Below are 115,343 nucleotides of genomic sequence, written 5' to 3'. Positions count from 1 at the left end.
CTTACAGCGACTCACTTTTGGAAGGACCCAAAAGTAAGCAAAAAGTCCTCGCCCCATCACTCGGCACCTCGCCTAGGCTCGGTGTGCCCTCACTCCGGCTTTGGAGCGTGGGCCGCCGCGATGGGCCATCCTTGGCCCAGCGCGGCTAACCCGGCGTCCTGCCGGGTTGCCCACGCTCCAAAGCCTGCGTTCGGCCAGCGTGATTGACGGGGCGTCTCAGATCAAAGTCAAAAGCAGAGCACGGCGGCCTGGTAGCCGACCTGAGTGGTGTAGATCAAAAGCGGGTCCGCAGTAGATCGGCTTTTCTGTGGGAGCTGGCTTGCCTGCGATGACATCAACTGGGTTTGCCTGATGTACCGAGGTGTCTGCATCGCAGGCAAGCCAGCTCCCACACTTGACCGAGGTCGGCTGTCAGGCCGCCGTGCTTTGCTTTGTTTTTGATCTGGCCCTTACATCCTTTGCGCTGACGAAGTCAGCGATCTTTTGCGCTTTTGATCTTGATCTTGATCCTTGGCGCCCCGTAAAACACGCTGGCCGCACGCAGGCTTGAATCCGTGGGTAACCCGGCAGGACGCCGGGTTAGCCGCGCTGGGCCAAGGATGGCCCATCGCGGCGGCCCACGGATTCAAGTCTGCGTGCGGGCACACCGAGCCAGAGCGAGGTGCCGAGTGTTGGGGCAAGAGCCCTTTGGTTACTTTGGGGCTCTTTTCCAAAGTGACCCGCTGTAAGAGCGGAACCAATTCCAGCCGCAACCCCAATACCGGATATAAACCTATCGATCCTTAAACTCCGCCACCCGCTTCCCCACAAACGCCGCCATCCCCTCCTTCTGATCCAACGTCGCAAACGCCGCATGAAACACCCGGCGCTCAAAACGCACACCTTCCGACAAACTCACCTCAAAAGCGCGGTTCACGCTTTCCTTGACCATCATGCTGATCGGCACCGATTTACCGGCAATCAAAGCAGCAACGTTGAGCGCTTCTTCCAGCAACTCATCCGCCGGCACAATGCGCGCCACGATCCCGCAGCGCTCAGCTTCCACCGCGTCGATAAAACGCCCGGTCAGGCACATTTCCATGGCCTTGGCCTTGCCCACCGCACGGGTCAGGCGCTGTGTGCCGCCCATGCCCGGCAGTACGCCGAGGTTGATCTCCGGCTGGCCGAACTTGGCACCATCACCGGCCAGGATAAAGTCACACATCAACGCCAGCTCGCAGCCGCCGCCCAGGGCGAAGCCGTTGACGGCGGCAATGATCGGCTTGCGGCGGTTGGCCACGCGGTCGCTGTCGCTGAACAGGTCATCCAGGTAGATCTGCGGGTAGGTCAGCTCAGCCATTTCCTTGATATCGGCGCCGGCGGCGAAGGCTTTTTTCGAGCCGGTCAGCACGATGCAGCCGATTTTCGGGTTGGCTTCCAAGCCGTCCAGCGCCTGGTTCAACTCGCTCACCAACTGCGCATTCAGCGCGTTCAGGGCTTGTGGGCGATTCAGGGTGATCAGCCCGACGCGGCCCTGGACTTCGAGCAAAATGGTTTCGTAACTCATGTATCGGCTCCTTAGAGATTGCGTGAGATGACCATGCGTTGAATATCGCTGGTGCCTTCATAAATCTGGCAGACCCGCACGTCGCGGTAGATCCGCTCGAGGGGGAAGTCGCTCAGGTAACCGTAACCACCGAGGGTTTGCAAGGCGGCCGAACAGACTTTTTCGGCCATTTCCGAGGCGAACAGCTTGGCCATCGAGGCTTCCACCAGTGCAGGCTTGCCGCTGTCACGCAGCGCGGCGGCGTAATGCACCATCTGCCGCGCCACGGCGATTTGCGTGGCCATGTCCGCCAGACGAAACGCCACGGCCTGGTGTTCGATCAAGGGTTTGCCAAAGCTTTCACGCTCACGGGCGTAGTCGCGGGCCGCTTCAAACGCAGCGCGGGCCATGCCCACTGATTGCGAGGCGATGCCCACGCGGCCGCCTTCCAGGTTAGCCAGGGCGATACGGTAGCCCTCGCCCTCTTCGCCCAGGCGGTTGGCCACCGGCACCTTCACGTCCTCGAACAGGATCTGGCAGGTATCCGACGCATGCTGGCCGAGCTTGTCTTCGACGCGGGCCACGGTATAGCCCGGCGAATCGGTGGGCACAATGAATGCGCTGATCCCACGCTTGCCCGCTGCCGGGTCGGTGACCGCGAACACAATCACCACCCCGGCATTTTGCCCGGAGGTGATGAACTGTTTGCAGCCATTGAGCACGTAGTGGTCGCCCTCAAGGCGCGCACGGGTTTTGAGGCTGCTGGCATCGGAGCCGGCCTGGGGTTCGGTCAGTGCGAACGCGCCGAGCATGGCGCCGCTGGCCAGGGGCTTGAGGAACTGTTCTTTCTGCTGATCGTTGCCGAACGTGAGGATCGGCACGCAGCCCACCGAGTTGTGCACGCTCATGATCGTCGAGCAAGCACCATCGCCCGCGGCGATTTCCTCCAACGCCATGGCGTAGGCCAGGTAGCCGGTGTCGCAACCGCCCCACTGCTCCGGTACCAACATGCCGAAAAAGCCCAGTTCGGCCATTTCAGCGATGGCCTCCTTGGGAAAACGGTGCTCGCGGTCCCATTCGGCGGCGAAAGGTTTCAGGCGCTCCTGGGCAAATTGCCGGGCCGCGTCGCTGATCTGCAGTTGTTCGTCATTGGGTAACATACAAAATCCTTAATACAGGCATTCAACGGCCATGGCCGTGGCTTCACCGCCGCCGATACAGATGGCTGCGACGCCACGGGTGAGGCCCTTCTGGCGCAAGGCCGAGAGCAAGGTCACCAGAATCCGCGCACCCGACGCACCAATCGGATGGCCCAGGGCGCAGGCACCGCCGTGCACGTTGACTTTGGCGTGGGGGATTTCCAGCTTGCTCATGGTCACCAGGCTGACCACCGCGAAGGCTTCGTTGATTTCGAACAGGTCGACGTCCTCGAGATTCCAACCGGTCTTGCTCATCAGTTTGCGAATCGCACCCACCGGTGCCACCGGAAACAGCCCGGGCTCATCGGCAAACGCCGCATGTCCATGGATCACCGCCAGCGGCTTGAGCCCGCGTTTTTGCGCCTCGGACTGGCGCATCAGCAGCAATGCTGCCGCGCCATCGGAAATCGAACTGGAGTTGGCCGCCGTCACGGTGCCGCCTTCACGGAACGCCGGTTTCAGGCTGGTGATTTTGTCCAGTTTGGCCTTGGGCGGTTGTTCATCGTGCAGGATGGTTTTCTGTTCCTTGCCGACGGTGACCTGCACCGGGACGATCTCGGCGGCAAAACTGCCATGGGTAATGGCTTCCTGTGCGCGGGTCAGGGAGGCGACGGCGAACGCATCCTGGGTTTCGCGGGTAAAGCCGTTGAGCCCGGCGCATTCTTCAGCGAAGGTGCCCATCAGCCGGCCCTTGTCGTAGGCGTCTTCCAGGCCGTCGAGGAACATATGGTCGAGCACCCGGCCATGGCCCAAGCGGTAGCCACTGCGCGCGCGATCAAGCAGGTAGGGGGCGTTGGACATGCTTTCCATGCCGCCGGCAATCACCACGTCGACACTGCCGGCCAGCAGCGAGTCATGCGCCAGGATCGCGGCTTGCATGCCCGAGCCGCACATCTTGTTCAGGGTGGTGCAGCGCGTGGCTTTATCCAGGCCGGCGCCCAGGGCGGCTTGACGTGCGGGCGCCTGGCCCAGGCCTGCGGGCAGCACGCAGCCGAACAGCACTTCATCCACCGCGTCGGGGGCGATGCCCGCCCGCTCCACGGCGGCGCGGATTGCGGCGGCACCCAGCTGCGGCGCGGTCAGGCCCTTGAGGTCGCCTTGAAACCCGCCCATGGGCGTGCGCACGGCACTGACAATCACGATGGGGTCAGTCATGGGTCAATCTCCTTATTTGGCCGCCATACGCAAGGCGCCGTCGAGACGGATCACCTCGCCGTTAAGCATGCTGTTTTCAATGATGTGCCGCACCAGCGCGGCGTATTCGGCGGGTTTGCCCAAGCGTGGCGGGAATGGCACGCCGGCCGCCAGGGAATCACGCACTTCGGGGGTCATGCCGGCCATCATCGGCGTTTCGAAAATGCCCGGGGCGATGGTCATCACGCGGATGCCGAAGCGCGCCAGCTCGCGGGCAGCAGGCAGCGTGAGGCTGGCAATTGCGCCTTTGGAAGCCGCGTACGCTGCCTGGCCGATCTGCCCGTCAAACGCCGCCACGGAGGCGGTATTGATGATCACGCCGCGCTCACCCTCGGCATTCGCTTCGGTTTCGGCGATGGCCGCCGCCGCCAGGCGCAGCAGGTTGAAGCTGCCGATCAGGTTGACGTTGATGACCTGGGCAAAGCTGACCAGCCCATGGGGGCCATTTTTGCCGAGGATTTTCTCGCCGCGCACGATGCCTGCGCAGTTCACCAGCCCATGCAGGCCACCAAAGGCCGCAACCGTAGCCTGTACCGCCGCTTCGGCGGCCGCTTCCCTGGCTGATATCCGCCACGGCGCTGCGGGCGTTGTCGCCCAACTGTTTGACCTTGGCTGCCACAGCGTCGGCGTTAAGGTCCACCAGCATCACCTTGGCGCCGGCCGTTATGAGCATTTCAGCGGTGGCCGCACCGAGGCCCGACGCGCCGCCGCTGACCAGGAATACCTTGTTTTCAATCTGCATTATTATTGTTTCCTTGAACTGTGCCCGAATCGTCGAAATAGTCGCTCTCGCACGCTGCAGCGGCAATGGTCAAAGCCTTCAATATAGTTGACTGGTTTGGCCAATCATCAATCGCGCTGATCAGCCGGTCAGCCCAAGCGATTGGACGCCCGCAAAACAGGCTTCTAATCTGAGCGCCTGCGCCACCAAAGAGGCCTCAGCCCGCCGATGATCGTCCGCCCCAAGCCCAACCTCCTGGGCATCCTGTTCTCCCTCAAGGGCTCGATTGCCAAGCGCATCGCGCTGCGCAGCCTGCTGGTTACCCTGCTGGCCTCGGTGATCGTGCTGGTGGAAACCCTGCACCCGGCGTATTTCTCCAAGGTCAACGCCACGCCCTTCACGCTGCTGGGGCTGTCGTTGTCGATCTTCATGAGTTTTCGCAACAACGCCTGTTATGACCGCTGGTGGGAAGGCCGCAAGCAGCTGGGGCAGATGATCATTGAGGTGCGCTCACTGATCCGCGAGACCCAGGTGCTGGGCGACCCGGCTGAGCGAGCGAACCTGTTGCGCGGCCTATGTGGCTTTGCCCATGGCTTGATCGCACGGCTGCGCCTTGAGGATGAAGCCCAAGCGATCAAGCCTTGGGCCGCAGTGGACACACGCCACCCCAACCTCCCCGACAAGGTGCTGCAACAGGTGGGCGCACGTTTCAGCAAACTGACCGAGCAAGGCGTGCTCAGCGAATGGCGTTACACCCAGCTGGAAGCCCGGCTGGTCAGCCTCAGCCAGGTACAGGCCTCGTGCGAGCGGATCAAGACCACGCCGCTGCCCTTCCCCTACACCTTGCTGCTGCACCGCACCATCTACCTCTTTTGCATTCTGTTGCCGTTCGCCATGGCTGAACCATTGGGGTGGCTGACGCCGGTGTTTACCGCCATCGTCAGCTATACCTTCTTTGGCCTGGATGAAATCGGCGATGACCTGGAAGACCCGTTCGGCTTCGACGAAAACGACCTGCCCTGCAATGCCATCCTGCGCACGCTGGAGCGCGAAGTACTCGCAGCCCTTGGTCAAACCGACTTGCCGCCAGCCCTGGAGCCAGTGGAATACGTGCTGACCTGACGCGGGTTTGACACCTGCCCTGGTCTGACCGAAGCTGATGGCTTTGCTCTAGCTGCCCAAGCTTTCGGACGCCTGCATGTCAAAGTCACGCCGTTACTCGATCGTCGGCCTGTGCGCCCTGCTGTTGATTGTATTGATTACCTGGTATTTCTCCCGCTCCACGCCGGTGCAAGTGCCGCCCGCCATTGCCCATGGCTACTCCAAAGCCCTGAAACAGGCGCATAACGGTGAGCCTGGGGCGGCGCGTGTGCTGTACCAGCAATTGGATCGGCCGGACCTGTCGCCCGAGCGGCGTGCCGCGCTGCACGCCGAATTGCCCAACTACCCCAGCCCCCGTGCCTTGAAGCTGGCGGACAAGGACCTGACCAGCGAATCAGCGCTGGTGCGCGAGGCCGCGATCCACAGCATTGTCGGCCTGGTGCCCAGCGGCCAGCGCACGCTGTTGCTCGGCCCGGTGCTGGACGATCCCGAACAAGCCGTACGCTTTACCGCCGCCAATGCCTTGCTCGGCTTGTCGCCGGACACCTTGGGGCTGTACTTCGGGCCATTGCAGCAGGTGCTTGACGAGTTTGTGAAAAAGCTCAAGGCCCAGCCTGAAACCGCCGAGGGCTGGATTCAACTCGCGCGCCTGTATATCCACAGCGCCCTGCTGCCGGAGGCGCAAAACGCGCTGGAGCAGGCCATGCGCCTTCAGCCGGACAACCTGCAAGCCGTAGTGGCGCAGATCGAGTTGCTCGACAAGCAAGGCAAGACCGATGAATCCCGCCAATTGTTGGCGCGGCAACTGGCAGCGCATCCCGAATCGGCTTACTTGCAGCACGCCCTGGGCATGTGGTTGCTGCATCACGGCGAGCGGCCTTACGCCTTGCTCGGCCTGTCCAAAGCGGTGGAGCTGGAGCCGGACAACCAGGATTACCGCTATGACCTGGCCACCACCCTGCACGCCCAGCAGGAACTGGAGGCCGCCCAGCGCCAGCTCGAAGAAATCATCCAGCGCCACCCAGCTAACCGCAAGGCCCGGGTGCTGCTGGTCAATTACTGGAAGGAAAGCGGCCAGTTGCAGAATGTCCAGGTGCTGCTCGCCCAGCTCGAGCAACAAAACCCTGACGACCCGGCACTGCAGCAAGGGCTGTAGGCGCAGAAATCCCGCATCAGGTTGAACCGCCGCAGAGCGCAACGGTCAAGTGAACATGGCGCGTCCACATGGGCGCGCATCCTCTACTCGTATGTGACCTGAGGGCACTTCTTGTCTACATCCAAAGCGCAGTTAACCGAAAAAGCGGCCACCGGTATCGAAGGTCTTGATGACATTCTTTCCGGGGGGCTATCGCGCAGCCATCTGTTCTTGCTGGAAGGCGAGCCTGGCACCGGTAAGACTACGGTGGCCCTGCATTTCCTGCAGGCCGGGGCGAAAGAAGGTGAGCGATCGCTGTATATCACGCTGTCCGAAACCGAGCGTGAATTGCGCCAAGGGGCCAAATCCCACGGTTGGGATCTGGATGACAATATCCATATCTTCGAACTGACCCCGCCGGAGAGTCTGCTCGACGCCGAGCATCAGCAGAGCCTGCTGTACTCCTCCGACCTCGAACTGGGCGAAGCCACGCGACAGATTTTCGAAGTGGTGGAACGGGTCAAGCCGACTCGCGTCGTGATCGACAGCCTCTCGGAAATTCGCCTGCTGGCGCAAAGCTCGCTGCGTTACCGCCGGCAGATCCTGGCGATCAAGCACTACTTCGTGCGTTACGACGCCACCGTGCTGCTGCTGGACGACCTGACCACCGAATCCCTCGACAAAACCGTGCACAGCGTGGCCCACGGGGTGATCCGCCTGGAAGAACTGACCCCCACCTACGGCGCCGAACGCCGTCGCGTGCGGGTGGTGAAGTACCGTGGCCAAAAATACCGTGGTGGCTTTCACGACTTCACCATCATGCACGATGGCATCCACGTGTTCCCGCGCCTGGTGGCAGCCGAACATCGCGGCGGTTACGTGCGCGAGACCCTGAGCAGCGGCATCCGCGAAATGGACGCCTTGATGGGCGGCGGCGTGGAGACCGGCTCCAGCAGCCTGATCCTCGGCCCGGCCGGTACCGGCAAGTCATTGATCTCGATGATCTTCGCCGCTGCCGCCGTGGCACGCGGGGAAAAGGCTGCACTGTTTATCTTCGATGAAGAGCTTGGGCTGCTGTTCGAACGCATGCGCAACATGGGCATCGACCTCGCCGCGCTCGAAGCCACCGGCAACCTGCTGATCGAACAAGTGGACGCCGCCGAGCTGTCCCCCGGCGAGTTCTCGCACCGCGTGCGCCGTTGCGTCGATGAGCGCGGAATCAAAACCGTGGTGATCGACAGTATCAACGGCTACCAGGCCGCCATGCCGGAAGAGAATGCGCTGATCCTGCATATGCACGAGCTGCTGCTGTACCTCAACCGCCGGGGCGCGGCGACGTTCATGACGGTCGCGCAGCACGGGCTGGTCGGTGATATGCAGGCGCCCGTGGACATCACTTACCTGGCTGACACAGTTATCCTGCTGCGTTACTTCGAAGCATTGGGCAAGGTGCGCCGCGCCATCTCGATCATCAAGAAACGCACCGGCTCCCATGAGTCGACGATTCGCGAATACCGGATCGGCAACCGCGGCCTGACCGTCGGCGAACCCCTCGATAATTTCCAGGGCGTACTGCGTGGCATCCCGACGTACATGGGCGCCGGCTCCCCTTTGCTTAAGGATGACGGCGTGTGACAGCCATTTCACCTGTCTCCGAGCGCGCCATTGTCCTGGCGCCGATGGGCCGCGATGGTACGTTGGCACTGATGATGCTCAATGAAGCCGGTTATAGCGGCATCGTCGCCAGCAGCCTAAGCGCCCTGTGCGAAGCACTGGAGCAAGGTGCCGGCTTGCTGATCATTGCTGCCGAAGCGTTGCGCGGCGCCGACCTGGAGCCGCTGCTGGAGCATTTGCATCAACAGCCGGCCTGGTCGGACTTGCCGATTGTGCTGATGACCCACCACGGCGGCGCCGAGCAGAATGGCTCCTCGCACCTCAGTGGCTTGCTGGGCAATGTGACCTTCCTTGAACGGCCCTTCCACCCCGTGACCTTGATCAGCCTGGTGAGCGCCGCCCTGCGCGGTCGGCGCCGGCAATATGATGCGCGTGACCGGCTGATTGACTTGAGCGAAAGCGAACTGCGCCTGCAGCGCACGCTTGAGACCCTTGAGCAGCAGGTAGAAGAACGTACCGCGCAATTGCGCAGCAACGAAGAAGCCTTGCGCCAATCCCAGAAAATGGAAGCCGTGGGCCAGTTGACCGGGGGCATCGCGCACGATTTCAACAACATGCTGACCGGGATTATCGGTAGCCTGGAGCTGTTACGAAGGCGTGTGTCGCGTGGCAAATTGGACGATCTGGACAGCCTGATCGACCTCGGCGTGACCTCGGCCAACCGTGCCGCGGGCCTCACCCACCGGCTGTTGGCGTTCTCGCGCCGCCAGTCGCTCGATTCCAAGCCCGTGGAGATCAACCAACTGGTGACGTCCATGGGCGAGCTGCTGCAACGCAGCATCAATGAAAGCATCAGCCTGGACATGCGCCTGCTCGATCAGCTGTGGACCGCCGAGGCCGATCCCAATCAACTCGAAAGCGCCCTGCTCAACCTGGTACTCAACGCACGCGATGCCATGCCCAATGGCGGCAAGCTCACCGTAGAAACGACCAACCGCCATCTGGACAGTGTGTTCACCGCCGCCTACGGCACACTCAGCCCCGGTGATTACGTGGAGCTGAGCGTCAGCGACAACGGCTGCGGCATCCCGGAAAACGTGATGGGCCGGGTATTCGACCCGTTTTTCACCACCAAGCCGATTGGCCAGGGTACGGGCCTGGGCCTGTCGATGATCTACGGGTTCGCCCGTCAGTCCCGTGGGCATGTGACGATCCACAGCGAAGTGGGCAAAGGCACCACCGTCAGCCTGTTCCTGCCGCGCTATGTGGGTGAAGTGGTCGCCGATGAGGCGGTCAATCCGGCGCTGCTGCCCTATGCCAATGCAGGTGAAACCGTATTGATCGTCGAGGACGACCCTGCCGTGCGCGTGCTGGTCAGCGTGGTACTCAAGGAGCTGGGCTACGCCTTTGTTGAAGCGGGCGATGCCGATACGGCCGTGCCGATCATTGAGTCCGAGCAGCGTATCGACCTGATGATCAGTGACGTCGGCCTGCCCGGCATGAACGGCAGGCAACTGGCGGAAATCGGCCGGCAGATTCGCCCGGACTTGAAGGTGCTGTTCATTACCGGCTATGCCGAGCATGCCGCAGTACGAGGTGGTTTCTTGGACCCTGGCATGCAGCTGATCACCAAACCGTTCACCTTTGATTTGCTGACGGCGAAGGTGCGGGAGATGATCAGGAATTAGTGATCAGGGGCTGCCACGCAGCCCCAGGGTGTTACGCCAACAACCGCTGGATATGCTCTTGCAGCGTATCCAGGTCAAACGGCTTGGCCAGGATCGGCGCATTGCGCGTGATAGGGCTATTGCAGTCGAGAATTTCCTGCGGATAACCGCTGATAAAGATGACCTTCAATTCCGGCCGCAGCTTGATAGCCGGCTCGGCGATCTGCACCCCGGAAATCCCGCCCGGCAGGCGGTAATCAGTCACCATCAGGTCCAGGTGCGGCTTGGTCGCGAGGATTTCAAAGGCCTGCTCCCCGTCAATCGCCTTCAACACCCGATACCCCAGGCCCGCCAGGTACTCACCCAGCACGAACATAATGGATTCGTCGTCCTCGACGATCAGAACGACATCTTGTGCATCTTCACTCATGGGAAGCCTTTGTCCGGTCATTAGCTGCAATTACGACCATGGGGTCACGTAGAGGTTGCGTCGGGCTGACGATTGATTTCATACCGATGGCTCAAGGGGCAGGCACACCCGAAACAGGGCGCCCTCGCCTATCTGGCTCTCGACCTCGATAGTGCCGCCATGGGCAGCAACGATCTGCTCGGAAATAAACAGCCCGAGGCCCAGGCCCGCCGCCACCTGGCTGGCGGAGACGCGCTCGAACTGCTGGAAAATCCGCTTCTGGTTCTCTTCGCTGATGCCGATCCCGTGGTCGCGCACTTCCACCCGGGCTTCGCCATGTTCGCAGTACACCCGCACCTCCACCGGGCTTTTAGCCCCGTAGCGCAGGGCGTTGGTCAGCAGGTTGGTCACCACCTGCTCGATCCGGAACTCGTCCCAGTTGCCCTCTACCGGCCCTTCGGCGACCAGTTGCATGGACGAGTCCGCCGCCGCCACCTGCGGCGCGAAGTTATCCACCAGGCTGCGCACCAATTGCGTCAGGTCAAAGCGCCCCGGGCGAATCGACAATTTGCCGGTGCGGATGCGCGACACGTCGAGCATGTCTTCGATCAGGCGGATCAGGCTCTGGATCTGGCGCTCATCGCGGTCGACCATGGCGTGCATCTTGTCCAGGGTAAACGCGGCGGCGTTGTCCCGGGCCAGGTGCATCTTGCGCAGCTGGGTTTCCAGGATCAGCCCGTTCAAGGGCGTACGCACCTCATGGGCGACGATCGACATAAAGTCATCGCGCATGCGCACCGCCTGCTCCAGCTCGGTCTGTGTGGCCTGCAGGCGCGTCAGCAACAGCTCCTGCTCGCGACGACTGCGCTCCAGGGCTTCGACCTGTTGCTTCATCGCCTTGCTTTGGCGGTACAGGTCGACGAACACGTTGACCTTGCTCTTTACCGCGTGGATATCCAGCGGTTTGTGCAGGAAGTCCACGGCGCCGCTTTCATAGCCCTTGAACGCATAATTGAGTTCGCGTCCGGCGGCGCTGACGAACACGATCGGGATGTTCTTGGTCTTTTCGGTGCCGCGCATCAGCTCGGCCAACTCAAAACCGTTCATGCCGGGCATCTGCACGTCGAGAATCGCCATGGCGAATTCGTGCTCCAGCAACAGGGACAAGGCTTCATCGGCGCTCAATGCCTTGAAGACGTGGCGATCCTCACGCTTGATCAGCGCTTCGAGGGCCAGCAGGTTTTCCGGCAGATCATCAACGATCAGCAGTTTGGCCTGGACAGTACTTAACATGGGGAAGATTCCAGGGAAGCCAGCAATGAGGCAATGCGGCTCAAGGTCAGAATATGGTCAGGTGTATGCAAGGCCAGGGCCGCCAACGGCATCACGGCAATCCGCGCTTCCGTGGGGTCCTGTACGACGGTGGTACCTGCGGATTGCTTGACGTACGCCAGCCCGTGCGCACCGTCCTGGTTGGCGCCGGTCAGCAAAATGGCGAGCAGGCCCTTGCCAAAGGCGTCGGCGGCGGACGCGAACAGGTAGTCGATGGCGGGCCGGGAATGGTGCACCCGGTCTTCCTGGCTCAGGGACAGGCTGCGATCGTGCTCCACCGAGAGGTGGTAGCCGGGCCCGGCGAAATACAGGGTCCCCGGCTGGATGACTTCTTTGTCCTGCCCTTCCCGCACCGGAATCCTCAGGCGCCGCGCAAAGACTTCCGCCAACTGGCTGCGGCGCTCATCCGGCAGATGCAGCACCGCGATGATCGGCAGGCCGAAGCCCTCAGGCAGCTCAGCGAAAATACTCAGCAACGCCTCGACCCCGCCGGCAGAGGCGCCGACGACAATGGCTTCAATCCCGCGAATCGGGCCCGCTTGCGCGTCGTTCATGATTTTCGGTAGATCCGTTCCTGCTTGACCAAGGGTTCGAATTGCTTGCTGTAGGCGGAAAAATCCAGGGTTTCCTTACTGCCCAGCACCAGGAAGCCGCGATGGCACAGCGACTCATGAAACAATCCAAACGCCCGATCCTGCAATTTTTTATTGAAATAAATCAATACGTTACGACATGAAATCAATTGAGTTTCTGAGAATACACTATCGGTTGCCAAACTGTGGTCGGCAAAGGTCACGTTCTCGCGCAGCGTTTTATCGAAGATCGCGTAATCGTAAGCCGCCGTGTAGTAGTCGGCAAATGAACGTTGCCCCCCGGCCTGCTGGTAATTGGCCGTATAGGCACGAACATTTTCCAGGGAGAAGATGCCTTGCTTGGCCTTATCCAGGGACGCCGGATTGATGTCCGTCGCATAGATGATTGTGCGCTCCAGCAGCCCCTCTTCACGCAGCAGGATGGCCATGGAGTACACCTCCTCCCCGTGCTGCACCCGGCGATCCAGATCTTGATCGACGGGTAGGTCTTGAGCAGCGGCACCACTTCCTGGCGGATTGCCAGAAAGTGCGACGGGTCGCGAAACATCTCGCTCACCGGGATCGTCAAAAACTGCAGCAACTGCATGAACGCTGCCGGGTCGTGCAACACCCGCTCCTGCAGCGCCGAAATGGTCGCGCAGTCAAACTGGCGCAAGGCGTGGGCCACGCGGCGTTTGACCGACGCGCCGGAGTAGTCGCGAAAGTCGTAGCTGTACTTGAGGTAAATCGCCTCGATCAACAGGCGCAGCTCAATATCGCTGCTTTTCTCCAAAAAACTGCGCTCCACTTAAATGCGTTCCATCTTCGGTAGCCACACCCGAATCAACGAGAACAACCGGTCCAGGTCGATAGGCTTGGCCAGGTAATCATTGGAACCCGCCGCGAGGCAGCGCTCCTGATCGTCCTTCATGGCCTTGGCTGTTACGGCGATGATCGGCAGCTTCTTCCAGCGCGGGTCCTGGCGGATCAACGCAGTGGCCTCGTAACCGTCCATCTCCGGCATCATTACGTCCATCAGCACCAGGTCGATATCCTCGACTTCATTAAGCTTGTCGATGGCTTCGCGGCCGTTACGCCCGATCACCACCACCGCGCCTTTGTGCTCCAGCGCACTGGTCAGGGCGAAGATGTTACGCACATCGTCGTCCACCAACAGGATCTTGCGCCCCTCGAAGACCTTGTCGCGGCTGCGGGCGGTCTTGAGCATCTTCTGGCGGTCATGGGACAGCTGGGATTCGACTTTGTGCAGAAAGAGTGTCACTTCGTCGAGCAGGCGCTCCGGCGAGCGGGCGCCCTTGATGATGATCGAGCGCGAATACTTGCGCAGCTCGGCTTCTTCATCGCGGGTCAGGTTGCGCCCGGTGTACACAATTACCGGCGGGAACGAGCAGATGTCCTCGGTGGCCATGCGCTTGAGCAACTCGTTGCCGAGCATGTCCGGCAGCTTGAGGTCGATGATCATGCAGTCGTAGACGTTGGTGCGCAGCAGGTCCAGGGCGGCCTGGGCGTAGCCGACGTCGGTAATTTCGATGTCATCGTCGCCGATCAGGCGGGCAATGCTGTCGCGTTGCAGGTCGTCGTCCTCCACCAGCAGCACACGCTTGACCTTCTGGGTCAGCTTGGCCTCCAGGCGGGCGAACACGTCCTTGAGCTCTTCGCGGGTGGTGGGTTTTACCGCATAACCGATGGCGCCCATATGCATGGCGGCTTCGACGCGGTCCTCGACGGAGATCACATGCACCGGGATATGGCGGGTGTTGGCGTGTTCCTTGAGGCGTTGCAGTACGGTCAGCCCGGAGTGGTCCGGCAGGCGCATGTCCAGCAGGATCGCATCGGGGATGAACTCCTCGGCCAGGCGGTAGCCCTCGTCCGCACCGTGCGCCACCAGGCAGTTGTAGCCCAGCTCATGGGCCAGGTCGAACAGGATGCGGGCGAAGTTCGGCTCGTCTTCCACCACCAGAATGCAGCGCGTGGTGAACGGGGCTTTGTCGCGGTCGTCGGCAAAACGCGGGATTTGCTGGGCGTCGGCCACCGGCAGCGGTGAAATCGCAATGGGCTTGGGCGCCGGCGCCGGCACCACCTGTTGCGGCACCTCGATTGGCCCGGCGTCGGCGGCGCGCTCCACATACTGCTCGGGCAATACCAGCGTAAACACACTGCCCTTGCCCGGTTCGCTGGTCACGCTGATATAGCCGCCCAGCAAAGTGGCCAGGTCACGGGAAATCGACAGGCCCAACCCGGTGCCGCCGTAACGGCGGTTGGTGGTGCCATCTGCCTGGCGGAAGGCTTCGAAGATGCTTTCCTGCTGATCCGGGGCAATGCCAATCCCCGAGTCGCGCACGGTGAACGCAATGCCCTCCCCCGGCGCATGGGATACCGACAGGCTGACGTCGCCCTGCTCGGTGAACTTGACGGCGTTGGACAGCAGGTTCTTGAGGATCTGCTCCAGGCGCTGACGGTCGGTAAACAGCATGGTCGGTGCGCCATGCTGCACCTCCACCTGGAACCCCAGCTTACGGTCGGCGGCCAGCGGCTCGAACATCCCGCGCAGGCCATCCACCAGGCGTGCCACGCTGGAGTTTTCCGGGCGCACTTCCAGCTTGCCGGCTTCCACCTTGGAAATATCCAGAATGTCGTTAATCAGGTTGAGCAGATCGTTGCCGGCCGAGTAGATCGACTCGGCAAACTTGACCTGCTCTGCGCTGAGGTTTTCCTGCGGGTTCTCGGCCAACAGCTTGGCCAGGATCAGCGAGCTGTTAAGCGGTGTGCGCAGCTCGTGGGACATATTGGCGAGGAATTCGGATTTGTACTTGCTGGAGCGCTGCAATTCTTCGGCGCGGTCTTCCAGCTCGATCTGGGCCTGGTTCAGCTCGATGTTCTTGCGGTCCATGGCGTCGCGTTGCTCGGCCAGGGTCTGGGTCTGTTCGGCCAACTGTTCGTTGGTCTGCTCAAGCTCGGCTTGCTGGGTTTCCAGGTGGGCCTGGGATTCCTTGAGGATGCGCGACTGCTCTTCCAGCTCTTCGTTGGCGGTCTTGAGCTCTTCCTGTTGCACTTGCAGCTCTTCGTTGAGCTGCTGGGTTTCGGCGAGCACTTCCTGCAAACGCTGGCGATAACGCGCCGCTTCGATCGAGGTGCCGATATTCCCGGCAATCAGCTCCAGCAGCTCTACGTCACGCTCATCCAGGGGGCGCAGGAAGCCCAGCTCGATCACGCCGTTGACGCGATCATCATCGCTGGTCGGCACCACCAGCACACTGCGGGTTAGGCCTTCACCCAGACCGGAGCTGACCTTGAAGTAATCCACCGGCACGTCGTCCAGGCGAATCAGCCGGTCCAGTTGAGCCGCTTGGCCAACGATGCCCTCGTCGCTGTAAATTGCCTGTTCGAGTTGTTCCTGCTCACGCGAAAAGCCATAGGTGGCCACGCGTTTGAGACCGCCGTGCTCTTCGCGCACGTACAGCGCCGCCACAGCAGAGCCCATGTACTGGGCAAAGAACTGCAGGATATTGCGCCCCAGCATGTTCAACGTCAGCTGGCCAAGCACTTGCTCTGCCAGTTCGGTCTGGCCGTTGCGCAACCAGGCCTGCTGTTCCAGGCGCCCGGCAATCTTCTGTTGAGACGCGAGGTTTGCGCTGTAACTCTCTGATAAAGCTAGAAGATTCTTCCTGCCGATATACGCCAGGAACCCGCTCAGCCCCAGCACGAACGCCAGATACAGCGTGACGCTGATCACCGTGGTTCGCGTGACTTCTGCGTTACGGGTGATGCGGAACTGCTGCTCCATCGCCACCGCGTCTTCATATTCCTTGCGAATCTCGTCAGTCAGGCGCTTGCCCCGACCCGCCTTGACCGCGCCGCGGTAGTCACCGCTCTGGCGCTGCATATCGATCATCGACTGGGCGTATTTATTCCATTCGTTTTGCAGGGCTTCCAGGCGTTTTAGGCGATCAACCTGTTGCGGGTTATCTGCCACCAGCTCCTGCAAATTACGCAGGTCAGCAATGATCCGCGGCTTGGCCACTTCATACGGGTCGAGAAAATGCTCGTCGCCGGTAATCAGGAAACCGCGCATGCCGGTTTCCAGGTCCACGGTCAGCTTGGACGACTCGTTGAGGTTATTGATGACTCGGTCGGTGTGCTCCACCCATTGGATCACCGACAACAGATAGGTAATCAGCACGACGAAAAACACCGCACTGAGCACGCCCACCCCTAAGGGCAACGCGACGTTTCGGCTCAGCAGTGTACGAAAGCTCTTTTCATCAACTGACGACGCGGGAGTCATGGGCATGCCTTGTCCAAATGGGAAAAACGCAGAGTTTGCCCGAACTTGAGGGGCCAGGGCTATGTTTCTGCGTTGATTTGGCGTAAATGCCCACGCGGTGCAGCTCAGTTCCGCACTGTTTACGAACCGTTTTCAGCACACAAGCTATTACACATGCCCTGAAGGGACTCGGAACGCACTGACACTGCTTTTGCACACAGGATGACGCCTCGGGAATACCGAAGATCTTTGGAGAAGGCGTTTTTCTAACCTACAAGGCACACCCAATGAACATAAGCAACGTTGCACACGGAACGGTAAGCATCCCAACCAGCACGCCCGCCGAAGCGCCTCAAAGTCCCTCGATCCTTCCAACACCCACTCCACTTCAAAGCCCTGTCGTAACAGCTAAGGAAACTCCCCCCGCACGCTCAAGCACCTGTTGAACGAGCAGGCAAACCTGCGGGTGGTGGCTCGCGGACTACGGCGTCTTACCGCACCGGTTGATGGCAACCCCGTGACATCGGAAAGAATTGCATACGTGTTGAACATTCAGGTGAATTTTCCTCATCAGCCTGCGACCAACACCCGTACAACTTTGAAGGTGAGCGACCTCATTACGCGCCTTGGCTACAAAGTGCCCACTACCGCTGATGAACTCGTTGCGCTGGCACAGACATTGGAAAAAGAGACCGCCCTACACCCTTTGGGCGACCTCGGTGGAGGGCTGTCCTGGCCAATACCAATGTCGCAACCCGACCAGAAAAAAATTATCGACTTTCTGAGCGCCAGCAATACGGGAGTGCCAGGCTTGCCCTTACCGAGCACTGTCATCGGCACGCTTGGTTACTTGTTAGCCGATAGTTCGGTAAGTCAAAACGACCCGCTAGACCCTGCCCAATTACTGCAACGCTTGCTCGACACGCCAAAAGCTCGCGCGCTGGGCAAAGCACTTCAAGAGCATCTGGGGGGTATTTCTTCAGAGACCAGCATTTACGACTATTTATTGACCGCGATTCACATTGGGCTGGATCCTGGGAGCTATTTCTCACCCATACGCAACACCGTAGACGGTTTCGGGCTGGCACAACCTACGCACTGGGGCAGGTCGCCTTCATCGGTCGTTGAGGCATTGCGCCAGTATCTGGCCCAAGGCCGAGTACCTCCAGGCAGCGCAAAACTTGCGGCACACATACTGCTATCCAAGGAAGCTCCGCAGTTTCTGATTAAAGACATTCCCGAGCATGTGACAGTCGGCAGCCTGGCATGGGCCAACTTGACGATTGCTGCGGCCGCCATAGAAGCCGAGCGGCCGGGATCGGTCGCAAGTATGAGTTTCGCCGAGGTCATGAGTTACCCCGTAAATACCCAGAACCCATCAAATGCACTTCAGCGCGCTCAAGCCGCGGCAATGATGGATTGGGGGGTTGCGAACGGGATAATCACTAGAATTTCAACAGACAACTACACCCCTCAACAGATCGACACCGTCAGAACCGCATTCAACCAACAACTGACAGAGCGGCTCACCGCTTCCCAGGCATTGGACAAAGAAATCCCCACGCGAAAGGAAATCGCGCTGAAGGAGCTGAAGGAGCGATTTGGCGACCTGGGCTCGCTTTTCGAGGAGAAAGTGCTCGGCACTGACGCCTATAGCGGGGAGGCAGAGCAAACCGGGCTGGCGGGCGAGCATTCGATGTTGGATATCGCCATGATGGGCCTGCCGAATCTGAGGCCCTTTGTATCGAGTAACCCCCGCATCCCGCTGGAGGCGTTGAACAAAAACCGCAATTTTGATGCGCAGAAGGTCTTTGATCAGCAATTCGCAGGTGCAATTGAGGAAAAAAGGCCGCCGTCAGCACAATGATCAGGGAGCTCATCTCGAAGCTACCGCCGGAGGATCGGTCACACTTCGAGTTTGGCGATCTTAAATTCTTCCCGGAAGGCTCCCACACAATAGATGGTTTTTTTAACTACGCCTCGTCGGAACAGCCCTGAGCTGGTCGTTAAAACCACGTTGAATGGCGTAACCCAGGCTTACGAAATCAATTTCAATAAGGGCACGATTGAACCAACGAGCCTGTCTCGGGCGCAAACTCGAGAATCACGCGCGGCCAATGTGGTCTTTACGACCACCGAGCTGATACCCGGTGATGCGGCCAGTGGCATCTACCGTGAACGCCCCGTAACTGAATCGCCCTTCAGTAGCTTCAAAAGCGACCGGTCCAAGGCGATTGCCAACGTATTTGTACAACACCTTGAACTCGATGACCCAGCGATAAAACAACAAGCCCAAGGGCAAACTACCCTGGACGAACTACAGGGTGGGCCCAAACCACTCAGCGAGTTTCTGTTGAACCTGATCCCCTTCAGGTCGGCCATCGTCAACTTTCAGAAGGGTAATTACGGTGAGGGGGCATTCGACCTCACACTGGATGTATTCGGCTTTCTCACAGCAGGCGCGGCAACCGCCGGCAAGTTGATCAAAATAGGCAGCTCCGCCCTCTCCGCCGGTGCAAAGGTATTAAAGGCCGGCAAAGTAATCGGCGCCGCCACCATTGGCGTTCTCAACCCATTGAGCGGTTTTGGGGATTTGGCCAAGGGAGGCGCCAGGCTGGTGAGCAATGGCGCCAAGCTCGTTTACGCAAAAGGGGTCGATGTGGTCAATAAGCTCAGGGGCGCGAGCGGCAGTTACGATCTGCTCAAGGCGGCCAGTAAAAGCAATGGTGTCGCGGCGACGGGCACCTTTAAGTTTGCAGATCAGACCGTCGAAGGGGGTGCGGCTCTGCAGAACAATAAATGGTATGCCCTTGACCCCATCACGCAGCGTCCTTACGGCCCCCCACTGCAGGATTTCATCCCCGCTACGATTGCCGGCAATGGCGTGATAAACAGTAATCTCGTTAACTGGCTGTCGGCGGTAATCGCACCAAATGCCAAAACACCCAATCTTGCCGAAGTATTTAGAGAGACCTTGGAACGTGTGAAGACTAACCACTCCACTGGTTTCAGCAAGGGCTATGACGCAAAAGGCGCTGATGCAACCAAGGGCCTCGAAAATGTCCCTGGTTACTACCCGTCAATGCGTCTATCGGACTTGAAAGAATTGGCAATCTCCACCGGGCGAAATCCCCAAGAGATCGGCTTATTGACAAAATTGATAGAAAATCGCCAAGCGACCAAGAGCCTTGAGGATGCCGGAATCTTCAGCAAAGAAGTCGCTGCCGCAGGCGGTAAAGCGACTGGCATGCCGCAAAACCTCTACCTGGCGCAAAGCGACCTTGCTTCAGCGGGCGAATGTGCAGCGTTGGCGAACACCATGGCACTGGCTATTCAACACGGAGCCCAGGATGTGCTGATTGCTAACTTTTTCAAAGCCGCATCAAGCGCCGTCACGCCTGGCAGCCGCGCCTTTCGTAAACAACTCAGCGACATGCATAAGACTCTGCGCGTGAATTTTCACGGGACTCAGGCTGTCTCCCAGGTTGCATACACCGATATCGTCAACCGTTTGAGTAACGCAACCACTACAACCATATTCAAGATCAGCACCCAAAATCATGGGCTGCTTGCAGGTGTGACCATCAAGAACAACAATAAAGAGTGGTTTTTCTTTGACCCCAACTTCGGCGTGGCGACGTTTGCAACTGAAGACGCGATGAGGCGCGGGCTGGAAACCACCTTAAACAGTGGCCGGTCCGCCAGTACGCTTAGTCCGATTGCTGTTACCAATGGCGTACCGACATACCATGTGAGCACCTTCGCAGACGGAGATTTCTTGACGTCAGTGCCCTACAGCAACCCGTTCGCACTCTTCAACGCGCCGCTTTGATTCACCTGCGTCAATGGTGCTGAGTTGCCATTGACGCATCAGATCATTTGAACGCTATCACCGCTCGCATGTGGCGCGACATTTGCGCTTATTCCCGTCACAATGCTTCTACCAACGGAACTTGCCGAGATTGAAGCGACTCATTAGATAATGGGTCTTTCAACCGCTAAAGACCTGCCCTCCATTTCTCGGGAATTTTCATTATGTCCGCTACCTCCTCCACCATCCTAGTAGTCGAAGACGACGCCATCGTGCGTATGCTGATCGTCGATGTGCTCGAAGAATTGGAGTTCACGGTGGTTGAAGCGGCAGATGCTGAAGAGGCGTTGAAGATCGTCGAAAACACCAGCCAGGTGATCGACCTGATGATGACCGACGTTGGCCTGCCCGATATGGACGGCAAGCAACTGGCGGCCAAGGTGCGCGAACTGCGCCCCATCCTGCCCATCCTGTTCGCCAGCGGTTATGCCGAAAACATTGATGTACCCTCCGGCATGCAGGTGATCGCCAAGCCGTTCTCCATCGACCAACTGCGTGACAAGGTCAAATCGATGCTGCCGGTTTGATGCCGCTTCGTACTTAGTGCGAACTGTTGTAAGGCCCTTGCTCTGATCAGTCACCCCTTCTGACATCGACAGCCGCTGCCTGATCGCGCGCCTGTGTGCATGCCGGAACATGAAAAAATACGCCTTTGGATAGGTCAAGTGCACTCGCCAAAAGACTTCCAGAGCAACTGCGTGCACACTCTGCCCCGGCAAACACTGGCGACGGCACGCGCCGGCCCGGGTCAGCAGCGATATAAAGCTGAAACTCGACAACCTCCATCATCCCAGCTCATAAAGAGACGCAACAACATGATCAGAAAACCGACGCGCCTGCTGTTGGCGAGCCTCTCGATTCTCATGAGTACCGGCGCCTGGGCCGATTTTACCGCGACGCCCAGCGAAGCCCGGGCCATTGCCAAGGAAGCCTATTTGTACGGCTATCCGGTAGTGGAGATGTACAAGACGCTCTACACCCAGGCCGTCGATAAGGGCGGTGCCAACTTCAAGGCACCGTTCAACCACATCGGCAATACCGCCCAGGCCTTCACCCCCAAGGACACCGGGTTCGTAACCCCGAACCCCGACACGCCCTACTCCTTCGTGTGGCTGGACCTGCGCAGTGAGCCCCAGGTGCTGACCCTGCCCAAGATCGAAGACAACCGTTACTACTCGGTGCAGTTGATCGACCTCTACACCCAGAACATCGCTTACCTGGGCACCCGCAGCACCGGCAACAACGGCGGCCATTACATGATCGCCGGCCCCGACTGGAAAGGTCAGCAACCGGTGGATGTGGACCGCGTGGTGTACAGCGAAAGCAATATCGCCTACGCCCTTTACCGCACACAGTTGTTTGATGAGAAAGACCTGAACAAGGTCAAACAGATCCAGAACGGCTACAAAGTTCAGCCGCTGAGCAACTACGTGAAGCAGGCCGCACCGGCCAAGGCGCCGAAAATCGAATGGCCCAAGCCGATGGCAACCATGACTGAAGGCCCGCAGCTGTTTCGTTACCTGAACTTCATGCTGGCTTTTGCCGCACCGCAGGACAGCGAAAAAGACCTGTTGGCGCGGTTTGCCAAGATCGGCATCGCCCCGGGCGCACCGTTCAAGGTCAAGGACTTGACTGGCGAACAACGCAAGGCCCTGGAAGATGGCATCACCGATGCACGCGCCGAATTTGCAGCCTTTAAAAAGGACAAAATCGACACCCATCAAGTGTCTAAAGGCGATTTGCATGGCAGCCGTGACCGCCTGAAAAACAACTACCTGTATCGCTACGCCGGTGCGGACTTGGGCATTTTCGGTCAGTCATCCGACGAGGCTACCTCCTTCACCTATGTCGATGACACCGAGGGCAAACCGGCCAACGGCGCACGCCACAGCTACACCGTGCACTTCGCCAAGGACCAACTGCCGCCAGCCGATGCTTTCTGGTCGCTGACCATGTACGACGCCAAGACCCGGCTGTTGGTGCCCAACCACAAAAAACGCTACCTGATCAATTCACGGATGCTGCCCAACCTCAAGCTGGACGCGGATGGCGGCCTGACGCTCGCCTTGCAGCACCACGAGCCACCGAAGGCCGAACAGAGCAACTGGTTGCCGGCCCCTCCCGGCCCGTTCTACGCAGTGTTGCGTGTTTACCTGCCCAAGCCCGGCCAGTGGACGTTGCCAGGGCTGACGCCGCTCAAGTAACTGCACGTGGCCGGCTGTTCAGCCGGCCACCGCGGCAGGCCGATAGACTCGACTCAGCCGCGGTCGCGGGGAATCAGGCTCTGCAACTGTGAAGCCAGGAAATTGGCGTCGAAGGCATAAGTGTCCGGGTCTTTCAGGCCATTGGTCTTCTTCCACAGCCAGTCGTTCTTATCCGCCGGCAGTACCAGCGAAACGCTGCCGTGGCGGGCGGCGGTCAGGCCCATGACCGCTACCGAAATCAAGCCGCCTACGCCCATCACGTCCGGCACGAACTCCACGGTTTTACCGGTGATCTGCACCGTCAGTTTGTCGGTCTTGAAGGTCGAGGTCTCCACCGGCAGGCTCGGCCCGCTGGCTACATACGCTTCACGGTGTACCTCCAGCAAACCCACGGTCTTGACCGGCTCCAACCACTGCTCGATCTGCCCGAACAATTGGTCGAGCTTTAGCGCCCAACGGGCCGACTGCACGTCGAATTGCTGTTTTTTATGCGCTTCGCTATCGGCGTAATGACGAAGCATCTCGCCCAGTTGTTGTACATCGTCCATTGCGGATCTCCTTGGGTGAGCCAGGTTGCGAGGCTTGATCATGGCAGATGCGGCGGCCGGCCGTATGATTAACGCCTGCGCCCATACAGCCCGATGTGAAACTGCTCCGGTGATTTGGCCGACAACTGCATATGACTATTGGGCGGGCGCTGGGTAAGGTGAAGCGACTTTCCTTGTCAGGAGCATCGCATGCGTACCATCGGCCTAATCGGCGGCATGAGCTGGGAGTCCAGCGCCGAGTATTACCGCATCATCAATCAGCGCGTGCGCGACCAGCTCGGCCCGCTGCGCTCGGCGCAGGTGTTGATGTACAGCGTGGACTTCGGCCCGGTGGAACAGGCCCAGCATGCCGGGCGCTGGGACGACACCGCGCTGATCCTGGAAGACGCGGCCCGCCGCCTGCAGGCCGGGGGCGCCGAGTGTGTGGTGCTGTGTACCAACACCATGCACCGGGTGGCGCCGCGCATCGAGGCGGCGGTGTCGATACCGTTCCTGCATATCGCCGATGCCGCCGGTGCGGCGGCCGTAGCAGCCGGTACCCTGACGGTCGGCCTGCTGGGCACCGCCTTCACCATGGAGCAGGACTTTCTCAAGTCGCGCCTGGCCGCCCAGGGCCTGAACGTACTGGTGCCGGACGCGGAGGAACGCCAAGCGGTGCACCGAATCATCTATGACGAGTTGTGTGTCGGCGTGATCAGCGATGCGTCACGTGAGGTTTACCTGCGAGTGATCGAGTCCCTGGCCGCACGCGGTGCCCAGGCGATCATCCTCGGGTGCACGGAAATCAGCTTGCTGGTCAAACCCGAACACAGCGACCTGCCGCTGCTGGACACTACCGAGCTGCATGCGCGGGCTGCGGTGGCGTTTGCCTTGCAGGATTAAGCCGATTGGCGCAGGCGCGTCATGCCGAACGGGGCCTGGTGCACACGCAGGTATTGTTCCAGGCCGAGTTGGCCGACCACCTCAGCGCCATGCACAGCGACCAGTTGCAGGCGGCGTTCGTTGTCCATCACCAGCCAATACAAGTGGGCGCTCGGTTTAGGGGGCATGTGTGGGGCATATCCGTTATTTGGGTAACGGCTGATATTGGTTCCGCTCTTACAGCGGCTCACTTTTGAAGAGCGCAAAAGTAAGCAAAACGCTCTTGCCCCAACACTCGGCACCTCGCCTCCGGCTCGGTGTGCCCGCACGCAGACTTGAATCCGTGGGCCGCCGCGATGGGCCATCCTTGGCCCAGCGCGGCTAACCCGGCGTCCTGCCGGGTTATCCACGGATTCAAGCCTGCGTGCGGCCAGCGTGTTTTACGGGGCGCCAAGGATCAAGATCAAAAGCGCAAAAGATCGCTGACTTCGTCAGCGGTAATGATGTAAGGGCCAGATCAAAAACAAAGCAAAGCGAGGCGGCCTGACAGCCGACCTCGGTCAAGTGTGGGAGCTGGCTTGCCTGCGATGGCATCAACTCGGTGTGCCTGATGTACCGAGTTGCCAGCATCGCAGGCAAGCCAGCTCCCACAGAAAAGCCCGCTTTTGATCTACACCACTCAGGTCGGCTACCAGGCCGCCGTGCTCTGCTTTTGACTTTGATCTGAGACGCCCCGTCAATCACGCTGGCCGAACGCAGGCTTGAATCCGTGGGCAACCCGGCAGGACGCCGGGTTAGCCGCGCTGGGCCATGGATGGCCCATCGCGGCGGCCCACGGATTCAAGCCTGCGTTCGGGCACACCGAGCCGGAGGCGAGGTGCCGAGTGATGGGGCAAAGCGTTTTTGGTTACTTTTGGCGCTCTTCCAAAAGTGACCCGCTGTAAGAGCGGAACCAATCCCCGCCATTACACAAATAACGGATATACACTCAGCCCTCAGCCCTCAGCGCCCCCCAGCCACCCACCAAACCCGCGCAATATCCACCGCCCGCTCACACAACAACCGCGGCGCCTCCGTGCACGCCTGCTCCAGACTCATCGGCCCAGAAGGCAAAGCAAACGCGGCATCCACCCCATGCGCATACATCTGCTCATAACCGTCCCCCAAAGTCCCGGCAATCACAATCACCGGCACACCATGACGCTGCGCCACACGCGCCACGCCAAACGGCGTTTTACCACGCAACGTCTGCGCGTCAAAACGCCCCTCCCCCGTGAACACCAGATCCGCCCCGCGTACCGCCTGGTCCAGCCCAACCAGCTCAGCCACCACTTCCACGCCAGCGCGAAATTGCGCCCCCAGAAACGCCTTGGCGGCAAACCCCAAGCCACCAGCGGCGCCACTGCCCGGCTCATCCCGCACATCCCGGGGCAGTACCTGGGCGCAAAGGTCAGCGAAGTGCCCAAGCGCAGCATCCAACTGTTGCACTTGCTCAGGGTTGGCGCCCTTCTGCGGGCCGAAAATCGCCGAGGCGCCCTGCGGACCACACAGAGGATTATTCACATCCGCCGCAATCTCAAAACGCACCTCGGCCAAACGTGGGTCGAGATTTTGCAGGTTGATATGCGCCAGACGGGCCAACGCCAGGCCACCCGGCGCCAACGCTTGTCGGTCAGCGTCCAATAGCTGCACACCCAACGCCTGCATCGCGCCCGCACCGCCATCGTTGGTCGCGCTGCCGCCAATCGCCAGGATGATGCGCTGCGCCCCCCAGATCCAGCGCCGCGCGAATCAGTTCACCGGTGCCGTAGGTGCTACTGGAGCACGCATCGCGCTGGCCCGGTGGCACCAGTTGCAGGCCACTGGCTTCGGCCATTTCGATAATGGCGGTGTGGCTGTCGGCCAACCAGCCCCAACGGGCCTCAACCGTACCGCCCAGCGGCCCACGCACGGCCTCGCGTCGCAACTCGCCGTTGCAGGCCGCGAGCACCGCATCCACTGTGCCTTCACCGCCGTCCGCCATCGGGCACTGGATCAACTGTGCATCCGGCCAGACTTGCGCCAACCCTCGGGCAATGGCTTGGGCCACGCCTTCGGCACTCAGGCTGTCCTTGAATGAGTCGGGGGCGATGATGATTTTCATGGGCTTTCTCCGGTTTTTATGACGCCCATGCTGCCAGCTGGCACCGCCAATAACGCCGGTCCAATGCACAAGTACGAGTGGGGTTTGTTGTTCATTCCGACAAAGCCTGGGGCAATAACTGCACACCCAGGTACAGCGCAAGCATGCCATCCAGGGTCAGCGGGTCGACGCCACTGAGTTCAGCGATGCGTTCCATGCGGTAACGCAAGCTGTTGCGATGGATACCCAGGGCATCGGCACACGCCTGGCTTTGCCCGTCGTGTTCGCACCAGCTGCGTAGCGTGGCCATGAGCTGGCCGTTGCTGTCCTTGGCCAGCACCTTGCGCAACGGGTTTAACAGTTCGTCCAGCGCATCATCGTTACGATGGCGCCAGAGCATCACCGGCAGGCGGTAGCGGTTCAGGGTCAACAGCCGCGACTGCGGCAACACATCGCGACCATAAGCCAGCAAGTCGCCGACCCGACGGTAACAACGGCGCAGGCCCGCCAAGCTATCGGCCTGCCCGCCCACCGCCACGCGAAGGATGTTCCAGCCCTGGCCCTCAAGCTTTTCCAGCAGGCGCGAATTGTCGACCGGCACCGACGCAGGCCGGCACCATAGCAACGAAAACTGCGCCGAACTCACGCACCAGCTGTCCGGATAACGCGACGTCAGCCAGGCACTCAAGGCCTCTGCCGATTGCCCCACGCCCAGCTCGAACAGGTACGGCGTGCGTGCCAGCTGCGGCTTGAGGCCCAGTTGCTGGGCCTCGTCTACCAGGCGCGGAGAGTCGCCGCTGTCGGCCAGCAGCAAGGCCAGCAAGTCGTCGCAGCGCTGGCGCCGCCATTGTTGCTCGACCTGCTGGTGGCGATGGCTGACCAGCATTTCGGCGGTCATGCGCACCAGCTCGGCATAGGTGCGCAGCCCTTCCGGCTCACCGGTGATGCCGAGCACACCGATCAGGCGCTGATCGTGCATCAATGGCAGGTTGATCCCAGGCTGCACGCCCTTGAGATGCTTGGCGGTCTGCCCGTCGATTTCCACCACGCGTCCATTGGCCAGCACCAGCTGCGCGCCTTCGTGGCGGGTATTGATGCGCTCCGGCTCGCCGCTTCCGAGAATCAGGCCCTGGCTGTCCATGACATTGACGTTGTAGGGCAGGATCGCCATGGTGCGATCGACAATATCCTGTGCCAGGTCATGATCCAGCTCGAACATGGTTCTAATTTCCTTGAAACGACGGGTTGGTCACAGGCACAGCGCAATTGATGCTTCACTGTGCGCAAGCACAAAGACAGCACCCTGCAAGGTGGTCGAGACTCTTTGGGCGATCAACGTTACCTGCGCATCGCCAAAAATCATAATAAAGAGAGACTCCCATGTCACAGAGCGCCGCTGCCACACTGGCCACCGATGACGATAAAAACGCCATCTACAAGCGCATTACCCTGCGCCTGATTCCCTTCATTTTCATCTGCTATCTGTTCAATTACCTCGACCGGGTAAACGTTGGCTTTGCCAAGTTGCAGATGCTCGATGCACTGAAATTCAGCGAAACCGTGTACGGCCTGGGTGCCGGGATCTTCTTTATCGGCTACGTGCTGTGCGGCGTGCCGAGCAACCTGGCGCTGACCAAATTCGGTCCACGGCGCTGGATCGCCTTGATGATGATCGTCTGGGGCACCTTGTCCACCTGCTTGCTGTTCGTCACCACGCCGACGCATTTCTACACCTTGCGCCTGTTTACCGGTGCCGCCGAAGCCGGCTTCTTCCCCGGTGTGGTGCTGTACCTCTCGCAGTGGTTCCCGACGTTCCGCCGTGGGCGGATCATGGCGTTGTTCATGTCGGCGATCCCGGTGTCCGGGTTGCTCGGCAGCCCGTTTTCCGGTTGGATCCTCAACCATTTCGCCGCCGGCCAAGGCGGTTTGGCAGGCTGGCAGTGGATGTTCCTGCTGCAGGGCATCCCGACCGTGATCCTCGGCGCCCTTGCCTACTTCCTGCTCAGCGACAGCTTCGCCCACGCCAAGTGGCTCAAGCCGCATGAGCGCGCTGTGCTGGAAGCCGACCAAGCCACCGACCTTGCGAACAAGCCGAAAACCAGCACCGACTCGCTGGCCGAAGTGTTCAAGAACCCGGCAATCTGGGCGTTCGGCCTGATCTACTTCTGCATCCAGAGCGGCGTGTACGCGATCAACTTCTGGCTGCCGTCGATCATCAAGAACCTCGGTTTCAGCGATAACCTGGTGATCGGCTGGCTCAGTGCGATTCCGTATCTGCTGGCGGCGGTGTTCATGCTGCTGGTGGGCCGCTCGGCCGACCTGCGCAAAGAGCGCCGCTGGCACTTGGTGGTGCCGATGTTGATGGGCGCCATCGGCCTGGTGATCGCCGTGAATTTCGCGACGACCCCCGCCATCGCCATCCTCGGCCTGACCATCGCCACCATGGGCGCCCTCACCGGCCTGCCGATGTTCTGGCCGGTGCCCACCGCTATGCTCAGCGCGGGCGCAGCGGCCGGCGGTTTGGCGCTGATCAACTCCATGGGCCAGATGGCAGGCTTCCTCAGCCCGTATATCGTCGGCTTTGTGAAGGATGCCACCGGGTCCACGGATGTGGCCTTGTACCTGTTGGCAGCGGTGATTGTCGCCGGCAGTGTGCTTGCCCTGCGCATGACGCGGACCTTGAAAGCCTGAGTCAGGTCAGTGTGGGAGCGGGCTTGCTCGCGAAGGCGTTGGTTCAGTCGCCTGATAGATTGACTGACACTCCGCCTTCGCGAGCAAGCCCGCTCCCACACAAGCCAGCCCCCACAGTTAGCCCTTGTGTTTACAGCAGGCCGCCGCCGTCGATATCGATCACCGCGCCGGTCATAAAGCCATTCTCCATGGCCAGCACATACCCCGCCGCCACCTCCTCAGCCTGCCCTACCCGGCCGACCGGCAACGCGGCACCGGCTTTGGCAAACATCGCCAGGCGCTGTTCTTCGGCGAGCCCCGCATACGCCGGCGTATCAATCACCCCCGGGCTGATCACATTGACCCGGCGCGGCGCCAACTCCTTGGCCAGTTGCTTGCCGAGTGCTTCAGTCGCGGCGTTGATGCCAGTCTTGATGAACTGGCCCGCTGCCAGTTTGCGGCCCAATTGCCCGGAGGTCAGGCTGATGCTGCCGCGCTCGTCGAGAAACGGCAGTGCCAGCTGAATCGCCCGCAGCGAGCCCCAGAGTTTTACATTGAAGTTCTCCTGGGCCTCATCCAGATCGGTCTCGGCCAGCGGCTTGGCGCGCACCGACGGACCGGAGGTATACACCAGATGATCAAAGCGCCCGACGGCCTCGAACAGCCGTTGCAGGGAGGCGGCGTCGGTGACATCCACCGGCTCGCTGCGCAGGCCGTTGTCCACACCCGACGTCAGGCGGCGCCCCGCCAGCACCACCTGGGCACCACAGGCGGCGGCGGCCTTGGCCACGGCGGCGCCGATACCGCTGCTGCCGCCGATTACGACGACGGTTTTACCCTTGAGGGAAGAAGTCATGGGAAATGTCCTGGTTCAGAAAGTGAGCGTTCATCTTCCCAGTTTGGCAATCGGCGAAAAATCCCGGTAAAACGACAAGATCTTTAAAGGATTTTTACAAATGAGCTCAATCCTCGACCTTGAGGTCTTCGTGCGCACCGCCGATACGGGCAGCCTGTCGGCGGCCGCACGTAGCCTCAGCCTGACACCGGCGGCGGCGAGTATCGCCCTCAAACGCCTCGAAACCCGGCTGGGCATGCGCCTGCTGGCGCGCTCGACCCGCAGCATGCGCCTCACCGAGGAAGGCCGGCGTTACCTGGACAGCGTGCGCGTGGCGCTGGAGGCGCTGTCTGAAGGCGAGCAAGCGATCAAACAGCAAGGCCAGAGCCTCAGCGGCTTGTTGCAGTTGGCGGCCCCCTCGGATTTCGGGCGCAATGTGCTGCTGGGCTGGCTGGATGAGTTCAAACTCGAACACCCGAACATCCGCCTGCAGCTATTGCTCAACGACAGCAATGCCGATTTGTTCCGCGACACGGTCGACATCGCCCTGCGCTTTGGCGTGCCCCAGGATTCCAGCCTGGTGGCGCTGCCGGTGGTTCCCGGCCACCATCGCATTCCCTGCGCCAGCCCAGGCTACCTGGCCCGCCACGGTACGCCGCGTACGCCTGCCGATTTGGCCGGGCACAGTACGCTGCGCTATATGCGCCGGGGGCGGGCCAACAGCACCTGGTATTTTCGTCAGGGCGCAGTGCTGCAGGAGGTCGAGGTCACCGGTGATTACCTCAGCGACGACGGTGAAATCGTGCGGCGCTGGGCCCTGGCCGGCCACGGCATCGCCTACAAGGCCAACCTTGATATTGCCCGCGACATCAAGGCCGGACGGCTGGTGCCGCTGTTGCCTGAATGGCAAGGCGAACCCACGCCTTTCAACCTGATGTGCCCTCATCGCCTGCAGGTGTCGGAACGGGTGAAAGTGCTGCATCGATTTTTACAGGAGCGCTGTCGGACCTTGCTGGCAGAATGAAGAATCACCTGCTGGGCTTGTTCCAGAGCCCTTGACTCTGGTATTGCATAGCGCACGTTTCACAGCCGCAAGGAGCTTTGCATGATTTACCGCACATTGGGCGAGTCCGGTTTGAAGGTCAGCGCGTTGACCCTGGGTACCATGATGTTTGGCGAACAGACCAGTACCGAAGACTCGCTGCGCATCATCGACAAGGCCTGGGACCAGGGCATCAATTTTATCGACACCGCCGACGTCTACACTGGCGGGCGCTCCGAAGAAATCGTCGGCGAAGCCATCGCCCGTCATCGTGAGGACTGGGTGGTGGCGTCCAAAGTCGCGATTGGCCCCACCGATGGCCTGCCGAACCGCAGCGGCCTGAGCCGCAAGCGCATTTTCAACGCGCTGGACGCCAGCCTGACTCGCCTGGACACCGATTACCTGGATATCTACTACCTGCACCGCGAAGACCACAACACCCCGCTGGAAGTGACGGTGTCGGCGATTGGCGACCTGATCCGCCAGGGCAAGATCCGCTATTGGGGCCTGTCCAACTATCGCGGCTGGCGGATCGCCGAGGTGATTCGCGTGGCCGAGCGGCTGGGCGTGGACAAGCCGGTGATCAGCCAGCCGCTGTACAACATCGTCAACCGCCAGGCCGAGGTCGAGCAGATCACCGCCGCGGCTGCCTATGGCCTGGGCGTGGTGCCTTACAGCCCGTTGGCCCGTGGCGTGCTCAGCGGCAAGTATGCGCCGGATGTAACGCCCGAAGCCGGCAGCCGTGCGGCGCGCCAGGACAAACGTATCCTGGAGACGGAATGGCGGATGGAGTCGCTGCGCATCGCCCAGCAGATTCAGCAATACACCCAGGGGCGTGGCGTGGGGATTGTGGAGTTTGCGATTGCCTGGGTGCTGAACAACTCAGCCGTGAGTTCGGCGATTGTCGGGCCGCGTACCGAGGCGCAGTGGGATGCCTACACGGGTGCGCTGGAGGTGAAGATCACGGCGCAGGACGAGGCGTTTATCGATTCGCTGGTGACACCGGGGCATTCGTCCACACCGGGGTTCAATGATGTGGGGCACTTCGTCTCAGGCCGACTCCCACGGCCCTAAAGTCCAGATCACTGCCCCTTCGCCAGGGGTAGTGAGAAAATTTCCCGCAATCCGCCCCAAAACAGAGCAGCCGTTTCACGCAACAGGCACCATAATCCCCTCCTGAAATCCCCCTCTTTTTGCAGCAATCGGTTTTCGCGAGGACAGTGTGTCTAAAGGTGTTGTTTTATCGGTATCGGCCTCGGCGTTGTTTGCCGTGATGTATTACTTCACATCGTTGCTTACGCCATTGAGCGGCCTGGAGATTTTCGGCTGGCGCATGTTGCTCACCGTGCCCTGCATGACCGTGTTCATGCTCGTCAGCGGCGAATGGCGGCGGGTGTGGGAGCTGATGCGGATGTTGGCGGGCAACCCTCGGCTGATCGCTGGCGTGGTGCTGTCTTGCGCCTTGCTGGGCGTGCAGTTGTGGCTGTTTATGTGGGCGCCGCTGAATGGTCGCAGCCTGGATGTATCCGTGGGTTACTTCCTGCTGCCGTTGACCATGGTCCTGACCGGGCGGCTGGTGTGGGGTGAACAACTGTCGCACCTGCAACAGATCGCCGTGTTTTTTGCCGCCCTGGGGGTGCTCAACGAGTTGTACCAGTCCGGTGGTTTTTCCTGGGCGACATTGGTGGTGATCATCGGTTACCCGCTCTACTTCATCGTGCGCAAATACCTCAAGACCGATAATCTGGGCGGCCTGTGGCTGGACATGGCGCTGATGCTGCCGGTGGCCTGGTGGTTTGTGCACAGTGGCGAACAAGGGGTTGCGGTGTTCGATGCCCATCCCAAGCTGTATGCATTGATCCCGATACTGGGGCTGATCAGTGCATCGGCGCTGGTGAGCTATATCATTGCCAGCCGCTTGCTGGCGTTCAGCCTGTTCGGCTTGCTCAGCTACGTCGAGCCGGTGCTGTTGCTGGGAGTGGCGTTGCTGCTGGGCGAAGGGATCCAGGGCGCCCAATGGCTGACCTATATTCCGATCTGGCTGGCGGTGATGGTGCTGGTGTACGAAGGCTTCAAGCATCTGGTGCGTCAGCGTCGGGCCTGAGTGGCGGTCGGGGTATCCATCCCCCTGGGGTGGATCAGCCGGCAGTGGCGGCGGATTCACTGCGGGTGAGTTCGAGAGTATCGGCCAGGCTGTCCAACCCGACTCTTATGCTGCCGTAACCTGGGATGGCGTTCTGAACATGAGTGCCAATCTGTTCCAGGTGGCTGTCCATGGTTGCCTTATCGACGCCAAATAGCTTGCCAAGACGATTGTGTTGGTTCAATTCACGCAACGCTCCGCTGACCGGGTTTTTGGCGATGGTTTCGATGGAGTTAGCCACGTCTTCAGGCACGCCGAATACCACCAGTGCGACGCCCAATCCATGGCCCGGGCTCCTGAGCTGTTTGAGAAACTCGTCGAAAAGCCCGCGCAAGTCATTGGCGCCGACGTTGTCCAAGGACTCGCGGACGACCTTGCGTGCATATTCTTTTTGGGTAATGCGTTCGAGCGGCTCATCGGTGTTCAGGCCGTTTTTAACGAAGTAAAAACCATCTTTGCTGCCACCGTGCAGGTTCCCGTAAGCGTCGAAGGTGAACAACACCTTTTCTCCATCCGATCGGGTTCCGATGTAGGTCGCCCGCCCATCGGGCGTGAGGCGATGCAGGTGGGTCTTGATCAGGCCGTTGACGGGCGGCGGCTGGGTGACGTCTTGGTCCAGGCGCGCGAATATATCGCCCTTCTCGAAAGCGAAACTGCCGACCACTGCATTGATATCCCCAGCGACGAACGCGGTCATTTTCTGTTTCACCCGATTTACCTGCATGGGCGCCAGATGATCAGAGAAATGCCTGGCGAACTTGTCCAGCCTGGCCGGATCATTGGCCAGGTCTTTGAGCCAGGCAGTCATTTGCCCACGAGTGCTGAAGGCGTGAAACGAGGATTCTCCATCCTCTGGTATGTACAGCTGAAAATTCGGACCGTCCGCCGTTTCGGGCACACGCTTGATCATCACAATGTCGTTGGCTTGAGCGCCATCCACGGCAAAGGTGGAAACCTGCACACCCGGCGCACCGACCTTGGGAGGTGACACGGCGGCAGTGGCCAGCGCACGCTCCTCAGCCGTCAGCGTGCCGTCGCGAAAGGCTGACCGTATGTGACTCATGTAGGCCAGATAGGCGGTGTCGGCGTGATCGTCCTCACTGGCTGAGCGGACACCGCTCGCCGACGTGGGCTGTTGGTTCAAGGGAAGGGACATATTTTGCGGCGGGAGTGAGCTGAGTGCACTGAGCATCGGAAAACCTCTTGAGGTGAGTAGTAAACTGCCTACCTCTGTGATCCAGGACCGTTGCCACGTTCCACGCCGGCCCTGATGAGGGCCTTTTCGGATTGTCCAAACAAAACACCCTGCGAAAGCATAGCGCTCGCAGGGTGTGGGGGTGGACCGGCAGAGAATTTGCTCATGCCTTCAAACAGTTACTCGGTGGTCAATACACCACGACGCACCTGGTCGCGTTCGATGGATTCGAACAACGCCTTGAAGTTGCCCTCGCCAAAGCCGTCATCGCCCTTGCGCTGGATGAACTCGAAAAACACCGGGCCCATCAGGGTTTCCGAAAAGATCTGCAGCAACAGGCGCTTGTCACCTGCCACCGAAGAACCGTCCAGCAAAATGCCACGCGCCTGCAGCTGATCGACCGGCTCGCCATGGTTTGGCAGACGGCCTTCAAGCATTTCATAGTAGGTATCCGGCGGCGCGGTCATGAAGCGCATGCCGATTTTCTTCAACGCGTCCCAGGTCTTCACCAAGTCGTCGGTGAGGAAGGCCACATGCTGGATGCCCTCGCCATTGAACTGCATCAGGAACTCTTCGATCTGCCCGGCACCCTTGGACGACTCCTCGTTGAGCGGGATGCGGATCATACCGTCCGGGGCGCTCATGGCCTTGGACGTCAGGCCGGTGTACTCGCCCTTGATGTCGAAGTAGCGCGCTTCACGGAAGTTGAACAGCTTCTCATAGAAGTTGGCCCAGTAGACCATGCGCCCGCGGTACACGTTATGGGTCAGGTGGTCGATGACCTTGAGGCCCGCGCCGACCGGGTTGCGCTCCACGCCTTCGAGGTACACGAAGTCGATATCATAGAGTGAGCTGCCCTCGCCGAAACGGTCGATCAGGTACAACGGCGCACCACCGATACCCTTGATGGCCGGCAGGTTCAGTTCCATCGGGCCGGTCTCGATGTGGATCGGCTGGGCGCCCAGCTCCAGGGCGCGGTTGTAGGCTTTTTGCGAGTCCTTGACCCGGAACGCCATGCCGCACACCGACGGGCCGTGCTCCGCCGCGAAGTACGAGGCGATGCTGTTGGGCTCGTTGTTAAGGATCAGGTTGATCTCGCCCTGGCGGTACAGGTGCACGTTCTTGGAGCGGTGGGTCGCGACTTTGGTGAAGCCCATGATCTCGAAGATCGGCTCCAGGATGCCCGGGGTCGGCGAGGCGAACTCGATAAATTCAAAGCCCATCAGGCCCATTGGGTTTTCGTATTGGTCGGCCATTTCGGCACCTCATCATTCTTGTAGTAAGCAATCAGTCAGTTGCGAGCAAGGATGAGGTGGCACGGTGGCGCACAGGAAAGGCCCCGCACGCTGCGGGCGAGGAAGTCACCAAAGATGAGGGGGAGCCGAGTAGCTTCATGGTTACATCAGTCTCTGACGGCCGAGGCTTGCGTGAGCGCAGGTCCATATTCTTGTATGCGTAAATCGATTCTACACAGCGTAACCGTATTTGTCCGTACTCTTATCAAATCCCCATTCTCATGGTCGGTGCAAGGGGTTTATTGCACCAGTAGATACCCAGCAGGATGACGGCTCCGCCCACCAGCATGGGCATGCTCAGCTGTTCGCCGAGCAGCAGCGCGCCGCTGATCACCGCGGTCAGCGGGTTGAGGGCGATAAACACGCCGGAGCGCGTCGCGCCGATGCGTCGGATGCCGTCGTAATAGCCGATGTACGCCAAGGCCGAACCCAGCACGCCCAGGTACGCCAGACTCAGCCACTGGGTCCGGCCAAGGTTGCCGAGCCCTTCCAGGCTGAGGTTCCCCATGGCAAAGGTGGTGATGCTCAGCATCAGTGTGCCGAGCAATACCGACCAGGTGACGGTCTGCAAGGGCCCCAGGCTTTGGTTAAGCCCACGGGAACACAGCGAGTAGACGCCCCACCCGGCCACACAACCGAGGATCAGCAAGTCTCCGACCCAGGCATTCGCCGTTTCCTGCAATAGCTGGGGGTTGCGGCTGACAATCACTAGTGGCCGCACCCATCAGGCACAGGCCAATCCCCATCAGCTTGACGCGGCCCAGGCGCTCTTTGAATATCAGCCAACTGGCCAAGCCGATCACTGCCGGGTTAAGCGCGACAATCAACGAGGCCCGCGACGCATTGATGTATTGCAACCCATAGAAAAAACACAGGTTGTAGAAAAAAATCCCGAAAAAACCCAAGACCGAGAGTTGCGCCAGTTGCCGACGCGTTGGGCTGGCCAGCCGAATACGCGCCAGGGCCATGAACAGCAGCAGCGCCAGGCTGGCCAAGATAAACCGCAGGCTGGCGGCCAGCAGCGGGTTGACCTGATCCACCAGGAAACGCCCGGCGACAAAAGTGCCGCCCCAGATCATGGTGACGGCGGCGAGTTTGCAATAAGTCAGGCGATCGCTCATGCGAGTGGGCTCAAGGTAGAGGAGAATTCGCGTATGCTCCTGCTAATGATCGATCATCGTAAAATGAGTGTTTACTCATGACCCTGACCCAATTGGAAATCTTCTCGCTGGTGGCTGAGCTGCAAGGCTTCACCCCTGCCGCTCATCGCCTGGGCATCAGCCAATCGGCGGTGTCCCATGCCATCAAGGCGCTGGAGCAGGAGCTCGGCGTCGCGCTGTTTCGGCGCCATCAGACGCTGGTAGAGCCGAGCGACATTGGCCAGCAATTGCTGGGTCGCGCACGTGCGATGCTGGGGCTGGCCAGTACCCTGCAGCAGGAAGCCGCCGATGCCCGGGGCATGAAGCGCGGCACCTTGCGCATTGGCTCATTCGGGCCGACCGCGTCGATTCACCTGCTACCCGGCATTCTCAGCCGCTTTCGCGCCGCCCATCCGGGAATTGAGGTGCACGTAGACGAAGGGCCCGACCGGCAAGTGCTGCAATGGCTGGATGAGCGGCGGATCGATGTGGGCTTTGTGGTGCTGGAGCAGGAACGCTTCGACACCTGCCTGCTGTTCGAGGACCAGATGGTGGCGCTGCTGCCCGCCGACCATGCACTGGCCGCACGCGAGACGCTTGCGTTGCGGGACCTGTGTGACGATCCGTTTATCCTCACCGAAGCCGGCTCCTCTGAACTGGTCACACGCTTGTTCAGCGCCCACCAATTGCGCCCCAAGGTCCACTACCGCTGCGCACAGCTCCTCAGCACCCTGGAAGCCGTCAGCCGTGGGGACGGCTTGAGCATTGTCGCAGAGGCTTCATTGCCGCAGGCCCACGACCCGCGCTATGTAAAACGGCCGCTGTCGCCCCGGGTATCGCGCCGCATCGGCCTGGCGGTGCTGGATCGCCGCCAGTCTTCACCGGCCACCCTGGCCTTCATCGAGATTGCGCAAAGCCTTGGCTCGGCGAGCAAATTTGAACCGAGCCGTCTATCATCCGGGCATCCCGGGCCCGCCCTCCGGTAAAGCCCTCTGCGCAACAGGCCAAAAAAGTCCATGCCCCTCACCGTCAAAGGCCCTCGAAAGCCCCTCAGCCGCCATTCGATCAGTCTCCTGAGCGGGCTGCTGCCGGTCTTGCTGGGGGGGTCATCCTGCACTGGCAAGCCGAGCGCAGCCTCGAACTGAGCACGGCGCAAACCGCGCAAGAGGCCGTGCGCCAATTCGACCTGATGCTCGACAACACCGCCCTCGCCGCCCAGACCCTGCTGCCGTTGGCCGGCCAGCCTTGCGATAACGGTGCCCAGCTGGCGCTGCGTGAGCAGGTCACGCGCCGGCCGTTTGTGCGGGCCACAACCCTGTCCTGGCAAAAGAATATCTATTGCAGCTCATTGTTCGGCAGCAATTACGAGTCGCCGGTCAATCCCGACGACTACGTGGATGGGCGGTTGTGGCTGATGAATGGCAACCCGGTAACACCCGATACCGCGCTGCTGGTTTATCGGCTGGTCGACGGCGACAAAGCCGCGTTTGCCTCGATTGATGGCTACCACCTGACCAACGCCCTGCGCCTGATCAGCCGTTATGCGCAGCTGGTTCTGCAAGTAGGCCCCCACTGGCTCGGCGACGATGGCAAAGTGCGCAACACAGCGCTGCCGGCGTTTGCCGTAGCCCACCATCATCTGGCGTCTGAGCGCTACCGCTACAGCGTCGACGCCGGCATGCCGCCTGGGGAAGTATGGCGCTACATGCAAGCGCGTTATCCGGCGCTGTTCAGCCTGGTGCTGTTCTTTGGAGTACTGGCGGGTCTGTTCGCGCATTGGCTGCAAAAGCGCGTTTCAGCGCCAACCCATGAGCTGCAACGGGCGTTGGGCGCCAATGAATTTATTCCGTATTTTCAGCCGGTAGTGCGAGGCGACACCCGCGAATGGGCGGGCTGCGAAGTGCTGATGCGCTGGAAGCATCCGAAGGAAGGGCTGGTACGCCCGGACCTGTTTATCCCGCTGGCTGAAGATTGCGGCCTGATCGTCCCCATGACCCGCGCCCTGCTTCGACAGACCGCTGCGCAACTGTCGCCTCATGCGTCGCGATTCAGCCAGGGCTTTCATATCGGCGTCAATATCACCGCCCGGCACTGCCAGGATCTGGCGCTGGTGGACGACTGCCGAGAGTTTCTCGCCGCCTTTGCGGTCGGCCAGGTCACGCTGGTGCTGGAGCTGACCGAGCGCGAGCTGATCGCACCCACCGATATCACCCGCCGGCTGTTCGACGCCCTGCACGAACTGGGCGTGATGATTGCCATTGATGACTTCGGGACCGGCCATTCCAGCCTGGCTTACTTGCGTAACTTCAATGTGGACTACTTGAAGATCGACCAGAGTTTTGTCGCCATGATCGGTGCCGATGCACTCTCCCGGCATATTCTCGACAGCATCATAGAACTGTCTGGCAAGCTCGACCTGGGCATCGTTGCAGAAGGCGTGGAAACAGCGCAGCAATGCGATTATCTGGCGGCGAAAGGTGTGGAGTTCCTACAGGGCTACCTGTTCGGCAGACCTTTACCGTGCGATGAGTTCATTAAATCCTTGTCCAGCCATTGAATAGCCATGCACTAGGCGCGCTGAAATAATCTTAATAAGACAAAAGACATGATTTACTCGTAGCGAATTAACTACTACAATTTTTTCCTGCCTGTGCAGCACTCGCAGGAAGGCGTCTTTTCTGAGTTGCCTTACAGCTCTTGGCTTATAGCTTTGTTTACAGTTGATATCAGCCATACACTATTTGGAGTACCTATTTTGTCCAGACTCGCCGAATTTCGCGCAGCAGAAAAAGCCCTTCAAGAGCAGCTTGCCCAGCTCGAATCCCTGAAGAACGACGCCGGCCTGAAGAAGGAAATCGAATTCGAAGAAAAGCTTCAAGGATTGATGAAGACTTACGGCAAAAGCCTGCGTGACATCATCGCCATCCTTGATCCTAACCTGGGCAAGGCCGGCGCTTCGGCCGCCCCTGCTCCCAAGCAGCGCCGTGCACGCGTGGTCAAGGTTTACCAGAACCCGCACACCGGCGAACTGATCGAGACCAAAGGCGGCAACCACCGTGGCCTCAAAGCCTGGAAAGAACAGCACGGTGCAGACACCGTAGAGTCCTGGTTGCGCAAGTGATCAAGCAGCACTAACAAAGAGCCCCGCCGATGCGGGGCCTTTTTTATTCAAGGGTTCGAAACCGAACTTAAATAACATTTCACTTTGTTCACAACCGCTCGCCCACGCCTTTAAAGTTTCAGACTGTCACGTACCGAAGTCACTTCATCCTTGCTGGCATCGTAGGCTTGCGCCTGGCCTGCGTATGAAAAAACATAGGCTTTGTCGGTATCAACAGCGCCCACCAATGTTTGTGACAGCACGTGTCGGCCGTTTTCGGTAATCACGCAAGTAGTTTCCAGCGCGTCAAGACCACTCAATGTTGTAGGGTGCATTTTGGTGCACACACTTTGATAACCGCCTTGGGCGAAATCCTTCTGGATGGATTTACGCATTTCCAGCAACACGCCTTGAAGATTAACTTTATGTCCCGCCTCAATCGGCGTACCGGTCAACTCCATGACCATCAAGGTCGTACCATTTTCATCATTCTTGATGGCGCGTTGGCGCGACACATTCGAAGGCTTCACCGGCGCCTGGTCGTCGGGTACCACTTCCTCCACCTGCCAGCCACTGGGCCAGTGAATCTGCGGGTCGGCCGCCAGCACAAAAGGGCTGCCCAACAGTAGGCACACAGCGCTCAACAGCGATTTACGAGATTCGATCATTGCAAAAAACGCCCAAGGTTCAGGCGGCAAAGTTTGAGGCCCGCCACCTGCGCTCGCAAGGCCTACGCGACCTTTTTCATTTGGCGCAGCCGGTGGGCGTTGCGTATCATGGCCGGGCTACGGATGCTTGCCGCAAGCCCATTTTTTTCTGGAGGGCCCATGAGCCTGCACGAATTGAACACTTTCCCGGGCGTCACCGCCCAGCCTGACACCGCCACCTCGAACTTCGTGTTCAACCACACCATGCTGCGGGTCAAGGACATCACCAAGTCGCTGGACTTCTATACCCGTGTTCTGGGGTTTTCGCTGGTTGAAAAACGCGACTTCCCGGAAGCCGAATTCAGCCTGTATTTCCTGGCCCTGGTGGACAAATCGCAGATCCCGGCCGACGCCGCCGAACGCACCCAGTGGATGAAGTCGATCCCGGGCATCCTGGAACTGACCCACAACCACGGCACCGAAAACGATGCCGACTTTGCCTACCACAACGGCAATACCGACCCGCGTGGCTTTGGCCATATCTGCATTTCGGTGCCGGATATCGTCGCTGCATGCGAACGTTTTGAAGCCCTGGGCTGCGATTTCCAGAAGCGTTTGACCGATGGCCGTATGAAAAGCCTGGCGTTCATCAAGGACCCGGACGCGTACTGGGTTGAGATCATCCAGCCAGCGCCGATGTAACAGCTTCAGGCATTAAAAAACCCCATGATCACTCATGGGGTTTTTCATTTCCGGGCCAGGATTTACGCAGGGGCGGAAGTGCGGATCAGGTGATCGAAGGCACTCAGCGAAGCCTTGGCGCCCTCGCCTACTGCGATCACAATCTGCTTGTACGGCACGGTCGTTACGTCGCCGGCAGCGAACACACCCGGCAGCGAAGTCTCGCCACGTGCATCGACGATGATCTCGCCACGCGGGGTCAGCTCCACAGTGCCTTTGAGCCAGTCAGTATTGGGCAGCAAACCGATCTGTACAAAGATGCCTTCCAGGTCGATGGTCTTGAACTCACCGCTGTCACGATCCTTATACGCCAGGCCGGTGACTTTTTGACCGTCGCCTTTGACTTCACTGGTCAGCGCGCTGGTGATCACGTCAACGTTCGGCAGGCTGTACAGCTTGCGCTGCAACACGGCGTCGGCGCGCAACTTGCTGTCGAACTCAAGCAAGGTCACGTGACTGACGATACCGGCCAGGTCGATGGCTGCCTCAACGCCGGAGTTACCGCCGCCGATCACCGCCACACGCTTGCCCTTGAACAACGGACCATCGCAGTGCGGGCAGAAGCACACGCCCTTGGCTTTGTATTCCTGCTCACCCGGCACACCCATTTCACGCCAGCGGGCGCCGGTGGCCAGGATCACGGTCTTGGACTTGAGCGTCGCACCGCTTTCAAAGCGGATCTCATGCAGATCGCCGGGGTTTTTAGCCGGGATCAGGCTGCTGGCGCGCTGCAGGTTCATGATGTCCACGTCGTACTGACGCACGTGGGCTTCAGGGCGCTGGCCAATTTCGGTCCTTCGGTTTCCTGTACCGAGATAAAGTTCTCGATCGACATGGTGTCCAGCACCTGCCCGCCGAATCGCTCAGCCGCGACACCGGTGCGGATGCCTTTACGCGCAGCGTAGATAGCGGCCGCAGAACCGGCTGGGCCACCGCCGACGACGAGCACATCGAATGCATCTTTGGCGCTGATTTTTTCGGCGGCCTTTTCGATACCGCTGGTGTCGAGCTTGGCGAGGATTTCTTCCAGGCCCATGCGGCCCTGGCCGAAGTTCACCCCGTTGAGGTAGACACTTGGCACCGCCATGATCTGGCGCTGGTCGACTTCAGCCTGGAACAGCGCACCGTCGATGGCCACGTGGCGAATATTCGGGTTAAGCACGGCCATCAGGTTCAGTGCCTGGACCACGTCCGGGCAGTTCTGGCAGGACAGCGAGAAGTACGTCTCGAAGCTGAACTCACCTTTGAGGGCGCGGATCTGTTCAATCACTTCGACACTGGCCTTCGACGGGTGGCCACCGACTTGCAGCAGGGCCAGCACCAACGAAGTGAATTCATGGCCCATGGGGATGCCGGCAAAACGCAGGCTGATATCGGCACCCGGGCGGTTGATGGAGAACGATGGCTTGCGCGCATCATCGCCATCGGTTTTCAGGGTAATCAGCGTCGTGAGGCTGGTTACGTCCTGCAAAAGGGCAAGCATTTCCTGGGATTTCGCGCCGTCGTCGAGGGAGGCGACGATCTCGATCGGCTGGGTGACCCGTTCCAGGTATGACTTCAACTGAGCTTTAAGATTGGCGTCCAACATACGGGCGATTTCCTATTAATTCGGTTTATTGCAGACAAAAAAACGCCCGAGCGAATCTCGCCCGGGCGTTTTGGGGGCGGATGCAGCTTACTTAAGTGCGGATTCCCGCCCTTGATACTTCACAGACTTAGATCTTGCCGACCAGGTCCAGGGACGGAGCCAGGGTGGCTTCGCCTTCTTTCCACTTGGCTGGGCACACTTCGCCTGGGTGGGCAGCAACGTACTGGGCAGCCTTGATTTTGCGCAGCAGCTCGGAAGCGTCACGGCCAACACCGCCGTCGTTCAGTTCAACGATCTTGATCTGACCTTCCGGGTTGATTACGAAAGTACCGCGGTCTGCCAGGCCAGCTTCTTCGATCAGCACGTCGAAGTTGCGGGAGATGGTCAGGGTTGGGTCGCCGATCATGGTGTACTGGATTTTGCCGATGGCTGGCGAAGTGTTGTGCCAGGCAGCGTGGGCAAAGTGGGTGTCGGTGGAAACGCTGTAGATTTCGACGCCCAGTTTCTGGAATTCGGCGTAGTTATCAGCCAGGTCTTCCAGCTCGGTTGGGCATACGAAGGTGAAGTCGGCTGGGTAGAAGAAGACTACGGACCATTTGCCTTTCAGGTCAGCGTCCGACACGTCTACGAAGTTGCCGTTTTTGTATGCGGTAGCTTTGAACGGTTTTACTTGGCTGTTGATGATAGGCATCGTTGACTCTCCGTCAGGGGTTAAGAAGTTGATGAGGTGAATCCTACCCACTCTCTCGGCCGATGGCTCATTGGCAAACCTGATGCTGACGATTGGTTTTCCCTATCAGGTAACTGTATTAATAGAAGAAATCTCAAAGCAGCGGTTGAGTCGCCAGGGTCATGCCAAGAAAGGGCGTCGCTTCAACATAGCGCATGGCGGATTTCATGTCGCTCCAACCGACGTAACTCATCAATGACTTCAAATCCCAGCCGCTGCTGTGCGCCCAGGTGGCAAAGCCCCGGCGCAGCGAGTGGCTGGTGTATTGCTCGGCGGGGATGCCGGCGCGCTCCAGGGCGTGGCGCAACAACGGAATCACACTGTTGGGGTGCAAGCCCTCCTCGCCCAGATTGCCCCAGCGATCGATGCCGCGAAACACCGGCCCGCGCACCAGAGCCGAAGCGCTGAGCCAATCGCCGTAAGCCTGCACCGGGCACAGGCGCAGCAGCGCCGGGGTCTGGTAGGTCTTGCCGAGGTTGTCGCGGTCACTTTTGCTACGCGGCAGGTACAGGCTGATCCCCGCCCCCGGCGTGGCGTGTACATGTTCGATAGCCAAGCGGCACAGCTCATCGCTGCGAAAGCCGCGCCAGAAGCCCAGCAGGATCAACGCTGTGTCGCGCTTGGCACGCAGCAGTCGAGGATGGTCCTGGACGGCGCTCGCTTCTTTCGCGTCCGCCTCCAGAAACGCCACGACCTGCTCCAAGTGCCTGAGCTGCAACGGCTCGGCTTGCTTCTCCCGCGCCGGGTGCACCGCCCGAATCCCCTTGAGCACCTTACGCACCACCGGCGCCTTGGTGGGGTCGGAAAAACCCTGGCTGGTGTGCCACTGCGCCAACGCCGAGAGCCGCAGCTTCAAGGTGTTCACCGCCAACACCCCGGCGTGCGCCACCAGGTAGCGCGCCACGCTGTCGCTGGTGGCCGGCAGGAACCCGCCCCAACTCACCTCGAAGTGCTCAATGGCTGCACGATAACTGCGGCGCGTGTTGTCGCGGGTGGCGGCGTCGAGGTAACGATCCAGATCGCTCATGAAAGGCCTATTCGTACTGCTACAGGGTGCTTGGCGGATTAAACCGGCTATGACACGGGATAATACGCCAATATCCCATGTGTTAAATCATGAATTTAAAGGTGTTTTTATTCGTGTTATAGTATGTAAATACATACTACATACCACAGTACTAAATCGACGGAGACCCCATGGCTCGCGGCGGCATTAATAAAGCAGTAGTTCAAACGGCACGCCTGGCGATCCTCGCCCGTGGCGAGAACCCAAGCATCGATGCCGTACGCATCGAAATGGGCAATACCGGCTCTAAAACCACGATTCACCGCTATTTGAAGGAGCTGGACGAGAGCGAAAATCGCCTAGCCATTACCGAAGCGCCTATCGACGATGAGCTTGGCGAGCTAGTGGCACGGTTGGCACAGCGCTTGAAAGACAAGGCCCAGGAGCCCATCGATCTGGCTCTCGCACAGTTCGAGCAACAAAAAGCCGCCCTGCTCGCTCAGGTTGAAGCGCTTGAAGAGGCTCACAGCCAACTCAAACAGCAATTCGAGATACAGGCCGTAGCCTTGGCAGAACAAAGCGCCGCCCTGCAAACCGCCAGCACCAGCCTGCAGACCGAGCAAACCCGTAACGCCGGGCTCAGCCAGGCGTGCAGCGATTACGAACTGCGGATCAATGACAAGGACGAGCAGATTCGTTCGCTGGAAGAAAAGCACCTGCACGCCCGCGACGCCCTTGAGCACTACCGCAATGCAATCAAGGAACAGCGCGAGCAAGAGCAACGCCGACATGAGGGGCAGTTGCAACAGCTACAGGCCGAATTGCGTCAGGCCCAGCAAAGCGCCATGGTGCGCCAGGATGAAATCACCCAACTGCACCGCGACAACGAGCGGCTGCTGATTGAGCACCGAGTAACGGTGAAGGAATTGACCGCCCTGCAGGAGCAATCCCGCAAGGACCAGGCGCAGCAGCTCAAGTTGAGCGAACAGATTAGCCTGATTGACAGCGAGCGCACCCTGCTGCAAGAGCGCTTGCGGGTAGCTACGCTGGAAAGCCAGTCGCGCCAGGACGCACTGATCGAACAGCAACACACCCACAAAGCCCTGGAGCTGGACTTTATAAAGGCCCAGGCCCAGGTCGAGGCATTGCGCCTGGCCGCCGTCGTTGCAACGGCGTCAGAGGCTACGCCCCAGGCGTGATCAACTCGCCACAGGCGTACGCATGGTGACGAACTCTTCCGCCGCCGTCGGGTGCACGCCGATGGTTTCATCGAAATGCTGCTTGGTCGCGCCCGCCTTGAGCGCGACCGCCAGGCCCTGCACGATTTCACCGGCGTCCGGGCCGACCATGTGGCAGCCCAAGACCTTGTCGGTGTCGGCGTCGACCACCAGCTTCATCAGGGTTTTTTCCTGGCAATCGGTGAGGGTCAGCTTCATTGGCCGAAAACGGCTTTCAAAGATCTGCACCTTGTGGCCCTGGTCTTTGGCTTCTTCTTCGGTCAGGCCGACGGTGCCGATGTTCGGCAGGCTGAACACTGCCGTCGGGATCATCGCGTAGTCCACCGGGCGATATTGCTCAGGCTTGAACAGGCGACGCGCAACGGCCATGCCCTCAGCCAAGGCAACCGGCGTCAGTTGCACACGGCCGATGACGTCACCGATGGCCAGGATCGACGATTCGGCGGTCTGGTACCGGTCGTCGACCTCGACGAAGCCACGCTTGTCGAGTTTGACGCCGGTGTTTTCCAACCCGAGGTTGTCGAGCATCGGACGGCGACCGGTCGCATAGAACACACAGTCGGCTTCCAGCACACGGCCGTCTTTCAAGGTGGCCTTGAGACTGCCATCCGCCTGCTTGTCGATGCGCTCTATATCAGCGTTGAACTGCAAGTCCAGGCCGCGTTTGGTCAGCTCTTCCTTCAAGTGCGTGCGCACCGAGCCATCAAAGCCGCGCAGGAACAGATCACCGCGATACAACAGCGTGGTGTGCGCCCCCAGGCCATGGAAAATCCCGGCGAACTCGACGGCAATGTAACCGCCGCCCACCACCAGTACGCGCTTGGGCAGCTCTTTGAGGAAAAACGCCTCGTTGGAGCCGATGGCATGCTCACGCCCAGGAATCTCGGGAATCTGTGGCCAGCCACCGGTCGCGATCAGGATGTGCTTGGCGGTGAAGCGCTCACCGTTGATTTCCACCTGGTGCGGATCAACCAGGCGCGCATGCCCCTCATGCAGGGTCACGCCGCTGTTGACCAGCAGGTTGCGATAGATGCCGTTGAGGCGATTGATCTCGCGGTCTTTATTGGCGATCAAGGTGGCCCAGTCAAAATTGGCCTCACCCAAAGACCAGCCAAACCCGCTGGCCTGCTCGAAATCTTCGGCGAAATGCGCGCCGTAGACCAACAGTTTTTTCGGCACACAGCCAACGTTTACGCAGGTGCCGCCCAGGTAGCGGCTTTCCGCGACAGCCACCTTGGCGCCAAAGCCTGCGGCGAAGCGCGCCGCACGAACACCGCCTGAACCGGCGCCAATTACATACAAGTCAAAATCGTAGGCCATTTCACTCTCCTCGGCAGGACATCAGCATACCGACTTAGATGGGGCTGAAAAACGAAAAAGCCACCCGAAGGTGGCTTTTTTAGAGCAGTCAGGCAAACGTGAATCAGTAAGCCTTGCCAGTCTTGTAGAAGTGCTCGTAGCAGAAGTTGGTCGCTTCGATGTAGCCTTCAGCGCCGCCGCAGTCGAAACGCTGGCCCTTGAATTTGTAGGCAATCACGCAACCGTCTTTGGCTTGCTTGAGCAGGGCGTCGGTGATCTGGATCTCGCCGCCTTTGCCTGGCTCGGTTTCTTCGATCAGCTTGAAGATGTCCGGGGTCAGGATGTAACGACCGATGATCGCCAGGTTCGAAGGCGCGTCTTCCGGTGCTGGCTTTTCAACCATGTCACGTACGCGGATCAGGCCATCACCAATGTCGTCGCCGGCGATAACCCCGTACTTGTTGGTTTCGGTCGGGTTCACTTCCATGACCGCGACGATGGTGCAACGGTATTTCTGGTAGAGCTTGACCATCTGGGTCAGCACGCCGTCGCCTTCCAGGTTCACGCACAGGTCATCCGCCAGTACCACGGCGAACGGTTCGTCACCGATCAGCGGGCGGCCGGTGAGGATGGCGTGGCCGAGGCCTTTCATCTGGGTCTGACGAGTGTAGGAGAACGAGCACTCGTCCAGCAGTTTGCGGATACCAACCAGGTACTTTTCCTTGTCGGTGCCCTTGATCTGGTTTTCCAGCTCGTAGCTGATGTCGAAGTGGTCTTCCAGTGCGCGCTTACCACGGCCGGTCACGATGGAGATTTCGTTCAGACCGGCATCCAGTGCTTCTTCGACGCCGTACTGAATCAGTGGCTTGTTCACCACCGGCAGCATCTCTTTGGGCATGGCCTTGGTCGCTGGCAAGAAGCGAGTGCCGTAACCGGCTGCTGGGAACAAGCATTTCTTGATCATATGGGTCCTTACAAAGGGCTGTGCGTACGAAATTCGGCGCAGTCTAATCAGGCCGCAGTCACCTTACAATGGGTCCTGCTGGCGTTGCGATGTCATCATAGAGAAAAAATGTCGGCGTAAGTTCCGCTGATCTTACGAAGAGCATCTCCCCCCGGCATGGCCAAAACTGCTGCACCGCGCCGTTTCCATGGGCCGAGCCCTTTTAGCATGCTTTTGCACCCAGAACACTGACCTGGAATAACTTGCGCGGGCCTGCGGCATTTGGCGCTATCATTAGGCCCTTGAACCAGACCACGAGATTGTTAATAGATGTCAGAACCAAAAGGCGTGAACGGCTACCTGATCACACAGCGAGCGGACGGTTGGCACTTGATCAACTTCCACGGCGACAGCGTCGCCGGTGCATTCGCGACCGAACAACAAGCTATTGCAGTAGCGGAAGTGTTTGTGGATGAAGCAGGCCATGCGTCGAGCAAGCGGCCCAAAGGCAAGTAAACCGCGCCGCTGTGCTGAAAAAGCCCCGTTGAACGGGGCTTTTTTGTGATTGTCTGTACCTGGGTGGCAGATCGCTATAATCTTCCGCAAACGCCCCACCACAGTGTCTGTACTCCCCTCCAACACCCTTGACGACGAACTCACATGAACAAGATTCTGGCACTGACTGCGGTACTGGCGCTCACCGGCTGCACGACCACCTCTGACGTTTACCTGAAAAACGGCGAACAGGGCCTGACCATCGACTGCTCGGGCGAAGCCAATTCCTGGGCCAGTTGCTACGAAAAGGCCGACGCGTCCTGCGCCGGCACTGGTTATCGCATCGTCGGCACCGAGGGCACGCCCGCGCTGAGCGAAGACGACAAAACCCTGGGCAAGGACGTCGGCAACTTCAAGAGCCGCAGTGTCGTCGTGGTCTGCAAGTAGGCGCGAGCGCCCTACAGGTGAATCTCGGCAAATTTGATCCCTAGACCGCGAAGGGTCTCGATCAGGTCATCCAGACGCGGGAATGACTCTACTTCGTCCTGCTCATCCACCAGGAAAAAACTGCGGCCGCCGCTTTTCTTGAAAAATACAATCCATTCAGCCAGGTCGGCCGGGTTCTGGATGACATGGGTAGCCGAAATATCGCCTTCGGCATGGTGGGCTCTGACATGTTCACGTTTCATGAAGGGTTTCCCAGGCAAAGACAAATGCCGCGCAAACCCAGGGTTTGAGCGGCATGGCAGGGTCAGCTTTTTATCGGATTCAGCCTCAGCCGGAAATGCACTCTTCACCGGCCTTCTTCACGTCAGCCGGACGGATAGGCACATTCGACATGCTCTCGTAGAGCTTGATACTACTGCCACTCGAGCGCTCTTCAATCTCGAAAATCGCCGATGGGTCGGCTGAGAATTTCTGCGGCACGATCACCTGTATCCCGTCTTTGTGGGGCTCGATCTGCGGCGGCCGGCGTGTCGCAGACAATTTATGCACGACGCAGGCGGCGTATTCCTGCGGTTTTTTCCCTGAGATGACTGCCAGCGTAGGCGGTGTCTGCTTGATATCTGCAACCGAAGCACATCCACCTATCGCCAAGGCCAGAACCAACACACTCCACTTCATACAAAACCTCCGATAAAGACCCTACGACAGCGGGGATGGTAATTTTCTCCCGCCCACGTAGGATTTATCCCTGATAACTCGGTAAATAACTGTTTTAAATTGTCGACGCCATTGAACACGGGCCGATAATAAACGCGCTGGGGCTGATAAACTCTATCTTAACCTACGTATCGTTCTGATTTTTCAGAAAAAGCCCTTCTGGAGACACCCTCATGAAATTCATCCACCAGCGCGAGCACCTCAACGAGGGAGACATTGTCGTCATCGAATGCTCGCAGACCTGCAATATTCGCCTGATGAGCGATGCGAACTTTCGCAGCTTCAAGAACGGCGGCCGCCACACTTACCACGGTGGAGCCTTCGACACATTCCCTGCCAAGATCACCGCACCCAGCACCGGGTTCTGGAACATCACCCTGGACGTGGTGACGCGCCGCGCCATCAGCGTCACCAAAAAGCCTACGCTGTCCCACAAGATCCGCATCGTGCGTCGCACCAGCTCCAAACTGAGCTGATCCGCACACCTCACAGGAAAAAGCCGTGACCGCTACCACCAAATACGTAATCAAATACAAGCTCAACGGCGAACGCCGCTTTGAGTTCGCTCAATTGCAGACCAACAGCGTGGAAGAGGCCAGGCAAGCCCTGGCAAAAATCCACGATGCCAGTGATGAAATCACCGACATCAACGTGAGCAAGGCGCTCTAAGCCATGCCCGGCCCCACCGCCGACCTGTTCGCCGATGACGCCCTGCAGCAACCGGCAGGGCGCGAGCAAATCGGCGAGCAGTCCTACGTGTTAAGGGGCTATGCCCTACCCTGGGTTGAGCGTCTTCTGCCGGAACTGCGCCGTGTGCTGGCACAGTCACCGTTTCGACAAATGGTCACGCCCGGCGGTTTTACCATGTCGGCGGCCTTGAGCAGTTGCGGCGACCTGGGCTGGGCCAGCGACACAACCGGCTATCGCTACACGCCCTTGGACCCTCGCAGTCAGCAGCCCTGGCCCGCCCTGCCGGATGCCTTGCGCCAGTTGGCCGTACAGGCGGCGGCAGAGGCCGGGTTTATCGACTTCGCCCCCGACGCCTGCCTGATCAACCGCTATGTGCCGGGGGCCAAAATGTCCCTGCACCAGGACAAGAACGAACGTCGTTACAGCGAACCAGTGGTGTCGGTGTCCCTGGGGCTGCCGGCGGTATTTCTGTTTGGCGGCCATGAGCGCGGTGACAAGCCCCTCAAGGTTTCGCTGTTTCATGGCGACGTGGTGGTCTGGGGCGGGGTCGACCGCCTGCGGTTTCATGGGGTGCTGCCGATCAAGGAAGGCGTGCATAGCGTCATGGGCCCACAACGGATTAATCTGACCTTTCGCACTGCCGGTTGATTTGACCGCAAGCTTCGGAGTGCACTGCCGAGTGCGGCACGACTAATCTGGCCAGAATCCGTCAAGAGTGCCGACCATGACCACCGAACAAGACCCGCGCTGGGCGGCGATTCTCGCCCGCGATCCCAAGGCCGACGCGCTGTTCGTCTACGGCGTAAAAACCACCGGCGTGTACTGCCGCCCCAGCAGCGCCTCACGCTTGCCACGCCCGGAAAATATCGAGTTTTTTGACAGCCCGGCGCAGGCCGAGGCCGCGGGGTATCGCGCCAGCAAACGCGCCGCCGGCGACCAGACTCAGTTAGCCGCGCACCATGCCCAATTGGTGGCCGAGGCATGCAGGCAGATCGAACAAGCCGACACCTCACCCAGTCTTAATACGCTGGCGACCCAAGCCGGGCTGAGCCCTTTCCATTTCCACCGGGTATTCAAAAGCGTGACCGGCCTGACGCCCAAGGGCTACGCCAGCGCCCATCGCTCACGCAAGGTGCGCGATGGGCTCAAAGGCCAGCACTCGGTGACCGAGGCGCTGTACGACGCAGGCTTCAACTCCAACAGCCGCTTTTATGAGTCCGCCGACCAGGTACTGGGCATGAAGCCCAGCGACTACAAAGCGGGCGGCCTCAATAACCAAATCCTGTTTGCCGTCGGGCAATGCTCGCTGGGCGCGATTCTGGTGGCCCAAAGCAGCCGTGGCGTGTGCGCAATTTTGCTGGGGGATGACCCGGACAAACTGGTGCGTGACCTGCAGGACCAATTCCCCAAGGCCAGTCTGGTGGGCGCCGACCACCGCTTCGAACAGCTGATCGCCCAGGTGGTCGGGCTTATCGAAGCACCGGCCCTTGGCCTGGACTTGCCGCTGGACCTGCGCGGCACGGCGTTTCAGGAGCGGGTGTGGCAGGCGCTGCGCGAAATTCCACCGGGCAGCACGGCCAGCTATGCGCAAATCGCCCAACGCATCGGCGCACCGAAGTCGTTTCGCGCCGTGGCCCAGGCGTGCGGCGCCAACAGCCTGGCGGTGGCAATCCCGTGCCACCGCGTTGTGCGCAGCAATGGTGACTTATCGGGCTACCGCTGGGGCGTAGAACGTAAACGCCAGTTGCTGGAGCGCGAAAGCGAGTCTTAAAGCTGCTGGCGCTTGCGAAACTGCGCAACCTTATGCCGGTTGCCACACAGCGCCATGCTGCACCAGCGGCGTTTATGGGCCTTGGTGCGATCGTAAAACCACAACACACATTCAGGATGCTCGCAGGTACGGATCAGGTTGAAATCCCCGTCCACCAGCAAGCCCGCGGCAGCTTCGGCAATCGTCGAGAGGAACTGCTCCGGGGTTTGCAGTTTGCGCTGACGCTCCAGGCGCAATTCGCCCGGCGCCGGCCAGGCCAATTGCGGGTGACTGACCGCCTTGCGCAAAAAGCCATTCAGCGCTGCCGGGTCGCCTTGTTCTGCGGCCTTGCGTCGCTCGACCAGGGCGCGCACCACTTCCCGCAGCTCCACCGCTGCAGCCAGCAACGCACCTGACTCAAAGGCCGGCACCCCGCCCTCCTCGGCCCACCCCAAACGCACCAGCCAACGCTCGACGTCCGCGTCGCTTTGCCAGAAGTCAAAGGGTTCTGCGTCGACATTGGCACGTGTGTTTAGCATGTCCAGCACCGGGTCATCGGCCAGGACGTAGGGTTCCAGAGACGGAGTAAGCATGGTCAATCCTCTTTGATAGCCTCGGCATCGTAACCGCTATTTAGCATTATGGGTAGTTACTAAAACCTAATAGCTAACCAGATAAATTAATTTGACAGGTTACTAAATTAAGCGCAGCTTTTTGCGAAGGTAACCCGTATATCAATTTTAAACAGTTACAGAGGTGCTCTTACCATGACCACTCAAGCTCCCGTTGTTCACTACCGCCACGTCGATGTCGATGGCATCCGCATGTTCTACCGTGAGGCCGGCGACCCTGCCGCCCCGGTGATGCTGCTGTTGCACGGCTTCCCCAGCTCCTCCCATATGTACCGCGACCTGATCCCGCTGCTGGCCACGCGCTTTCGGATCATCGCCCCCGACCTGCCGGGTTTCGGCTTCACCGAAGTGCCGGCTGAGCGTGATTACGTGTACACCTTCGACAACCTGGCGCGCACCGTCGGGCACTTTGTGGAGGCCTTGGAGCTGAGCCGCTACGCGCTGTACGTGTTCGATTACGGCGCCCCGGTGGGCCTGCGTTTGGCGGTTGCGCACCCGGAACGGGTCAGCGCACTGGTCTCGCAAAACGGCAATGCTTACCTGGAAGGTCTGGGTGATGCCTGGGCGCCGATTCGGGCCTACTGGGCCGAACCGAGCCAGGCCAATCGCGAGGTGATCCGCAACGCCGTCATCAGCCTGGAAGGCACGCGCTACCAGTACTTGCACGGTGTAAACCAGCCGGAACTGGTCGCGCCGGAATCCTATATGCTCGACGTGTTGTTGATGCAGCGCCCCGGCAATGACGAGATCCAGCTGGACTTGTTCCTCGACTACCGCAACAACCTGACGCTGTACCCGGCGTTCCAGACGTTTTTCAAAGCCACTCAAGTGCCGGCGCTGGTGATCTGGGGCCAGAACGATCCGTTCTTCATCCCGCCAGGTGCCCACGCCTACACAACCGATAACGCCAACGCCGTGGTGGAGTTGCTGGACACCGGCCACTTCGCCCTGGAAACCCACGCCGCGCATATCGCCGCGCGCATCCATGCGGTCCTGGGGCACGCCATCAACTGATGGCGCACCACGAAAAGCCGCCCTCGTCCAGTGAATAAAACAGACTGGCCGGGTGCCAAGGGCCCTGTTAAAACAGCGAAAAGCCTCACTAACGCTGGAGACACACCCCATGAGCACCTGGCCAGACACCCGCCTTCTCGACCTGCTGGGTATTGAAGTACCGATCATTCAGGCGCCCATGGCCGTAGGGACGACCACGGCCATGGTCATCGCCGCCAATCAAGCAGGCGCTCTGGGGTCATTGCCGGCTGCGGCGCTGAGTCTCGAGCAACTGCGCGAAGCACTGGCCACCATTCGCCAGGCCAGCTCGCGGCCGCTAAACGTCAACTTCTTCTGCCACCAGCCGCCCGCGCCCGATGCAGCACGCGACAAGCGCTGGAAAGACCTGCTGGAACCCTACTACCGCGAGTTGGGCGCTGATTTTGATGCGCCGACGCCCATGTCCAACCGCGAACCGTTCAACGAAGCGGCATGCCAGGTGGTGGAAGAATTCCTCCCCGAAGTGGTCAGCTTCCACTTCGGCCTGCCGGAACAAGCCTTGCTCGACCGGGTAAAAGCCACCGGCGCCAAAGTGCTGTCCTCGGCCACCACCGTGGAAGAGGCAGTCTGGCTGGAGCAACACGGCTGCGATGCAATCATCGCCATGGGCAATGAAGCGGGCGGGCACCGTGGATTGTTTCTCAGTGACGACCTCAATACCCAGATCGGTTTGTTCGCGCTGCTGCCGCAAGTCGTGGATGCAGTCAGCGTGCCGGTGATCGCCGCCGGCGGTATTGGGGATGCGCGTGGGATTGTCGCGGCGTTTGCTCTCGGCGCCTCGGCGGTGCAGATCGGCACCGCCTACCTGTTTACCCCAGAAGCCAACGTCACCGCGTCCCATCACCATGCATTGCGCCACGCCCAAGCCAGCGAAACTGCGCTGACCAACCTGTTTACCGGGCGCCCGGCACGAGGCATCGTCAACCGGGTGATGCGTGAACTGGGTGCGATCAACCCGGCGGCGCCGGCGTTTCCGACCTCCGGCGGCGCCCTGATACCGCTCAAGGCCAAGGATGAAGCAGGCTTCAGTAACCTGTGGTCGGGGCAGGCGCTGCGCCTGTGTAAAGACACCACCACCTATGACCTGACCCGTGAACTGGCCGAACAGACGCTGGCGAAATTCAAGTAAAAGCAGGCAACTTTGCACTGTACCGGCAATGGCCAACCGCTATATATTCCCATACATAGCGGTAATGCCTTCTCCCTATAACAAGCCGTATACATCTCAAGGAGCTGCTTCATGAAGATTCACGCCTCACGCCTGGCCATCCTGGTTGCCGCCCTCGCCTTCGGTTCGGCCCATGCCGATGAAGTCCAGGTGGCCGTCGCGGCCAACTTCACCGCACCGATCCAGGCCATCGCCGCCGACTTCGAAAAAGACACCGGTCACAAGCTGGTCGCCGCTTACGGCGCCACCGGGCAGTTCTACACCCAGATCAAGAACGGCGCGCCGTTCGAAGTGTTCCTGAGTGCCGACGACACCACCCCGCAAAAACTTGAAACCGAAGGCGACACCGTCAAAGGCTCGCGTTTCACCTACGCCGTGGGCACCCTGGCGCTGTGGTCGGCCAAAGAGGGTTATGTGGACGCCAAGGGCGACGTGCTGAAGAAGAACGAATACCAGCACCTCTCCATCGCCAACCCTAAAGCTGCACCGTATGGCCTGGCCGCGACGCAGGTGCTGGCCAAGGAAGGCTTGACCGAGAAGGTCAAGGACAAGATCGTCGAAGGCCAGAACATCACCCAGGCCTATCAGTTTGTCTCCACCGGCAACGCAGAGCTGGGTTTTGTCGCGCTGTCGCAGATCTATAAAGACGGCAAGCTCACCAGCGGTTCGGCGTGGATCGTCCCGGCCGCCCTGCATGACCCGATCAAGCAAGACGCGGTCATCCTCAACAAAGGCAAGGACAGCGCCGCCGCCAAGGCACTGGTCGAGTACCTCAAAGGGCCGAAAGCCGCTGCGGTGATCAAGTCCTACGGCTACGAGCTGGCCCAGTAAATGCCACTCTCGAGTGCCGATTTTTCGGCAATCTGGTTGACCATCAAACTGGCGTCACTGACCACCGTGATCCTGCTGGTCATCGGCACTCCGATTGCCCTGTGGCTGTCGCGCACCCGCTCCTGGTGGCGCGGCCCGATCGGGGCAATCGTCGCCTTGCCGTTGGTGTTGCCACCCACGGTGATCGGTTTCTACCTGCTGTTGACCATGGGCCCCAAGGGTTACTTCGGCCAGTTCACTCAATGGCTGGGCCTGGGCACCCTCACGTTCAGCTTCGCCGGGTTGGTGATTGGCTCGGTGATCTATTCCATGCCGTTTGTGGTGCAGCCGTTGCAAAACGCCTTCTGCGCCATTGGCACGCGCCCACTGGAAGTGGCCGCAACCTTGCGCGCCAACCCGTGGGACACGTTCTTCACGGTGATCCTGCCCCTGGCGCGCCCGGGGTTTATCACCGCCTCCATTCTGGGCTTTGCGCACACCGTCGGTGAATTCGGCGTGGTGCTGATGATCGGCGGCAATATCCCCGACAAAACCCGCGTGGTCTCGGTGCAGATCTACGACCACGTCGAAGCCATGGAGTATGCGCAGGCCCATTGGCTGGCTGGCTCGATGGTGGTGTTCGCGTTCCTCGTATTGCTGGCGCTGTATTCCAGCCGTAAAACCAAGATGGGCTGGAGCTGATGGCGATGATTGATGTGCGTTTGAACCTGAAATACGCAAGCTTTGCCTTGGATGTCGATCTGCACCTGCCCGGGCGCGGCGTGACCGCCCTATACGGGCATTCCGGCTCCGGCAAGACCACCTGCCTGCGCTGCATCGCCGGGCTGGAGCACGCCGAGGACGGGTTTATCCAGATCAACGATGAAGTCTGGCAAGACAGCCGCAACGGGCGGTTCGTACCGCCGCACAAGCGGGCGCTGGGTTATGTATTTCAAGAGGCCAGCCTGTTTCCACATTTGTCGGTGCGCGCCAACCTGGAGTTCGGCCTCAAGCGCATCCCGCGTCAGCAACGGCGTGTCGATATGGCCCAGGCCACCGAGCTGCTGGGCATCGGCCACTTGCTTGAGCGTCACCCGCAGCACCTGTCCGGCGGCGAGCGCCAGCGTATCGGCATCGCCCGTGCGCTGCTCACCAGCCCCAACCTGTTGTTGATGGATGAACCGCTGGCCGCCCTCGACAGCAAGCGCAAAGGCGAAATCCTGCCGTACCTCGAACGCCTGCATGACGAGTTGGATATCCCGGTGCTGTATGTCAGCCATGCCCAGGATGAAGTGGCGCGCCTGGCCGATCACATCGTGCTGCTCAGCGATGGCAAGGCCCTGGCCAGCGGCCCCATCGGTGAAACCCTGGCCCGGCTCGACTTGCCCATGGCGCTGGGGGATGACGCCGGCGTGGTGATCAACGGCAGCGTCAGCGCCTACGACGCGCACTATCAACTGCTCACACTGCAGTTTCCCGACAGCAACCAGCAGTTGCGCGTGGCCCATGCGCCGCTGGCCGTCGGCAAAACCCTGCGGGTCAAGGTGCAGGCGCGGGACGTGAGCCTCAGCCTGCAAGCCGGGGAACACAGCAGCATCCTCAACCGCCTGCCGGTGACGGTCAGCCAGGAAATCTCGGCGGATAACAGCGCCCACGTGCTGGTGCGCCTGGACGCCGATGGCACGCCGCTGCTGGCGCGGATCACGCGGTTTTCCCGCGACCAGCTGCAATTGCACCCCGGCCAGACGCTGTGGGCACAGATCAAGGCGGTCGCGGTGCTGGCGTAACAAACCTTTTGGCACGACCGCAAAGCGCTGCGGTCAATCAGCAATACCGGCCTGATCCGTTGCCAAGGAACCCGTACCATGCCCGATTCTGCGCTGCCCGCCGACTTGCCCCGCGACCTGCATTACGTTGACGATACCCAGCCGGGTATCCGCCGTAAAAAACTGCGCGGCAAGTTCCAGTATTTCAATCCCAAAGGCGAGCGTATCCAGGACGCCGATGAGATCAAGCGCCTGAATGCCCTCGCGGTGCCCCCCGCCTATACCGATGTGTGGATCTGCGCCGACCCGTGTGGCCATCTGCAAGCCACCGGCCGCGATGCGCGGGGGCGCAAGCAGTACCGCTACCACGCACGCTGGCGCGAAGTGCGCGACAGCGACAAGTACGCTCGGCTGCAGGAGTTCGGCAACGCCCTGCCGAAACTGCGCAAACAGCTGGAAGCGCAAATCGCCGAGCCGGGGTTTACCCGTGAAAAGGTGCTGGCCACGGTGGTGATGCTGCTGGACGCCACGCTGATCCGCGTCGGCAATACCCAATATGCCCGGGACAACAAATCCTACGGGCTGACCACCCTGCGCACCCGCCATGTCGATGTGAAAGGGAGCGAGATCCAGTTCCAGTTTCGCGGCAAGAGCGGCGTGGAGCACCAGGTCAGCGTCAAGGACCGGCGCCTGGCCACGGTGGTCAAGCGCTGCCTGGAACTGCCGGGGCAGAACCTGTTTCAGTACCTGGATGAAGACGGCGAGCGCCACACCGTCAGCTCCCATGACGTGAATGCCTACCTGCACGACCTCACCGGCGCCGACTTCACCGCCAAGGACTACCGCACCTGGGCCGGCACCGCCATGGCGCTGGCCGTGCTGCGCGAATTGCAGTGGCAGCCGGAATCCGACGCCAAACGGCATGTGGTGGCGATGGTCAAGGATGTCGCCAAGCAGCTGGGTAACACGCCGGCCGTGTGCCGCAAATGTTATATCCATCCGGCGGTGCTCGAGCACTTCAGCCTCGGTGAACTCTCCAAATTGCCCAAGCCGCGGCTGCGCAAAGGGCTCAAGGCCGAGGAAGTGGCGCTGGCCATGTTCCTTGAACAACTGGCAGCAGACTTGCCGAAAAAAGCCAAGACGGGTTAGGCTTTGCCCCCCTTCTGACGCTCAGGATGACCGCCGACGTGAACCTCTAAGCCTTCCAAAATGTATCTGCAACAAGCCGCCCGACGCGCTTGTTGGCCTGCTCGACATTTTTTTGGAGGTGCTGATGACTGACGTCAACCGGCTGCCCGTTCTGGTTTCCTTGCAACACGTTTGCTTCCAGTTCGCCAATGGCGAAACCTTGCTGCAAGACCTGACCCTGTGCATCGATCACACGCCTACCGGCATCGTGGGGCGCAATGGTCAGGGTAAAAGTATCCTCGCCCAATTGATCGCCGGGGTGCTCCCCCTCCTCCGGCACCCTCAAACGCACGGCCAATGTGGTTTACGTGCCGCAGGGCGTGACGGTTGCGGCAGGGCAAACCGTCGCCGATATCACAGGGACCGCGCAGGCGCTGGCGGCACTGGCGCGCATGGCCGCGGGTGTGGCGCGTGTCGATGATCTTGAGGTGATCAATGATCGCTGGGACCTCGCCGAACGCCTGCGCGCCGCCCTGGATGACGCGGGCCTTGCGCAGCTTGCTGTGCAGGCGCCGGCCGACCCACTCAGCGGCGGCCAACGGGCGCGGCTGGCGGTGATCGGCGCATTGCTGGCCGCACCGCAATTGCTGGTGCTCGACGAGCCGACCAACCACCTCGACAGCGCTGGCCGTGCGTGGCTGCTGCGCATGCTGAAGGCATGGCGCGGCGGCCTGGTGGTGGTCAGCCATGATCGGCAATTGCTGAATAGCCTGGCGCGCATCATCGAGCTGTCCCCCCTGGGCCCCCGGGTGTATGGCGGCAACTATGCGGCCTATCGCCTTCAACGCGAGGCCGAACAACACGCTGCCGTCGCCGCGCTGGAGCATGCGCGTGTGGAGCGCAGCCGCGAACGCCGGCGCCTGCAAAAAGATCACGACAGCCTGCAACGCAACGCGGCCCGTTCGCGTAAACACGCCGAGACCGCGAATGTCGACCGGTTCACCAAGGCTCGCTGGAAAGGCGCGGCCAGCGAAATCGTCAGCAGCGTGCGCAGCGCTCATCACGCACACAAACATGAACTGGATGATCAGGTGCGCCAGGCTTACGCGCGCGTGGCGGACGAGACCCCGACCCTGCTGGCCTTACCCGATTCTACGGTGCCCAATGGTCGACACGTCGTGGCGTTGGTGGATGCGCAATTACCCTGGCTGGAGCACCCGGCACTCACGCTGCACCTCACGGGCCCGGTACGCGTTGCCGTGCAGGGGCCGAACGGTTGCGGCAAATCCACTTTGCTCAAGGTGCTTGCAGGGCATTGGCAGCCGGTGAGTGGCGAGTGTTCGGTGCCGGTGCCCAGCGCGTATATCGACCAGCATCTGGCGCTGCTGGAGGGTCACCGCTCGCTGGTCGAGCAACTCGACAGCCCTTTGGAGGAAGCCGAACTGCGCACGCGCCTGGCCTTGCTGCAACTGGACGCATTGCGAGTGACCCAACCGGCCGGGCAGCTCAGCGGCGGTGAGCGTTTAAAAGCCGCGATGGCGATTGCGCTGTGGCGGGAAACACCCGCGCAACTGCTATTGCTCGACGAACCCACCAACCACCTGGACCTGGAATCAGTGCTGGCCTTTGAACAGGCGCTGCAAGGGTTTACCGGGGCGATGCTGGTGGTGTCCCATGACGCGGCGTTTGTGCAAGCGATCCAGCCGACCCATCGCCTGAGCTGGCAGCCTGAAGGTTGGCACCTGGAGTGTGTGTGAGGCCATTGCGCGCACTCGCAAAGCGTCCTACGGTAGTGGCCGGATAATCTCACCGAGGAACCCGGCCCCATGCTGCCCACGCCCCGCAAGCCTTACGCCAACCCCGCACTCGCCCATCGACAGCGCTGGCGTGGCCGCGTCGGGATGATGCTGGTGGCCAGCCTGTCAGTGCTGGCAGGCATGACTGATGCCATTGGTTTTATGGCCAGCGGTGACTTTGTGTCGTTTATGAGCGGCAACACCACGCGCCTGGCAGTGGCCATCAGTGCTGGTGATCTCGGGTTGACCGGGCGCCTGCTGTTGCTGGTAGCCACCTTCGTGGTGGGCAACGCACTTGGGGTGATCGTCAGCCGCCTCAGCCGGCGCCATGCCCTGCCTCTGCTGCTGTGCATTGCGGCATTGCTCTGCAGCGGGGCGTTCCTGCCGTTTGCCAACGCCTTGCCCGCGCTGCTGGCGGCGATCATTGCGATGGGCATGCTCAATGCGGCCGTGGAAGAGGTCAACGGGTTGCCGGTAGGCCTCACCTATGTCACCGGGGCGCTCTCGCGCTTTGGTCGCGGGCTGGGGCGCTGGATGCTGGGGGAACGCCGCAACGGCTGGCGGGTGCAGCTGATTCCGTGGGCGGGGATGTTTGTGGGCGCGGTGATTGGCGCGCTGCTGGAGCAGCAGATGGGCCTGAAGGCGTTGCTGGTCAGCGGCGTGTTGGCGGGGCTGCTGGGGCTGGTGTCACTGAAGATTCCCCGGCGCTGGCATTTGGGATTCATGCCGCGATAAGCAAAAAAGGTGCTCGCCCGACGGTTAGGCCTCGACGTCCGTGTACTGGTAAAGAGCCATCATGTCGGGCAAGCGGGTGAATCATAAGCGAATGCCCGGCGAGTGTCCCGCCAGGCATTTCCTAAAAGCACTAAGGCAACGGATTACAGGCAGGTCGCGAGTGCGGCCAGACGCCGTTTGGCAGGCATGTTGTCTTCGCCTGCGTAGTAGTTGACGGTGGAACCTGCGCCCACGCTCAGCACATCGACAAAGTAATCGCCACCGGTGGTGTAGACGGTAAAACCGCCGGCACCGGTCGGCTCCTTGAAGCCGCCGGCGTCCACGCCAAATACACTTTCGTCCTGCCAGCCGAACTGAATGCATTCGGCAACCACCAGGGTGGCCTTGTCCGACGCCATGGTCTTGTAGGGAGTGCCTGCACGCGCCTCTTTCATCTTCGAACCTGCGCAACCGGCCAGTGCAGCCAGCGCCGCCAGTACCATTGCGCCCATTACGACCTTCCGCATGCCATCGCCTCCTTGGAAAAAACGCGACTTTACCATTAGCAGGTGCGCTTTAACCTGGATAACCGGTGATACCCCGTGCCATCGGGTGCCGTATAAATTTAGTTTCACTGTGCCGGGCGACCGCGCCGCCTATAGTCGACAGGCTCATTTTTAAGAAGTCTCCCTTCTGCCCGCTCTCCCGCGGGCTTTTTTCGCCTGTGCGCAGCTCAGAACCACCAGCGAAACAGATAGAACAACCCCATGCTCAGCAGCACGGTGATCAACACATTGCGCGTCCAGAACATCAACCCCACCGCACAAATGCCAGCCAGCAGATAAGGGTTGGCCGGGCTCAGGTTGAGCTTATGCTCAGCAAGGAAGATGATCGGCCCGCAAATCGCCGTGAGCATGCCCGGCACTGCAAACCCAAGGAACTCCCGGGCTCCACGGTTAAGGCGCACCGGCAAACGCGGCTCGATAAACAGGTAACGGTTGAGAAACACCACCAGGCCCATGGCCACAATCATCAGGTAAATCATCGCTGCCCGACTCCCAGTCGCTTGCACACAAACCCTGCGCTCATGCCCAGCACGCCGGACACCACCACCGCCGATTCCCACTGCAAAAAGCTCAACCACACCGAAAAAAGCAGCGACACGGCCACGCAGACCACGGTCGGCACATCGCGCACGACCGGGGTGATCAGCGCGATAAAGGTCGCGGCAATCGAGAATTCCAGGCCCAGTTGATCAAGACCGGGAATGCTTTTGCCGAGCACGATGCCGGCCAGCGTAAACAGGTTCCAGGCGATATAAAACGTCAGCCCGACACCCAGGGCATACCAGCGGTTAAAGGTTTCGCGGTCGTAGTGGCTGACCAGCGCAAAGAACTCGTCGGTCAGCAGAAACCCCAGGCTCATGCGCCAGCGGGGTTTGAGCGGGGAAAGAATCGGGCGCAAGTGCATGCCGTACAGCAAATGCTGCGAGGTCAGCAGCAACGTGGTCAGCACGATAGAAATCAAGCTGGCGCCGCTTTTGACCATGCCAATGGCGACCAGTTGAGCTGCTCCGGCGAAGACGATGGCCGACAACCCCTGGGCCTGCAACGGGGTGAATTGCGCATCAATGGCCATCGAACCGGCCAGCAGGCCCCAGGGCGCACAGGCCAGGGACAGGGGGATAACGGCGATCGCGCCGCGAGCGAAGGCGTAATGAGGTAAGGCGGTAGGCATTGAGACGGCTCATCGACAGACAGTCGACAAGCATGCCAGCGAAACCAGGGAGTTGTCTTGAACGATCTTGCTCAGGCCAGGCGTACCGACACCTGCTCCACCGAATCGCGTGCTTCGCGCAGTTCGTGGGCGTCCTGGTTGAGCCGGTGGATGGTATTGAGCAAGCGCTGACGCAGCACCTCATCGCCAAGTTTTTCGACGGCGCGCATCAGGTCGAACGCCGCGGTTTCGTTATTTTCCGCGACGGAATCCAAGGTCTTGCGCAGGTTGCGAGTGGCACGGGTCACGCGGGGGTCTTCCTTCATCAGCAATGGGGAGGCACTTTAGGACATTCGTGTTTCATTTTAATTTCAGACACTTGTGGCTGATTTGCGGGTATTTGATCCACGTCAGTCGAATTCAGGATTTGACCTACATATATGGAAATTCGTATATTCGAATTTCCATATATACGCAGACCTCGATCATGTCGGACCTCTTCTCCCCGCCCACCCTGTTCAAATGCCTGGCCGATGCCACCCGGGCTCGTTTGACGTTACTGATCCTGCGTGAAGGCGAACTTTGCGTGTGCGAACTGATCCATGCCTTGGATGACAGCCAGCCGAAAATCTCCCGCCACCTGGCGCAACTGCGCAGTGGCGGGCTGCTTTTGGATCGTCGTCAAGGGCAATGGATCTACTACCGCATCAACCCGGCACTGCCCCAGTGGGTGAATGACGTGCTGGATACCACCCTGCAAGCCAACCAGCCATGGTTGCACAGCGACGCGCAGCGTCTGGGTGCAATGGGCAACAGACCACAACGGGCCAGCACCTGCTGCTGAGCCATCGGAGCGTTTACTCATGCTTGTCGCAATTGCGATTTTTATCTTCACCATCGTGCTGGTCATCTGGCAACCCAAGGGCCTGGGGGTGGGCTGGAGCGCAACCATGGGCGCGATCCTGGCCCTGGCCTGCGGCGTGATCAGCCTGGCCGATATCCCGGTGGTGTGGCACATCATCTGGAATGCCACCGGCACTTTTGTCGCGTTGATCATCATCAGCCTGTTGCTGGACGAGGCCGGTTTTTTCGCCTGGACCGCGCTGCATGTGGCGCGCTGGGGACGTGGCCGCGGCCGACGTTTGTTTGCGTACATGGTGCTGCTCGGCGCGCTGGTCTCGGCGTTTTTCGCCAATGACGGCGCGGCACTGATCCTGACGCCCATCGTCATGTCGATGCTGCTGGCCCTGCGTTTTTCCCCGGCGGCGACCCTGGCATTTGTGATGGGCGCGGGGTTTATCGCCGACACGGCAAGCCTGCCGCTGGTGGTGTCGAACCTGGTGAATATCGTCTCGGCGGATTACTTCAAGATCGGTTTCAACGAATACGCCGCAGTGATGGTGCCGGTGAATTTCGTGAGTGTCGCGGCCACGCTGGCGGTACTGCTGTGGTTTTTCCGCCGCGATATCCCGCAGGCCTACGACCCGGCCGACCTAGCAGACCCGGCCAGCGCGATCCACGACCGCGCCACCTTCCGCGCCGGCTGGTGGGTGCTGGGCATCCTGCTGGTCGGCTGCTTCGCCCTGGAACCGCTGGGCATTCCGATCAGCGCGATTTCCGCAGTGTGTGCCGTGTTGCTGCTGGTCATCGCCGCCAAGGGCCACACGATCTCCACGCGCAAGGTGCTGAAGGAAGCGCCGTGGCAGATCGTGATCTTTTCCCTGGGCATGTACCTGGTGGTCTACGGCTTGCGTAACGCCGGCCTCACCACCTACCTCGCGACCTGGCTCGACACGTTCGCCCACTACGGCGTATGGGGCGCGGCCATGGGCACCGGGGTGCTGACGGCCTTGCTGTCATCGGCGATGAACAACCTGCCCACCGTGTTGATCGGCGCCCTGTCCATCGAGTCCAGCCACGCCGTGGGCGTGGTCAAGGACGCGATGATCTACGCGAATGTGATCGGCAGCGACCTGGGCCCGAAAATCACCCCTATCGGCAGCCTGGCGACCTTGCTGTGGCTGCATATCCTGGCGCGCAAAGGTATCACCATCACCTGGGGCTACTACTTCAAGGTCGGGATCGTGCTGACCTTGCCGGTGCTGTTGATCACCCTCGCCGCCCTCGCGTTGCGCTTGAGTATCTAACGATGAAAGTCCTGTTTATGTGCACCGCCAACAGTTGCCGCAGCATCTTGTCCGAAGCGCTGTTCAATCACCTGGCGCCGCCGGGGTTCGCGGCGACCAGCTCCGGCAGTTTCCCCAAGGGCCAGGTGCTGCCCCGCAGCCTCAGCACACTGCAGGCAGCGGGCATCAGCACCGAGGGCTTGTACAGCAAGGGCAACGCGGCGTTTGAAGGCAGCCCGCCGGACCTGGTGATTACCGTGTGCGACAAGGCTGCCGGGGAAGCCTGCCCGGTGTATTTCGGACCGGCGCTGAAGGCGCATTGGGGCTTGGAAGACCCGTCGGAGGTCCAGGGTGATGAAGCACAGGTGCAAGCCGCCTTCGACGCCACGCTGGATACGATTGCCACGCGCTGCCGGGCGTTTTTCGCCCTGCCTTTTGCTCGCCTGAGCCCAGCCGAACTCAAGGCGCAGCTCGAGCGCATTGCGGCGCTCTAGGCTGTCCGTCACCGGGGCTATCCACGTATGCTGAGCAACCTCCTACTCGAAGAGCCGACTCGATGAGTACCATGCAACACGCCTGGCTGGGCAACTACGAAATCAGCAGCACCACCTGCACCGGCCTGACCTTTGCGCGCCACAGCCATGACGAATGCGTGATTGGCGTGAACCTGCTGGGCGAGGAAAAGGTGTGGCTGGACCGCCGCGAGTTCGAGGCCGGGCCGGGGTCGATCACCTTGTACAACCCCGGCCAGATCCAGGGCGGCGGCGCGGCGGACGGCGCGCCCTGGCAGTTTGTGAGCCTCTACGTGACGGCGGACCAGTTGGCGGCCGACCTGGGGCTGGCGCATCTGGAGTTCGACCGTTCGCTGTGTTTCCAGCCGGATCTGGCCCGGCGCCTGGCGGACACGGTGCGCGGTGCGTTAAGCAGCGATGCGCGGGTCCGCGAATTGAGCGAAGACGCCTTGGTCCTGTTGCTCGGCGAAGTGGTCAACCTGAGTGGCGTGCGCCTGCCCGGCAGTGCGGCAACCGGCAAAAGCCTGATCGGCCGCGCCCAGGAATTGCTGGCCGAGCAATTGCACCAGTCGCTGGCGCTGGAACACCTCGGCGAAGAGCTGGGGTTGTCCAAATTCCACCTGCTGCGCACCTTCCAGAAGGAAACCGGGCTAAGCCCCCGCCAGTGGGCCATGCAGTTACGCACCCGTCGCGCCAAGGGCATGTTGCGCAAGGGCATGGCGGCCTCCGAAGTTGCGCATGACCTGGGCTTTGCCGACCAAAGCCATCTCAACCGACATTTCCGCGCCGCCTACGGCATCACACCGGGCCGCTACCAAAGCGTATTGAAACGCTGAGCAGCGCAATCTGGTTCAAGACACACCGCTGATGCCCCTGCAGACTGCCTGCCATCATTCAAAGGAACGCGGGCATGCTGACGATCTTCTTCTACGCGCTGGTATTCGGCTTTGTGTTTTGCCTCTCCCCCGGCGCCGTGCTGGCGGAGACGCTACGGCGTGGCTTGCTCCACGGTTTTACCCCGGCCTTGCTGGTGCAGTTCGGTTCGCTGGTGGGTGACGCCGTATGGGCGGTGATTGGCCTGACCGGTATCGCGCTGCTGATTCAACATGACGCGGTGCGCGTACCGCTGACGGTGGTGTGCGCGCTGTACCTGGCCTGGCTGGGCCTGCGCAGCCTGCTTGACGCCTGGCACTTGCCCGAAGCGGACAGCACCCCGGCAGGCAAGCAAAACGCGCTGGCGGTCGGCGCGGCGATCTCCCTGGCCAACCCCAAGAACATTGTGTATTGGGGCGCGCTGGGCAGTGCCTTGTCCGGCATCGTTGGTACCACGCCCAGTCATGGGCAAACCCTGATGTTTTTTGCAGGCTTCATGCTGGCTTCGGTGCTGTCGTGCTTTCTGATCGCGGGGTTGGTCAACCTGCTGCGCAAGAACGCCTCGCCGTTGTGGCAACGCATCAGTTATGGCGCGTGCGGTATGGTATTGATGTATCTGGCAGTATTGGCCGCACACGGTATATGAAGTTATCGGTCGCGTAACTTGCGGCTTATCTGAATAAACTCTGAACCGACTCTGAACATTGGGCATTTTAATTATTCATGCGTTGACATTTTGTAACTGGCTGAGTAGATTGCCCGTGCCCGCAACTGGGGCCTTTTTTAAACCTCACAAAAGAAGCCAATGGACACAGTATCTAGTCGCTGTCCGAGCACCGCATCTGCGGGCATCGGGCGCCAAACCCAGAATATGACAGGACTCGCCTCCACCGTCCGGTAAGCTGCGCTAGAGCTTGATGCTCCACCGTAACTGCCTCACCGGATGCGCGTCCGGTCCCGAGGTGTGTTATGACCTTCCAAACCCTTGTTTTGCCTGATGTACGGACACTGACCGCAGCCCTGCGGGCCAAGCTGTGCCGCGAGCCCAGCGGCTTTTCGCCGACCCGCTCGACGTTTTCCGCACCCTCCCCTCAAGTGCGCCCGGCCCATCCGCTGGCACACTGGCGTGTCTGCCCAACCACAGGCCAACTGCAGCAGCACTGGGATCACGCCGACCCTCAAGACCCACAGAGACCGACCGTTTCCAGCCTGGCGCAAGCCGGCCTGATGCTCGGTCTTTACCTGAGCGCTCGCGCCGCTTAAACCGCTGGAAACAGCAACTTCCTTACTGAATAACCTGGAGTTCTTTATGAACATATCCAGTGGTACTCGGCTGGCTGTCAGTTAACTAACGCCGCCACAGAAGTTATACGAATATCTAATTTGAACCGATCGCGAAGTCCGCGGCTCGGCATGCTTTCGCTCGCCTGTAATCAGGTAAGTACCGGGTATGTTTTGTCGAGAATTGGCGACAGGAGTACACACAATGAGCGCCGTAAAAAACCCGCCACTGCACAACAAAAAAGGCACCGACACCAAACTGTCGATGCGTGCCGCCCGCGAGGCCCACAACGGCCTGTCTGCCACCCTGGCCAACGTGCGTGCCACACAGGATGGCCTGACCGAGCTGGACGCCGCAGCGCGCCTGCAACGCGAAGGCTACAACGAAGTCGCGCATGACAAGCCGCCTCACGCCATCGTCCAGTTCCTGCAGGCCCTGAACAACCCCTTCATCTATGTGCTGCTGACCCTGGGCGGCATCAGCTTCTTCACCGATTGCTGGCTGCCGATGCAGGACGGCGAAGAGGCCGACCCGACCAAAGTCGTGATCATCATGACCATGGTGTTGCTCAGCAGCCTGCTGCGTTTCTGGCAGGAACACCGCTCGGCCAAATCCGCCGAAGCCTTGAAAGCCATGGTGCGCACCACCGCGACTGTGCTGCGCCGCCAACAGGTCGGCACCCAACCAGCACTGCGTGAAGTGCCGATGCGTGAGCTGGTGGCTGGCGATATCGTGCAGCTGTCGGCCGGCGACATGATCCCTGCCGACATCCGCCTGATCGAGTCCCGCGACCTGTTTATCAGCCAGGCCGTGCTCACCGGTGAAGCCTTGCCGGTCGAGAAATACGACACCCTGGGGGATGTGACGCAAAAATCCGCCAGTTCCCCGGCGGCCGACCAGGGCAACCTGCTGGACCTGGCGAACATCTGCTTCATGGGCACCAACGTGGTCAGCGGCCGGGCCAAAGCCGTGGTGGTGGCGACCGGGCCGCGCACCTACTTTGGCTCGCTGGCCAAGGCGATTGTCGGCTCGCGGGTGCAAACCGCCTTCGACCGTGGGGTGAACAGCGTCAGCTGGTTGCTGATCCGCTTCATGCTGGTGATGGTGCCGATCGTGTTCCTGCTCAATGGCTTCTCCAAGGGTGACTGGGGCGATGCCTTCCTGTTTGCCCTGGCGGTGGCCGTAGGCCTGACCCCGGAAATGCTGCCGATGATCGTCAGCGCCAACCTGGCCAAGGGCGCCACGGCCATGGCCAAGCGCAAAGTGGTGGTCAAGCGCCTTAACGCGATCCAGAACTTCGGCTCGATGGACGTGCTGTGCACCGACAAGACCGGCACCCTGACCCAGGACAAAATCATCCTCGAACACCACGTTAATGCCCTTGGCCAGCGTGATGATGCGGTGCTGTCCCTGGCCTGGCTCAACAGCTACCACCAGAGCGGCATGAAAAACCTGATGGACCAGGCCGTGGTGCAGTTCTCGGAGCAGAATCCGAAGTTCCAGGTGCCGTTTGCGTACGGCAAGGTCGATGAATTGCCCTTCGACTTTGTGCGCCGTCGCCTGTCGATCGTGGTCAAGGACGCCGCTGCCGACCACTTGCTGGTGTGCAAGGGGGCCGTGGAAGAAATGCTCGGCATCTCCACACATGTGCTGGAGGCCGGCACCGCCGTGCCGCTGGATGAGCGCCGCCGCGAGGAGCTGCTGGCGATTGCCAACGACTACAACGAAGACGGTTTCCGTGTCCTGGTGGTGGCTACCCGTAACATCCCCAAAGCCCTGGCCCGCCAGCAGTACACCACTGCCGATGAGCGCAATTTGGTGATCCAGGGCTTCCTGACCTTCCTCGACCCACCGAAGGAAACCGCCGGGCCAGCGATTGCCGCGCTGCAACAAATCGGCGTGGCGGTGAAAGTGCTGACCGGCGACAACGCCGTGGTCACCAGCAAGATCTGCCGCCAGGTCGGCCTCGAGCCAGGCCAGCCGCTGCTGGGCGTGGAAATCGAAGCCATGGACGACGCGACCCTGCTGCGCCGCGTGGAAGAACGCACGGTGTTCGCCAAGCTGACCCCGCTGCAAAAATCCCGGGTGCTCAAAGCCCTGCAAGCCAACGGCCACACCGTCGGTTTCCTGGGTGACGGGATCAACGATGCGCCGGCCCTGCGCGATGCCGATGTAGGCATCTCAGTGGACAGCGGTACCGACATCGCCAAGGAATCGGCCGATATCATCCTGCTCGAAAAGAGCCTGATGGTGCTCGAAGAAGGCGTGCTCAAGGGCCGCGAAACCTTCGGCAATATCATGAAGTACCTGAACATGACCGCCAGCTCCAACTTCGGCAACGTGTTCTCGGTGCTGGTGGCCAGTGCGTTCATCCCGTTCCTGCCGATGCTGTCGATCCACCTGTTGCTGCAAAACCTGATGTACGACATCTCCCAACTGGCCCTGCCGTGGGACAAGATGGACAAGGAATATTTGGCCAAGCCGCGCAAGTGGGATGCGAAAAACATCGGCCGCTTCATGATCTGGATCGGGCCGACCTCGTCGATCTTCGACATCACCACCTTTGCCCTGATGTGGTACGTGTTCGCCGCCAACAGTGTGGAAATGCAGACCCTGTTCCAGTCCGGCTGGTTTATCGAAGGGCTGCTCTCGCAAACCCTGGTGGTGCATATGTTGCGCACCCGCAAGATCCCGTTCTTCCAGAGCACGGCGGCCTGGCCGGTGCTGATGATGACCTGCATCGTGATCGCGCTGGGGATCTACGTGCCGTTCTCACCGCTGGGCACCCTGGTGGGCCTGCAACCGCTGCCGATGGCCTACTTCCCATGGCTGGTGGGCACGCTGCTCAGCTACTGCTGCGTGGCGCAACTGATGAAAACCATCTACATCCGCCGCTTCAAGCAGTGGTACTGATCACCTGCCGTTTAAACGGTGGCGGCCGCTCGGCCGTCACCGTGCACCACAAGGACTCTGACTATGCGCGTCTTGATCTGTGCAGGTCGTCATTACGCCGACACCAAAAAGTCCCGCCAAGTGCTGGACGCCTACCACCGCCTGCGCCCCGTGCAGGTATTGATCCACGGCGGCAACCAATTCCTCGGCAGCGACGTCGAGGAATGGGCCCGGGAACTGGGCATCGACGTGGTGCGCTACCCGCCCAACTGGCAACGCCACGGCAAGCAGGCGGAACGCCAGCGCAACCATTTCATGCTGACCGACAGCCGCCCCGACGTGGTCATCGCCCTGCCGGGTGGTGATGACACATCCGAGCTGGTCTGCCAGGCCAAAGCCAGCGGCATTTCGGTGCTGACCGTAGAAAGCTGAATTCAAGCGAGGTGCATCATGCACAAAAAACACAGCCCGCAGCGTCACGACGGGTTTGCCAAATACCGTGCGCGCCAGTATCGCGGCGCGCGTCACACGCTGCTGTTGCTGCCAGCGGCCAAGCGGCGTGCGCTGCAGCGCAACCTGATCTTTATCGGCGTGACCCTGGGCCTGATTCTACTGATCGCGGTATTTTCCAAGGCCCAGGCAGCCGGGGGGTCGTACACCGTGGATGACGGCGCGGTGAATGATCCGGGCACCTGCAATGTCGACGCCTGGTACACCGCCAATCGTCACGAAGGCCGCCTCCACAACGAAACCCTGAACCCCGCCTGCACGTTGAGCGCACTGCCAGGCGTGCAATGGAGCGCGGCACTGTCTCGCGCCAGTGGCACCGGCGACGCCGAGACTCAGGTCAGCCCGCAGGTCAAAGCCCAGGTACTGTCGCGGGAGGACTTGGGCCTGCAACTGGCGATTTCGGCAACCAGCCATTTTGCGCTGGGCCGCGAGCATGCGTTCGACGGCGCGGACTTCAACCTGCCCTTGACCTGGCAACCCGTAGAGGCGCTGCGCCTGAACCTCAATGGCGGCTGGACGCATGCCTATAACGGCGGCGAGCAAAACCACCGCCTGACCTGGGGCACTGGTGTGGAGTACCAGGTGGCAGGCGCGTTAACCCTGATCGGCGAGCGCTACGGCCAGGAAGGCGGCGACCAGGCATGGCAAGCCGGGCCGCGATTTCATCTGGGCCAAGCGGTTGATGTGGACTTGGTGCTCGGGCGAAACCTGAGCGGGGATCACGACCAGTGGCTGACCACCGGGGCAACGGTGCGGTTCTAGGCTGCCGGAACACCATGACCGCCGGGCGGCCACACCTTATGATGGCGCCACTGCACCAATCAGAGATAAAGCCCGTGAACCGCACCGAACAGCTCGCGCTGATGGCGACCTATAACCAGTGGATGAATCGCAAGGTCTACGACGCGGCCGCCAGCCTGAGCCCGGCAGCCTTGGTGCAGGACCGCCGGGCGTTCTTCGGCTCGATCCTCGGCACCCTGAACCACCTGGTCCTGGGCGACACGGTGTGGCTCAAACGCTTTGCGCTGCACCCCGCCGCTTACTCGGCACTGGCCCCGTTAAGCGCCGTCGCCACACCGCCCGACCTCAAGCATCTGGCCTTCACCGACCTGCACGAACTGGCAGCCCGGCGCGCCTGGCTCGACCAGATGATCATCGACTGGGCCCGAAGCCTCAGCGACAGCGACCTCGACCACCGCCTGCAGTACCGCAACATGCGCGGCGTCGCGGCGGACAAGCCGTTCTTCAGCCTGTTGGTGCATTTTTTCAACCACCAGACCCACCATCGTGGCCAAGTCACAACGTTATTGACCCAGGCGGGCGTGGACGTGGGTGATACCGACCTGCTGGCACTGATCGACTAGCAATAGGCGCAGCGTCTATTCGTTTGAAGGGCATAAGCGAACGTCACAGGGTGCGCGGGGTCGTAACTTCAGGTGCCGGGATTTTTCACCACCCGCCCTCCCCGCGCGCATTGTGGGTTTACCGGTGCGCGTACCCTATAAGAAGGAGACGCTTACATGGTCATTCACTTCAAAGTCGCCGGGCATCTGGCCTGCGGCCACCACGGCACCAACCTCCCGTCCAGCACCGAGCTGAACCGCGTCAAATGCCGCACCTGCCGCAACACCGAGGCCTACAAGGAAGCACGCCGCACCCAGCGTAACGCGGCCCGCCGCGCCAATCGTAAAGCCAAGACCCACGCCGCCAGTGACTGGCGCAGCGCGTGGACGCAACGCCTCACCGACCTCCCCGGCTTGCAGCGCTTGCCACGCGGGTTCATCGGCCAGCCTTTCGTTTAGTCGCGCAATTTCCTGTGGCGAGCCTGCTCGCCACAGGGCTTGCGGTAAACCCCATTCGGCCTTCGCCGTCACGCCTGCCAGAGGTCCGCCCCCTACCCTGTAGGGCTCCTCCGAATCTCTTCTAAAAGCCCCTGTAGATCACTGATCTAACGAGCTTTTTCATCCATCAACGGTGCAATAAAGCTGGCCTCTGACCTTGCGCCCAAGCGTTTGGATCTATATATTCCCAACCCTGCTACACGCGCTACCGCCCGAATGGCGAAACTGGTAGACGCATGGGACTTAAAATCCCCCGCTCGTAAGGGCGTCCCGGTTCGATTCCGGGTTCGGGCACCAAAGATATCAAGGGCTTGCATGATGAAATTCATGCAGGCCCTTATCTTTTCCGCTGCACAATTTCGGACTGTGCACCGCAATAACCATTCTGCGGCATCCCACCGACCGAACTTAAAATGCCTGAATTGCATCAACGGGTACTCCGTTTGCTCTTTGGATGAGCGCCGATGCCGAACTCAGATTAGATCCCTACCCTGCTTTCCAAGCTCTACGAAAATCAGCTCGCCCCAGAGGCAGCAATCAGGGAATTGTTCTTTTCGACATCTGGGTCACGGAGTCGATGGGTTGGCTGATTTATTTCTTCAGCTTTCCCGGCATCCTGGTCGGAGCATTGCTTGCGATTTTTTTTACGCCTTCACGCAAGGCGTTCGAGGCCTCGATAGCCTTTGGCTGGGTGGCTTCAGGAATAGCGTTGAATCTGGCGGTTTTTGCCATAGGTCTGTTCTAGACACGTCACGGTACAGGATGCAAAAAGACCAGCGCGAGGCTGGCCTTATCAACCGCGAACTTCACTGACAGCACCTTCGCCCGGATCTAAAGATGGCTAGTGTCGAAGTCAGATCGCAAGAGGGCAGCACAAACCTGATACTTGCCCTCTGTAGAGGCCGCCCTTCGTGCCTCAGCGGCGCAGGAGACGGTTTAGCACCAGCAGGGCCACTGCACCGATTGCAAGTGCGGCAACGGGCTTCTCTTTAACGAACGTAGACACGCTGTCCAGTGCATCGCCGTAGCTTTGGGTCAGTTGACCCGCGGCCTGGCGAGCAGCACCTTCGGCTTCCAGCTTCGAATCACCAAACAGTTTCCCGGCGGCGCCCTGCGCTTTGCCAGCGAGCTTTTCTACAACACCTTCTACTTGTTCACTCTTCATGATTTACCAGGACCTTTGCGTGTAATTAGGCAGCTCAGGGTCGACCTGAGCCAGGGGTTAGCCGCACAGCGTTAGGGGGATGGGCGTTATGATTAGTTCAAATTTGATGAGTTTCAGGATCTGAATCGCCCCGGATTCTCTAGACCCCTTGCAAGCTCATGGCGCGCTCCCAGCCACGGCATTGTCATGACCGTTGCCCCGGTTTCTGGGGACAAATTGGTCGCACGTGCGAGTCGGCCGATTCAGACGTGTCATGAAACCTCGGTGACCCACTCTGCGGCAGGCTTCGCTGCAGGCGGCGAACACCGGGCCGACGTCGGGTTTGTTGATCAAAAACAAACCACTCGATTTGCGGAATGAGTGCACATCATTGCGCAATCAGTTGTACGACGACAAAACGACACATGATAGTATTTCTCATGCAGCGGGCGTTCGATTCGCTGCACCGATGACACGGACGTCCGCTCGAGAAACGCGCCACACCTGCGCGCGTTTAAACACTCAAGTTAATCAAGGATCTGATTATTCATGACAAAACCATCAACCTTCACCGCGTGCAAACTGGCCACTGCCATCCTTGGTTCACTCGTGCTTGGCAGCTTGCCGGCGCACGCTGCGGACATCTGGCTGGATTCGGCCACCACGGGCTGGGCCACTCAGAACGGCGGCACCAAAGGCGGCTCCAAGGCTGCCGCGGCTAACATCTACACGGTAAAAAACGCTGCCGAGCTGAAAACCGCACTGAGCGCTTCGGTGGGAACCAACGGACGCATCATCAAGATCACCGGAGTGATCGACGTCAGTGAAGGCAAGGCTTATACGACGACTGCGGATATGAAAAAGCGTGGCCGCCTGGATATTCCCGGCAAAACCACCATCGTCGGCACCAGCAGCACCGCCGAAATCCGCGAAGGTTTCTTCTACGCCAAAGAAAACGACGTGATCATTCGCAACCTGACCATCGAGAACCCTTGGGACCCAGAGCCGATCTGGGATGCCAATGATGGCAAGGAAGGTAACTGGAACTCCGAATACGATGGTTTGACCATCGAAGGCGCCAACAACGTGTGGGTTGACCATGTCACCTTCACCGACGGTCGCCGCACCGATGCGCAGAACGGCACCGCCAACGGTCGCCCGAAACAGCACCACGACGGCGCGCTGGACGTGAAAAACGGCGCCAACTACGTGACCATTTCGTACACCGCGTTCAAGTCCCACGAAAAGAACAACCTGATCGGTTCGAGCGACAGCCGCACCACCGACGATGGCAAGCTCAAGGTGACGATCCACAACTCCCTGTTCGAGAACATCTCCGCCCGCGCCCCGCGCGTGCGCTTCGGCCAGGTGCACCTGTACAACAACTACCACGTGGGCAGCACCAGCGATAAGGTCTACCCGTTCTCGTACGCGCATGGCGTCGGCAAGGGCTCGAAAATCTTCTCCGAGAAAAACGCGTTCGAGATAAGCGGCATCAGCGGCTGCGACAAAATTGCCGGTGACTACGGTGGCAGCGTATACCGCGACAGCGGCTCGACCCTCAATGGCAGCGCGTTGACCTGCTCCTCCTGGGGCTCGAGCATCGGCTGGACCCCGCCTTACAGCTACACGCCGCTGGCGGCAGACAAGGTCGCTGCAGACGTAAAGGCCAAGGCCGGCGCCGGCAAGCTCTGACTGAACGGTTGCACCGCGTAATGAAAAGCCCTCGGTGACGAGGGCTTTTTTTGTGCGCGCCTGCGGCTACTGTACCAACTGGTTGATCTCGATAATCGGCAACAGCACCGCCATCACAATCACCAGCACCACCGCGCCCATCACCACAATCATCAGCGGCTCCAGCAACGCGGTCATGCCCATGGCGCGGCGCTCGATATCCCGCGACAAGGTCTGCGCCGCCCGCTCCAGCATCGGCGGCAGCGCGCCGGTTTTCTCGCCACTGGCGATCAGGTGGATCAGCACCGGCGGGAAGACCTTTTCCACCGCCAGCGCCGGGGCCAGGTTCACACCTTCGCGCACCTTGGCCGTGGCGTCGTTGACGCACTGGCTAAGACGCTCGTTGGACAAGGTTTGCCGCGCCGCCTCCAAGGCGCGCAACAACGGCACGCCGGCAGCGCCGAGGATCGCCAGGGTCGAGGCAAACCGCGCCGTGTTCAGGCCCAGCACGAAGCGCCCGATCAGCGGCAGGCGCAGCACGCGGCTGTGCCAGTTCAGGCGTGCCACCGGGTTGCGCAGGTACAGGCGCCAGCTCCAGAAACCGCCGACGATTGCAGCAAAACACAACCAACCCCAGGCGCGAATGAAGTCGCTGGCATTCAGCATCGCCAGGGTCAGCCCCGGCAGGTCCTGACGCGCCTGGGAAAACGCGCTGACCACCTGCGGCACCACATAGCTCAACAGGAAAATCACAATGCCGATCGACACCAGCCCGACCACGCCGGGGTAGATAAACGCGGTGAGGATCTTGCCACGCAGGTTGTTGCGCTCCTCGATGTAGTCGGCCAGGCGTTCCATCACTTGGGCCAGGTCACCGGACTCCTCCCCCGCTGCAATCAAGGCGCGGTAAATCGACGGGAAATCCCGCGGCCGCGCGGCCAACGCATCGGCCAGGCGCATGCCGCCGCGCACATCGGCGCGCACAGCCGCCAGGGTCTGGGCGATATGCTTTTTCTCGGCCTGCTCCACCGTGGCACTCAACGCCGCTTCCAACGGCAAGCTGGCACCGAGCAGGCTCGCCAGTTGCCGCGTGGCCCAGGCCAGGTCGTTGTCCGACAGCTTGGCGGTGAACAGACTGCTGCCGGCGGCGCTTTGCTGACCGCCCTCGACCTGCACCAGCAACGCGGTCAGGCCACGGCTGCGCAACACGGCAAACGCCCCGCTCTGGCTGTCGGCTTCCAGGTGCCCGGCCTCGACTTTGCCGTTGGCATCGGCGGCTTCATAGCGATAGCGATTCATTAGGCGTCCCGTGTCACACGCAGGATTTCTTCGGGCGCGGTGGCGCCGCTGCGCACCCAGCGCTCGCCGTCCTCACGCATGCTGAACATGCCGGCGCGGCGCGCAGCCAAGCGTAAGTCCTGCTCGCCGGCGCCCTGGTGGATCAGGCTGCGCACATCATCATCGACGCAGAACAGTTCATGAATACCGGTACGCCCGCTGTAGCCGATCTGGTTGCACTGCGCGCAGCCCACCGGGCGCCAGGTGCCCGGCGCGGCCGGGTCCTCCTGTTTACAGTGCGGGCACAAGCGCCGCACCAGGCGCTGGGCCAATACGCCCAGCAGTGAAGATGCCAGCAGGAAGGGTTCGACACCCATATCGATCAAGCGGTTGACCGCCGACACCGCGTCATTGGTGTGCAGGGTGGCGAGCACCAAGTGGCCGGTGAGCGAGGCTTGCACGGCGATTTGTGCGGTCTCCAGGTCGCGGATTTCACCGATCATGATGATGTCCGGGTCCTGGCGCAGGATCGCCCGCAAGGCCAGGCCGAAGGTCATGTCGATCTTGGCGTTGACCTGGATCTGGCTGATGCCCGGCAGGTCGTATTCCACCGGGTCTTCGACGGTCAGGATGTTGCTGGTGCTGGCGTCCAGCCGTGCGAGCGCAGCGTAGAGGCTGGTGGTCTTGCCGCTGCCGGTGGGGCCGGTGACCAGCACGATGCCGTGGGGCTGGCGGATCAGGTTGTCCAGTTTGGCCAGCACCTGCACGTCCATGCCGAGGGTCTCCAGTTGCAAACGCCCGGCCTGTTTGTCGAGCAAACGCATCACCACCCGCTCGCCATGCCCAGTGGGCACGGTGGATACCCGAATATCAATCGGCCGCCCGGCCACACGCAGGGCGATACGGCCGTCTTGGGGCAGGCGTTTTTCGGCGATATCGAGCTGGGCCATGATCTTGATCCGCGACACCAGCGCGCCATGCAGCGCCTTGCGCGGCGACACCACGTCACGCAGGGTGCCGTCGACGCGGTAGCGCACCACGGAATGGGTTTCATAGGGCTCGATGTGGATGTCACTGGCCTCGTCGCGAGCGGCCTGGGTGAGCAAGGCGTTGATCATGCGGATCACCGGGGCGCCGTCCTGGGTGTCGAGCAGGTCGGTGATTTCGGGCATGTCTTGCATCAGGCGGTCGAGGTCTACCTCGTTTTCCGCCGCCCCCACCACGGCCGCCGCACTGCCGGTGTCGGCGTAGGCTGCGGCGAGCAAGCCGTCGAGTTCGTCGTCGCGCACCTGCTCGAGCTGCGCCGCGCCGAACTGCCGGCGCACTTCGCTGATCGCCCAGCCGGGCGTCGACGGGCACACCGTCAACACTGCACCCTCCTCGCTGCTGCGCAGCAGGATGCGCTGGGCCTTGGCCCAGGCGTAGGGCAACGTGCTCATTGGAGCGGCACTGCGCGAATCGTCGCACGGGGTTGCCCGCTTCCCGGTGTCGCCGGCACACCCACGGCCGCTGCAGGTAATTGCGGCGCCTGCATGTCCGGCATCGCCCAACTGCGCTCCGGTTGCAGCGCGCGCCTGGGCGCGGCGGATGAAGTCGTAGCGGTTCAGGGTAATCGCCCGTCCACCGGCGCTGTCACGGATGATATAGGGCCGCAGGAACACCATCAGGTTGGTCTTGGTGGTAGCCCGGCGTTCATTGCGAAACAATGCCCCGAGCCCGGGAATGCTCGACAGCCAGGGCACCGCCTCATTGCTCTGGCTGTAGCCGTCCTGCAGCAGGCCGCCGAGCACCATGATCTGCCCGTCATCGAGCAGGATACTGGTGTCGATTGCGCGCTTGTTGGTCACCACGCCCGCTGAAGTCGCGCTGCTGGAGGCGCGTTCGTCGATGCTGCTGACTTCCTGGTAGATATCGAGCTTGACCGTGCCGCCTTCGGAGATCTGTGGCCGCACATTGAGCTTGAGCCCAACTTCTTCACGCGTCACGGTCTGGAACGGGTTGTTGCTGGTGCCACCGCCGCCGGTCACGTAACTGCCGCTGACAAACGGAATGGTCTGGCCGACGAAAATACTCGCGGCTTCGTTGTCCAGGGTCAGCAGGTTCGGCGTTGACAGCACGTTGCTACCGCCCTTGCTCTTGAGTGCGCGGGCCAGCACTTTGAGGTCCATGACATTGCCGATACCGGGGATGTTCACCGTGCCGTTGAGGTAACCCACGCTCAGGCCACCGGGCAGCGCGTCGATGCTGGTCCGGCCGCCGGCCTGCAGCCCGCTGCCGCCCAGGTTGGTGCCGCCGATCACGCCCTTGCCCGCCAGGTCACCGCTTTGCCACTGCACGCCAAATTCGTTGGCATCGTCCTCGCCGACCTCGACGATCAGGCTTTCGATCACCACCTGAGCGCGGCGCTGGTCCAGCATGTCGATCACTTCTCGCAGGTTGCGGTACAGCGGCTCAGGCGCAGAAATCAGCAAGGTGTTGGTGGTAGCGTCCGCCTGGATCGTGACACCGCCGGCGCTGAAGGCGACACTTTGGTCCGCCGCCTGGGCTCCGGCCTGGCTGCTCGAATTGCCGCCGCTCTGTCCGTAACCCGTGCCGGTGCCGTTGCTGGTACTGCTGCCGCTACCCGACGTCAGGCTGGTGCTGCTTTGGCCGCTCTGCGCGCCGTTGGTGTTGCCACCCATCGCGCTCAGTACCGAACGCCCGGTATCGCCGGTGCCGCTGTCGCTTTCACCGGTGAGCAAGCCACGCAGTGCCTGGGCCAGCTTCGCTGCCTGGGCGTTACGCAGGTACACCACGTGCAGGTTGCTCGGATTGCTCTGGGCGTTGTCGAGCTTATACACCAGGTTGCGCGCCAGCTCGGTGCGCTCCGGGCTGCCGGCACGGATGATGATCGCGTTGGAACGCGGGTCGCCCACCACCGAAATCTTCTGGGTTGCGTCGCCGCCCGGCTGCTCCAGCAACTGCGAGACCATGCCGGCGATGTCCACCGCGATGCCGTTCTGGATCTGCACGACATCGGTATCGATCGCGCTGGGGCTGTCGATGCTCTCGATCAACTGCGCCACGCGTGTCAGGTTGTCGGCGTAGTCGGTGATGACCAGGGTGTTGTTGCCGGGGTAGGCGTTGATCGGATTGTTCGGCGAGACGATCGGGCGCAGCACCGGGATCAGGTTCACCGCGTTTTCATAATGCAGGCGAAACGTGCGCGTGAGCATGCCATTCGCAGCCGGCCGGTCGGCACTGTAGATCGGCCCGCCGAGCAACTTCGCATCCGCCTCCGGTACCACATGTGCCACGCCGCCGACGTCGACCACGCTGAAACCCTGCATGCGCAATGCCGCCAGCAGCATGTCGTAGGCTTGATGGGCCGGTACTTCGCCTTCGGACACCAGGGTCAGCGAGCCGGTTACGCGTGGGTCGACCAGAAACTGCCGGCCGGTGGCGCGGGACAGCCCGCGTACGACGGCTTGAATCTCGGCATCGACAAAATTCAGACTCACCGGCTGGCTCCCCAGCGGGTTGCTCAGCGCTGTGCTGCCGGCACTTGCGCGGCCCTGGCGCAGCGGGTTGACGAGGGTACGTTGCGGCCGCGCTTGGCGCTCGATCTGCGTCTGGGCGCGCTGGCGTTCCAGGAGTACGTCGCCGCTGCGTTGGGTAGTGGCCAGGGGCTGGCCAAGTTCACTGTCGACCAGCAACGGTGGCGGGTTGGACGCCGTTTGCGTGCTGCACGCGCTCAGTGCCAGTAACAGGAACGGCGCGGCGTTGCGTACATAATTGGAACCTGACCACTTCATGAAGCTTCCTTAGCGCCAAGCGCCTGATCCATGCGGACGGTTCCCGACAGAGTGCCTGCCGTATCATCGGCCTTGGCTTCGCTTGCACGTTGCAAACGGGCCTCGACCACTTCCAGAGAAAATTGCCTTGGGTTGCTCACCAGCCAGCCAATGACTGCATCGGCCGGTGCGGCTTCGAACGTCAACTGCCAGCCGCTATCCACTGGCGTCAATTGGTAATATCCGGCCATGCCGCGTGCATCCAGGCTTTGGCGCAGGGCCGGTTCGAGCGGTTGGCCGGTGGTCGGCGTCGGCACCTCGCGCAGCAACAGTTCGAGTGCCTGGGTTTGTGCACGCAGTTTTGGGGTTTCAGCCTGCCAGTACGCGATTTTCTTCAAGGGCGGCTGGATCAGGACCAGCCAGCTCAACAGCCCGCCGAGCAGCAGCGCAGTGCCCGCAACCATGCGTTTTTCACGCAACGACAAACCGCGCCAAAGCCCCCGTGAACGAGCGTTGAAGTGCTGCCATTGGCCACGCCAAAGGGTCAGGGAATGCTTATTCATTGTCGCTGGCAGCACCGGAGTCGGGTTCAGGGGATTCGGCATCGGCCGGGCGCAGGCGCCACCCCGTCGGCGTGGCCTCAGCTGTGACACCGGCCTGGGCCAGGGTGGCTTGCCAGGCGTTATCTGAGGTGTTTCGCCGCGCATCGCGGGGCAAGCTCACGTGCAGCTCACCGTGTTCAAATACCAGGCCCTGCACACTGCCCACCATGAACGGCATCGCGTTGGCGGCTTGCAGCACCAGGCCGGCAAAACGCTGTGATGCGTCGCCAGTGGCCGGGTTCTGCCGCGCGCTCACTTGCTGACGGGCTTGTTGCAGTGGATTAAGGATTACCGGCAACTCGGGAAACGCCTGTTTTACGCGCTGACTCATTTGCAATTTGAGTTGCTGGCCTTCGCTGGCCTCACGTGCGGCGTACAGGTTCAAGCCCAGCAGCCACACGCCGATTGCCAGCGCGCAACAGGCCAACGCCCTGCCCCAACCGGCTTGCGACTCTGGTGCCTTGCTGACCCCGCCGTGCAATCCCCACGCCGGTAAAGCAGCAGACCATCGTTGCTGCGCCGGTTGTGGCTCAAGCACTGCTGCGGGGGCCTCGTCACCAAACCAGGCCAAGCGGCTGCCACTGGCCACCAGCGCGTCCAGGCTCAGTTGGACCTGCGGTTCGACCACACCGTGCTCAAGGCTATGGCGCAGCAGCAAATGCCCCTCCAGCACGCAGGCACTGATGTGCCCGGCCGCTGGCACCGGCAGGCCATAGGGCGCGGGATAAAGACCCCGCAGCTTTAACCGGTGCTGGCTCAACACATCACCGAAACGCTCAAGCACCGTCGTCGGCAACCAGCTGAGGAACACTTGCCCCCCGGCATTGCGAGCGCTATGAGCGACATGCATCTGTTCACTGCGGCCGAGGATCAGCGCCTGGGCCGCACACGTCACCGCCGCCTGGGTCTTCGCGGCCGACAGCGGCGGTAACTGCAACTGTGTGAGCACGCTGTCCGTGGGGTGCAGAAAGCACTCCACGCTCTGCGATTGAGCCGTCTGGCCCAGCAACGCCAGGGTACTGACGCCGGTCTGACTGACGCGACCGTTGCGCTCCAGGCGTGCGAACGCAAGCTCGGTGTCGGGCGTAAGGCTGTCCAGCGGCGGCAAGGCAATGCGCACACTCATACGCCCAGCCTCGACCAGATCACCTTGGGCATGTCGCTCTCCGAGCGATACAGCAATGCATCCAGGCTGACCCGGCGCTTGTCACGCCGGGCGTAACCGTGCAGCAGAAACCATTCGCTGGTGATGCCGACGTCAACATCGTCGACGGTCAAATGGGGCGCACGCAGCCGATTGAGAAAGTCGCCGCGATTGATAAACCACTGGCCCCGATCACGCTCTGCGACCAAGGCCTGCGCCTGGGTCAGCGATAACCCAGGCACCACTGCGGCCAGTACCTCGGCGCTGGCGGTATTGCTGTTGACCCAGGTACTGACCGGGATAACGCTGACATACGGCGCCAGACGCGCCAGCACGCGTTCATTCACGCCCTGGATACCGCGCAGGTCGTCGAGGCTGCGCAGCATCGGCCGGGTTGCAGGAACAGGCTTGGCGTCCGCGTCGGGCGAGGTCGCACGGCCGCTGTTAAAGCGGTTTTGCGCCGCGTTTTGCGGCTGTTCCTGGCGCGGATAAGCGGCAATCACTCGCTGACTGATGCGTTGCGCAACGCCGGCATCAATGCCGAGCATGGCGCACAGCTGCTCAAAACTGCGTAATTGCCTGGCGTTGACGCGCTCGCCGGCGATCAAGTTACGCAGGTTGAATTTGCCTTGTTGATCTTCCAGGCGCCCGTCAAAACCTGCACTCGCAAGGTCGCTTTTGATCGGTTGCGCCCATGCCTGGTCGAGCCGTGTCGGCGCCTCTTTGCGACGCGCATCCCACAGCAGTTGCCGGCTGGTTTCGAGGCCGCCGAGCAGCACCGCACTGCCTTGCAGGCGTGACTGTTCAGCTTCCAGCGAGCGGGTGAACACGCTCTGGCGGGTGAGCATGCCGGCGGCGATAACCGCCACCACAGCGGCGATCAGCAAGGAACTGATGATCGCCATGCCGCGCTGTTTCGCGCTTTTGAGCACAGGGTCTTTCATGGCAGCGCTTAGAGCTGCCAGGAGCCGATATCGGCGTTCACGCCGTCGCCGTCAGGTTGCCCGTCTGCGCCGAGGGAGAAGATGTCGACTTCGCCGTTCGCGCCAGGGTTCAGGTAATGGTAAGGACGCCCCCACGGGTCATTGGGCAAACGCTCCAGGTAGGAGCGCCAGTTGCTGTTCTTGGCGTCCGCCGGGCGCTCCACCAACACTTTGAGCCCTTGGTTCATGCTCGGGTAAGTGCCGTGGTCGAGGCGATAGAGCTTGAGTGCCTGCATCAGGCCGGCGACATCCTGCCTGGCCGCCGTGGCCCTGGCCTGGTCCGGGCGGTCGAGCACCTTGGGCACGACCATGGCTGCGAGGATCCCGAGGATCACCACCACCACCATGATCTCGATCAGGGTGAACCCCTGCTGGCCACGGCCACCTGCAGACTGAAATTTGACGCGAGCGATATCCATATCAACCATCCTTGGCTTGTGTGCAATTCGGCGCGCAGTGTAACAAATGAACTAAATGGTGTATTGAAAAAACTCAGCAGCACGCTGGGACTTTTGCGTGTTTTCGAGTGTTATCCTGCACGCCGATTTCCGCTGAAGAGTCACCCATGGAGCTGTCGCGCAAGGAGCAAGGTTTTACATTGATCGAGGTGCTGGTCGCGTTGGCGATTATCGCCGTGGCCATGGCGGCGGCCGTGCGCGTTGCGGGCCTGATGACCCAGAGCAATGGGCTGCTGCGTGACCGATCACTGGCGCTGCTGGCGGCGCAGGGCCGACTGGCCGAGCTGCGCCTGACAGGCCGCCTGGCACCGGGGCATAAAGCCTTCGAATGTGATCAGGGGCGTCTGCAGCTGCGCTGTGAGCAAGTGATCGCTCCGAGCGCAGAGCCACGGCTGATGCGCGTCACGCTGCAGGTCTGGGACCGTGAACGCGAGGCACCGCCGTTGGCGCGGCTCGAGACGCTGCTCGCCCAACCCCTGGAAAAGCGCGAATGAGCCGGCTCAGGGCCGGGTCAATCGTGGCATCGACGGGGCGTCGGGCAGCGTGCTGACCTTGAATCGAGTCCGCTCGGCGCCGCGTTCAATCACCACGGTGTCCCGCTCAATCGCCACCAGGCGCACACCCAGGGTCAGCCGCTCACCCACCAGAAAGCCGCGGGGTGGCGTGCCGTTGAGACTAAGGATCGCGACTGCGCCATGCGCACCGGTCATCATCCCCGAAACCTTGATATCCAGCACTGCAGGCCTATTGGAAAACCACTGCAATGCAGGGCTGTCGACCGCTACTGCGGCGCTTTCGCGCTCTGCTGGCGGTGCGCTGGATTCGGCCGGAGTCAGCAGCAGCGCTGACCAGACCAACACGCCCGCCAGCGTCGCGAGCAACGCCGCCGACTGTACACATTGCGCGGGCGATAACCGAAAAGTGTATGCCAAGACCAAACCTCCTTGTTGTCCTGTCACGCAGTCTACAGGACAACTCTCGGTTTTTTCTCCACGACGGCGGAGCGTTGCGTGATGACACAGGCCAGGCAACAAGGCTTTACCCTGATCGAACTGATGGTGGTACTTATCATCATCGGTATCGCCAGTGCGGCGGTCGGCCTGAGTATCAAGCCCGACCCGTTGCACCTGCTGCGCCAGGACGCCAATCGCCTGGTCCAACTGCTGCAGGTTGCCCAGGCCGAAGCCTTGGCCGACGGGCGCCCAATCACTTGGCTTGCGGATAGCAAAGGTTTTCGCTTCAGCCGCCGCAATGAACAAGGTACCGGCTTCGATCAGTTCAACAGCGACCCGCAACTGCGTCCGCGTGCGTGGGACACCCCGGCGATTCAGCTACGCGTCACCCCCAAACAACGGGTAGTACTCAACCCCGAGTGGTTCGATACGCCATTGCAGCTGCAACTTTCGGACGGTCAGAACAGCCTTTCGGTACTGCGCACCGCGGCCGGGCAATTTCGCGTGCAGGCCATGCCATGAATACTCGACAGCACGGCTTTACGCTGATTGAAGTGATGGTGGCGATCATGCTCATGGCGATTGTCAGCCTGATTGCCTGGCGCGGCCTCGACAGCGTGAGCCGCACCGACCAGCATCTGCAGGCGAGCACCGAACACACCGAAGCCATACTGCGCGTCCTCAACCAGCTGGAACGCGACCTGGCCCTGCGCGCCAGCACCGAATTGCGCGTGCCGAACCTTACCGGGCAACAGACCGAACCTGCGCAAGCGCCGCCGGCAATCAGCGTACGCAGCGCGGACAATCAGCGCTTTCGCCTCGATGTGATCCGCAGCGCAGCCGCGTCGGCAGACGGTTTGCAACGGGTACGCTGGTGGCTGCAGGGCCAAACCCTCTATCGTGCAGCAGCACCTGCGCGTAGCCGCTACCCGCTTCCCGCACCGGACGAAGGAGTGGCCGTATTGGATAAGGTGAGTGACCTGCAGGTGCGGGTCTGGGAGCCTGGCCAGGGTTGGCGTCAGCTGAGCGGCAATCGCAAGGACGAACCCCTGGGCCTGGAGATCAAACTGACTCGCCAGACGTTACAGGGAGCAGAACATTATCGGCAGGTAGTGGGCCCACTGGATTAGGTACGCCGCCGTCAGCTTACCCGGGGCAGAAGGGGCGCTGGCCTTCGGGCATGTCGGCATTGCCGACCCCGGCAATTTCAGCTGCGGCGTAAAAGTGTATTCGGCGCCACACCAAACGCTTTACGAAACGCATGGCTGAAATGGGAGAAGTCAGAGAACCCGAAGTCCAGCGCCGCCTCGGACACGCTGCGTACCTGGCCGCGCTCGATCGCTTCACGACTGGCATTCAGGCGCTCTTTCCAAATCTCAGCAACCGGGGTTTTCTGGTAGCGTGCGAAGGCCCGCGTAACGGTGCGGGTGGACACATTGTGGGCCTTGGCGATGGCTTCAATCGACAGGTCCGGCTCGGTCAAGTGGCGCTGGATGTACTGCATGATGCGGCCGTAGAGGTCCATTTCCTGGTGGCTTGTTTTCAGGTCCTGGAGTTCCAGGCTGATCACAAGCAGATCCAGCAAAGCACTTGAGTAACGATTCGAGATGCGCTCATCCTGCAGCGATGCAGGCGTGCTCGCGGCCTGATGCAGCATTTCGCGTAACGGAACTACCCCAGGGCGCCGGTCGTCGAGGACCATCGCGGTGTACTCCGCAATACGCGGCAAACGCTCGGTCAGCAACGCTCGCGGAATACGCACCAAGTGGTTTTCGGTACCACCCAGGCTGAAGCGAAACGCCTGAGTTGCGTCATAAAGAAACAAACTGCCGGTTGCCAGGCTAGCTTTTCTTGACCCTTGTTCTATTTGCCCGTGACCATTTCGAGCGAAACCCAACCATAAATCCTCGGCCGGGCCGCTGCGCAGGTGCTGCTCGGAACGCTCCCAATAATGCAACGGCGAAGACAGCGAACAGATGTCCAGCTCGCCGACGGTATTGATGGCGAGCGAGCCATCAAAGCTGCTCTGGGATAAGGGTTTGCTATCGGCCGCCAGGCAATGGCGACAGACCACTTCCTTCCAATAATCAAAGCGACGTGGTGCAGGAACGGCAAGGGTCGAATACTGGGTGCTTGGGTTCATGACACTGACCTCGACAACGATGCAAGAGGCGCCCGAGAGGTTGTAACGTGCGGCCAATTTTCAGCGATGAAAAGCAATTAACAGGCCAAGCACATTGGCAGGCAGGCTTGAGTGCCCTGCCCTGTGATGTCCATCGCGACTGTCGGTAGCCTTCGGAGGCTGTCACCCTGCGCGGTCATCACCATTTAAGGGCACAGCACGTCACACGGTTGGCTCACGCGCACCAGCGCGGACCACGGGCGAACGTCCGTTTCAGCCTTGTCTTTTCCAACCAAACGGTTGTCTCGCCGAACAAAGCGCACCCTCCTCCCCCAGCCTAATTTCCACCTCACAGCAGCTCATACCCCCGCTGATGAGGCACGCCATGCATCGACACTACTCACAACGATTGGCTGATTCCTCCTGGCTTCTGCACAGGCGCGACCTTGCGCCTGAAGAATCGGCTTTTTGGTTGATTGAATGGGGGCCATGCAGCTGCTGCACCGACGGCAGATCGCCAAGCGCGACCCGCCGCCGACGCGCTGACGCCCACCCGTAGGCCTGAACGAAAATAACGAGGAGTTAAAGATGGAATCCGCAATCGACACACATCTCAAATGCCCACGCACCCTGTCCCGCCGTGTGCCCGACGAGTATCAACCGCCGTTCCCGATGTGGGTCGCACGCGCTGACGAGCAACTGGAGCAAGTGGTGATGGCTTATCTCGGCGTGCAATATCGCGGTGGCGCCCAGCGCGAGCCTGCCTTGCAGGCGATGCGTCACATCGTCGGCAGTTTCAGCCTGGCCGATGGCCCGCAGACCTATGACTTGACCCATCACACCGACAGCAGCGGCTTTGATAATTTGATTGTGGTCGGGTACTGGAAAGACCCGGCCGCCCACTGTCGCTGGTTGCGCTGCGCCCAGGTGAATGACTGGTGGAGTTCGCCGGATCGGCTCGGTGAAGGTCTTGGATACTTCCGCGAAATCACCGCCCCGCGCACCGAGCAGTTCGAGACGCTGTACGCCTTTCAGGAGAATCTGCCCGGTGTCGGCGCGGTGATGGATACCACCAGCGGCGAGATCGAGGAACACGGTTACTGGGGCTCGATGCGCGACCGCTTCCCGATCTCCCAGACCGACTGGATGAAGCCCACCCGCGAGCTCCAAGTGATCGCGGGTGACCCGGCCCTGGGCGGACGGGTGGTGGTCCTGGGGCATGACAACCTCACACTGATTCGTTCGGGCCAGGACTGGGCGGATGCCGAGGCAGAGGAGCGCTCGCTCTATCTCGACGAAATTTTGCCGACGTTGCAGGACGGCATGGACTTCCTGCGTGACAACGGCCAGCCGTTGGGCTGCTACAGCAACAGGTTCGTGCGCAATATCGACCTGGACGGCAACTTTCTCGACCTGAGCTACAACATCGGTCACTGGCGCTCAGTGGAGAAGCTCGAGCGCTGGGCTGAATCCCACCCGACGCACCTGCGTATTTTCGTGACGTTTTTCCGCGTGGCCGCGGGCTTGAAGAAGTTAAGGCTGTACCACGAAGTGTCCGTGTCGGACGCCAAGAGCCAGGTCTTCGAGTACATCAACTGTCATTCGCAGACCGGCATGTTGCGCGATGCCGCTGCCGCGCCAGCCTGACCCTCAACACCGATAAATGCAGCCTGGATGAGGATGGTCCTTGCCCCCGTCTGCCCGCGAACTCACGCCACTATCTTTTGGGCTCCCCTCTCTAGCGCATGGGACAGGAGCCACTTTTTCCAGGAATTTGATCATGAAATTGAGTCGAATGGTGCTTGTGCTGGGAATGTTGCCGTTTGTCAAAAGCCAGGCGCTTGAAGTAGCGCCGGGAGATTTCGAGCCACTGCCCGCCGGGGCCAATGCCGTGCTGTTCTACTACCAACACGCACAACGGTCTGACCTTTATCAGGACGGCCATAGAACCTCCGATAATGCCAAGCTCAGCTCAGACGTGGGCATCCTGCGTTACATCCATGCCGTAGGACTTTCCGAGAACCTGTCATGGGAACCGCAGATATTGCTGCCGTTCGGTTACATGAACGCCTCGGGCGATACCGGGTCGCTGGGTGACACTCATGGCGTAGGCGACCCGATTCTCACCGCCCCCCTCAAGTGGACGTTACCCACTGCGAACAAAGATGTGTTCGCCCTCGCCCCCTATCTGTACATCCCAATCGGCAGCTACAACAAAAATGATGCGTTGAACCTCGGCGAGAACCGCTGGCGGGCGACGTTACAAGCGGCCTACATCCACCACTTTTCCGCGCAATGGGCGTTGGACACCGTCGCGGACGCTTCCTGGGTCTCGACCAACAATGACTACGGCGCCGCGCGTGCCAAGCTCGAAGAAAACACCCGGTACGAATACCAAGCCGCCGTTCGCTACAACTGGACGCCCAGCACCACATTCGCACTCGGCGGGGGTTACGTCACCGGGGCCGCAACGACCGTGGACGGCGTTGACCAGCACGACGGTGTCTCGACGTCCTACGCACGTTTTACCGTCACCCACTTTGTCGATCCCACGCTGCAACTCCAGGCGCAACTCGGCAAGGACATCGACGTGGAGCAAGGCTTCAAGGAAGGCGCACGCCTGAATCTGCGCATCTTGAAAGTGTTCTGAAGCGCTATGTCCTTTTAAACCAAGTGAGTGTCCTGCTCAGCCATGCGCACACCGCTATAGATGCCTAATTTGAGCCCCATTGCCACCAGATTGAATTGATCAAAAGACAGGAAAACCATGGCCATTATTCGTCCAACGCTTGATCAGCTTTTAGCCATCGCCCGTCAGTTGAACATGCAACTGACGCACGAGCAGGCCGTGTCATATCTGGAACTCATGCAGCCGAGTTTCGATGCCTACGACCTGGTCGACGAACTGTGCGATTTTGTTCCACCCGTTCGCTACGACCGCAGTTCAGGCTATCGACCCTCGGCCAAGGAAAACCTGCTGAACGCCTGGTACTACCGGACTGAAGTGAATGGCGCCCGTGAAGGACTGCTGGCCGGCAAGACCGTGGCGCTCAAAGACAACATCGCCTTGGCCGGCGTACCGATGATGAACGGCGCTGCGCCGCTGGAAGGCTTTGTACCGGGCTTCGATGCCACCGTGGTCACGCGTTTGCTCGATGCCGGCGCGACCATCCTCGGCAAAGCCACCTGCGAGCACTACTGCCTGTCGGGGGGCAGCCATACCTCTGACCCGGCCCCGGTGCACAATCCCCATCGTCACGGTTATGCCGCTGGTGGCTCCTCATCGGGCAGTGCCGCATTGGTCGCCGCCGGCGAGGTGGACATCGCCGTGGGTGGCGATCAAGGCGGGTCCATTCGAATCCCATCGGCGTTCTGCGGCACCTACGGTATGAAACCGACCCATGGGCTGGTGCCTTACACCGGCATCATGGCGATTGAAGCCACGATCGATCATGCAGGCCCCATCACTGCCAACGTGAGCGACAACGCGCTGATGCTGCAGGCCATGGCCGGTTCGGATGGCCTCGACCCACGCCAGGCGGCGCCGCAGGTCGATGACTATTGCAGTTACCTGGCGCGTGGCGTGAGCGGGCTCAGAATCGGTGTGCTGCAGGAAGGGTTTGCGCTGGCCAACCAGGATCCTCGCGTGGCTGACAAGGTGCGCGAAGCCATCGCCCGTCTCGAGGCGTTGGGTGCGAAGGTCGAGCCGGTGTCCATTGCCGAACACAACCTGGCAGGGTCGCTGTGGCACCCCATCGGTTGCGAAGGGTTGACCATGCAGATGATGCATGGCAACGGCGCGGGCTTTAACTGGAAAGGACTTTACGACGTCGCTCTGCTGGACAAACAGGCCGCATGGCGCGAGCAGGCCGACCAGCTCTCGGCGTCGCTCAAACTCTGTATGTTCGTCGGTCAATACGGCCTGACGCACTACAACGGGCGTTACTACGCCAAGGCCCAGAACCTCGCACGCTTTGCCCGGCAAGGCTATGACAAGGCGCTGCAGACCTATGACTTGCTGGTGATGCCGACCACCCCCATCACTGCCCAACCCCACCCGGCAACGGGTTGCTCGATCACTGAGTACGTGGCACGCGCCCTGGAAATGATCGGCAACACCGCGCCACAGGACATCACCGGGCATCCCGCCATGTCGATTCCGTGCGGCCTGGTAGACGGCCTTCCCGTCGGGCTGATGCTGGTCGCCAAGCACTATGCAGAAGGCACGATCTACCAAGCCGCAGCGGCGTTTGAAGCAGCAGTGGACTGGCGGACGCTCTGAGCCTCTTAACCCGAAGAACTATAAGAAAGACCGGCACGTTTCAATCACCGCACAACCGTTGACTGACAGGAGATACCTGATGAGTACATCCATTTCCACGACCGCGACCACTTCAACCCCTGGTGAACGCGCATGGGCGCTGTTTCAAGTTCTCAAGAGCAAGGAACTCATTCCGGAGGGTTACGTCGAGCAACTCACACAATTGATGGAGCACGACTGGAGCCCGGAAAACGGCGCCCGTGTGGTCGCCAAGGCCTGGGTTGATCCGCAGTTCCGCGCGCTGTTGCTCAAGGACGGCACCGCCGCATGCGCCCAGTTCGGCTATACCGGCCCTCAGGGCGAGTACATCGTGGCGCTGGAAGATACGCCCGGGGTCAAGAACGTCATAGTCTGCAGCCTGTGCTCCTGCACAAACTGGCCTGTCCTCGGGTTGCCACCTGAGTGGTACAAGGGCTTTGAGTTCCGTGCGCGCCTGGTCCGGGAAGGCCGCACCGTGCTGCGCGAACTGGGCACTGAGTTGCCGAGCGACACGGTGGTCAAGGTCTGGGATACCAGCGCCGAAAGCCGTTACCTGGTGCTGCCGCAAAGGCCTGAAGGCTCCGAGCACATGACGCAAGAGCAGCTTCAGAAACTGGTGACCAAAGACGTGCTGATTGGCGTCGCTCTGCCCCACGCCGGTTGAAAAAAGCTGGCTCAGAACAACCACTCATCATTGTTCAATTCCCGGAGTTTTAATTATGGATGGCTTTCACGATCTCGGCGGTTTCCAAGGCTTTGGCAAAGTCCCTCACACCATCAATAGCCTGAGCTACAAACAGGTGTTCAAGCAGGACTGGGAGCACCTGGCGTACAGCTTGATGTTTATCGGTGCCGATCACTTGAAGAAGTTCAGCGTCGACGAGGTGCGCCATGCCGTCGAACGCCTGGACGTGCGCCAGCATGTCGGCACCCAGTACTACGAACGCTACGTCATCGCGACCGCCACCCTGCTGGTCGAAACCGGCGTGATCACCCAGGCGGAGCTTGATCAGGCCCTGGGTTCTCACTTCAAGCTGGCAAACCCCGCGCATGCTGAAGGTCGCCCGGCGATCACTGGCCGAGCGCCTTTTGAAGTCGGCGACCGGGTTGTCGTGCGCGACGAGTATGTGGCCGGGCATATCCGCATGCCCGCCTACGTACGCGGCAAGGAAGGTGTGGTGCTGCACCGCACTTCAGAAAAATGGCCGTTCCCGGACGCGATTGGTCATGGCGACTTGAGCGCGGCGCATCAGCCGACCTATCACGTCGAGTTTCGCGTGAAAGACCTGTGGGGGGATGCAGCCGATGACGGTTTCGTGGTGGTCGACCTGTTCGAAAGCTACCTGGACAAGGCCGCCGTATGATTGAGCGCGCCCAGGCGGGCCGACTGCCGGTGACCGTGCTTTCCGGCTTCCTCGGCGCCGGCAAAACCACTCTGCTCAATCATATCTTGCGCAATCGCGACGGCCTGAGAGTGGCAGTCATCGTCAATGATATGAGCGACGTCAACATCGATGCCGAAGAGGTGCAGCGCGACGTAGCGCTGCACCGTGGTCGCGATGAGTTGATCGAGATGAGCAATGGCTGTATCTGCTGCACGCTGCGCGCCGACTTGCTCGAGCAGATCAGTGCCTTGGCACGCCAGCAACGTTTTGACTACCTGCTCATTGAGTCCACGGGGATCTCCGAGCCGATGCCGGTTGCCGAGACGTTCGCGTTTCTTGACGCCGAAGGCTTCAGCCTCAGCGAACTGGCGCGGCTCGATACCTTGGTCACGGTGGTCGATGGCAGTCGTTTTCAGGCGTTGCTCGAGTCGCCGGATTTCGTGGCCCGCGACGACGCACAAGCGGACACACCCAAACGCCATCTGGCAGATCTGCTGATTGAGCAGGTGGAGTACGCCAACGTCATTCTCGTCAACAAACTGGACCTGATCGACGAGGCTGGTTACCAGGCTGTGCACGCGATCCTCGCCGGCCTTAACCCGACCGCCCGGATCATGCCGATGACACACGGCAATGTTGAGCTATCAGGCATTCTCGGTACCCATCTGTTTGACTTGCCCAGCCTGGCGGCATCGCCCGGCTGGATGCAAAAATGCAGGCCGACGACACACCGGCCTCCGAGTCGGACACCTATGGCGTGACGTCATGGGTGTACCGCGAGCGAGCGCCCTTTCACCCACAGCGATTACTCGATTTTCTGCAGCGCCCCTGGCGCAACGGGCGCCTGTTGCGCAGCAAGGGTTACTTCTGGCTCGCCAGCCGGCACCTGGAAACCGGCCTGCTGGTGCACAGCGGCAAACAGTTCCAGTGGGACTATGTGGGGCGCTGGTGGAACTTCATCGAGCAGTCGCAATGGCCGCGGGATGAATATCGGTTGCAGAGCATCATGACCAAGTGGGACAGCATTGTCGGCGATTGCCGGCAGGAGTTGGTCTTTATCGGCCAGGAGCTGGATACCCATGCGTTACAGCGCGAGCTCGACGACTGCCTGCTGAGCACTGAGGAAATCGCCGCCGGCCCATCAGCCTGGCAGACCCTGCCGGGGGCGAAAGTCTTTGACGCCCAGGCGTTATCAGCCCCAACGCCATCCTTGCAGGCTGATCCCATTTGACCGAGGTAGAGGTGCACCATGCTTTTTTTCCGCCGTACCACTCGCTGGGTCTTGGCGCCGCTCGCCGACCGACTGGAGCAGCCTGATCAAGCGAGCCCGCCATGAAGAAAGCACGATGCGCGAGGCGCAGGCGCAACAACATCGGGTGATGCAGGAAACCCTCACCAAGCTCACACAGATTGTTGCCACCATCCAGGGCATTGCCAGCCAGACCAACCTGTTGGCGTTGAATGCCGCCATTGAGGCGGCGCGAGCCGGCGAAGCCGGGCGCGGGTTTGCGGTGGTCGCCGATGAAGTGCGCAAGCTGGCCACGCGGACCAGCCAGGCGACCCAGCAAGCGGCCGAGATGATGGACAACTAGCTACAACCCTGCGCCTGCGCGGCTTGCGTGGGCACTGGGCAAATTCCAACAATAATAATCAGGTACGTTATGCGCGATTACGACTCAGCACTGTCATCCTTCGACTATCTACAACTGGCGGCCCAGGACTTGCAAGGCGAGCCGGGAGCCTTGAACGCCTGCATCGAATGCTGCGACCGGCACGCCGATGGCAATGCCGTGGCGTTGTACTGCGAAACGCGCGATGGGCGCGCCACGCGCTACACCTTCAGCGAACTGCAGGCGCACGCTGCGCGCTTCGGCAACTTTCTGCGAGCGCAAGGGATCCGGCCGGGAGATCGTGTCGCCGGCCTGATGCCACGCACGGTTGAACTGGTGATTACTATCCTGGGGGCCTGGCGCATCGGTGCGGTCTACCAACCGCTCTTTACCGCATTCGGGCCCAAGGCGATCGAGCAGCGATTGGACTGCTCCAGGGCACGCTGGATCGTGACCGATTCCCTCAACCGTCCCAAGCTGGACGACATCCCCGACTGCCCCCACGTCATCGTGACCGACGCAACCCCAGAGCACTCGAGCGACTACGCTTTCTGGGATGCACTGGGCCGTCAACCGGCCGACTGCACGCCTGAGCTGCTGGACGCGAGTGCACCTTTCCTGCTGATGTGTACCTCGGGCACCACAGGGCCGGCCAAGCCGCTTGAGGTGCCTTTGAGCGCCATTCTGGCCTTCAAAAGTTATATGCGCGACTCAATAGACCTGCGCGAAGACGACCATTTCTGGAACCTCGCCGACCCCGGCTGGGCCTATGGCTTGTATTACGCAGTCACCGGGCCACTGGCGTGCGGCCGGGCCACGCTGTTCCATGACGGCCCTTTCAGCGTGGAAAGCACCTGCCGGATTATCACCCAGTATGCGATCAGCAACCTGGCCGGCTCGCCCACGGCCTATCGCCTGCTGATTGCTGCCGGGGCCGAGTTCGCCGACGCGGTACGCGGCCAGCTGCGTATCGTCAGCAGCGCCGGCGAACCGCTCAACCCGCAAGTCATTCGCTGGTTCGCCGAACAGCTCGGCGTGGTGATTCACGACCATTACGGCCAAACCGAAATCGGCATGGTGCTGTGCAATCACCACGGGCTACGCCATCCGGTACGTGAGGGTTCTGCCGGTTACGCGGTGCCGGGGTACCGGATTGTCGTGCTGGATGATGCGCACCGGGAATTACCGGCGGGTCAGCCGGGCGTACTGGCGGTGGATCGCGAGCGCTCGCCCCTGTGCTGGTTCAATGGCTACCTTCACATGCCCACCAAGGCCTTTGTCGACCGTTACTACTTGAGCGGCGATATCGTGGAGCTTAACGAGGACGGCAGTATCAGCTTTGTAGGCCGTAACGACGATGTGATCACCACGTCTGGCTACCGCGTGGGGCCTTTCGATGTCGAGAGTGCGCTGATCGAACATCCGGCAGTCGTCGAAGCCGCGGTGATCGGCAAGCCCGACCCGCAACGTACCGAGCTGATCAAGGCGTTTGTCGTGCTGAACCGGCAGTACCTGCCCAGTGCCGAGTTGGCGGAAACCCTGCGCCTGCATGTCCGACAGCGCCTGGCTGCACATGCGTACCCACGGGAAATCGAGTTCGTCGAACAACTGCCCAAGACCCCCAGTGGCAAGTTGCAGCGGTTCATTCTGCGCAACCAGGAAATTGCCAAACAGCAGGCACTCGACACATGAGCCACGGGCGGATGGTTCCTGTGCTGAGCCGCTCGGAGTTTCAGCGCAGAGCCCTGGAGCTGTTCCAGCAACGTAGTTTCAGCCAGGTCAGCATGCGCGAATTGGCGGCGCATCTTGGAATCACCCCGGGCGCGATTTATCACCATGTAGAGAGCAAGGAAGCAATGCTGTTGGAATGGCTGATAGAGCTGTATCAGGCGTTGTTGTCGCACATCGAGCTGATCAAACGCCGAAAATTGACGCCCGCGCAACGCCTGACAAAACTGATCGAAGGCCATCTTAAATTGCATGAACAAATGACCGCGCACTTCAAGTTGGCGGTCATGGATGCCAATTGCCTGGGCGCCCCGATGCAGGCAAGCGTTGAGCGATTGAGGCTGGCCTATGAGTCAGAATTCATGAAGTTGGTCGACCAACTAAGCCATCAGCCCGGCGGGCCGTTGCGCGAGGGTGCGCTCACAGCGATTTTGCCGATGCTGAACAGCCTGCCCACATGGCTGAGCCCGACGATGGATAAAGGTCAGCGTCGGCTTATTACAAAGACCATCGCCGATGCGGTAATACACGCCATAAACGCCCTGCCTTGAGTACCCCAGCCAGGCTCTGAAATTCAAAGCGGGCTCAGGCCGGGTGCCCGGTGCCAGCGCTCACAGCTGAACATCAGCTGAAGAAAAACCCTATCGCACTCAAATTGTTTGATAAATGTCGGCATGTATTCAGATCATGGCTGGCCTGTTCGGCAAGGCTTGGCCGCCTGTATTGACGCATTCAGGAAAACCCCGTTGAGGCTTGTACCCCCCCCTTTTCCGATGCCTGTCCGCATCCGTGTTATCTGCCTCCCTGCTGCTGCCGCAGCCCTCTCTGGCAGCCAGTCATCCCGACGGTTTTGCCAAGGCCGTAACCGGTGGTGGCGAGGCTGCGGCCGTGCATCCGGCCACGGCGTCCGAACTGAAGAATTCGCTGTGTGCGAGCTTCGACACGCGCGGCAATTGCACCGATGACACACCTCGGGTTATCGCCCTGGACCATATCGTCGATTTCCGCGGCTCGGTTGTTTCCGACGGCAGCGCCCAAGTGACCGAGGCCGGCTGCATGGCCAACGCCTGTCCCCATGGCGGTGGGCAATGGGCGATCGACGGTGCCAACCATTTCTGCCAGTCGAAATCGCCCGCCACGGTGACCTATGACAAAGCAGGCTTGCAGCGCCTGAAGATCGGTTCCAACAAGACCCTATTGGGCGTTGGGCCCCATGCCGGTATCCAGGGCATGGGGTTGTTCATCGGGAGTGGCGCGCACAATGTCATCGTGCGCAACCTGACCCTCTCGGACATCAACCCACGCGTGGTCTGGGGCGGCGACGCACTCACCCTGGACGACGCCGACGGCGTGTGGATCGACCACAACACCTTTGCGCATATTGGCCGGCAGATGCTCGTGACTGGCTGGGGCAGCGCGACCCATGTGACGATTTCCAACAACGAGTTCGATGGCCGCACGCCCTACTCGGCGACCTGCGATGGGCACCATTACTGGGTATGGCTGTTTCTGGGCCATCACGACACCCTGACGCTGCTCAGAAACTATGTGCATGACACCTCGGGTCGGGCGCCCCACTCCGGCGGAATGGGCAATGCCGAGGTACGCGCGCAACTGGTCAATAACGTGTTTGCCCATCTGACGTATCAGGGCGCGATCATGTCGCGTACTGCCAGCTCCCATTTGCTGGTGGAAGGCAATGACTTCGAAGACGTGTCGCACCCGCTGTTCAACGATACACGGCAACCGGGCACGGCTTACGCCCTCTTCGCTTCAGCTGCGCAGTCAACCAATGATGCCTGCCAGGCCGCACTCGGCAGACCCTGTGTGGCTAACCAGCAGCACCTGAGTGGCGATGACTATCGCCCCCAGGATGCATCTGTGCTGGAGGCGTTCAAGCAATACCGTGAATACCTTATTGCACCGCAGCCTGCCGGGATTGCGCGAATTGAAGTCCCACGCGACGCGGGTGCGGGCCATGCCAATACGGGTAGCCACTGATGCGACGGCTCCTGCCGCTGATGGCTACGTGCAAACGCAGGTGGCCGCGGTCGGTTTTATACGCCAGCGTTGAGACTGCTCCACTGACTGCGCGTTACGTCAGTGGAGCCCCATCACGTACAGCGGCTAAAGGCCAAGCGCAAGGCCGCACCGATTTCAGCAGGGCTACTCGCGAAGGGAACAGTCACATACAGACTTTCACCGATGCCCTTGCCGCTCCAGAACTCGAGTTTTTCATGGTGACTGGGGCGAATGGTTATCTGCCCTTCCTTACGCTCGATACTGCACTTTTTCATGTCTTTGAATAATGCACGCCGGGTCTTGTAGCCACAGCGCTCCAACATACTGCCCACCCATTGCTCATAGCGCTGAGTGGTCAGCGTAGGGTCGTACAGGTCCCGGTCAAACGTAGCTTCAGGGTGAATCCACACATCCTCACGCGGCTGGGCAAGCACAAACCGGCTATGCGCCAATGCATCCAATACGGCCTCACCCCTGATCACTGATATCAGCGCCGGCGTGATGCTCGACCCCCAGCGGGTCGGCTCGGCTGCTTCGATAGCCGGAGTAAGTCCTGACATACACAAGCTCGTTGTTAATGCCTGCATCCGCCCAGGCTGTTTTCACAACATCAATATTCATTTTAATGCGCCGAGGTGATTTTTACGGTAACGCCCTGGCTGCGCCCATGTTCAGAGTTTGGGGTGCTGGAAGGCGGCAAAAAGGCTGCAAAAACACCGGCGCCAGGCCGGTGTCAGTGCGTTATACAGTTTTGCATGCCAGTAAAACTGAGGTTTTTACTGATGAGCAAACTACTCCTCGATCAACCCCAGCGCTTCGCCCAAGCTTTCCACAAACTCTGCCTGCTCACCCGAATATTCTATTGCGAGGTTGCTAAACTGCGAGCACAAAGCTGTTTTAGATTCCAAGTCCATCATTTGCAATGTCGAAGCTAGTTGCTCGAGCCCCTGCACTGCAGCATCGGGATTTAATGCATCCTCCCCCGAAAACTCAAGAAATACGGCAAATTCAACAATAGCTCGCGCAACGTGCTTATTGATTTCCTGGCTCACGAATCACCTTCACTGAAATGTTTTTAATGCCCAACTCATCACACATTTCCGAGCTCTATTTGCCTGAGCCTGCGTAGGTACTTCCCAGCGCGCAGTTAAACCATTCTGACTTAACACGTCAGACTGCCTAAGCGCTTGGTCCTTCGACTTGCTCGCCGTTACAACCGAAATATTGCGATCAACTAAAACGTCACCATCCACACCATCGAACTTAACCAACCTTGTTGACCCATCCGGCATTGTTCTCTCAAGCGCAGGCGCTTGGCCAGATTGGGTCGCAGGGTTAGAGCGAGCACCGGTTGCCGAGTCATTGTAATCACGGGCACGCGGACTCACACCTGCATTCGCATCAACCCACTTGACCTTATTTGACGCAAGATCACCTTCCTTTCCGGCGTCGCCACACGTACCTTTTGTACCCGCGCCTTTTGCACCAGATAAATGCGGCCTTTTCCACTTTTTTAGGCTCAGCAGGCTTTTATGCCTAATCCGACAGGGTGTAAGAAACATCTCCCGAGTCGCGCCAAACTCCATTCGCAAAGCTTATCGGCCGCTGTGGATAACATACCAACACCCCTTCGAGGAACTGACGAAACGACAAGTCAAGTCGCGTTATCCAACGCATATTGTCGATTTCCAACAATCGCCAGTTGTCTCCACTGTCGAAACCGAAAGCAGTCCCGGTGCTATCCCAGCCGAACAGCCACACCTCGCCCTTAGCACCCGATTCATAGGGTCCGTCGTTATAAAACCCATCATCACCGAAGTAGTCTGCCGCGGGACATAATGTGGGTTGAATCGTCAAAAGCGACAGCGCGCAGTCGTCCTCCTTTATCTCACCATGCCCCCGCTCCTGCATAAAAGCAAAGTACTCATCGGGAGCCGCTGGCCACTGCTGTCGCATCCCACTCACGTCACCAGAAGAAACAGGGTTCAGCCGCTCTAATAGCACGCATGCGAGTGCATTGAATGCCTCTAATTTTTCGTACATGGTCATGGTCGCCTCGGAGGTTTCTGCGGAAATGCTGTAGTTGTTGGACTTGCTGGGGCATGAACGCCACCTTGGTGAGCACTACCACCCGGCACCGGATGCAAATTCCACCATTGGTTAGGTCCACCATACTGCTGTGGTATCACATGGTGCGCTTGGAAATCCACACCACTCTCCGTCTTGGGCCATTTCAAACCAGTATTCAACTCCCACTCACGCTTGAGATTATTTCGCTGGCTATTGTATTCACGCTGTAAGGCTTGATAGTCGCTTCTGGACGCGACATAAGTGTGATCCACCTGACGCAACTCCTCTGCGAGTTGCGTGCGCTGGTTAGAGGACATCGGCACACCTGAATGATTCTCGACGTCCCGGACCACAGCGCGAGCGTCACTCGAGATACTCGTCCATCCTGATGTGGATGTTGGTGTAAAACTCGCATCATTAGCCGCAGCTTTACCAGTACCTACAACTCCAGTTTCTCCTGAAACCAAACCTGATGGAGTTGCTTTTGTGCCGAGTAGTGAATATTAATCAATCGACTCGATCTGGAAAACCAAAGTAGAAAAGTCGACTACCTCAGTACCGCCACTACACTCCAATTTTGTTATGCAACCCTCCTCACTTATTACAATTCCTGCGTTCCCAACCCAAGCCTGCACGATATCGTTCACACGCCATACATTCCAGACCTTTAGTTCGCAAGCTTTTTTGGACACCACCGTAAAAAAACTGACTCCGGGCTAGTATCAGACCATAAAATTATTTCAGAGTGACGCTGGTTATTTACTTCTAGCTCGCCCTTTACCACTTTTAAACGCAGTCCAGACACCAGCTGTTTAGATGATTTCAACCTTCGAGCCAAGAATCTGCTTCGGCCTGCCCTAATCTTTTTTTGAAAAATCGGGTGCGCAAGCCCCTCAGCAACTTCAATAGGAGCCCCTCGAGTCCGCTGAAAAATTGAAGACAGTGTTTCCGTCATTTATCAATATCCTGGCTTTCGGTAAGGATCGACAGCGGCGTGATCTTGCGGCCAACGAGGAACAAAGTCTTTCCCTCCATCCCGAGCAGGAATGGGTTCGTGACTCAACTCCATAGACTCAACTCCACCTTTATCCGCATTATATCGCTGCGGTGCGAGCCCTTTACTCATTCGATCAAGGTTCTCTGATCCATATGTACTCGCAGCATCGGGAGCAGATGCCTCGTTTTTCCAAAACCTAGCCCGGACAGCAGACCAAGAAGGGTCGTTACCTTTAGCCGTTTGATTATAAACATCATCACCAACCTTCCATCCATTCTTCACGGGCGGACTGTCGATCTGGGCAGGTGCTTTTGGACCGCCACCACCTTTTGCCGCGTTGATCGCCGCAACGGTCAACACCACGCCAGCGACAAACGCTGCTGCACGCTCCGGCGTGATGCCGAATTTCTGCACCAGAACATCAGCAACCGCTTCCGCCGAGTGCCCTGCGGTGACCCCGGCCAAGTCATTCTGAAAGCCGTAGTTTTCCGCGATCAGCAGATTAAGCACTTTTGCTACGGCAGGCGAGGCACTGTCAGCCATGCTCTTGAATCGAGCGGTATCCGCCTCGGCTTTCGCGACGAGCATCGACACATTGGCGCAGGTCTTCGGGTCGTTGCCGCATTCAATCAGGGCCCGGGCGGTTTGCTCCATGCTCAGGTTGTGATATTTCGCGTAACCATCTTCCGCACAGGTTGTGTCGTTACCGCAACCCAGCAGCTCCTTGGATGCCCGCTCCAGATCCGAATGGCTCAGGTAGTTGTACTGAGTGGCGTTGGCCGCGATGTTGGCCGCGATTTCCGGGTCGCCTCCGGTGACCACGGCAGCCAGCACACCCATCAGCTGCGACATCGCCATCAAGTTGACCTGCGCCTGCTGGTTGCCAGGCCGATTCGGGTCGTAGTTGTCCGGCAGCACCAACTCTGCGAGGTATTGCACCAGTGCTTCGTTGGCACCGCCTGCCAGGGCGCCGGTCTGGAAGTCGCCGCCCATGGCCATCGACTTCAAGCCACCCAGCAGCGCATGCGCTGCGATCTTGGTGGGGCTACCGTCAACCAGGGTGGTGTTGCCGATCTGATTGGCCGCCACGGCCCCGGCAATGTTGATCACCGAACCCAACAGGTTGTTGGCGAAGTTATCGCCCAGGCTGCCGCCATTGAACGCGGTCTGGACGATCGTTTCGGCACCGGTCTTGAGAACGACCTGGCCTACGCTGTTCCAGTCAAAACCCAAGGTGGTCGGGTCATAGCCCATTGCGCCACCGATGCCGCCCATCATCCCAGAGACGACATAGCCTTTCATTGCGTCTTTGCTGGTGATGTCTTTGAACGTGGCGCCCAGGTTGCCTTTGTTGCTGATCACGCTATTGGCCGCGTTATTCATCACGGCAGCCAGCACCGCATCGGCAAACCCGCCGGCAAATGTCCCGGCGCCTGCGCCCACCATGCCGGCACCCAGGCCCGCACCGCCGGTTACCACCGCCAGCGCGATCGCCAGTACCACCTGCGCGGCCGGGCCAAGGCCCGAATGGGAATACTTGAAGCTGGTGTGAATTTCCTCGACGCGGCGCCAATCCACATCACCGCGTTTTTCCGCCTCTGCCAGCCACGCCAATTGCGGGTCAGCGGCAACCATGCTGTTGATCACCTGGTGCACGGTTTGTTGGTCGACGTGCTTGATGTCGATTTTCAAGCCATCGACGGCTTTGATGACCAGCTCGCCTTGCGCCTTCATCTGGGTCTGACGCAGGGTTTCGTCGGTTTTGCCTTTGCCGGACATGGAGGTCCAGGCCATGCTGTCCTTGCTCTTCTGGTGACTCTCCTGATGCAGGTCTTTTACCGCCTCGAACGTCACCGCACCGTCGCTGATGATCGCCAGGTCCTGGCCACTCTCAAGCTTGGCCGCCTGATAACGCTGATCGCCGCCACTTTCCAGCGTCAGGTTGGCGCCGGCTTTGATCTCGGTGCCTACATGGGTCACATCCGTGACTTCATCGCGCTGGGTTTTACTGCTGCCCCAACCGCCTTTTTTGCTCATGTCGTACAGCGAATAACTGCTGTTCTGCGCAGCGAGCACATTCAGCGCGTTACCGGCGTTGATGTAAGCGTCATTGCCCGCACTGATCTTGCTGGCGATCAGCGTCACATCAGTACCCGCCACCGCAATCAGGTCCCCACCCGCGCTCAGTTCCGCGCCTTGCTGGGTCACCTCATCCGATTGGGTGGTGGTTTTGGTCTTGCCCTTTTTGCCCTTGGAATATTCATGTTCCTCATTGGCCGCAGCTGCCACGGTCAGGCTTTCACCGGCCTCGACACTCAGGTCTTTCGCGGCGCTGACCCGGCTTGCGACAACCGAAACATCGCGTCGCGCATCAATGGTCAGGTCTGCGCCCGACTCCACCGCCGAGGCATGCTGCACAATGGTTTGTTCGGTGCCGCTGACCCGGCGGCGCTGGTAGGCGTAATCGTCCTGCTCGACCTGGCTGGCGATGACCACGTCGCGTCCCGCCGCGATGGAGGCATTGCCACCGGCCTTCAAGGTGCTCCCGATGTTCTGCACGTCACGCATGGCGCTGAGCGTCAAGGTGTCGGTCGCTTCAAAGCGCGAACCTTCGCTGACCACATCGTCGCGCAGTTGGTAACCGTCGCCCTCACGCTTGAAGGTGGTGACGGTGCGTTCGTTGATAATGTCGCCGGTCAAGGCGGTGGCGTTGATATCGCGCCCCGTCACGATCCCGCCCCGGGTGTTGCGGATCGAGTCGGTGGCCAGCATCTCCAGGCGATTACCGGCTTGGATCAGCCCACTGTTATCGATGTTGTTGGCCGTCAGGCTCAGGTTGTTGGTTGCGCGCAGGGTCCCGCTGTTGTGCAGGTCGCCACCGCTGATCAAGTTCACATCCTGGCCCTGGATCAACGCTCCGTTGGGCGCCAGGCGGTTGTTGGCGTTGGCGAGATACAGCACGGGGGTCAGGACTTTCTGGCCGTTGACCTCGGCCTCCTCCATCCAAACGATATCGTGGGTCAGCGCGGCAACCTGCTCTGCGGTCAACGACACACCCAGCTGCAGGTTCAACGAGTCCTTATAGGCAATGGCGTTGTCCATCAGGTATCGGTACAGCGCGTCGTCGCTGGTGATGCCATCGATATAGCGCTGGCCGGTGCGCGCCACCACGGCTTCGCGAATCAGGCGTTGCTCGTACAGGCCATCGCCCAGGCGCCGGTTGGATTGATCTGGAGTCACACCGAGCTTGTCGAGCAGGTAATCGGAACTCATGAACTGCTTGAGATCAGTCAGCGCCGGGTTGGTCTCGATCATGTATTTATGCTGGTTATCGACCGCCGCAATCTCAGGCAGGCCCCGTACACGCGGGATCGAAACGCCTCGGGTATCCAGGGCGGACGGCCCTTGACCGTTGACCGAGCCGGCGAGCGGTTGACCGTCCACGCTGAAACCACGTTCTTGCACGGCGCTGTAATCCAGCGCCTGTTCACGGTCGCGTGATGTGATCTGGCGCCCGTCGATACTCAATCCGGCGTTCCCCGTCACGCCGTTGCCGGCGACACCGGCCTTGCCCTGCTGGCCGCTCAGACGAAACAGGCCGTTCTGCCCGACAGGCAAGGTGAAGCCCGGCAATGTCACCGGGTTGACCTGGCGCTGCGCCAGGTCAGGCGGCAGTTGCGTGGTAATCGCCGGTTTTACCGTGGAGGCAAACACATCGGAGTTGGTGTTGCGGTTCTGCGCCGGGGTGTTGATGTCGGTGGCGTTGGGGCGAATGACGCTGTTGTCGATTTTCGTGGTGGCGTTGACGGTGACCTGGCCCGCCGCCTGGATCACTGCTTGCGCGATCACACTGCCGGTCGTGGGCACCACATAGGTACTGGTTTCATAGAAGTTGCCGACCCCCGCCATGACCTGGGCCATGTTTATCTCACCCGGGCGATAAGCCCCCGAGTTGGGGTTATTCACCGTATTGAACTGGCTCTGGCGGTTCATGAACGTGCTGTAGATGCCCCGATCACGGGTGTACAAGCCCGAGTTCAGATGGCGCTCCTCACCTCCGGCAGCGCCGCGGTTGGTCAGCACATCGGTATTGATCAGGATGTTTTTGGCGGCCGACATCGAGCTGTAGAGGTTATCGACGGTACGGCTGCCCACAGTCAGCTCACCACCGGCAGTGATAAATGCCGACGCCGAACTGCCGGTGATGACATCCTCATACTTCTCTACGGAGGTGAAATACAGCTCGCAGCCTTTGCCTTTGCAACCGTCGTTCGAATAGATGTTGATGTTGCCCGACACCAGTTTCTTTTCCGTACTGAACTGGTCGCGACGGTTACTCAGGGCGTCCGTCAGCAAGCGCATGTCGCCGGCGCTTTCCAGGCTGCCGGAGACGTTCTCAACCAGACTGCTGCGCCCGCTCGCGTCATCCCTGGCAATGTCCAGGCCACCCAGGCTGTAGACGTCGCCGTAGCGGTTGCTGAAGTCATTGACCCGCAGGGTCATATCACTGCCGCTGAAAATCAGCCCCCTGTCATTGAGTAAATGGGTGGCGTTCAACCGGACTTTTCGGCGCCGCCCAAGGTCCCGTAATTGTTCAGCGTGGTGGCATTGACCGTGAGGTCACCGAGGGCTGTCACGCGCCCACGGTTGTTCAGGGTGGTGCTGTTGATCTGGGTCAGCCCGCCACCCGCGATGCTGGCGTTATCGCCCAGGTCCATGCGTGCGCTGGTGAGGGTCATACCGCCGACGCTGCTGACGCGCCCATTGCCGCTGTAGCCGCCGCTAAGCGTGAGGTTCAGCGTGCCGTCGCTGGCCAGCAAGCCCTCGTTGGTCCAGGTATCCCCGGTGCCGGTCAGGCTTTGTGAGCCCAGCAACTGCCCGCTGGCGGTCTGGGTGAACTGGCCGATATCAAGGTTCAGGCGCCCGGCCTGGATCACGCTGCTGTTGGTCCAGCTCGCAGCCTTGATATCCAGTTGGCCGTTGGTGACAAAGCTGCCGCCGGCGCGGGTGACCTGATCGGACGTCAGGTCGAATTTACCGTTGCCGGTATGGACGAAACGACCCCCATTGTTGTCCAGGGCGCCGGCTTGCAGGGTCAGCTGTTCATTGGCGCTTTCCAGCGTGCCGAAGCGGTTATCGAACAGCCCCGAGGTGCTGATGTCGGTGGTGCCGGTACGGCCCATGGCCCGCAGGGTCCCGCCGACGTTGTTGATGGCCTGGGCGCCAATGTGCAGCGTGTCATCACTCTCTACCAGGCCGAAGCGATTGCTCAGGGTGCCCGTCAGCCCGAAATCGATGACCCGCGCGCCGACCTTGCCGCCGTTACCGGCAGCCGAGCCCTGATTATTGAAATCCTGGGCCGTGACCTTGAGCAACGTATCGGCGTACACACCGCCGCCCTGGTTATTCAACACGCTGGTGACAATACGGTTTTCACCGCCCAGGGCCGACAGGTGACCCATCTGGTTCAGCAGCCCGCCCGTGGCCTCGATATTCAGCGACTGCGCCTGGGTGATGCCGCCAGCGTTGTCAAACAACCCCGTGACCAGCTTGGTCCAGCCCTTGGCGCTGTTAAGCACACCGCCGTTGCCGTTGGCGACACTCGCCGTTTGCAGGTCCAGGTTGCCGCCACTGCTGTCGACTCGCCCGCCCTGATTGTTCAACGCGCCACTCAGGCGCAAAAAGTTGTCGGCCTGGCTTTGCAGCGAACCCTGCTGGTTATTCAGGTGGCGGGCAGCCAGGTCGAGTCGCCCCTTCTGGCTGAAGATCAACCCGTCCTGTTGGTTATGGATGTCGCCGGCCAACAGCTTGAGGACCAAGTCATTCTGGCTGGCTATCGTGCCTTTTTCGCGGTTATCCAGGTCGCCATTGGCCAGGGTCAGGTCGAGCCGGTCCTGACTCACCAGTTGCCCACTGCGGTTATCCAGGCTGGCCGCGTTCAGCACCAGTGCCCCTGCGCTGGCCAGGCGGGCGTTGTTGGCGTTGATCAGCGCGCCGCTGAGTGTGCCTTCCAAGGCCCCGGCACTGGTCAACTGCCCGGCGGTGTTATCCAGGCGCTGCCCGATCAACGTGATGCTGGCGGCATTGATCTGACCGCCACGGTTGAGGATATCGCTCTGAGCGTTATTGAAATCCACCCGTCCGCCGGCCGAGATCAACCCGCCGTGGCTGTTGTCCAGCAGGCCGTCCACTGTGAGGGTTACATCGCCCTGGCCAGATACCACGCCCTGATCATTGTTCAGGCTGGCCGCACGGATGCTTTGGTTGCCCTCGCTCACCAGCGCGCCCGCGCCATGGTTATCCAGCGCGCCGGTAAGGCGGGTCTGCAAGGTGCCACTCTTGCTCGACAAGGTGCCCTGGCTGCTGTTGTCCAGGCTCCCCCCGGCAACCACCAGCCCGTTCCAGCCCGACAGCAAACCCTTGTCTGCGTTCACGATCGACTGGGCGTCCAGCTGCAATTGGTCGGTGCTGAGAATGACCCCACCGTCGCTGTTATCAATGCGCTGGGCCTTCACGGTGAAGGCCGTCTGGCTGGAGATTTCGCCCTGACTGCGGTTGGTCAGTTCGTTCAGCCCGGCCAAGGTCAGCGGCCCCTTGGCGCTGATCAGCCCGCCCGTGTTGTCCAGGTTGCCGCCTTGCAGGTCAAGCGCCACCGCGCGCTCACCGATCAAACGCCCCTGACGCTGGATCAATTGCTGCACGGTCAGTTTCAAGTCGCCCTTGGCGGACACTTCGCCATCCTGGCTGGAGTCGAGTGTCTGGCCGGACAGGCTGAGGTCACCCAGACTGCTGATCAAACCACCGCGGTTATTTACGTCGTCAGCGGTGAGGATCAACTCGCCGTCACTGGCCAGTTGCCCGCCCTGGTGGTTATCCAGCGTGCCGGTGCTGAGGGTCTGTTGGTTGGCGGCCCAGAGGCTGCCTTTATCACTGTTGTTCAGCGCACCGGCGGTGGTGTTCAGCACGGTCGCCGCCGTGATCCGGCCCTGGTTGCTGTTGTTCAACAGGCCGGTGACGTTCAAGCCCAGCATGCCGCGACTGGCCAGCGCCCCACCGGCCTGGTTGTCGAGGCTATCGGCGTGCACCTGCAAAGCGCTGTTTGCCGACACCACGCCTTGCACACTGTTGTCCAGAGCCCTGGCAATGCGCACCTGCAGGCTATCGCCACTGATGATTCTGCCGCTGCGGTTGTTCAGCGAGTCAGCCTCTATCAGGAATGACTGCTGGCTGGAAATTTCCCCGCCCAGGCTGTTGTCGACGCTGCCCAAGTTACGCAGCAGCAACTGGCCGGGCGTGGCAATCAACCCACGGTCGCGGTTGACTAGGGCGCCCTGGCTCAGGTCCAGGTCAATGTTGCTGTGGCTGACCAGTTCACCGCGATCGTGCTGGTCCAACCCGGTCAGGGTCGCCTTGAGCGTGGACTTGGCAAAGATCGAGCCTTGCTGGCTGTTGTCGACTTGACCGGCGTTGAGGGTGATACCGGAGTCGCTGCTGATGCTGCCTTGCTGGCTGTTATCGAGCGCGGTGCTGCGCAGATCAATCTGCTGCTTGGCGCTGATCACACCGGCCTGGCTGTTGGTCAGGGCCGCACTGGTGAGATTGATGGTGCCGTCGGCCAATACCTTGCCGGCCTGATTGTTCAGCGCCCCTTGGGTCGTCACCGCCAATGCATTCGCGGCAGACAGAATGCCGCCCTGGCTGTTGTCCAACGCCTGCGCCTTGACGGTAAGCTGGCCTTCACTGACCAACGTGCCCTGCCCCTGGTTGAGCAAGTCGCCCGACAGGCTCACCGCCAGGTCTTTCTGGCTGGTGAGACGCCCGCCCTGGCTGTTGTCCAGGCTGCCGCCGTTGAGTGTCAGCCCTTCGCGCCCGGCCAACAGGCCCTTGCTCTGGTTGAGCAGGCGCTGCACCGTCAGCTCCAGACCCGCGTCGCCAATCACCTTGCCGGCGCTGTTATTCAGTTGATCGGCCACCAGCAGCACATTGGCCTGGCTGGAGATCTCGCCTTGCTGGTTGAAGATGCGTTGACTGTTAAGGTTCACTCCGCCCGTGGCGGCCACCAGCCCGCCGTTGCGGTTATCCAGTTGCGTGCCGGTGAGGGTCAGGCCGCCCTCGCTGATCAGCTCGCCCGCTTGCTGATCAAGCACGCCGACCGTCGCGTGCAGATCACCCTTGGCGCTGATGCGCCCGGCGCCGTTGTCGACCTGATCGGCGCTCAGGTTCAACTGGCCATCGCTGCTCAGCCGGCCGCCATTGCGATTATCCAGGCTGGCCAATGCCACACGGGCATCCGCCTTGCCACTGATAACGCCCTTCTGGCTGTTGTCAAAACTGCCGCCGGTCAAGGTCAACGCCCCGTCGGCAATCACCAGCCCGCCCTGGTTTGTCAGGGTATCGCCGTGCAGTGTCAGCGCGGCCTTGCTGGATACCATCCCGGCCTGGTTGTTGTTCAGTTGGCCAACCACCAGGTGCTGGCTGCCCTCACTGATCAGGTTGCCCTCGTTGTGGTTATCCAGCAGCCCGATCACGGTAGCGGTCAAGTCGCCTTGGCTGGTGACATTGCCCTTGTCGCTGTTGTCCAGGCTGCCGGCGTGCAAGGTCAGCAGGCTGGTCGCGGAAAAAATCCCCAGCCGATTATCGATGGTCCCGCTGGCGGTCACGTTGAGGTTACTGCCGAGCAATTTGCCTGAACGATTGTCCAGGGTCGTGGCGACAATCGTGGTCTGGCTGGCCGAGATTTCACCCACTCGGTTGCTCAGTGCCCCGGCGTTTACTTGCGCCTGTTGCTGGCTGGCAACCAAGCCGTTGTCATTGGTCAGCTGGCCCGCGTTGAGGGTTAAATTGTTGAGACCGATGACCCGGCCACTCTGGTTCTGCAGTGCGCCGGCAATGTCGATGTTGGCGTGGTTATCGCTGTGCATCACGCCCTTGGCGCGGTTGTCCACGTCGGTGGCATTCACCTTCAGCGAGTCCGTGCCCTGCACGCGGCCAGCGCGGTTATCAAGCTGACCGGCGTTGACGATGGTTTGCACGCCACTGAGTGTGCCGCCCTGGTTATCCAGGGCCTGTTCGGCGGTGACCGTCAGCGCACGGCTTGCAACCACGCTACCGGTATTGGTCAAGTCACGGGCGGTCAGCGCGACGGTGCCTTGGGCATTGCGGGTGTTATCGGGGTTAACGCCGGCTTCGATAATCCCGTTGTTGGTCAACCGTCCGCCGGCGTCCAGCGCGATGCTGTCCTTGGCCGCCAGGGTCTGTTGGCTGGTCAATGCGCCTTGGGTTTTGATCGACAAATCGGTACCGGCGTAGACCGCACCTTTGGCCTCCACACTGGCCGCCTTGACGGTCACTGCACTGCCGGCGGACACCTGGCCCATGACCACGTTACCGCCGGCATCAATCTGGATATCACCGCCTGCCACCATGTCGCCGGACAGCCGTACGCCAACCCCGGCTTCGGTGCCCACCAGCTTGACCGCGCCCACGTACATGCCGCCCAGCGCCGACGAGTCAATCGCCAGGTCAGGCGCCGTGCTGCCGTCCGCCGCCCGTGCGGTGGCGGTCAAGGTGCGTGCATCCACATCGTTGCGACCGGCGACGATGGTGAGTTTTTTCGCCTGGATCTGCGCGTTGATGGTGGTGGCGCGGGTGATGATTTCGAATTGATCGATGTTGCTCGCGTTCAGGCCGGCGCCTTCGATGGCGACGCTGCCTCCGTCGACCTGGTAACGGTTGACCTGGCCGTTTTCGATCACCGCTTTACCGGTGGTCAGCGTGGCCTGCGGGGTATTGATAAACCCACAGCCGTTGCAGGTGATGCCGTACGGGTTGGCCACGATCACATGCGCCGACTGCCCCGCCACTTCGGTGTAGCCACGCAGCTGGCTGGGGCTGCCGCCGTTGACCTCGTTGAGGATCACACTCGCGGCGGTGCCTTTGAGGTTCTGGTTGCCGAGGATGATTCCGCCCAGCTGGGTGGATTGGGTGCGGCTGGTGGCGTTGTTGAGGATGACCCCATTCGCGCCGACGTTGTAATCCTGGAACTGGTTATGCGACAGCCCGCTGCCGTTGGGCGCAGCGATATTGACGATGGGCACGCCGTTCGCCGCCTGGCCCAGGCTGGTGCTCGGCGCACTGACCACAATCCCGTCCGCCTGCGCCAGCAATGGCTGCCAGAACATCGCGTTGGCCAATACCAACGCCAACCCGCGCTTGGGCAACCCCAGAAAGGTCGAGCGGTTTTTCAGGGTTGCAGAAGGCTGGCGCGCAAGGAAGGCGAACTGGCTAACGTCCATGTCATGTCTCGATGCCCGAGGGCGGTAAAAATTTAAAGAAAGAAATCCAGGCGGAAATACACCGGCGCTTCACGTTCAGTGATCGGCCCCGGTCGCTCCAACGAATGTGCGAAGGTCACCGTGGCGGCGACGTTCTGGCTACGCGCAAACAGCTCCACGGCGTTGCTGGTCATGCGCCCGTGCAGCTCGCCGTTGTAGCGGTCGCGGCGGATCACGCCCTGGTCGTAGCCGAGGCTGGTGCCGTATTCGCTGAACACCGGTTGCAGCCAGGCCCAGGTCACCGGGCGGCTCCAGCGCAGGTCGTTGCGCCAGTAGCCGCCGCTGTCGCCGGCCAGGCTCTGGTCCTTGTAGCCGCGAATCGAGGACTGCCCGCCCAGGCTCAGGCGCTGCGAGCTGAACAGCACGTCTTCGCTGCGCTGGCCGGTCATCAAACTGCTGAAACTGAACGACTCGCCCCACAGCTTGAACGGGTACAGGTAGCTCAGCGTGGCGCTGTATTTGCGGTAGCGCGCATCGGGCTGACCGGGGCCTGGGTTGTGGTTGGCCTGGGCGTCGAACGCGCCGATGCCGTCTTGCATGCCGAGGTCGATGTTGAGGAACGAGCCGCCAATCCGCCGCCCGTGGTTGATGCCGAACTGCGCTTCGCTGAGGCGGTTGCTGCTGAGGGCGAGCTTGCTGTCTTCGACGAAGTTGTTGGTGCGCAGGTAGGCCACACCGGTGCTCAGCGAGGTTTTGCTCAGCGCGTCACGGTGGATCACACGCTCCAGGCGCAACTGGTGGCTCTGGCTGTCGCCGGACTGCTTGAAGTTGAAACCGCTGGCCTGGGCCAGGGCGCGGTATTCGGTTTCGCTGTAGCTGTAATTGAGGTTCCACCAGCCGAACGGCAGGTTGTAATTGAGCATCGAGTTGCGTGACGTTTTCTGGTGGTCGCTGACCGCATCGTGGCTCCGCGCAGGGAAAGCTGGTCGGCCAGGCCGAGGGGGTTATCCCAATCCAGGCTGGCGCCCCACTGCTGCTCGCCGGTGCTGCGCTGGCCGCCGTTATGACGCGAGAGGCCGACGCGCCAAGGCTTTTGCGGGGTGTTTTTGACCAGCACGTCGCTGCCGCCGACTGCTTGGCCGGGGGCCAATTCCATCTGGGCCTGGTTGGAGGGCAAGCGGTTGAGCTGGTCGACCATTTGCTCGATTTCGCGCAGGTTGAGCAGGTCGCCCGGTTTGCCGGGGAAGCTCATGAACAGCTGACGGTCGGTGATACCGCTGCCCTGCGCGCCCTTCATCCCTTCCAGGCGGCCTTCGACCACCTGCACCTTCAGGTTGCCGCTGGAGAGGTCCTGTTGCGGCAAGTAGGCACGGCTGGTGACCAGCCCCTTGGCCAGGTAGTGGTCGGTGATGACCTTGAGCACCTCATTAAGCTGCGGCACGCCGAGGCACTGACCGATATAAGGCTTGAGCAGGTCGGCGCGCTCGCCTTCGGACAACGCGTCGGCGCCGGCGAGTTCGATGGTTTTGATCGGGAAGCAGCGGGTCTCGACCGGCGCTGCCGGTTTGGCCGGGGCAGCGGCTTTGCCGGGCAGGTCCTTGAGTTCTTCGAGGCGACGTTGTTGCTCTTCGAGCAAGCGATCCTGGCGGTCACGGATCAGGTCGGTAACGCCTGGCGTGTTCTGCACGGGCGCGCCTTGGGCCATAACGGTCGTGCCCAGGCAAAAAAAGCGGACAGCAGGCTGAGCCTGGTCCGACGTACCGAACGCCACATTTCTAGATCCCTCTATGTGGCACGATGCCACCAATGGGCGGCGATCTTAGGATGGCAATTTGATGACGTCAATAAAATGTACAAGGATGTTTCAAAGTTGATACTCAAGATCTTCCGACGCGACCAGCCATCTCCTTTGGCATCAGGGAGTTATCGGCACCTCAAGCAGATCGATCCTCTGAATGAGCTCAAGTGTGGCGCCCCGGGAGACAGACAAGTACCCGATCCACATAGCCCCAGGCCCCGCACAACCGGCCGCGATAAAGCTTTCCTCTATTGGCGGTAATCCGACTCTTGAATTAACGTTCACGTGGCCGCAGCCATCAGCGAGTGCAGGGCTGATGCACAGACGCTTATTGCTCAACCAGAACGTTAACAACGATCTCTAATCGAGTGGCTATGACAGAGCAGCCTCGGCAGCTTGCATCGGGACCACAACAGGGCGTGCGCACCTGCGCACGTTCACGGCCTTCACGCCTCATCGCCCTTCTGGGCCTGTTATGCAGCGCCCTCGCCGGCTGTACCGTCGGGCCTGATTTCGTACGCCCCGAGGTGCCCGCGAATGCCGACTACGCTCAAGACACACTGACCACTACCGCCCAGGCCGACATCGACGCCGGGGGCGCGGCGCAGCAGTTGATCGCCGGGATGGATATCCCCGGGCAATGGTGGGCGTTGTTCCGTTCACCGACCCTCAATGCCCTGGTGGAAGAAGCCCTGCGCGCCAACCCGGACGTGAGTGCCGCGCAAGCGTCATTGCGCCAGGCCAATGAGCAGGTGTATGCCGACCAGGCTGCGTTGTTTCCCTCGGTCAGCGGCACTCTGCAGAAAACCCGCGAGAAGGTCTCCGGCGCCACTTCGGGCCTTGCACAGTCGCCGATTCTGACCGTCAGTTCGGCGTCGCTCAGCGTGTCCTATGCCCCTGACGTATTCGGCGGTACGCGCCGGCAAATCGAGTCCACCACGGCGCAAGCCGAGTACCAGCGTTTCCAGCTGGAGGCGACCTACCTCACCTTGACCGCCAACGTAGTCAATACCGCTGTCAGCCTGGCGTCCCTGCGTGACCAAGTGGCCGCCACCGAAGAAATTATCCGCCTGCAAAGCGGCCAGCTCGATCTGTTGCAGGCCCAGCGACGTTTGGGCGCGATTGCCGATACCGACGTGCTCACGCAACAGACCGCCCTGGCGCAAACCCGCGCCAGCCTGCCGCCGCTGCAAAAGCAACTGGCGCAGACACGCAACCAGTTGATGGCTTACCTTGGCCGTTTCCCCAATCAAGAGCGCGGCGAGCGCTTCAACCTGGCCTCCCTGCACCTGCCGCAGGCGCTGCCGGTGAGCCTGCCCTCGGCGCTGGTCGGCCAGCGCCCCGATGTGCGCTCGGCACAAGCCCAACTGCACCAGGCCAGCGCCGACATCGGCGTGGCCGTCGCCAATCAGTTGCCCCAGTTCAGCATTACCGGGTCCCTGGGGTCGACGGTGGCGAGCGCCACCCCGTTGTTTTCTTCCGGCAGCGGCGTGTGGAGCCTGGCGGGGTCTATCGCGCAACCGATCTTTGATGCCGGCGCGCTGGAACACCGCAAACGCGCCGCCGTGGCCGCCTATGACGCATCGGCAGCGCGCTACCGTGGCACGGTGATCAGCGCATTCCAGGATGTGGCCAACGCGCTGCGAGCGCTGGAGGCGGACGCCGATGCGCTCAACCAACAGGTCGCGGCGGAGCGCTCGGCGAAAGCCAGCCTGGACCTGGTGCAAGCTCAGTTCCGCCTTGGCGCGGTGGCCTACATCAATCTGCTCACCGCGCAACAGACCTACCAGAACACCGTATTGAGCCGCGTAAAAGCCCAGGCCGCACGCTACAGCGACACCACCGCGCTGTTCCAGGCCCTGGGCGGTGGTTGGTGGAACCGCACCGACGTCGACCCCGCCACAGCCGGCGAGTCTGACCGCTTCGGCCTGCCGTCATGGCAGGAAATCAGGCCCTCCCCCAGCAACCGTGAGGACAACCATGGCTGACATGACGCCCACCGCCCCGCTGCCGCCCACTCCGACTGCACCGCGCAAGCGGCGACTGTGGCGGCCGATGCTGATCATGGTCGTGGTGGCCCTGGTGATCGTTGCGATCATTGCCGGGGTGAAGTTCGTGCAGATATCGGCGCTGATCGCC

The 115,343-nt window shown here is 60.7% G+C and carries 93 protein-coding genes, 1 tRNA gene and 13 pseudogenes (1 of these 107 only partly in view); 61 read left to right on the top strand and 46 right to left on the bottom strand.

Going from position 1 to position 115,343, the window contains the following annotated elements:
• Positions 1-772: 772 nt before the first annotated feature.
• From LRS56_11160 to LRS56_11145, 4 genes and pseudogenes are all read right to left on the bottom strand, one after another.
• A complete protein-coding gene (locus tag LRS56_11160) occupies positions 773-1,546 on the bottom strand; it encodes an enoyl-CoA hydratase (GenBank protein ID WDU64962.1) in 774 nt (257 codons plus the stop codon).
• An 11-nt stretch (positions 1,547-1,557) separates the two neighbouring features.
• Positions 1,558-2,685 (bottom strand): acyl-CoA dehydrogenase, encoded by a 1,128-nt coding sequence (locus LRS56_11155; GenBank protein ID WDU64961.1) that lies wholly within the window; start codon positions 2,683-2,685, stop codon positions 1,558-1,560.
• A 9-nt stretch (positions 2,686-2,694) separates the two neighbouring features.
• Positions 2,695-3,879, bottom strand: a complete 1,185-nt coding sequence (locus LRS56_11150) for an acetyl-CoA C-acyltransferase (GenBank protein ID WDU64960.1) — start codon at positions 3,877-3,879, stop codon at positions 2,695-2,697.
• A 12-nt stretch (positions 3,880-3,891) separates the two neighbouring features.
• Positions 3,892-4,660 (bottom strand): annotated as a pseudogene (locus tag LRS56_11145) (SDR family NAD(P)-dependent oxidoreductase).
• 207 nt (positions 4,661-4,867) lie between these two features.
• Between LRS56_11145 and LRS56_11140 the strand changes: the two are divergent.
• The 4 genes from LRS56_11140 (at position 4,868) to LRS56_11125 (ending at position 10,177) form a co-directional block, all read left to right on the top strand.
• Positions 4,868-5,761 carry a bestrophin family protein gene (locus LRS56_11140; GenBank protein WDU64959.1) on the top strand — a complete coding sequence of 298 codons (894 nt, stop codon included), beginning with the start codon at positions 4,868-4,870 and terminating at the stop codon, positions 5,759-5,761.
• Positions 5,762-5,837: 76 nt separating this feature from the next.
• Complete coding sequence (locus tag LRS56_11135) at positions 5,838-6,896, top strand: tetratricopeptide repeat protein (GenBank protein WDU64958.1); 1,059 nt, start codon at positions 5,838-5,840, stop codon at positions 6,894-6,896.
• Positions 6,897-7,007: 111 nt separating this feature from the next.
• Complete coding sequence (locus LRS56_11130) at positions 7,008-8,510, top strand: AAA family ATPase (protein ID WDU64957.1); 1,503 nt, start codon at positions 7,008-7,010, stop codon at positions 8,508-8,510.
• Complete coding sequence (locus tag LRS56_11125) at positions 8,507-10,177, top strand: ATP-binding protein (GenBank protein ID WDU64956.1); 1,671 nt, start codon at positions 8,507-8,509, stop codon at positions 10,175-10,177. The genes LRS56_11130 and LRS56_11125 overlap by 4 nt, the downstream gene beginning before the upstream one ends.
• 31 nt (positions 10,178-10,208) lie before the next feature.
• Here LRS56_11125 and LRS56_11120 read toward each other — a convergent pair whose 3' ends face one another.
• The 5 genes and pseudogenes from LRS56_11120 to LRS56_11100 all read right to left on the bottom strand — a co-directional run bounded on the left by LRS56_11120 (position 10,209) and on the right by LRS56_11100 (position 16,775).
• Positions 10,209-10,586, bottom strand: a complete 378-nt coding sequence (locus LRS56_11120; GenBank protein WDU64955.1) for a response regulator — start codon at positions 10,584-10,586, stop codon at positions 10,209-10,211.
• 78 nt (positions 10,587-10,664) lie between these two features.
• On the bottom strand, positions 10,665-11,858 hold the full coding sequence (locus LRS56_11115) for a hybrid sensor histidine kinase/response regulator (GenBank protein ID WDU64954.1): 1,194 nt from the start codon (positions 11,856-11,858) through the stop codon (positions 10,665-10,667).
• A complete protein-coding gene (locus tag LRS56_11110; protein ID WDU64953.1) occupies positions 11,852-12,451 on the bottom strand; it encodes a chemotaxis protein CheB in 600 nt (199 codons plus the stop codon). The genes LRS56_11115 and LRS56_11110 overlap by 7 nt, the downstream gene beginning before the upstream one ends.
• Positions 12,448-13,262, bottom strand: a pseudogene (locus tag LRS56_11105) (protein-glutamate O-methyltransferase CheR). The gene LRS56_11110 and the pseudogene LRS56_11105 overlap by 4 nt, the downstream one beginning before the upstream one ends.
• 15 nt (positions 13,263-13,277) lie before the next feature.
• The gene (locus LRS56_11100) at positions 13,278-16,775 is read right to left on the bottom strand and encodes a response regulator (protein ID WDU65724.1); all 3,498 of its coding nucleotides are present in this window, start codon (positions 16,773-16,775) and stop codon (positions 13,278-13,280) included.
• A 520-nt stretch (positions 16,776-17,295) separates the two neighbouring features.
• Here LRS56_11100 and LRS56_11095 point away from each other — a divergent pair.
• The 4 genes from LRS56_11095 (at position 17,296) to LRS56_11080 (ending at position 22,829) form a co-directional block, all read left to right on the top strand.
• Complete coding sequence (locus tag LRS56_11095; protein WDU64952.1) at positions 17,296-18,621, top strand: hypothetical protein; 1,326 nt, start codon at positions 17,296-17,298, stop codon at positions 18,619-18,621.
• A 93-nt stretch (positions 18,622-18,714) separates the two neighbouring features.
• Positions 18,715-20,586, top strand: a complete 1,872-nt coding sequence (locus tag LRS56_11090) for a hypothetical protein (GenBank protein WDU64951.1) — start codon at positions 18,715-18,717, stop codon at positions 20,584-20,586.
• A gap of 203 nt (positions 20,587-20,789) precedes the next feature.
• The gene (locus LRS56_11085) at positions 20,790-21,152 is read left to right on the top strand and encodes a response regulator (GenBank protein WDU64950.1); all 363 of its coding nucleotides are present in this window, start codon (positions 20,790-20,792) and stop codon (positions 21,150-21,152) included.
• Between the two features lie 288 nt (positions 21,153-21,440).
• Complete coding sequence (locus tag LRS56_11080) at positions 21,441-22,829, top strand: DUF1254 domain-containing protein (GenBank protein ID WDU64949.1); 1,389 nt, start codon at positions 21,441-21,443, stop codon at positions 22,827-22,829.
• 53 nt (positions 22,830-22,882) lie between these two features.
• Here the strand turns inward: LRS56_11080 and LRS56_11075 are convergent, their stop codons facing one another.
• Positions 22,883-23,377, bottom strand: a complete 495-nt coding sequence (locus LRS56_11075; protein WDU64948.1) for a hypothetical protein — start codon at positions 23,375-23,377, stop codon at positions 22,883-22,885.
• Positions 23,378-23,566: 189 nt separating this feature from the next.
• Between LRS56_11075 and LRS56_11070 the strand changes: the two genes are divergently transcribed.
• Entirely contained in the window at positions 23,567-24,259 is a 693-nt protein-coding gene (locus LRS56_11070; protein WDU64947.1) for an aspartate/glutamate racemase family protein, read from the top strand.
• Between the two features lie 32 nt (positions 24,260-24,291).
• Here LRS56_11070 and LRS56_11065 read toward each other — a convergent pair.
• From LRS56_11065 to LRS56_11055, 3 genes and pseudogenes are all read right to left on the bottom strand, one after another.
• Positions 24,292-24,393, bottom strand: a pseudogene (locus tag LRS56_11065) (GNAT family N-acetyltransferase).
• An 847-nt stretch (positions 24,394-25,240) separates the two neighbouring features.
• Positions 25,241-26,381: pseudogene (locus tag LRS56_11060) on the bottom strand (glycerate kinase).
• A gap of 91 nt (positions 26,382-26,472) precedes the next feature.
• Positions 26,473-27,579, bottom strand: a complete 1,107-nt coding sequence (locus tag LRS56_11055) for a helix-turn-helix domain-containing protein (GenBank protein WDU64946.1) — start codon at positions 27,577-27,579, stop codon at positions 26,473-26,475.
• 161 nt (positions 27,580-27,740) lie between these two features.
• On the opposite strand from LRS56_11055, the gene LRS56_11050 reads away from it, so the two are divergent.
• Positions 27,741-29,051, top strand: a complete 1,311-nt coding sequence (locus LRS56_11050; GenBank protein ID WDU64945.1) for an MFS transporter — start codon at positions 27,741-27,743, stop codon at positions 29,049-29,051.
• A gap of 130 nt (positions 29,052-29,181) precedes the next feature.
• On the opposite strand, the gene LRS56_11045 is transcribed toward LRS56_11050, so the two are convergent.
• Entirely contained in the window at positions 29,182-29,886 is a 705-nt protein-coding gene (locus LRS56_11045) for an SDR family oxidoreductase (protein WDU64944.1), read from the bottom strand.
• A 100-nt stretch (positions 29,887-29,986) separates the two neighbouring features.
• On the opposite strand from LRS56_11045, the gene LRS56_11040 reads away from it, so the two are divergent.
• The 3 genes from LRS56_11040 to rarD all read left to right on the top strand — a co-directional run bounded on the left by LRS56_11040 (position 29,987) and on the right by rarD (position 33,011).
• Entirely contained in the window at positions 29,987-30,889 is a 903-nt protein-coding gene (locus LRS56_11040; protein WDU64943.1) for a LysR family transcriptional regulator, read from the top strand.
• Between the two features lie 81 nt (positions 30,890-30,970).
• Positions 30,971-31,981, top strand: coding sequence for an aldo/keto reductase (locus tag LRS56_11035; protein WDU64942.1), 1,011 nt, complete (start codon positions 30,971-30,973; stop codon positions 31,979-31,981).
• A gap of 148 nt (positions 31,982-32,129) precedes the next feature.
• Positions 32,130-33,011 (top strand): EamA family transporter RarD, encoded by an 882-nt coding sequence (gene rarD, locus LRS56_11030; GenBank protein WDU64941.1) that lies wholly within the window; start codon positions 32,130-32,132, stop codon positions 33,009-33,011.
• A 34-nt stretch (positions 33,012-33,045) separates the two neighbouring features.
• Here the strand turns inward: rarD and LRS56_11025 are convergent, their stop codons facing one another.
• The 3 genes and pseudogenes from LRS56_11025 to LRS56_11015 form a co-directional block, all read right to left on the bottom strand.
• Positions 33,046-34,242: a hypothetical protein gene (locus LRS56_11025; protein WDU64940.1), complete on the bottom strand. Its 1,197-nt coding sequence runs from the start codon at positions 34,240-34,242 to the stop codon at positions 33,046-33,048.
• A gap of 182 nt (positions 34,243-34,424) precedes the next feature.
• Positions 34,425-35,501, bottom strand: a complete 1,077-nt coding sequence (gene hppD, locus LRS56_11020; GenBank protein ID WDU64939.1) for a 4-hydroxyphenylpyruvate dioxygenase — start codon at positions 35,499-35,501, stop codon at positions 34,425-34,427.
• Between the two features lie 244 nt (positions 35,502-35,745).
• Positions 35,746-36,661, bottom strand: a pseudogene (locus LRS56_11015) (EamA family transporter).
• A gap of 77 nt (positions 36,662-36,738) precedes the next feature.
• On the opposite strand from LRS56_11015, the gene LRS56_11010 reads away from it, so the two are divergent.
• The 3 genes and pseudogenes from LRS56_11010 to LRS56_11000 all read left to right on the top strand — a co-directional run bounded on the left by LRS56_11010 (position 36,739) and on the right by LRS56_11000 (position 39,800).
• Positions 36,739-37,665, top strand: a complete 927-nt coding sequence (locus tag LRS56_11010; GenBank protein WDU64938.1) for a LysR family transcriptional regulator — start codon at positions 36,739-36,741, stop codon at positions 37,663-37,665.
• A 30-nt stretch (positions 37,666-37,695) separates the two neighbouring features.
• Positions 37,696-39,236 (top strand): annotated as a pseudogene (locus tag LRS56_11005) (cyclic diguanylate phosphodiesterase).
• Positions 39,237-39,434: 198 nt separating this feature from the next.
• The gene (locus tag LRS56_11000; protein WDU64937.1) at positions 39,435-39,800 is read left to right on the top strand and encodes a DNA binding protein; all 366 of its coding nucleotides are present in this window, start codon (positions 39,435-39,437) and stop codon (positions 39,798-39,800) included.
• A gap of 110 nt (positions 39,801-39,910) precedes the next feature.
• Here the strand turns inward: LRS56_11000 and LRS56_10995 are convergent, their stop codons facing one another.
• A complete protein-coding gene (locus LRS56_10995) occupies positions 39,911-40,447 on the bottom strand; it encodes a DUF4946 domain-containing protein (protein ID WDU64936.1) in 537 nt (178 codons plus the stop codon).
• Between the two features lie 159 nt (positions 40,448-40,606).
• Between LRS56_10995 and gloA the strand changes: the two genes are divergently transcribed.
• Entirely contained in the window at positions 40,607-41,128 is a 522-nt protein-coding gene (gene gloA, locus LRS56_10990) for a lactoylglutathione lyase (protein ID WDU64935.1), read from the top strand.
• A 62-nt stretch (positions 41,129-41,190) separates the two neighbouring features.
• Here gloA and ahpF read toward each other — a convergent pair.
• From ahpF to LRS56_10975, 3 genes and pseudogenes are all read right to left on the bottom strand, one after another.
• Positions 41,191-42,755: pseudogene (ahpF, locus tag LRS56_10985) on the bottom strand (alkyl hydroperoxide reductase subunit F).
• 127 nt (positions 42,756-42,882) lie between these two features.
• Positions 42,883-43,446 carry an alkyl hydroperoxide reductase subunit C gene (ahpC, locus tag LRS56_10980; GenBank protein WDU64934.1) on the bottom strand — a complete coding sequence of 188 codons (564 nt, stop codon included), beginning with the start codon at positions 43,444-43,446 and terminating at the stop codon, positions 42,883-42,885.
• A gap of 133 nt (positions 43,447-43,579) precedes the next feature.
• Positions 43,580-44,512 carry a tyrosine-type recombinase/integrase gene (locus tag LRS56_10975; GenBank protein ID WDU64933.1) on the bottom strand — a complete coding sequence of 311 codons (933 nt, stop codon included), beginning with the start codon at positions 44,510-44,512 and terminating at the stop codon, positions 43,580-43,582.
• 170 nt (positions 44,513-44,682) lie between these two features.
• Between LRS56_10975 and LRS56_10970 the strand changes: the two genes are divergently transcribed.
• Positions 44,683-45,690 carry a DNA-binding protein gene (locus LRS56_10970; protein WDU64932.1) on the top strand — a complete coding sequence of 336 codons (1,008 nt, stop codon included), beginning with the start codon at positions 44,683-44,685 and terminating at the stop codon, positions 45,688-45,690.
• Here LRS56_10970 and gorA read toward each other — a convergent pair whose 3' ends face one another.
• Both gorA and galU read right to left on the bottom strand, forming a co-directional pair.
• Entirely contained in the window at positions 45,691-47,049 is a 1,359-nt protein-coding gene (gorA, locus tag LRS56_10965) for a glutathione-disulfide reductase (protein WDU64931.1), read from the bottom strand.
• Positions 47,050-47,152: 103 nt separating this feature from the next.
• The gene (gene galU, locus LRS56_10960; GenBank protein ID WDU64930.1) at positions 47,153-47,992 is read right to left on the bottom strand and encodes a UTP--glucose-1-phosphate uridylyltransferase GalU; all 840 of its coding nucleotides are present in this window, start codon (positions 47,990-47,992) and stop codon (positions 47,153-47,155) included.
• A 309-nt stretch (positions 47,993-48,301) separates the two neighbouring features.
• Between galU and LRS56_10955 the strand changes: the two genes are divergently transcribed.
• Both LRS56_10955 and LRS56_10950 read left to right on the top strand, forming a co-directional pair.
• Positions 48,302-48,487 carry a hypothetical protein gene (locus tag LRS56_10955; protein WDU64929.1) on the top strand — a complete coding sequence of 62 codons (186 nt, stop codon included), beginning with the start codon at positions 48,302-48,304 and terminating at the stop codon, positions 48,485-48,487.
• A 144-nt stretch (positions 48,488-48,631) separates the two neighbouring features.
• Positions 48,632-48,913, top strand: a complete 282-nt coding sequence (locus tag LRS56_10950) for a hypothetical protein (protein ID WDU64928.1) — start codon at positions 48,632-48,634, stop codon at positions 48,911-48,913.
• Between the two features lie 11 nt (positions 48,914-48,924).
• Here LRS56_10950 and LRS56_10945 read toward each other — a convergent pair whose 3' ends face one another.
• Both LRS56_10945 and LRS56_10940 read right to left on the bottom strand, forming a co-directional pair.
• The gene (locus LRS56_10945) at positions 48,925-49,155 is read right to left on the bottom strand and encodes a hypothetical protein (GenBank protein WDU64927.1); all 231 of its coding nucleotides are present in this window, start codon (positions 49,153-49,155) and stop codon (positions 48,925-48,927) included.
• Between the two features lie 85 nt (positions 49,156-49,240).
• The gene (locus tag LRS56_10940; GenBank protein ID WDU64926.1) at positions 49,241-49,591 is read right to left on the bottom strand and encodes a hypothetical protein; all 351 of its coding nucleotides are present in this window, start codon (positions 49,589-49,591) and stop codon (positions 49,241-49,243) included.
• 212 nt (positions 49,592-49,803) lie between these two features.
• Here LRS56_10940 and LRS56_10935 point away from each other — a divergent pair, with 212 nt between their 5' ends.
• The 4 genes from LRS56_10935 (at position 49,804) to ada (ending at position 52,091) form a co-directional block, all read left to right on the top strand.
• Positions 49,804-50,106: a DUF1883 domain-containing protein gene (locus LRS56_10935; GenBank protein ID WDU64925.1), complete on the top strand. Its 303-nt coding sequence runs from the start codon at positions 49,804-49,806 to the stop codon at positions 50,104-50,106.
• Positions 50,107-50,131: 25 nt separating this feature from the next.
• On the top strand, positions 50,132-50,299 hold the full coding sequence (locus LRS56_10930; GenBank protein WDU64924.1) for a hypothetical protein: 168 nt from the start codon (positions 50,132-50,134) through the stop codon (positions 50,297-50,299).
• Between the two features lie 3 nt (positions 50,300-50,302).
• The gene (gene alkB, locus LRS56_10925; GenBank protein ID WDU64923.1) at positions 50,303-50,968 is read left to right on the top strand and encodes a DNA oxidative demethylase AlkB; all 666 of its coding nucleotides are present in this window, start codon (positions 50,303-50,305) and stop codon (positions 50,966-50,968) included.
• Between the two features lie 76 nt (positions 50,969-51,044).
• Entirely contained in the window at positions 51,045-52,091 is a 1,047-nt protein-coding gene (ada, locus tag LRS56_10920; protein ID WDU64922.1) for a bifunctional DNA-binding transcriptional regulator/O6-methylguanine-DNA methyltransferase Ada, read from the top strand.
• Here ada and LRS56_10915 read toward each other — a convergent pair.
• Positions 52,088-52,663 (bottom strand): CGNR zinc finger domain-containing protein, encoded by a 576-nt coding sequence (locus LRS56_10915; GenBank protein WDU64921.1) that lies wholly within the window; start codon positions 52,661-52,663, stop codon positions 52,088-52,090. The genes ada and LRS56_10915 overlap by 4 nt on opposite strands.
• Before the next feature lie 174 nt (positions 52,664-52,837).
• Here LRS56_10915 and LRS56_10910 point away from each other — a divergent pair, with 174 nt between their 5' ends.
• The 8 genes and pseudogenes from LRS56_10910 to LRS56_10875 all read left to right on the top strand — a co-directional run bounded on the left by LRS56_10910 (position 52,838) and on the right by LRS56_10875 (position 61,158).
• Positions 52,838-53,716: an alpha/beta hydrolase gene (locus LRS56_10910; protein ID WDU64920.1), complete on the top strand. Its 879-nt coding sequence runs from the start codon at positions 52,838-52,840 to the stop codon at positions 53,714-53,716.
• 109 nt (positions 53,717-53,825) lie between these two features.
• Positions 53,826-54,884 carry a nitronate monooxygenase gene (locus LRS56_10905; protein ID WDU64919.1) on the top strand — a complete coding sequence of 353 codons (1,059 nt, stop codon included), beginning with the start codon at positions 53,826-53,828 and terminating at the stop codon, positions 54,882-54,884.
• Positions 54,885-54,995: 111 nt separating this feature from the next.
• A complete protein-coding gene (modA, locus tag LRS56_10900) occupies positions 54,996-55,754 on the top strand; it encodes a molybdate ABC transporter substrate-binding protein (GenBank protein ID WDU64918.1) in 759 nt (252 codons plus the stop codon).
• Entirely contained in the window at positions 55,755-56,435 is a 681-nt protein-coding gene (gene modB, locus LRS56_10895; GenBank protein WDU64917.1) for a molybdate ABC transporter permease subunit, read from the top strand. It begins immediately after the preceding gene.
• A gap of 5 nt (positions 56,436-56,440) precedes the next feature.
• Complete coding sequence (gene modC, locus LRS56_10890; GenBank protein ID WDU64916.1) at positions 56,441-57,520, top strand: molybdenum ABC transporter ATP-binding protein; 1,080 nt, start codon at positions 56,441-56,443, stop codon at positions 57,518-57,520.
• Between the two features lie 78 nt (positions 57,521-57,598).
• On the top strand, positions 57,599-58,648 hold the full coding sequence (locus tag LRS56_10885) for a DNA topoisomerase IB (protein WDU64915.1): 1,050 nt from the start codon (positions 57,599-57,601) through the stop codon (positions 58,646-58,648).
• Positions 58,649-58,772: 124 nt separating this feature from the next.
• Positions 58,773-60,384 (top strand): annotated as a pseudogene (locus LRS56_10880) (ATP-binding cassette domain-containing protein).
• Positions 60,385-60,453: 69 nt separating this feature from the next.
• The gene (locus LRS56_10875) at positions 60,454-61,158 is read left to right on the top strand and encodes a YoaK family protein (GenBank protein WDU64914.1); all 705 of its coding nucleotides are present in this window, start codon (positions 60,454-60,456) and stop codon (positions 61,156-61,158) included.
• A 143-nt stretch (positions 61,159-61,301) separates the two neighbouring features.
• Here the strand turns inward: LRS56_10875 and LRS56_10870 are convergent, their stop codons facing one another.
• From LRS56_10870 to LRS56_10855, 4 genes are all read right to left on the bottom strand, one after another.
• Complete coding sequence (locus tag LRS56_10870; GenBank protein WDU64913.1) at positions 61,302-61,664, bottom strand: hypothetical protein; 363 nt, start codon at positions 61,662-61,664, stop codon at positions 61,302-61,304.
• A 206-nt stretch (positions 61,665-61,870) separates the two neighbouring features.
• On the bottom strand, positions 61,871-62,182 hold the full coding sequence (locus LRS56_10865; GenBank protein WDU64912.1) for an AzlD domain-containing protein: 312 nt from the start codon (positions 62,180-62,182) through the stop codon (positions 61,871-61,873).
• Complete coding sequence (locus LRS56_10860; GenBank protein WDU64911.1) at positions 62,179-62,874, bottom strand: AzlC family ABC transporter permease; 696 nt, start codon at positions 62,872-62,874, stop codon at positions 62,179-62,181. The genes LRS56_10865 and LRS56_10860 overlap by 4 nt, the downstream gene beginning before the upstream one ends.
• 71 nt (positions 62,875-62,945) lie before the next feature.
• The gene (locus LRS56_10855; protein WDU64910.1) at positions 62,946-63,161 is read right to left on the bottom strand and encodes a hypothetical protein; all 216 of its coding nucleotides are present in this window, start codon (positions 63,159-63,161) and stop codon (positions 62,946-62,948) included.
• Positions 63,162-63,340: 179 nt separating this feature from the next.
• Here LRS56_10855 and LRS56_10850 point away from each other — a divergent pair, with 179 nt between their 5' ends.
• From LRS56_10850 to LRS56_10790, 13 genes are all read left to right on the top strand, one after another.
• Positions 63,341-63,697, top strand: coding sequence for a metalloregulator ArsR/SmtB family transcription factor (locus LRS56_10850; protein ID WDU64909.1), 357 nt, complete (start codon positions 63,341-63,343; stop codon positions 63,695-63,697).
• A 19-nt stretch (positions 63,698-63,716) separates the two neighbouring features.
• Positions 63,717-65,000: an arsenic transporter gene (locus LRS56_10845; protein ID WDU64908.1), complete on the top strand. Its 1,284-nt coding sequence runs from the start codon at positions 63,717-63,719 to the stop codon at positions 64,998-65,000.
• Positions 65,001-65,002: 2 nt separating this feature from the next.
• Positions 65,003-65,473, top strand: coding sequence for an arsenate reductase ArsC (locus tag LRS56_10840; GenBank protein ID WDU64907.1), 471 nt, complete (start codon positions 65,003-65,005; stop codon positions 65,471-65,473).
• Positions 65,389-66,327, top strand: a complete 939-nt coding sequence (locus LRS56_10835) for an AraC family transcriptional regulator (protein ID WDU65723.1) — start codon at positions 65,389-65,391, stop codon at positions 66,325-66,327. Before LRS56_10840 ends, LRS56_10835 begins: the two co-directional genes overlap by 85 nt.
• Before the next feature lie 74 nt (positions 66,328-66,401).
• The gene (locus tag LRS56_10830) at positions 66,402-67,010 is read left to right on the top strand and encodes a LysE family transporter (protein WDU64906.1); all 609 of its coding nucleotides are present in this window, start codon (positions 66,402-66,404) and stop codon (positions 67,008-67,010) included.
• A gap of 323 nt (positions 67,011-67,333) precedes the next feature.
• Complete coding sequence (locus LRS56_10825) at positions 67,334-67,627, top strand: hypothetical protein (protein WDU64905.1); 294 nt, start codon at positions 67,334-67,336, stop codon at positions 67,625-67,627.
• Between the two features lie 223 nt (positions 67,628-67,850).
• A complete protein-coding gene (mgtA, locus tag LRS56_10820) occupies positions 67,851-70,559 on the top strand; it encodes a magnesium-translocating P-type ATPase (protein ID WDU64904.1) in 2,709 nt (902 codons plus the stop codon).
• A gap of 63 nt (positions 70,560-70,622) precedes the next feature.
• A complete protein-coding gene (locus tag LRS56_10815) occupies positions 70,623-70,970 on the top strand; it encodes an SLOG family protein (protein ID WDU64903.1) in 348 nt (115 codons plus the stop codon).
• Between the two features lie 18 nt (positions 70,971-70,988).
• Positions 70,989-71,810, top strand: a complete 822-nt coding sequence (locus LRS56_10810; protein ID WDU64902.1) for a hypothetical protein — start codon at positions 70,989-70,991, stop codon at positions 71,808-71,810.
• A 74-nt stretch (positions 71,811-71,884) separates the two neighbouring features.
• Positions 71,885-72,412 (top strand): DinB family protein, encoded by a 528-nt coding sequence (locus LRS56_10805; protein WDU64901.1) that lies wholly within the window; start codon positions 71,885-71,887, stop codon positions 72,410-72,412.
• Between the two features lie 156 nt (positions 72,413-72,568).
• On the top strand, positions 72,569-72,850 hold the full coding sequence (locus tag LRS56_10800) for a hypothetical protein (GenBank protein ID WDU64900.1): 282 nt from the start codon (positions 72,569-72,571) through the stop codon (positions 72,848-72,850).
• Positions 72,851-73,099: 249 nt separating this feature from the next.
• Positions 73,100-73,186: transfer RNA gene (locus LRS56_10795), tRNA-Leu, on the top strand.
• 157 nt (positions 73,187-73,343) lie between these two features.
• A complete protein-coding gene (locus LRS56_10790; protein ID WDU64899.1) occupies positions 73,344-73,634 on the top strand; it encodes a hypothetical protein in 291 nt (96 codons plus the stop codon).
• 171 nt (positions 73,635-73,805) lie between these two features.
• On the opposite strand, the gene LRS56_10785 is transcribed toward LRS56_10790, so the two are convergent.
• A complete protein-coding gene (locus tag LRS56_10785; GenBank protein WDU64898.1) occupies positions 73,806-74,054 on the bottom strand; it encodes a CsbD family protein in 249 nt (82 codons plus the stop codon).
• Between the two features lie 528 nt (positions 74,055-74,582).
• Here LRS56_10785 and LRS56_10780 point away from each other — a divergent pair.
• On the top strand, positions 74,583-75,728 hold the full coding sequence (locus LRS56_10780; protein ID WDU64897.1) for a pectate lyase: 1,146 nt from the start codon (positions 74,583-74,585) through the stop codon (positions 75,726-75,728).
• A gap of 66 nt (positions 75,729-75,794) precedes the next feature.
• On the opposite strand, the gene gspF is transcribed toward LRS56_10780, so the two are convergent.
• From gspF to gspG, 7 genes and pseudogenes are all read right to left on the bottom strand, one after another.
• Positions 75,795-77,006 (bottom strand): type II secretion system inner membrane protein GspF, encoded by a 1,212-nt coding sequence (gene gspF / locus LRS56_10775; protein ID WDU64896.1) that lies wholly within the window; start codon positions 77,004-77,006, stop codon positions 75,795-75,797.
• Complete coding sequence (gspE, locus tag LRS56_10770; protein WDU64895.1) at positions 77,006-78,424, bottom strand: type II secretion system ATPase GspE; 1,419 nt, start codon at positions 78,422-78,424, stop codon at positions 77,006-77,008. Before gspE ends, gspF begins: the two co-directional genes overlap by 1 nt.
• Positions 78,421-80,779 (bottom strand): annotated as a pseudogene (gene gspD / locus LRS56_10765) (type II secretion system secretin GspD). The gene gspE and the pseudogene gspD overlap by 4 nt, the downstream one beginning before the upstream one ends.
• Positions 80,776-81,321 carry a type II secretion system protein GspM gene (gspM, locus tag LRS56_10760; protein ID WDU64894.1) on the bottom strand — a complete coding sequence of 182 codons (546 nt, stop codon included), beginning with the start codon at positions 81,319-81,321 and terminating at the stop codon, positions 80,776-80,778. The pseudogene gspD and the gene gspM overlap by 4 nt, the downstream one beginning before the upstream one ends.
• Positions 81,314-82,486 carry a type II secretion system protein GspL gene (gene gspL, locus LRS56_10755; GenBank protein WDU64893.1) on the bottom strand — a complete coding sequence of 391 codons (1,173 nt, stop codon included), beginning with the start codon at positions 82,484-82,486 and terminating at the stop codon, positions 81,314-81,316. Before gspL ends, gspM begins: the two co-directional genes overlap by 8 nt.
• Positions 82,483-83,448 (bottom strand): type II secretion system minor pseudopilin GspK, encoded by a 966-nt coding sequence (gspK, locus tag LRS56_10750; GenBank protein ID WDU64892.1) that lies wholly within the window; start codon positions 83,446-83,448, stop codon positions 82,483-82,485. Before gspK ends, gspL begins: the two co-directional genes overlap by 4 nt.
• An 8-nt stretch (positions 83,449-83,456) precedes the next feature.
• Positions 83,457-83,906, bottom strand: coding sequence for a type II secretion system major pseudopilin GspG (gspG, locus tag LRS56_10745; protein WDU64891.1), 450 nt, complete (start codon positions 83,904-83,906; stop codon positions 83,457-83,459).
• Between the two features lie 146 nt (positions 83,907-84,052).
• On the opposite strand from gspG, the gene gspI reads away from it, so the two are divergent.
• Positions 84,053-84,439: a type II secretion system minor pseudopilin GspI gene (gspI, locus tag LRS56_10740; protein ID WDU64890.1), complete on the top strand. Its 387-nt coding sequence runs from the start codon at positions 84,053-84,055 to the stop codon at positions 84,437-84,439.
• A gap of 6 nt (positions 84,440-84,445) precedes the next feature.
• Here the strand turns inward: gspI and LRS56_10735 are convergent, their stop codons facing one another.
• The gene (locus tag LRS56_10735) at positions 84,446-84,877 is read right to left on the bottom strand and encodes a general secretion pathway protein GspC (protein WDU64889.1); all 432 of its coding nucleotides are present in this window, start codon (positions 84,875-84,877) and stop codon (positions 84,446-84,448) included.
• Positions 84,878-84,958: 81 nt separating this feature from the next.
• Here LRS56_10735 and gspH point away from each other — a divergent pair, with 81 nt between their 5' ends.
• Both gspH and LRS56_10725 read left to right on the top strand, forming a co-directional pair.
• Positions 84,959-85,420 carry a type II secretion system minor pseudopilin GspH gene (gspH, locus tag LRS56_10730; protein WDU64888.1) on the top strand — a complete coding sequence of 154 codons (462 nt, stop codon included), beginning with the start codon at positions 84,959-84,961 and terminating at the stop codon, positions 85,418-85,420.
• Positions 85,417-86,028, top strand: coding sequence for a prepilin-type N-terminal cleavage/methylation domain-containing protein (locus LRS56_10725; protein WDU64887.1), 612 nt, complete (start codon positions 85,417-85,419; stop codon positions 86,026-86,028). Before gspH ends, LRS56_10725 begins: the two co-directional genes overlap by 4 nt.
• Before the next feature lie 77 nt (positions 86,029-86,105).
• Here the strand turns inward: LRS56_10725 and LRS56_10720 are convergent, their stop codons facing one another.
• The gene (locus LRS56_10720; protein WDU64886.1) at positions 86,106-87,041 is read right to left on the bottom strand and encodes a helix-turn-helix domain-containing protein; all 936 of its coding nucleotides are present in this window, start codon (positions 87,039-87,041) and stop codon (positions 86,106-86,108) included.
• A gap of 567 nt (positions 87,042-87,608) precedes the next feature.
• Here LRS56_10720 and LRS56_10715 point away from each other — a divergent pair.
• The 10 genes and pseudogenes from LRS56_10715 (at position 87,609) to LRS56_10670 (ending at position 98,044) form a co-directional block, all read left to right on the top strand.
• A complete protein-coding gene (locus LRS56_10715; GenBank protein ID WDU64885.1) occupies positions 87,609-88,667 on the top strand; it encodes a phenylacetaldoxime dehydratase family protein in 1,059 nt (352 codons plus the stop codon).
• A 133-nt stretch (positions 88,668-88,800) separates the two neighbouring features.
• Complete coding sequence (locus LRS56_10710; GenBank protein WDU64884.1) at positions 88,801-89,670, top strand: transporter; 870 nt, start codon at positions 88,801-88,803, stop codon at positions 89,668-89,670.
• A gap of 117 nt (positions 89,671-89,787) precedes the next feature.
• Positions 89,788-91,302 (top strand): amidase, encoded by a 1,515-nt coding sequence (locus LRS56_10705; GenBank protein ID WDU64883.1) that lies wholly within the window; start codon positions 89,788-89,790, stop codon positions 91,300-91,302.
• A 79-nt stretch (positions 91,303-91,381) separates the two neighbouring features.
• Positions 91,382-91,984, top strand: coding sequence for a nitrile hydratase subunit alpha (gene nthA / locus LRS56_10700; protein WDU64882.1), 603 nt, complete (start codon positions 91,382-91,384; stop codon positions 91,982-91,984).
• Positions 91,985-92,039: 55 nt separating this feature from the next.
• Positions 92,040-92,684, top strand: coding sequence for a nitrile hydratase subunit beta (gene nthB, locus LRS56_10695; protein WDU64881.1), 645 nt, complete (start codon positions 92,040-92,042; stop codon positions 92,682-92,684).
• Positions 92,681-93,936: pseudogene (locus tag LRS56_10690) on the top strand (GTP-binding protein). Before nthB ends, LRS56_10690 begins: the two are co-directional and overlap by 4 nt.
• A pseudogene (locus LRS56_10685) lies at positions 93,881-94,279 on the top strand (methyl-accepting chemotaxis protein). Before LRS56_10690 ends, LRS56_10685 begins: the two co-directional pseudogenes overlap by 56 nt.
• An 87-nt stretch (positions 94,280-94,366) precedes the next feature.
• Complete coding sequence (locus tag LRS56_10680) at positions 94,367-96,007, top strand: AMP-binding protein (protein WDU64880.1); 1,641 nt, start codon at positions 94,367-94,369, stop codon at positions 96,005-96,007.
• 11 nt (positions 96,008-96,018) lie between these two features.
• On the top strand, positions 96,019-96,594 hold the full coding sequence (locus LRS56_10675; protein ID WDU64879.1) for a TetR/AcrR family transcriptional regulator: 576 nt from the start codon (positions 96,019-96,021) through the stop codon (positions 96,592-96,594).
• Between the two features lie 238 nt (positions 96,595-96,832).
• The gene (locus LRS56_10670; protein ID WDU64878.1) at positions 96,833-98,044 is read left to right on the top strand and encodes a pectate lyase; all 1,212 of its coding nucleotides are present in this window, start codon (positions 96,833-96,835) and stop codon (positions 98,042-98,044) included.
• A gap of 113 nt (positions 98,045-98,157) precedes the next feature.
• Here LRS56_10670 and LRS56_10665 read toward each other — a convergent pair whose 3' ends face one another.
• From LRS56_10665 to LRS56_10640, 6 genes and pseudogenes are all read right to left on the bottom strand, one after another.
• Positions 98,158-98,625, bottom strand: coding sequence for a contact-dependent growth inhibition system immunity protein (locus tag LRS56_10665; protein WDU64877.1), 468 nt, complete (start codon positions 98,623-98,625; stop codon positions 98,158-98,160).
• A gap of 231 nt (positions 98,626-98,856) precedes the next feature.
• Positions 98,857-99,117, bottom strand: coding sequence for a hypothetical protein (locus LRS56_10660; protein WDU64876.1), 261 nt, complete (start codon positions 99,115-99,117; stop codon positions 98,857-98,859).
• Positions 99,118-99,601: 484 nt separating this feature from the next.
• Positions 99,602-100,114 (bottom strand): hypothetical protein, encoded by a 513-nt coding sequence (locus LRS56_10655; GenBank protein ID WDU64875.1) that lies wholly within the window; start codon positions 100,112-100,114, stop codon positions 99,602-99,604.
• A gap of 979 nt (positions 100,115-101,093) precedes the next feature.
• A complete protein-coding gene (locus LRS56_10650; GenBank protein WDU64874.1) occupies positions 101,094-105,689 on the bottom strand; it encodes a DUF637 domain-containing protein in 4,596 nt (1,531 codons plus the stop codon).
• Positions 105,686-111,427, bottom strand: a complete 5,742-nt coding sequence (locus tag LRS56_10645) for a filamentous hemagglutinin N-terminal domain-containing protein (protein WDU64873.1) — start codon at positions 111,425-111,427, stop codon at positions 105,686-105,688. The genes LRS56_10650 and LRS56_10645 overlap by 4 nt, the downstream gene beginning before the upstream one ends.
• 32 nt (positions 111,428-111,459) lie before the next feature.
• Positions 111,460-113,111 (bottom strand): annotated as a pseudogene (locus tag LRS56_10640) (ShlB/FhaC/HecB family hemolysin secretion/activation protein).
• Between the two features lie 512 nt (positions 113,112-113,623).
• Here LRS56_10640 and LRS56_10635 point away from each other — a divergent pair.
• Together LRS56_10635 and LRS56_10630 are read left to right on the top strand one after the other, a co-directional pair.
• On the top strand, positions 113,624-115,192 hold the full coding sequence (locus LRS56_10635; GenBank protein ID WDU64872.1) for an efflux transporter outer membrane subunit: 1,569 nt from the start codon (positions 113,624-113,626) through the stop codon (positions 115,190-115,192).
• Positions 115,193-115,259: 67 nt separating this feature from the next.
• Positions 115,260-115,343 (top strand): annotated as a pseudogene (locus LRS56_10630) (efflux RND transporter periplasmic adaptor subunit) (it continues 1,028 nt past the right edge of the window).

Origin of the sequence: Pseudomonas poae (assembly GCA_028869255.1) — a bacterium.
Taxonomy (GTDB): domain Bacteria; phylum Pseudomonadota; class Gammaproteobacteria; order Pseudomonadales; family Pseudomonadaceae; genus Aquipseudomonas; species Aquipseudomonas poae_C.
This window is presented reverse-complemented; position numbering and strand designations above follow the sequence as displayed.

Coding starts and splice junctions, on each gene's coding strand:
- LRS56_10845 (WDU64908.1), top strand. CDS start 63,717: ATGCTTGTCGCAATTGCGATTTTTATCTTCACCATCGTGCTGGTCATC.
- LRS56_10955 (WDU64929.1), top strand. CDS start 48,302: ATGTCAGAACCAAAAGGCGTGAACGGCTACCTGATCACACAGCGAGCG.
- gspL (WDU64893.1), bottom strand. CDS start 82,486: ATGAGTGTGCGCATTGCCTTGCCGCCGCTGGACAGCCTTACGCCCGAC.
- LRS56_11090 (WDU64951.1), top strand. CDS start 18,715: ATGGTTTTTTTAACTACGCCTCGTCGGAACAGCCCTGAGCTGGTCGTT.
- LRS56_10780 (WDU64897.1), top strand. CDS start 74,583: ATGACAAAACCATCAACCTTCACCGCGTGCAAACTGGCCACTGCCATC.
- LRS56_10885 (WDU64915.1), top strand. CDS start 57,599: ATGCCCGATTCTGCGCTGCCCGCCGACTTGCCCCGCGACCTGCATTAC.
- LRS56_10870 (WDU64913.1), bottom strand. CDS start 61,664: ATGCGGAAGGTCGTAATGGGCGCAATGGTACTGGCGGCGCTGGCTGCA.
- LRS56_10940 (WDU64926.1), bottom strand. CDS start 49,591: ATGAAGTGGAGTGTGTTGGTTCTGGCCTTGGCGATAGGTGGATGTGCT.
- ada (WDU64922.1), top strand. CDS start 51,045: ATGACCACCGAACAAGACCCGCGCTGGGCGGCGATTCTCGCCCGCGAT.
- LRS56_10910 (WDU64920.1), top strand. CDS start 52,838: ATGACCACTCAAGCTCCCGTTGTTCACTACCGCCACGTCGATGTCGAT.
- LRS56_10875 (WDU64914.1), top strand. CDS start 60,454: ATGCTGCCCACGCCCCGCAAGCCTTACGCCAACCCCGCACTCGCCCAT.
- LRS56_10825 (WDU64905.1), top strand. CDS start 67,334: ATGACCTTCCAAACCCTTGTTTTGCCTGATGTACGGACACTGACCGCA.
- LRS56_10865 (WDU64912.1), bottom strand. CDS start 62,182: ATGATTTACCTGATGATTGTGGCCATGGGCCTGGTGGTGTTTCTCAAC.
- LRS56_10785 (WDU64898.1), bottom strand. CDS start 74,054: ATGAAGAGTGAACAAGTAGAAGGTGTTGTAGAAAAGCTCGCTGGCAAA.
- LRS56_10830 (WDU64906.1), top strand. CDS start 66,402: ATGCTGACGATCTTCTTCTACGCGCTGGTATTCGGCTTTGTGTTTTGC.
- LRS56_10850 (WDU64909.1), top strand. CDS start 63,341: ATGTCGGACCTCTTCTCCCCGCCCACCCTGTTCAAATGCCTGGCCGAT.
- modC (WDU64916.1), top strand. CDS start 56,441: ATGATTGATGTGCGTTTGAACCTGAAATACGCAAGCTTTGCCTTGGAT.
- LRS56_10715 (WDU64885.1), top strand. CDS start 87,609: ATGGAATCCGCAATCGACACACATCTCAAATGCCCACGCACCCTGTCC.
- LRS56_10915 (WDU64921.1), bottom strand. CDS start 52,663: ATGCTTACTCCGTCTCTGGAACCCTACGTCCTGGCCGATGACCCGGTG.
- LRS56_10970 (WDU64932.1), top strand. CDS start 44,683: ATGGCTCGCGGCGGCATTAATAAAGCAGTAGTTCAAACGGCACGCCTG.
- modB (WDU64917.1), top strand. CDS start 55,755: ATGCCACTCTCGAGTGCCGATTTTTCGGCAATCTGGTTGACCATCAAA.
- LRS56_10840 (WDU64907.1), top strand. CDS start 65,003: ATGAAAGTCCTGTTTATGTGCACCGCCAACAGTTGCCGCAGCATCTTG.
- LRS56_11070 (WDU64947.1), top strand. CDS start 23,567: ATGCGTACCATCGGCCTAATCGGCGGCATGAGCTGGGAGTCCAGCGCC.
- alkB (WDU64923.1), top strand. CDS start 50,303: ATGCCCGGCCCCACCGCCGACCTGTTCGCCGATGACGCCCTGCAGCAA.
- LRS56_11075 (WDU64948.1), bottom strand. CDS start 23,377: ATGGACGATGTACAACAACTGGGCGAGATGCTTCGTCATTACGCCGAT.
- LRS56_10815 (WDU64903.1), top strand. CDS start 70,623: ATGCGCGTCTTGATCTGTGCAGGTCGTCATTACGCCGACACCAAAAAG.
- LRS56_11100 (WDU65724.1), bottom strand. CDS start 16,775: ATGACTCCCGCGTCGTCAGTTGATGAAAAGAGCTTTCGTACACTGCTG.
- LRS56_11040 (WDU64943.1), top strand. CDS start 29,987: ATGAGCTCAATCCTCGACCTTGAGGTCTTCGTGCGCACCGCCGATACG.
- LRS56_10675 (WDU64879.1), top strand. CDS start 96,019: ATGGTTCCTGTGCTGAGCCGCTCGGAGTTTCAGCGCAGAGCCCTGGAG.
- nthA (WDU64882.1), top strand. CDS start 91,382: ATGAGTACATCCATTTCCACGACCGCGACCACTTCAACCCCTGGTGAA.
- LRS56_10810 (WDU64902.1), top strand. CDS start 70,989: ATGCACAAAAAACACAGCCCGCAGCGTCACGACGGGTTTGCCAAATAC.
- LRS56_11120 (WDU64955.1), bottom strand. CDS start 10,586: ATGAGTGAAGATGCACAAGATGTCGTTCTGATCGTCGAGGACGACGAA.
- gorA (WDU64931.1), bottom strand. CDS start 47,049: ATGGCCTACGATTTTGACTTGTATGTAATTGGCGCCGGTTCAGGCGGT.
- LRS56_11140 (WDU64959.1), top strand. CDS start 4,868: ATGATCGTCCGCCCCAAGCCCAACCTCCTGGGCATCCTGTTCTCCCTC.
- LRS56_11080 (WDU64949.1), top strand. CDS start 21,441: ATGATCAGAAAACCGACGCGCCTGCTGTTGGCGAGCCTCTCGATTCTC.
- LRS56_10645 (WDU64873.1), bottom strand. CDS start 111,427: ATGGACGTTAGCCAGTTCGCCTTCCTTGCGCGCCAGCCTTCTGCAACC.
- gloA (WDU64935.1), top strand. CDS start 40,607: ATGAGCCTGCACGAATTGAACACTTTCCCGGGCGTCACCGCCCAGCCT.
- gspH (WDU64888.1), top strand. CDS start 84,959: ATGACACAGGCCAGGCAACAAGGCTTTACCCTGATCGAACTGATGGTG.
- LRS56_10975 (WDU64933.1), bottom strand. CDS start 44,512: ATGAGCGATCTGGATCGTTACCTCGACGCCGCCACCCGCGACAACACG.
- LRS56_11115 (WDU64954.1), bottom strand. CDS start 11,858: ATGTTAAGTACTGTCCAGGCCAAACTGCTGATCGTTGATGATCTGCCG.
- mgtA (WDU64904.1), top strand. CDS start 67,851: ATGAGCGCCGTAAAAAACCCGCCACTGCACAACAAAAAAGGCACCGAC.
- LRS56_10655 (WDU64875.1), bottom strand. CDS start 100,114: ATGACCATGTACGAAAAATTAGAGGCATTCAATGCACTCGCATGCGTG.
- LRS56_10995 (WDU64936.1), bottom strand. CDS start 40,447: ATGATCGAATCTCGTAAATCGCTGTTGAGCGCTGTGTGCCTACTGTTG.
- hppD (WDU64939.1), bottom strand. CDS start 35,501: ATGGCCGACCAATACGAAAACCCAATGGGCCTGATGGGCTTTGAATTT.
- nthB (WDU64881.1), top strand. CDS start 92,040: ATGGATGGCTTTCACGATCTCGGCGGTTTCCAAGGCTTTGGCAAAGTC.
- LRS56_11050 (WDU64945.1), top strand. CDS start 27,741: ATGTCACAGAGCGCCGCTGCCACACTGGCCACCGATGACGATAAAAAC.
- gspK (WDU64892.1), bottom strand. CDS start 83,448: ATGAAAGACCCTGTGCTCAAAAGCGCGAAACAGCGCGGCATGGCGATC.
- gspF (WDU64896.1), bottom strand. CDS start 77,006: ATGAATCGCTATCGCTATGAAGCCGCCGATGCCAACGGCAAAGTCGAG.
- LRS56_11155 (WDU64961.1), bottom strand. CDS start 2,685: ATGTTACCCAATGACGAACAACTGCAGATCAGCGACGCGGCCCGGCAA.
- LRS56_10725 (WDU64887.1), top strand. CDS start 85,417: ATGAATACTCGACAGCACGGCTTTACGCTGATTGAAGTGATGGTGGCG.
- LRS56_10950 (WDU64928.1), top strand. CDS start 48,632: ATGAACAAGATTCTGGCACTGACTGCGGTACTGGCGCTCACCGGCTGC.
- LRS56_10705 (WDU64883.1), top strand. CDS start 89,788: ATGGCCATTATTCGTCCAACGCTTGATCAGCTTTTAGCCATCGCCCGT.
- LRS56_11150 (WDU64960.1), bottom strand. CDS start 3,879: ATGACTGACCCCATCGTGATTGTCAGTGCCGTGCGCACGCCCATGGGC.
- LRS56_10720 (WDU64886.1), bottom strand. CDS start 87,041: ATGAACCCAAGCACCCAGTATTCGACCCTTGCCGTTCCTGCACCACGT.
- gspE (WDU64895.1), bottom strand. CDS start 78,424: ATGAGCACGTTGCCCTACGCCTGGGCCAAGGCCCAGCGCATCCTGCTG.
- LRS56_10680 (WDU64880.1), top strand. CDS start 94,367: ATGCGCGATTACGACTCAGCACTGTCATCCTTCGACTATCTACAACTG.
- modA (WDU64918.1), top strand. CDS start 54,996: ATGAAGATTCACGCCTCACGCCTGGCCATCCTGGTTGCCGCCCTCGCC.
- LRS56_11135 (WDU64958.1), top strand. CDS start 5,838: ATGTCAAAGTCACGCCGTTACTCGATCGTCGGCCTGTGCGCCCTGCTG.
- LRS56_10860 (WDU64911.1), bottom strand. CDS start 62,874: ATGCCTACCGCCTTACCTCATTACGCCTTCGCTCGCGGCGCGATCGCC.
- LRS56_11045 (WDU64944.1), bottom strand. CDS start 29,886: ATGACTTCTTCCCTCAAGGGTAAAACCGTCGTCGTAATCGGCGGCAGC.
- LRS56_11035 (WDU64942.1), top strand. CDS start 30,971: ATGATTTACCGCACATTGGGCGAGTCCGGTTTGAAGGTCAGCGCGTTG.
- LRS56_11010 (WDU64938.1), top strand. CDS start 36,739: ATGACCCTGACCCAATTGGAAATCTTCTCGCTGGTGGCTGAGCTGCAA.
- LRS56_11160 (WDU64962.1), bottom strand. CDS start 1,546: ATGAGTTACGAAACCATTTTGCTCGAAGTCCAGGGCCGCGTCGGGCTG.
- galU (WDU64930.1), bottom strand. CDS start 47,992: ATGATCAAGAAATGCTTGTTCCCAGCAGCCGGTTACGGCACTCGCTTC.
- LRS56_11055 (WDU64946.1), bottom strand. CDS start 27,579: ATGTTCGAGCTGGATCATGACCTGGCACAGGATATTGTCGATCGCACC.
- LRS56_11085 (WDU64950.1), top strand. CDS start 20,790: ATGTCCGCTACCTCCTCCACCATCCTAGTAGTCGAAGACGACGCCATC.
- LRS56_10945 (WDU64927.1), bottom strand. CDS start 49,155: ATGAAACGTGAACATGTCAGAGCCCACCATGCCGAAGGCGATATTTCG.
- LRS56_10790 (WDU64899.1), top strand. CDS start 73,344: ATGAGCGCCGATGCCGAACTCAGATTAGATCCCTACCCTGCTTTCCAA.
- LRS56_10800 (WDU64900.1), top strand. CDS start 72,569: ATGGTCATTCACTTCAAAGTCGCCGGGCATCTGGCCTGCGGCCACCAC.
- gspG (WDU64891.1), bottom strand. CDS start 83,906: ATGGATATCGCTCGCGTCAAATTTCAGTCTGCAGGTGGCCGTGGCCAG.
- gspI (WDU64890.1), top strand. CDS start 84,053: ATGGAGCTGTCGCGCAAGGAGCAAGGTTTTACATTGATCGAGGTGCTG.
- LRS56_10665 (WDU64877.1), bottom strand. CDS start 98,625: ATGTCAGGACTTACTCCGGCTATCGAAGCAGCCGAGCCGACCCGCTGG.
- LRS56_10905 (WDU64919.1), top strand. CDS start 53,826: ATGAGCACCTGGCCAGACACCCGCCTTCTCGACCTGCTGGGTATTGAA.
- LRS56_10710 (WDU64884.1), top strand. CDS start 88,801: ATGAAATTGAGTCGAATGGTGCTTGTGCTGGGAATGTTGCCGTTTGTC.
- LRS56_11025 (WDU64940.1), bottom strand. CDS start 34,242: ATGCTCAGTGCACTCAGCTCACTCCCGCCGCAAAATATGTCCCTTCCC.
- ahpC (WDU64934.1), bottom strand. CDS start 43,446: ATGCCTATCATCAACAGCCAAGTAAAACCGTTCAAAGCTACCGCATAC.
- gspM (WDU64894.1), bottom strand. CDS start 81,321: ATGAATAAGCATTCCCTGACCCTTTGGCGTGGCCAATGGCAGCACTTC.
- LRS56_11110 (WDU64953.1), bottom strand. CDS start 12,451: ATGAACGACGCGCAAGCGGGCCCGATTCGCGGGATTGAAGCCATTGTC.
- LRS56_10935 (WDU64925.1), top strand. CDS start 49,804: ATGAAATTCATCCACCAGCGCGAGCACCTCAACGAGGGAGACATTGTC.